The sequence below is a fragment of the Paenibacillus sp. FSL M7-0896 genome (assembly GCF_037975415.1).
Taxonomy (GTDB): Bacteria; Bacillota; Bacilli; order Paenibacillales; family Paenibacillaceae; genus Paenibacillus_AQ; species Paenibacillus_AQ silagei.
Genome location: NZ_CP150250.1, coordinates 5304226 through 5419568, shown reverse-complemented (window position 1 = coordinate 5419568; position 115343 = coordinate 5304226). Strand labels below are relative to the sequence as shown.

General features: G+C 53.5%; 107 protein-coding genes, 2 tRNA genes and 1 other RNA gene (2 of these 110 only partly in view). 100 read left to right on the top strand and 10 right to left on the bottom strand.

Annotated elements, in window-relative coordinates; genetic code table 11:
• The 21 genes from floA to rnpB all read left to right on the top strand — a co-directional run.
• Positions 1-302: the final stretch of a flotillin-like protein FloA gene (floA, locus tag MKY12_RS23370; protein WP_339311099.1), read on the top strand. Its footprint begins 700 nt before the window's first position; only the last 302 of its 1002 coding nucleotides appear in the window; the start codon falls outside the window, past its left edge; it ends in the stop codon at positions 300-302.
• A 16-nt stretch (positions 303-318) separates the two neighbouring features.
• Complete coding sequence (locus tag MKY12_RS23365; RefSeq protein WP_339311098.1) at positions 319-915, top strand: hypothetical protein; 597 nt, start codon at positions 319-321, stop codon at positions 913-915.
• A gap of 181 nt (positions 916-1096) precedes the next feature.
• The gene (gene yqfC, locus MKY12_RS23360) at positions 1097-1390 is read left to right on the top strand and encodes a sporulation protein YqfC (protein ID WP_209872075.1); all 294 of its coding nucleotides are present in this window, start codon (positions 1097-1099) and stop codon (positions 1388-1390) included.
• A complete protein-coding gene (gene yqfD / locus MKY12_RS23355; RefSeq protein ID WP_036724344.1) occupies positions 1387-2568 on the top strand; it encodes a sporulation protein YqfD in 1182 nt (393 codons plus the stop codon). Before yqfC ends, yqfD begins: the two co-directional genes overlap by 4 nt.
• A gap of 15 nt (positions 2569-2583) precedes the next feature.
• Positions 2584-3555, top strand: coding sequence for a PhoH family protein (locus MKY12_RS23350; protein ID WP_339311097.1), 972 nt, complete (start codon positions 2584-2586; stop codon positions 3553-3555).
• A 17-nt stretch (positions 3556-3572) separates the two neighbouring features.
• On the top strand, positions 3573-5852 hold the full coding sequence (locus MKY12_RS23345; protein WP_339250261.1) for an HDIG domain-containing metalloprotein: 2280 nt from the start codon (positions 3573-3575) through the stop codon (positions 5850-5852).
• Positions 5824-6324, top strand: a complete 501-nt coding sequence (ybeY, locus tag MKY12_RS23340) for an rRNA maturation RNase YbeY (RefSeq protein ID WP_339311096.1) — start codon at positions 5824-5826, stop codon at positions 6322-6324. The genes MKY12_RS23345 and ybeY overlap by 29 nt, the downstream gene beginning before the upstream one ends.
• The gene (locus MKY12_RS23335) at positions 6324-6719 is read left to right on the top strand and encodes a diacylglycerol kinase family protein (protein WP_339311095.1); all 396 of its coding nucleotides are present in this window, start codon (positions 6324-6326) and stop codon (positions 6717-6719) included. Before ybeY ends, MKY12_RS23335 begins: the two co-directional genes overlap by 1 nt.
• Before the next feature lie 312 nt (positions 6720-7031).
• Positions 7032-7451: a cytidine deaminase gene (locus MKY12_RS23330; RefSeq protein WP_339311094.1), complete on the top strand. Its 420-nt coding sequence runs from the start codon at positions 7032-7034 to the stop codon at positions 7449-7451.
• 664 nt (positions 7452-8115) lie between these two features.
• The gene (era, locus tag MKY12_RS23325; protein WP_036724337.1) at positions 8116-9006 is read left to right on the top strand and encodes a GTPase Era; all 891 of its coding nucleotides are present in this window, start codon (positions 8116-8118) and stop codon (positions 9004-9006) included.
• A gap of 110 nt (positions 9007-9116) precedes the next feature.
• The gene (locus MKY12_RS23320) at positions 9117-9260 is read left to right on the top strand and encodes a YqzL family protein (RefSeq protein WP_076075837.1); all 144 of its coding nucleotides are present in this window, start codon (positions 9117-9119) and stop codon (positions 9258-9260) included.
• Positions 9261-9296: 36 nt separating this feature from the next.
• Complete coding sequence (recO, locus tag MKY12_RS23315; RefSeq protein WP_339311093.1) at positions 9297-10052, top strand: DNA repair protein RecO; 756 nt, start codon at positions 9297-9299, stop codon at positions 10050-10052.
• A gap of 446 nt (positions 10053-10498) precedes the next feature.
• Positions 10499-11386 carry a glycine--tRNA ligase subunit alpha gene (glyQ, locus tag MKY12_RS23310; RefSeq protein WP_339311091.1) on the top strand — a complete coding sequence of 296 codons (888 nt, stop codon included), beginning with the start codon at positions 10499-10501 and terminating at the stop codon, positions 11384-11386.
• Positions 11379-13460, top strand: coding sequence for a glycine--tRNA ligase subunit beta (gene glyS / locus MKY12_RS23305; protein WP_339311090.1), 2082 nt, complete (start codon positions 11379-11381; stop codon positions 13458-13460). The genes glyQ and glyS overlap by 8 nt, the downstream gene beginning before the upstream one ends.
• Before the next feature lie 175 nt (positions 13461-13635).
• Positions 13636-14115: a YaiI/YqxD family protein gene (locus MKY12_RS23300; protein WP_339311088.1), complete on the top strand. Its 480-nt coding sequence runs from the start codon at positions 13636-13638 to the stop codon at positions 14113-14115.
• Between the two features lie 24 nt (positions 14116-14139).
• Complete coding sequence (gene dnaG / locus MKY12_RS23295) at positions 14140-15975, top strand: DNA primase (protein WP_245368119.1); 1836 nt, start codon at positions 14140-14142, stop codon at positions 15973-15975.
• Between the two features lie 40 nt (positions 15976-16015).
• Entirely contained in the window at positions 16016-17149 is a 1134-nt protein-coding gene (gene rpoD, locus MKY12_RS23290; RefSeq protein ID WP_036690273.1) for an RNA polymerase sigma factor RpoD, read from the top strand.
• Positions 17150-17196: 47 nt separating this feature from the next.
• Complete coding sequence (locus MKY12_RS23285; protein ID WP_339311086.1) at positions 17197-18114, top strand: hypothetical protein; 918 nt, start codon at positions 17197-17199, stop codon at positions 18112-18114.
• Positions 18111-18890, top strand: coding sequence for a class I SAM-dependent methyltransferase (locus MKY12_RS23280; protein ID WP_339311084.1), 780 nt, complete (start codon positions 18111-18113; stop codon positions 18888-18890). Before MKY12_RS23285 ends, MKY12_RS23280 begins: the two co-directional genes overlap by 4 nt.
• Positions 18866-19981 carry a Nif3-like dinuclear metal center hexameric protein gene (locus MKY12_RS23275; RefSeq protein WP_339311083.1) on the top strand — a complete coding sequence of 372 codons (1116 nt, stop codon included), beginning with the start codon at positions 18866-18868 and terminating at the stop codon, positions 19979-19981. Before MKY12_RS23280 ends, MKY12_RS23275 begins: the two co-directional genes overlap by 25 nt.
• A gap of 63 nt (positions 19982-20044) precedes the next feature.
• Positions 20045-20460: RNase P RNA component class A (gene rnpB / locus MKY12_RS23270), an RNA gene on the top strand.
• 154 nt (positions 20461-20614) lie between these two features.
• Here the strand turns inward: rnpB and MKY12_RS23265 are convergent.
• Positions 20615-21829, bottom strand: a complete 1215-nt coding sequence (locus MKY12_RS23265) for a PLP-dependent aminotransferase family protein (protein WP_339311082.1) — start codon at positions 21827-21829, stop codon at positions 20615-20617.
• Between the two features lie 96 nt (positions 21830-21925).
• Between MKY12_RS23265 and MKY12_RS23260 the strand changes: the two genes are divergently transcribed.
• Complete coding sequence (locus MKY12_RS23260; protein WP_339311081.1) at positions 21926-23359, top strand: PLP-dependent aminotransferase family protein; 1434 nt, start codon at positions 21926-21928, stop codon at positions 23357-23359.
• 17 nt (positions 23360-23376) lie between these two features.
• On the opposite strand, the gene MKY12_RS23255 is transcribed toward MKY12_RS23260, so the two are convergent.
• A complete protein-coding gene (locus tag MKY12_RS23255; RefSeq protein WP_339311080.1) occupies positions 23377-25248 on the bottom strand; it encodes a S8 family peptidase in 1872 nt (623 codons plus the stop codon).
• Positions 25249-25535: 287 nt separating this feature from the next.
• On the opposite strand from MKY12_RS23255, the gene MKY12_RS23250 reads away from it, so the two are divergent.
• The 6 genes from MKY12_RS23250 to thiI all read left to right on the top strand — a co-directional run bounded on the left by MKY12_RS23250 (position 25536) and on the right by thiI (position 30259).
• A complete protein-coding gene (locus MKY12_RS23250) occupies positions 25536-26033 on the top strand; it encodes a YpuI family protein (protein WP_036724316.1) in 498 nt (165 codons plus the stop codon).
• Between the two features lie 155 nt (positions 26034-26188).
• The gene (locus MKY12_RS23245; protein WP_076075861.1) at positions 26189-26404 is read left to right on the top strand and encodes a DUF1540 domain-containing protein; all 216 of its coding nucleotides are present in this window, start codon (positions 26189-26191) and stop codon (positions 26402-26404) included.
• 13 nt (positions 26405-26417) lie between these two features.
• Complete coding sequence (locus tag MKY12_RS23240; RefSeq protein ID WP_339311079.1) at positions 26418-26828, top strand: hypothetical protein; 411 nt, start codon at positions 26418-26420, stop codon at positions 26826-26828.
• Between the two features lie 155 nt (positions 26829-26983).
• Positions 26984-27694: a lytic transglycosylase domain-containing protein gene (locus tag MKY12_RS23235; RefSeq protein WP_339311077.1), complete on the top strand. Its 711-nt coding sequence runs from the start codon at positions 26984-26986 to the stop codon at positions 27692-27694.
• A gap of 114 nt (positions 27695-27808) precedes the next feature.
• Positions 27809-28960 carry a cysteine desulfurase family protein gene (locus MKY12_RS23230; protein WP_339311075.1) on the top strand — a complete coding sequence of 384 codons (1152 nt, stop codon included), beginning with the start codon at positions 27809-27811 and terminating at the stop codon, positions 28958-28960.
• Between the two features lie 57 nt (positions 28961-29017).
• A complete protein-coding gene (gene thiI / locus MKY12_RS23225; protein WP_339314962.1) occupies positions 29018-30259 on the top strand; it encodes a tRNA uracil 4-sulfurtransferase ThiI in 1242 nt (413 codons plus the stop codon).
• Here thiI and MKY12_RS23220 read toward each other — a convergent pair.
• Positions 30241-30930, bottom strand: a complete 690-nt coding sequence (locus tag MKY12_RS23220) for a TerC family protein (RefSeq protein ID WP_339311073.1) — start codon at positions 30928-30930, stop codon at positions 30241-30243. The two genes, thiI and MKY12_RS23220, sit on opposite strands and share 19 nt — an antisense overlap.
• Positions 30931-31113: 183 nt before the next feature.
• On the opposite strand from MKY12_RS23220, the gene MKY12_RS23215 reads away from it, so the two are divergent.
• The 6 genes from MKY12_RS23215 to MKY12_RS23190 all read left to right on the top strand — a co-directional run bounded on the left by MKY12_RS23215 (position 31114) and on the right by MKY12_RS23190 (position 36791).
• Positions 31114-31773 carry a TerC family protein gene (locus MKY12_RS23215; RefSeq protein ID WP_209872023.1) on the top strand — a complete coding sequence of 220 codons (660 nt, stop codon included), beginning with the start codon at positions 31114-31116 and terminating at the stop codon, positions 31771-31773.
• Positions 31774-31986: 213 nt separating this feature from the next.
• Positions 31987-32499 carry a hypothetical protein gene (locus tag MKY12_RS23210; RefSeq protein ID WP_076075875.1) on the top strand — a complete coding sequence of 171 codons (513 nt, stop codon included), beginning with the start codon at positions 31987-31989 and terminating at the stop codon, positions 32497-32499.
• A gap of 255 nt (positions 32500-32754) precedes the next feature.
• Positions 32755-34599, top strand: coding sequence for a translational GTPase TypA (typA, locus tag MKY12_RS23205; RefSeq protein ID WP_036724305.1), 1845 nt, complete (start codon positions 32755-32757; stop codon positions 34597-34599).
• A gap of 151 nt (positions 34600-34750) precedes the next feature.
• On the top strand, positions 34751-35047 hold the full coding sequence (locus MKY12_RS23200; protein ID WP_339311072.1) for a YlaH-like family protein: 297 nt from the start codon (positions 34751-34753) through the stop codon (positions 35045-35047).
• Positions 35048-35134: 87 nt separating this feature from the next.
• Positions 35135-36238: an LCP family protein gene (locus tag MKY12_RS23195; RefSeq protein ID WP_339311071.1), complete on the top strand. Its 1104-nt coding sequence runs from the start codon at positions 35135-35137 to the stop codon at positions 36236-36238.
• Between the two features lie 100 nt (positions 36239-36338).
• Positions 36339-36791: a pyridoxamine 5'-phosphate oxidase family protein gene (locus MKY12_RS23190; RefSeq protein ID WP_339311069.1), complete on the top strand. Its 453-nt coding sequence runs from the start codon at positions 36339-36341 to the stop codon at positions 36789-36791.
• Positions 36792-36825: 34 nt separating this feature from the next.
• On the opposite strand, the gene MKY12_RS23185 is transcribed toward MKY12_RS23190, so the two are convergent.
• Entirely contained in the window at positions 36826-37401 is a 576-nt protein-coding gene (locus tag MKY12_RS23185) for a YhcN/YlaJ family sporulation lipoprotein (RefSeq protein WP_339311067.1), read from the bottom strand.
• Positions 37402-37507: 106 nt separating this feature from the next.
• Here MKY12_RS23185 and MKY12_RS23180 point away from each other — a divergent pair, with 106 nt between their 5' ends.
• Complete coding sequence (locus tag MKY12_RS23180) at positions 37508-38839, top strand: PhoH family protein (RefSeq protein WP_036724299.1); 1332 nt, start codon at positions 37508-37510, stop codon at positions 38837-38839.
• A 380-nt stretch (positions 38840-39219) separates the two neighbouring features.
• Complete coding sequence (locus MKY12_RS23175) at positions 39220-40452, top strand: extracellular solute-binding protein (protein WP_339311065.1); 1233 nt, start codon at positions 39220-39222, stop codon at positions 40450-40452.
• On the opposite strand, the gene MKY12_RS23170 is transcribed toward MKY12_RS23175, so the two are convergent.
• Positions 40444-41580 (bottom strand): hypothetical protein, encoded by a 1137-nt coding sequence (locus MKY12_RS23170; protein ID WP_339311063.1) that lies wholly within the window; start codon positions 41578-41580, stop codon positions 40444-40446. The two genes, MKY12_RS23175 and MKY12_RS23170, sit on opposite strands and share 9 nt — an antisense overlap.
• 173 nt (positions 41581-41753) lie before the next feature.
• Complete coding sequence (locus MKY12_RS23165) at positions 41754-41990, bottom strand: DUF2626 family protein (protein WP_036724295.1); 237 nt, start codon at positions 41988-41990, stop codon at positions 41754-41756.
• A gap of 346 nt (positions 41991-42336) precedes the next feature.
• Here MKY12_RS23165 and MKY12_RS23160 point away from each other — a divergent pair, with 346 nt between their 5' ends.
• The 36 genes from MKY12_RS23160 (at position 42337) to MKY12_RS22985 (ending at position 80456) form a co-directional block, all read left to right on the top strand.
• Positions 42337-42984, top strand: coding sequence for an RsfA family transcriptional regulator (locus tag MKY12_RS23160; protein WP_036724294.1), 648 nt, complete (start codon positions 42337-42339; stop codon positions 42982-42984).
• A gap of 137 nt (positions 42985-43121) precedes the next feature.
• Positions 43122-44102, top strand: a complete 981-nt coding sequence (locus MKY12_RS23155; protein ID WP_036724293.1) for a ketopantoate reductase family protein — start codon at positions 43122-43124, stop codon at positions 44100-44102.
• A gap of 6 nt (positions 44103-44108) precedes the next feature.
• Entirely contained in the window at positions 44109-44495 is a 387-nt protein-coding gene (locus tag MKY12_RS23150) for a DUF3397 domain-containing protein (RefSeq protein ID WP_036690228.1), read from the top strand.
• Between the two features lie 150 nt (positions 44496-44645).
• Positions 44646-46364 carry a peptide ABC transporter substrate-binding protein gene (locus MKY12_RS23145; protein WP_036724292.1) on the top strand — a complete coding sequence of 573 codons (1719 nt, stop codon included), beginning with the start codon at positions 44646-44648 and terminating at the stop codon, positions 46362-46364.
• Positions 46365-46590: 226 nt separating this feature from the next.
• Complete coding sequence (locus MKY12_RS23140; RefSeq protein ID WP_036724388.1) at positions 46591-47523, top strand: ABC transporter permease; 933 nt, start codon at positions 46591-46593, stop codon at positions 47521-47523.
• A gap of 3 nt (positions 47524-47526) precedes the next feature.
• Positions 47527-48474 carry an ABC transporter permease gene (locus MKY12_RS23135; protein ID WP_036724290.1) on the top strand — a complete coding sequence of 316 codons (948 nt, stop codon included), beginning with the start codon at positions 47527-47529 and terminating at the stop codon, positions 48472-48474.
• A 324-nt stretch (positions 48475-48798) separates the two neighbouring features.
• A complete protein-coding gene (locus MKY12_RS23130; protein WP_339311057.1) occupies positions 48799-49032 on the top strand; it encodes a hypothetical protein in 234 nt (77 codons plus the stop codon).
• Between the two features lie 8 nt (positions 49033-49040).
• Positions 49041-49961 carry an ATP-binding cassette domain-containing protein gene (locus tag MKY12_RS23125; RefSeq protein WP_036724386.1) on the top strand — a complete coding sequence of 307 codons (921 nt, stop codon included), beginning with the start codon at positions 49041-49043 and terminating at the stop codon, positions 49959-49961.
• A 194-nt stretch (positions 49962-50155) separates the two neighbouring features.
• Complete coding sequence (bshC, locus tag MKY12_RS23120; RefSeq protein ID WP_339311055.1) at positions 50156-51787, top strand: bacillithiol biosynthesis cysteine-adding enzyme BshC; 1632 nt, start codon at positions 50156-50158, stop codon at positions 51785-51787.
• Between the two features lie 25 nt (positions 51788-51812).
• Positions 51813-53084 (top strand): adenosylhomocysteinase, encoded by a 1272-nt coding sequence (locus MKY12_RS23115; RefSeq protein ID WP_209871994.1) that lies wholly within the window; start codon positions 51813-51815, stop codon positions 53082-53084.
• A gap of 209 nt (positions 53085-53293) precedes the next feature.
• Positions 53294-53731 carry a division/cell wall cluster transcriptional repressor MraZ gene (gene mraZ / locus MKY12_RS23110; protein WP_036724286.1) on the top strand — a complete coding sequence of 146 codons (438 nt, stop codon included), beginning with the start codon at positions 53294-53296 and terminating at the stop codon, positions 53729-53731.
• A 39-nt stretch (positions 53732-53770) separates the two neighbouring features.
• Positions 53771-54724: a 16S rRNA (cytosine(1402)-N(4))-methyltransferase RsmH gene (rsmH, locus tag MKY12_RS23105; protein WP_339250216.1), complete on the top strand. Its 954-nt coding sequence runs from the start codon at positions 53771-53773 to the stop codon at positions 54722-54724.
• A 23-nt stretch (positions 54725-54747) separates the two neighbouring features.
• Complete coding sequence (locus tag MKY12_RS23100) at positions 54748-55146, top strand: hypothetical protein (protein ID WP_036724284.1); 399 nt, start codon at positions 54748-54750, stop codon at positions 55144-55146.
• Positions 55147-55188: 42 nt separating this feature from the next.
• Positions 55189-57420 (top strand): penicillin-binding transpeptidase domain-containing protein, encoded by a 2232-nt coding sequence (locus tag MKY12_RS23095; protein ID WP_339250213.1) that lies wholly within the window; start codon positions 55189-55191, stop codon positions 57418-57420.
• Positions 57421-57510: 90 nt separating this feature from the next.
• A complete protein-coding gene (locus tag MKY12_RS23090) occupies positions 57511-59439 on the top strand; it encodes a stage V sporulation protein D (protein ID WP_339311051.1) in 1929 nt (642 codons plus the stop codon).
• 73 nt (positions 59440-59512) lie between these two features.
• Positions 59513-61000, top strand: a complete 1488-nt coding sequence (locus MKY12_RS23085) for a UDP-N-acetylmuramoyl-L-alanyl-D-glutamate--2,6-diaminopimelate ligase (protein ID WP_339311050.1) — start codon at positions 59513-59515, stop codon at positions 60998-61000.
• Positions 61000-62409: a UDP-N-acetylmuramoyl-tripeptide--D-alanyl-D-alanine ligase gene (gene murF / locus MKY12_RS23080; protein ID WP_339314960.1), complete on the top strand. Its 1410-nt coding sequence runs from the start codon at positions 61000-61002 to the stop codon at positions 62407-62409. Before MKY12_RS23085 ends, murF begins: the two co-directional genes overlap by 1 nt.
• Positions 62410-62424: 15 nt before the next feature.
• Complete coding sequence (gene mraY, locus MKY12_RS23075; RefSeq protein WP_339311048.1) at positions 62425-63390, top strand: phospho-N-acetylmuramoyl-pentapeptide-transferase; 966 nt, start codon at positions 62425-62427, stop codon at positions 63388-63390.
• 3 nt (positions 63391-63393) lie between these two features.
• The gene (gene murD, locus MKY12_RS23070) at positions 63394-64815 is read left to right on the top strand and encodes a UDP-N-acetylmuramoyl-L-alanine--D-glutamate ligase (RefSeq protein ID WP_339311047.1); all 1422 of its coding nucleotides are present in this window, start codon (positions 63394-63396) and stop codon (positions 64813-64815) included.
• Positions 64816-64864: 49 nt separating this feature from the next.
• Positions 64865-65962: a stage V sporulation protein E gene (gene spoVE / locus MKY12_RS23065; protein WP_036724276.1), complete on the top strand. Its 1098-nt coding sequence runs from the start codon at positions 64865-64867 to the stop codon at positions 65960-65962.
• Positions 65963-65967: 5 nt separating this feature from the next.
• A complete protein-coding gene (gene murG, locus MKY12_RS23060) occupies positions 65968-67083 on the top strand; it encodes an undecaprenyldiphospho-muramoylpentapeptide beta-N-acetylglucosaminyltransferase (RefSeq protein WP_339311044.1) in 1116 nt (371 codons plus the stop codon).
• 185 nt (positions 67084-67268) lie between these two features.
• Entirely contained in the window at positions 67269-68552 is a 1284-nt protein-coding gene (gene murA / locus MKY12_RS23055) for a UDP-N-acetylglucosamine 1-carboxyvinyltransferase (protein WP_339311042.1), read from the top strand.
• A gap of 65 nt (positions 68553-68617) precedes the next feature.
• Positions 68618-69382, top strand: a complete 765-nt coding sequence (locus tag MKY12_RS23050; RefSeq protein WP_339311040.1) for an FtsQ-type POTRA domain-containing protein — start codon at positions 68618-68620, stop codon at positions 69380-69382.
• 326 nt (positions 69383-69708) lie between these two features.
• Positions 69709-70971, top strand: a complete 1263-nt coding sequence (gene ftsA / locus MKY12_RS23045) for a cell division protein FtsA (RefSeq protein ID WP_339311038.1) — start codon at positions 69709-69711, stop codon at positions 70969-70971.
• 63 nt (positions 70972-71034) lie between these two features.
• The gene (gene ftsZ / locus MKY12_RS23040) at positions 71035-72156 is read left to right on the top strand and encodes a cell division protein FtsZ (protein WP_209871940.1); all 1122 of its coding nucleotides are present in this window, start codon (positions 71035-71037) and stop codon (positions 72154-72156) included.
• A gap of 125 nt (positions 72157-72281) precedes the next feature.
• Positions 72282-73133 carry an Rpn family recombination-promoting nuclease/putative transposase gene (locus tag MKY12_RS23035; RefSeq protein ID WP_339311036.1) on the top strand — a complete coding sequence of 284 codons (852 nt, stop codon included), beginning with the start codon at positions 72282-72284 and terminating at the stop codon, positions 73131-73133.
• 310 nt (positions 73134-73443) lie between these two features.
• Positions 73444-74400, top strand: coding sequence for a sigma-E processing peptidase SpoIIGA (spoIIGA, locus tag MKY12_RS23030; protein ID WP_036724267.1), 957 nt, complete (start codon positions 73444-73446; stop codon positions 74398-74400).
• Positions 74401-74419: 19 nt separating this feature from the next.
• Positions 74420-75142, top strand: coding sequence for an RNA polymerase sporulation sigma factor SigE (gene sigE / locus MKY12_RS23025; RefSeq protein WP_036690190.1), 723 nt, complete (start codon positions 74420-74422; stop codon positions 75140-75142).
• 78 nt (positions 75143-75220) lie between these two features.
• A complete protein-coding gene (gene sigG / locus MKY12_RS23020) occupies positions 75221-76003 on the top strand; it encodes an RNA polymerase sporulation sigma factor SigG (RefSeq protein ID WP_036690188.1) in 783 nt (260 codons plus the stop codon).
• Between the two features lie 166 nt (positions 76004-76169).
• The gene (locus MKY12_RS23015; protein ID WP_209871931.1) at positions 76170-76514 is read left to right on the top strand and encodes a YlmC/YmxH family sporulation protein; all 345 of its coding nucleotides are present in this window, start codon (positions 76170-76172) and stop codon (positions 76512-76514) included.
• Between the two features lie 260 nt (positions 76515-76774).
• On the top strand, positions 76775-77632 hold the full coding sequence (gene pgeF / locus MKY12_RS23010; protein ID WP_209871927.1) for a peptidoglycan editing factor PgeF: 858 nt from the start codon (positions 76775-76777) through the stop codon (positions 77630-77632).
• A 4-nt stretch (positions 77633-77636) separates the two neighbouring features.
• Positions 77637-78332, top strand: coding sequence for a YggS family pyridoxal phosphate-dependent enzyme (locus MKY12_RS23005; RefSeq protein WP_339311032.1), 696 nt, complete (start codon positions 77637-77639; stop codon positions 78330-78332).
• A complete protein-coding gene (gene sepF / locus MKY12_RS23000) occupies positions 78332-78775 on the top strand; it encodes a cell division protein SepF (RefSeq protein WP_036690181.1) in 444 nt (147 codons plus the stop codon). Before MKY12_RS23005 ends, sepF begins: the two co-directional genes overlap by 1 nt.
• A gap of 7 nt (positions 78776-78782) precedes the next feature.
• Positions 78783-79052 carry a YggT family protein gene (locus MKY12_RS22995; RefSeq protein ID WP_036724260.1) on the top strand — a complete coding sequence of 90 codons (270 nt, stop codon included), beginning with the start codon at positions 78783-78785 and terminating at the stop codon, positions 79050-79052.
• 4 nt (positions 79053-79056) lie between these two features.
• Positions 79057-79839, top strand: a complete 783-nt coding sequence (locus MKY12_RS22990) for a YlmH/Sll1252 family protein (RefSeq protein WP_209871921.1) — start codon at positions 79057-79059, stop codon at positions 79837-79839.
• 131 nt (positions 79840-79970) lie between these two features.
• Entirely contained in the window at positions 79971-80456 is a 486-nt protein-coding gene (locus MKY12_RS22985) for a DivIVA domain-containing protein (RefSeq protein ID WP_036690176.1), read from the top strand.
• Between the two features lie 103 nt (positions 80457-80559).
• Here the strand turns inward: MKY12_RS22985 and MKY12_RS22980 are convergent, their stop codons facing one another.
• Positions 80560-81003, bottom strand: a complete 444-nt coding sequence (locus MKY12_RS22980; protein ID WP_036724258.1) for a hypothetical protein — start codon at positions 81001-81003, stop codon at positions 80560-80562.
• A 111-nt stretch (positions 81004-81114) separates the two neighbouring features.
• On the opposite strand from MKY12_RS22980, the gene MKY12_RS22975 reads away from it, so the two are divergent.
• The 14 genes from MKY12_RS22975 to MKY12_RS22910 all read left to right on the top strand — a co-directional run bounded on the left by MKY12_RS22975 (position 81115) and on the right by MKY12_RS22910 (position 98739).
• A complete protein-coding gene (locus MKY12_RS22975; protein WP_339311029.1) occupies positions 81115-82089 on the top strand; it encodes a glycosyltransferase in 975 nt (324 codons plus the stop codon).
• Between the two features lie 178 nt (positions 82090-82267).
• The gene (locus MKY12_RS22970; RefSeq protein ID WP_339311027.1) at positions 82268-83044 is read left to right on the top strand and encodes a glycosyltransferase family 2 protein; all 777 of its coding nucleotides are present in this window, start codon (positions 82268-82270) and stop codon (positions 83042-83044) included.
• Positions 83045-83083: 39 nt separating this feature from the next.
• Entirely contained in the window at positions 83084-84508 is a 1425-nt protein-coding gene (locus tag MKY12_RS22965) for a CDP-glycerol glycerophosphotransferase family protein (protein WP_339311026.1), read from the top strand.
• Positions 84509-84525: 17 nt separating this feature from the next.
• On the top strand, positions 84526-85530 hold the full coding sequence (locus tag MKY12_RS22960; protein WP_339250192.1) for an SDR family NAD(P)-dependent oxidoreductase: 1005 nt from the start codon (positions 84526-84528) through the stop codon (positions 85528-85530).
• A gap of 11 nt (positions 85531-85541) precedes the next feature.
• Entirely contained in the window at positions 85542-86507 is a 966-nt protein-coding gene (locus MKY12_RS22955) for a GDP-mannose 4,6-dehydratase (RefSeq protein WP_339250190.1), read from the top strand.
• Positions 86504-87700, top strand: a complete 1197-nt coding sequence (gene pseC / locus MKY12_RS22950) for a UDP-4-amino-4,6-dideoxy-N-acetyl-beta-L-altrosamine transaminase (protein WP_339250188.1) — start codon at positions 86504-86506, stop codon at positions 87698-87700. The genes MKY12_RS22955 and pseC overlap by 4 nt, the downstream gene beginning before the upstream one ends.
• A complete protein-coding gene (locus MKY12_RS22945) occupies positions 87697-89493 on the top strand; it encodes an N-acetylneuraminate synthase family protein (protein WP_339311025.1) in 1797 nt (598 codons plus the stop codon). Before pseC ends, MKY12_RS22945 begins: the two co-directional genes overlap by 4 nt.
• 20 nt (positions 89494-89513) lie before the next feature.
• Positions 89514-90428: an aldo/keto reductase gene (locus MKY12_RS22940; RefSeq protein WP_339250184.1), complete on the top strand. Its 915-nt coding sequence runs from the start codon at positions 89514-89516 to the stop codon at positions 90426-90428.
• A 4-nt stretch (positions 90429-90432) separates the two neighbouring features.
• On the top strand, positions 90433-91227 hold the full coding sequence (locus MKY12_RS22935) for an SDR family oxidoreductase (RefSeq protein WP_339311023.1): 795 nt from the start codon (positions 90433-90435) through the stop codon (positions 91225-91227).
• A gap of 17 nt (positions 91228-91244) precedes the next feature.
• Positions 91245-92339: a UDP-2,4-diacetamido-2,4,6-trideoxy-beta-L-altropyranose hydrolase gene (gene pseG / locus MKY12_RS22930; protein WP_339311021.1), complete on the top strand. Its 1095-nt coding sequence runs from the start codon at positions 91245-91247 to the stop codon at positions 92337-92339.
• Positions 92311-92883 (top strand): UDP-4-amino-4,6-dideoxy-N-acetyl-beta-L-altrosamine N-acetyltransferase, encoded by a 573-nt coding sequence (gene pseH, locus MKY12_RS22925; RefSeq protein WP_339311020.1) that lies wholly within the window; start codon positions 92311-92313, stop codon positions 92881-92883. The genes pseG and pseH overlap by 29 nt, the downstream gene beginning before the upstream one ends.
• A complete protein-coding gene (gene pseI, locus MKY12_RS22920) occupies positions 92861-93913 on the top strand; it encodes a pseudaminic acid synthase (protein WP_339311018.1) in 1053 nt (350 codons plus the stop codon). Before pseH ends, pseI begins: the two co-directional genes overlap by 23 nt.
• Positions 93914-94907: 994 nt before the next feature.
• Positions 94908-98000: an isoleucine--tRNA ligase gene (gene ileS, locus MKY12_RS22915; RefSeq protein ID WP_339311016.1), complete on the top strand. Its 3093-nt coding sequence runs from the start codon at positions 94908-94910 to the stop codon at positions 97998-98000.
• A gap of 403 nt (positions 98001-98403) precedes the next feature.
• Positions 98404-98739: a DUF5665 domain-containing protein gene (locus tag MKY12_RS22910; RefSeq protein ID WP_339314958.1), complete on the top strand. Its 336-nt coding sequence runs from the start codon at positions 98404-98406 to the stop codon at positions 98737-98739.
• 310 nt (positions 98740-99049) lie between these two features.
• Here MKY12_RS22910 and MKY12_RS22905 read toward each other — a convergent pair whose 3' ends face one another.
• Complete coding sequence (locus tag MKY12_RS22905) at positions 99050-99778, bottom strand: TraR/DksA C4-type zinc finger protein (protein ID WP_339311014.1); 729 nt, start codon at positions 99776-99778, stop codon at positions 99050-99052.
• A gap of 256 nt (positions 99779-100034) precedes the next feature.
• On the opposite strand from MKY12_RS22905, the gene lspA reads away from it, so the two are divergent.
• The 3 genes from lspA (at position 100035) to MKY12_RS22890 (ending at position 102860) form a co-directional block, all read left to right on the top strand.
• On the top strand, positions 100035-100538 hold the full coding sequence (lspA, locus tag MKY12_RS22900) for a signal peptidase II (RefSeq protein WP_076075971.1): 504 nt from the start codon (positions 100035-100037) through the stop codon (positions 100536-100538).
• A complete protein-coding gene (locus tag MKY12_RS22895) occupies positions 100531-101505 on the top strand; it encodes an RluA family pseudouridine synthase (protein WP_339311013.1) in 975 nt (324 codons plus the stop codon). Before lspA ends, MKY12_RS22895 begins: the two co-directional genes overlap by 8 nt.
• Before the next feature lie 101 nt (positions 101506-101606).
• Positions 101607-102860 (top strand): LL-diaminopimelate aminotransferase, encoded by a 1254-nt coding sequence (locus MKY12_RS22890; protein ID WP_339311011.1) that lies wholly within the window; start codon positions 101607-101609, stop codon positions 102858-102860.
• 312 nt (positions 102861-103172) lie between these two features.
• Here MKY12_RS22890 and MKY12_RS22885 read toward each other — a convergent pair whose 3' ends face one another.
• Positions 103173-103733: a GNAT family N-acetyltransferase gene (locus MKY12_RS22885; RefSeq protein ID WP_339311009.1), complete on the bottom strand. Its 561-nt coding sequence runs from the start codon at positions 103731-103733 to the stop codon at positions 103173-103175.
• Between the two features lie 170 nt (positions 103734-103903).
• Here MKY12_RS22885 and MKY12_RS22880 point away from each other — a divergent pair, with 170 nt between their 5' ends.
• From MKY12_RS22880 to MKY12_RS22830, 11 genes are all read left to right on the top strand, one after another.
• Positions 103904-104140, top strand: coding sequence for a hypothetical protein (locus tag MKY12_RS22880; protein WP_339311007.1), 237 nt, complete (start codon positions 103904-103906; stop codon positions 104138-104140).
• Between the two features lie 646 nt (positions 104141-104786).
• On the top strand, positions 104787-105368 hold the full coding sequence (gene pyrR, locus MKY12_RS22875; protein ID WP_339311005.1) for a bifunctional pyr operon transcriptional regulator/uracil phosphoribosyltransferase PyrR: 582 nt from the start codon (positions 104787-104789) through the stop codon (positions 105366-105368).
• A gap of 2 nt (positions 105369-105370) precedes the next feature.
• Positions 105371-106279, top strand: a complete 909-nt coding sequence (locus tag MKY12_RS22870) for an aspartate carbamoyltransferase catalytic subunit (protein WP_339311004.1) — start codon at positions 105371-105373, stop codon at positions 106277-106279.
• A gap of 106 nt (positions 106280-106385) precedes the next feature.
• Positions 106386-107669 (top strand): dihydroorotase, encoded by a 1284-nt coding sequence (locus MKY12_RS22865; RefSeq protein WP_339314957.1) that lies wholly within the window; start codon positions 106386-106388, stop codon positions 107667-107669.
• Between the two features lie 84 nt (positions 107670-107753).
• Positions 107754-108935, top strand: a complete 1182-nt coding sequence (carA, locus tag MKY12_RS22860; protein ID WP_051477942.1) for a glutamine-hydrolyzing carbamoyl-phosphate synthase small subunit — start codon at positions 107754-107756, stop codon at positions 108933-108935.
• Position 108936: 1 nt separating this feature from the next.
• A complete protein-coding gene (gene carB / locus MKY12_RS22855; RefSeq protein WP_036724235.1) occupies positions 108937-112158 on the top strand; it encodes a carbamoyl-phosphate synthase large subunit in 3222 nt (1073 codons plus the stop codon).
• Between the two features lie 189 nt (positions 112159-112347).
• Positions 112348-113064 (top strand): orotidine-5'-phosphate decarboxylase, encoded by a 717-nt coding sequence (pyrF, locus tag MKY12_RS22850; protein ID WP_339314955.1) that lies wholly within the window; start codon positions 112348-112350, stop codon positions 113062-113064.
• A complete protein-coding gene (gene pyrE, locus MKY12_RS22845; RefSeq protein WP_339311002.1) occupies positions 113061-113702 on the top strand; it encodes an orotate phosphoribosyltransferase in 642 nt (213 codons plus the stop codon). The genes pyrF and pyrE overlap by 4 nt, the downstream gene beginning before the upstream one ends.
• A 507-nt stretch (positions 113703-114209) precedes the next feature.
• The gene (locus MKY12_RS22840) at positions 114210-114374 is read left to right on the top strand and encodes a hypothetical protein (RefSeq protein WP_019909365.1); all 165 of its coding nucleotides are present in this window, start codon (positions 114210-114212) and stop codon (positions 114372-114374) included.
• An 85-nt stretch (positions 114375-114459) separates the two neighbouring features.
• A tRNA-Met gene (locus MKY12_RS22835) sits at positions 114460-114533 on the top strand.
• A 49-nt stretch (positions 114534-114582) separates the two neighbouring features.
• Positions 114583-114656: transfer RNA gene (locus MKY12_RS22830), tRNA-Ile, on the top strand.
• Between the two features lie 532 nt (positions 114657-115188).
• Here MKY12_RS22830 and MKY12_RS22825 read toward each other — a convergent pair.
• On the bottom strand, positions 115189-115343 hold the 3' portion of the coding sequence (locus MKY12_RS22825; protein ID WP_036724228.1) for a DUF6199 family natural product biosynthesis protein. 46 nt of this gene lie beyond the right edge of the window; only the last 155 of its 201 coding nucleotides appear in the window; its start codon lies off the right edge, out of view — the gene reads right to left on this strand; its stop codon occupies positions 115189-115191.

Here is a 115343-nt window from a genome sequence, read left to right as displayed (position 1 = left end):
CGTACCTGCAGACCGAGCAGGCGGAAGCGGATAAGCGCATCGCCCAGGCGAAGGCTGAAGAACGCCGGGCCATGGCGGTTGCCCATGAGCAGGAGATGAAGGCACGCGTGGTTGAGATGAAGGCGCTGGTCGTTGAATCTGAATCCCAGGTTCCGCTGGCGATGGCCGAAGCCCTGCGCTCCGGCAAGCTTGGTGTGATGGATTATATGAATCTTAAAAACATCGAGGCAGATACGCAGATGCGCGGTTCCCTCGGCAAACTAAACGATGGGGACGACAGCAGCCGTCCGCCCCACAAATAAAGGGATGTGAGCTCCCATGAGCGGCGTGATCTATTTCCTGGTGCTGGCGGCCATAGCGATCATCACCAATCTGAACAAACAGAGGGGCAAAGACAAACAGGCCCCGCGCGGGGGGATGCCTACCTTTGGGGGCGGCGGGGGAGATATCGCCAATCCGCTGCCCCGCCGCCGGAAGGCCGGACACGTTGAACAGCGAGGCAGCGGATTTCCGGCGCCTGCCGGGACAAGGACGGCCCCAAACCAGCCTGCCCCGCCGCCGGATGCTCAGGAGGCCCCGCCTTCGCCAGCATGGGCTGAGGCTGGGCAGCCGGCTCCCGGTGATGAGACAGGCGAAGGTGTGTCTCTGGAACAGGCCGATGACCTGGACAGCGTGGAGGCCCGCACAGAACGCATGCAGCAAGAGCTGGAGAAGCTGAAGGCTGCCTTCGACGGAATGGCGGCTGCGGTCCCGTCTGCGGGCTCCGACGCAGGCGGGGAGGACGCAGATGCAGCATCATCGGCATATGCTGTCCATCCGCTCACAGGCGACCCTGACGCGCTGCGCAGCGGTCTGGTATGGGCGGAGGTGCTGGGTCCGCCCCGTGCCCGCCAGCCGCATTCCACGCGGCGCTAAGACCTTGCCTCCGCTTTCCGAGCAACATGTAATACTGCACATAAGCCTGAATCCATTCCCTAACCGGAAGGGATTCAGGCTTTTTTGCTGTTTTCCCTGGCAGAAGGGTGTGAGTTCTTCTCATAAACGGCCGCCCCGCCGCATAAGGTGTACAGAAGGCAGGAAGGGGGAGCGTCTACTTATGACCCGTATCGGCCGCAGGCTGCGGGGATGGACAAACGGGATACTGGATCTTCCGCAGGATGTGCTGCAGGAGATGCCCCGGATCACCCTGATCGGCAATAAGGAGCTGTATATTGAGAACCACCGCGGCGTGCTGCACTTCTCTTCGGAGCAGCTCAGGCTGGCATTAACCCAAGGGGTGCTGGAGATTTCCGGTGAAGGACTGGTCATCCGCAATATTCTGGGCCAGGAGCTTGCCGTCATTGGAGTAATCGGTGAAATCAGATATAAGGAAAGTGGGGAGAATCCATGAAAGAACCGCCTCTGTCATCACTGCGGGGGTTCGTTACACTGCATGTGAGCGGACCGCAGGTGGAGAAATTCATTAATGCTGTAACTGGAGCGGGCATCATCATCTGGGATGTGAGGCCTGCCGGGGACGGCGCTTCTTTGAATCTGCTGCTGGATGACTTTTTCCGGCTTCGCCCGCTCCTCAAAAAGACAGGCTGCCGTATGCATGTTACAGCCAGGCACGGACTTCCGTTTCGCCTCGCGCGCTTGTGGAGACGGAAGTTTTTTGCCGCAGGTATGCTGATCTTCGGTGTAGGCCTGCTGCTGCTCTCCTCGATGATCTGGAGCGTCAAGGTTGAAGGGAATACCCGCATTCCGACCGAGGACATCCTGGAAGCCGCACGCAAGGAGGGCGTCTATCCGTTTCAGTGGATTTGGCGCATGCAGGAGTCGGACGAGCTGTCCCGGGAGCTGACCACCCTGGTTCCGGGCTTAACTTGGGCCGGGTTCCACCGGAACGGGACGAGCATTACCATACAGGTCGTCGAAGCTGACCGCCCGGATAACAAACCGCTGCTCAGCCAGCGCCATCTCATCAGCCGGACCGATGCGGTGGTGACCGAAATCTATGCGGAGCAGGGCAGACCGGTGGTCAGCCGGAATTCGCGGGTTAAAAAAGGGGACATCCTCATCTCCGGTGCGCTGGGTGACGAGGAGAATACAGAGTTCGTTGTCGCCAAAGGCATGGTTAAAGGCCTTGTATGGCATGAATATAATCTGGAGGTACCGCTCAAAAGAACGGGCAGTGCATATACAGGAGAACGCAAGGACCGCACCTATCTCGTTCTTGGCAAATGGGCGATTCAGCTGTGGGGCTACGGGGACTCCGGGTTTGCGAAGTCACGTACACTTTCAGAGCCCGACATGCTGTCGTGGCGCTCTTTTCAGCTGCCGCTGGGCCTGATGACCGAGAAGGAACTGGAGATTAAATACACCACTGAAGCGCTTACTTCGGAGGCAGCTCGTGCAGAAGGGCTGACGCGGGCCAAGAGCGATATTTTCGCGCGTTACGGCGCTGATAGCGTCATCAAAAGTCAAAAAATTTTGCATGAGAAGAAAGAGAATGGTAAAGTTTATATGAAAGTGCTGTTTGAGGTGGAAGAGAGAATCGCGGAAGAGCTTCCGATAGTAAACAATTGAGGAGAATGAGGCTACTTGTCAGAACAGACTGCAAGCATTCAAATATCTTTGCACAATGCGGGAGAAGCGCAATCCCTGTTCGGCCCGCAGGATGGATTCCTGAGAATCATCGAGAAAGAAATTCCGGCAGTTATCAACTCACGCGAGGCCGAAATCACGATTCGCGGTACGGAGCGGGAAGTGGACATGCTGGGCCAGCTCTTCAACGTGCTGCTGTCACTCGTACGCGGGGGTTATATATTGAGCGAACGCGATGTGCAGTATGCCGTGGAGCTGGCGAAGGATTTCCGTGCCGACCAGCTGCTGGACCTGTTCAAGGGCGAGATTACGACAACATTCCGCGGCAAGCCGATCCGTGTCAAAACGATTGGCCAGAAGCATTATGTGAGCACCATCAAAAAGCGCGATATCGTCTTCGGCATCGGCCCGGCGGGCACCGGCAAGACCTATCTGGCTGTGGTTCTCGCGGTGACGGCGCTGAAGGAAGGCTCGGTCAAACGGATCGTGCTTACGCGTCCGGCTGTAGAGGCCGGGGAGAACCTGGGCTTCCTCCCGGGAGATTTGCAGGAGAAGGTAGATCCGTATCTGCGGCCGCTCTACGACGCCTTGTACGACGTTATGGGGCCTGATCAGGTGGCGAAGGCGCTGGAGCGCGGGCTGATCGAGATTGCACCGCTTGCCTATATGCGCGGACGTACGCTGGAGGATGCTTTTATCATCCTTGATGAAGCGCAGAATACCACACCCGAACAAATGAAAATGTTCCTCACCCGTCTGGGCTTCGGCTCCAAGATGGTCATCACGGGCGATGTGACCCAGATCGATTTGCCGCGCGGCAAGAAGTCAGGGCTGATCGAAGCCAAAACGATTCTTTCCGGTATTGAGGAGCTTGGCTTTGTCTACTTCGCTGAGCAGGACGTTGTCCGTCATTCCCTTGTGCAGAAAATTATCGTTGCCTATGACCGCTCTGCCGAAAACCTCCAATAAAAAAGGGGATTGTCTTCATGGCCTCAAAGCAACCATCGAAATTAAGCGGATTTGTATACAGCAGCAGCGGATGGAAGTATAGCGCGGTGTCGCGCTATGCTCTTTTCCTGTTACTCGCGGTTGTTTTCTACCTCAGCCTGTCCTCTGATCTGCTGCCCAAAAGGTATGATATCAAAGAGGGAACCCGCAGTGCCAAGGAGATTACAGCTCCCAAGCAAATCCTGGACACCAACGCCAAGCTCAAGGCCCAGGAGACTGCTGCAGAGAATGTGACCAACCGTTATGCCATTATTCCTATCCGGGCGGAGAATCTAGTAACTCTGCTGCTGGACCGGATCGGCGGGCTGAATCAGGATGATACGATTTCACAGAGTGAGAAGACGGAGATTTACCGGGAAGAGATTCCGCGGCGGGCCAATGATTTTATCCTTAATTTTGTGGCTGCCAGCCAAAAGGCGGGGACGTACTCCGAGCATCTGCTGAATGAAATGCAGTCCGTCATTAAGGATCAGGCCTACGTCATTCCGGAAGAGACCTATATCAAGATCCCGCGCCTGACTTCACAGGATATCATCGAAATGAAGCCGGTGGCCCGGGATATTGTCACGAAGCTGATGAATGACCAGATTACCGACGCCCAGAGCGCGCGCGCCAAAGTGGCCGAGCAGGTCAGTGTCAGTTCACTGGGCCAGCGGACCGCCCGCGAGGTGGTGCAGGAGCTGGTGCGGCTGGTGATCACCGCCAACAAATTCTATGACGAGGATGCGACCAAAGAAGCGAAGGTGCAGGCCCGTCAGAATACACCGGATGTATTCATCGAGCAGGGGGATGTGCTGGTCGCCAAGAATCAGGAGATTACCCCTGAGCTGTATAAGCTGCTGGATGAGAACGGGCTGCTCAGCAAAGAGATTAATTACTGGCCGCAGCTCGGCCTCCTGTTGCTCTCTGCACTGCTGTCCTTTGGCCTGATGACCTTCATCCGCTACAATGGCGGAGCCTCAGGCTTCAAATACAATAACTCCCAGCTGCTTATGCTGGTTCTGGTCTTTATCATTACCATCGTTATGATGAAGCTGACGGCCTTCCTGCAAACGGATGTGAGGACATATATAGGCTATCTGGCACCTGTGGCTCTCGGCGCGATGCTGATCTCCATGCTGCTGGACATGACCTTAGCTTATTTCTGTTCCATTCTGTTCAGCATTCTGGCCAGTATCCTGCTGAATGTCCAGCAGAATACGATATTTGATTTCACCTTCGGCTTCTTTGCCCTAATCGTAAGTTATGTTGCCATCTTCTCGACGCACCGCGCCGGACAGCGCTCAACGCTGCTGAAGGGTGGCATTATGGTGTCTCTGCTCGGCTGCCTGACCGTAGCCATACTGACCATGCTAAGCGGCGGCGTATGGAACGAGACGAATACGTTATATGCTCTGGGCTTCTCCTTTGCCGGGGGGCTGCTTACTGCAGTGCTGGTCATCGGTCTGATGCCGTTCTTCGAGGTAACGTTCGGCATTCTGTCGGCCCTGAAGCTCGTAGAGCTGTCTAACCCGAACCATCCGCTGCTGCGCAAGCTGCTTACAGAGACGCCGGGAACCTATCACCACAGCGTGATGGTAGGCAATCTGTCCGAGGCTGCGGCCGAAGCGATTGGTGCGGACGGCCTGCTGTGCCGGGTAGGCTCATATTATCATGACATCGGCAAGACGAAGCGCCCGTTCTATTTCATAGAGAACCAGAACAATATGGAGAATCCGCATGATACGATTGAGCCGAAGCTGAGCAAGTCGATCATTGTGGCCCACGCCCGGGACGGGGTGGAGATGCAGAAGGAATACAAGCTGCCGAAGCCGATCCGCGATATTGCCGAGCAGCATCATGGCACGACGTTCCTGCATTATTTTTATCATAAGGCATTGAAGCTTGCAGAGGACAAGGGTGTAGAGCCGGACTTCACGGAGGAGGATTTCCGTTATCCCGGCCCGAAGGCACAGTCGAAGGAATCCGCAGTTGTCGGGATCGCCGACAGTGTGGAGGCTGCAGTCCGTTCGCTCCGCAAGCCAACCGTGGTGCAGGTGGAGACCATGATTGAGAAAATTATCAAAAGCCGGCTGGATGACCATCAGTTCGATGAATGCGACCTGACGCTCAAGGAGCTGGATATTATTTCGCGGACACTGAAAGAGACGGTAATGGGCATATTCCATTCCCGGATTGAATACCCCGAGGATGTGCGCAAGCCCAAAAAAGAGGAAGGGGCCATCAAAAATGAGCCTGAGCGTCGTTTGGAACAATGAACAGGATGAACATGAAATTAACGGCGATCTGATCGAGCTGCTGGAGCGGCTTCTGCAGACAGCAGGGGAAGCGGAAGGGATTGACTCGGGGGAAGTGGATCTGACCTTCGTCAATAACGAACGCATTCATGAGCTGAACCTCGAGTACCGCGGCATTGACCGTCCGACCGATGTGCTCTCCTTCGCGATGAATGAAGCCGGAGAAGATGAACTGGAGATCCGGTACGGCCTGGCAGATGAGGACGAAGAGCTGGAGGAAATACCGAATGTGCTTGGGGATATTATCATCTCGGTTACCCGGGCGCAGGAGCAGGCTGAGGAATACGGCCATTCGCTGGAGCGGGAGCTGGGCTTCCTGTTCGTCCACGGGTTCCTGCATTTGCTGGGCTATGATCATCAGGAGCCGGAGGCTGAGGCCGAAATGATGTCCAAGCAGGAGCAGGCTCTGGCTCAGGTCGGGTTGACACGCTAATGGTCAAGAATACGGCGGTGGGCCACAAAAAATTCTGGCACTCCTTTCGCTTCGCCGCACACGGCATTGCGGCAGCATTCCGGTCGGAGCTGAACATGAAGGTGCATAGCGGCCTTGCGGTTATCGTTGTGATTGCCGCAGCTGTTTTCAGGCTTCCTTTGTCAAGCTGGATGCTGCTGCTGCTGGCCATTACGCTGGTGCTGACAGCCGAGCTGCTGAACACGGCGATTGAAGCAACGATTGATCTGGTTTCGCCTGAGGTTCACCCCTTGGCCAAGAAGGCCAAAGATACCGCCGCAGGCGCCGTGCTGCTTACGGCGGTGTTTGCCGTGATTGCCGGAATCTATGTTTTTTATCATCCCGTGATGGACTGGATCACAGGTCTTATGTCATAATCAGTTTACAACTTCAGCTGGTGGAAGAGGCGGACCCGCTTTGCGCGCTCCGTCATCTTTAATTAGGATAATATTTTCGGGCCATGCTCCCAAAACTAAGGTTATGCTTGCGAAGCGAGTTTTATTTCGAAGAAGATTCGATGAAGAGAGTGCTCATTAAAACTAGGCTTATGCTTACGAAGTGAGTTTTGTACGAAGACTAATCGAAGAAGCGTATGCTTACAAAACTTAAGCATATGCTTACGAAGCGAGTTTTATTTCGATGGAGATTCAATGTAGTGGATGCTCAATAAAACTTTCAGGAGGACAATTATGGATTATGCGCTACTTCTTCAGGAAGCGATCAAGGCAAGAGCCAATGCATATATACCTTATTCCCGCTTCGGGGTAGGGGCAGCCCTTCTGGATCAGGACGGCAAGGTCCACCATGGCTGCAACATCGAGAATGCCGCTTACGGTCCCACCAACTGCGGCGAGCGGACGGCCATGTTCCGCGCCATTGCGGACGGCCATAAGCCAGGTACCTTCAAAGCTATCGCAGTCGTGGCGGACACAGACGGCCCCGTATCGCCTTGCGGCGTCTGCCGCCAGGTGATGGTCGAGCTATGCGGCCCCGATATGCCAGTCATTCTCGGCAACCTGAAGGGCGATATTATGGAGACTACAGTCCGTGACCTGCTCCCCGGCGCCTTCGGTCCTGCGGATCTGGCGCAGGGACAGGCTCCGGAGTAAACGGCAAGCTTGTAAAGACGGTTGCTGTACCGTAGCAGGATCGTAAATGCATACCGTATGAGCCCGAGCTTTAATTGTATATGGTACAACTATATTTCCGTGAGGATAGGTGAAATAAGGTTTAAGTGTAAAATGTACATCTAAATTCACGGTATATTGCCAAAAGTGACTTTGCTGAGGAAAATAGATGTACAAATTACATCTAAACTGCAAAAACCTCTGATTTTGAGCAGAATAAGTGTACAAAATACAACTAAAAAATGTTATCGGGTGTATAGTTACCAAGGCCGTTCGATTTTTTGGTTCAAAGTAACCAGTTTCTTACTGCGCCGCAGTCAAGCGTGTTCCCGCAGGGAACGAAAAGCGCTCGTGCTCCACAGCTCCCTGTCCCGCGCCGCATGCTGGTCACCGCCAATCAACCGCGCCGCAGTCAAGCGTGTTCCCGCAGGGAACGAACAGCGCTCATACTTCCAAAGTCTCTTACCGCGCCAAGTGCTGCGCCCACGCCAGTTCCGGGTGTCCAGAGGGCCGGGGCCCTTGGGGTCCCCTTTGGCGAAGGGGGATTTAGGGGGATCGAAACGCTTTTAAGGGTGAACGCTTTTAAGGGTGAACGCTTTTGACCGAAACGCTTTTGACCAAGTTGTAAGATAAATAGGAGGATCATATGAAATTCAAATCAGGGTTTGTCGCCATTATCGGCAGACCAAACGTAGGCAAATCAACGCTCATGAACCAGGTAATCGGCCAGAAGATTGCCATTATGTCGGACAAGCCGCAGACCACCCGCAACAAGATTCACGGGGTATATACGGCGAATAATTCGCAGATTGTATTCTTGGACACCCCGGGTATCCATAAAAGACAGTCCAAGCTGGGTGATTACATGAATCAGACGGCGATGAGCACTTTGCATGAAGTGGAAGCGGTATTGTTCCTCGTGGATGCCTCTGAGGGTATGGGCGGCGGCGACCGTTTTATCGCGGAACAGCTTGGCAGCATTAAGACCCCGGTCATTCTGGTCATGAACAAGATTGACAAGATTGAGCCGGAAGCGCTGCTGCCGATGATTACGGAATACAACAAGCTGCATGAGTTCGCCGAAATCGTACCAATTTCTGCCAAGATGGGCAATAACGTCAACACGCTGCTGGAGCAGGTGCAGAAATACCTGCCGGAAGGTCCACAGTATTACCCGGACGACCAGATTACCGATCACCCCGAGCAGTTCGTCTGCGCGGAGCTGATCCGCGAGAAGATTCTGCATCTGACCCGTGAAGAGGTGCCGCATTCCATCGCAGTGGCGATTGAGGATATGAGCGTGGAACCGAATGGGGTTGTGCATATTTCGGCGGTTATCTTTGTTGAGCGCGATTCCCAGAAGGGGATCATTATCGGTAAGCAGGGAGCGCTGCTGAAGGAAGTCGGACGCCGGGCGCGGACGGATATTGAGAACCTGCTGGGCTCGAAGATTTTCCTGGAATTATGGGTGAAGGTGAAAAAAGACTGGCGTAACCAGGACCGCGTCCTGCGGGATTTGGGCTTCCATAAAGAATGATCATCTCTCACGCCGCCTCAACATGGCAGGAATTGCACGGATAGATCCTGGGGCATCGCACATCCTACATCTGAAGAGACATCGTGTTTCTGAAGAAAGGATGAATACGTATGCGGAATTTTTCGTGGAAGTATTTTGCAATGACTGGAGATCTCGATGCGTATTTGCTGTACAGGGAAGCTGGGGATTCGCCCGAGGGCAGCGGACCGCTGCCGGCGGAGGAAGAGATGGCCATCGATGAAGAAGCACAATAAGGACTGGTTGCTTGCCGAGTGGTTGGGGGAAGAGGCATGCTATACAGGGTGGAAGGGATCGTCATCCGCAGCATGGACTACGGTGAAGGGAACGCCATTATTACGCTTTGCACCGAGAACGCCGGTAAAGTAGGGGTTCTGGTGCGGGGCGCCAAGAAGGTCAAAAGCCGTCATGCTGCCCTGATCCAGTTGTTCACAACAGGTGAGTTCGTGTTCTTCCGCAACAATGGCGGACTGGGAACACTTAATGCCGGAGAGATCACGAAGTCCCATCATCCGCTGCGCGAGGATCTGGTCAAGGCGGCGTATGCATCCTATGCCTGCGAGCTGCTGGACCGGGTGCTGCATGATGAAGAGACAGGCAGCTTCTGGTACCGCCAGCTGACCGCCTGCCTGAATGCACTGGAGGAAGACAAAGAGCCTGGCATTATCAATAATGTATTTGAAATGAAGGTGCTGCAGGCTGCGGGTTATGGGCCTCAGCTCGATGCCTGTATCGTCTGCGGCAAGGACAAGCCGGATGAGGAGCTCAGAATCAGTCCGCGTCTGGGGGGAGTCCTCTGCCGGAGCTGCCGGCATAACGATCCTCCGGCCATGGAGATTTCCCCGCGTGCCTTGAAGCTGCTGCGGATCTTTGCGGCGCTGGATCTGACCAGGCTGGGGAATGTGGATGTGAAGCCGGAGACCCGTGTTGAGCTGAAGACCGTCATGCGGGGATTCATGGATATGCAGCTGGGGCTCAGACTGAAGTCCCAGAGCTTCCTGGACCAGCTCGACAAATACAATATTTGACGAATCGCAAATTATCCGTTACTATAAGTTCAGTTTCTTTTATAAGATTGCCGTGTTTGCTCCAGAACTGGAGAGAGTGCGTGGATCGGGAAAGTAGTGGGCGATATTGTCGCAGCAGCGAGCCGGGGGTAGTGGAAGCCTGGCGGGACGACGTTCATGAACAGGGCACCCGGGAGTACGGAAACGGCAGCATCAAAAGTGGATTTCGTGATTTTTGCGTAATCAAGTAGGGTGGAACCGCGGGAGAACATATTTGAGCTCTCGTCCCTATGTCTGTTCATCAGGCATGGGGGCGGGAGCTTTTTGGCTTGTGGCTGTGCGGGAGATCCTTCTTCCATCACACACCGCAGGTACATAGAAGCTGGTGCCGCCTCCATCGCGCAGCAGCAAGAGCCAGTCATAAGCAAGAGGCAGTACACACTTGTAAAGCGAAGGAGCCGGTAGTTATGAACTTTCAGCAGATGATTCTGACCCTGCAGCAATTCTGGGCCGCCCAGAACTGTATTCTCGTCCAGCCGTATGATACGGAAAAAGGGGCGGGCACGATGAACCCTATGACTTTTTTGCGTTCCCTGGGGCCGGAGCCGTGGAAGGTTGCTTATGTGGAGCCTTCACGCCGTCCGTCCGACGGCCGTTACGGGGAGAACCCCAACCGCCTGTATCAGCATCACCAGTTCCAGGTGATCATCAAGCCGTCCCCGGACAATATTCAGGAGCTGTATCTGGATAGCCTGAAGGCACTGGGCGTAGATCCCCTGCTGCATGATGTGCGGTTTGTCGAAGACAACTGGGAGAATCCGTCACTGGGCTGTGCGGGTCTCGGCTGGGAAGTGTGGCTGGACGGTATGGAGATTACCCAGTTCACGTACTTCCAGCAGGTTGGCGGAATTGAAGCAAGTCCGGTAGCGGTGGAGATCACTTACGGGATGGAGCGTCTAGCCTCCTATATTCAGGATAAGGAGAATGTATTTGACCTGGAGTGGGTAGACGGCATGACGTACGGAGATGTATTCCATCAGCCGGAGGTTGAGCATTCCACCTACACCTTTGAAATCTCGGATGTCAAAATGCTGTTCAACCTGTTTAACACCTATGAAGAGGAAGCACGCAGAGCGATGGAGAACCATCTGGTCTTCCCGGCTTATGACTATGTGCTGAAATGCTCGCATACCTTCAATCTGCTGGATGCGCGCGGCGCAATCAGCGTAACGGAACGCACAGGCTTCATTACGAGAGTACGCAATTTGGCCCGCACCGTAGCGGCGACATATCTGGAGGAACGCGAGAAGCTGGGCTTCCCGCTGCTGAAGAAAGAAGGTGCTGACCATGTCTAAGGATATTCTGTTCGAGATCGGTCTGGAGGAAATCCCTGCACGCTTTATCCGGGCGGCGATGGAGCAACTGAAGGACAGAACGGCGAAATGGCTGGAAGCCTCACGGATCAGTCATCAGGGCGTCAGTGCATATGCAACACCGCGCCGCCTTGCCGTACTGGTGAAGGATGCCGCAGAGCGCCAAGAGGATGTAAGCGAAGAGGTCAAAGGCCCGTCACGCAAAATCGCACTGGATGCCAGCGGCGAATGGAGCAAGGCTGCATTAGGCTTTGCCCGCAGTCAGGGTGCTTCACCGGAGCAGTTCACGTTCAAGGAACTGGCTGGCGTGGAATACATCTATGTGACCAAGAGCAGCACCGGCATCGAGACAGCCTCCTTGCTCTCCGAAGGCCTGGCTGGAATTGTCAACAGCATGACCTTCCCGAAAAATATGCGCTGGGGCGCTTATGATTTCAAGTTCGTCCGTCCGATCCGCTGGATGGTAGCTCTCTTCGGCCAAGAGATCATTGACCTTACGATTACCGGAGTTAAAGCGGGCAATGTGAGCCGCGGCCACCGTTTCCTCGGTGCAGAAGCTGTGATCGCAGAGCCTGCTGCATACGTTGAAGCTCTGCGCAGCCAGCATGTGCTGGTAGATGTGAAGGAGCGCGAAGAGCTGATTCTAAGTGGTATTCATAAGCTTGCGGAAGAGAAGAACTGGAAGATTGCGATCAAGGAGGATCTGCTGGAAGAGGTCATGTTCCTGGTAGAGACGCCGACTGTGCTGTTCGGTACGTTTGATCCGGCCTTCCTGAATATTCCGCAGGAGGTGCTGATCACCTCGATGCGTGAGCATCAGCGTTACTTCCCGGTGTTTGGTGAAGACGGCAAGCTGTTGCCATTCTTCGTAACGGTACGTAACGGGAATGCGGTATCGCTGGATGTCATCGCCAAGGGGAACGAGAAGGTGCTGCGCGCCCGCTTGTCGGATGCCAAATTCTTTTATGAAGAAGACCAGAAGCTGCAGATTAACGATGCTCTGGCCAAGCTGGAGAATATCGTCTACCATGAAGAGCTGGGCAGTGTAGGTGACAAAGTGCGCCGCATTCGCGCCATCGCTGACCGCTTGGCGGTGAAGCTTGAGCTGTCTTCAGAGGCTGCTGCGGAAGTGAGCCGTACAGCGGATATTTGCAAATTCGATCTGGTTACCCAAATGGTGGGTGAATTCCCTGAGCTGCAGGGTACGATGGGTGAGGATTATGCCCGCAAGGCCGGGGAAGCAGAGCAGGTGTCCAAAGCGGTCTTCGAGCATTATCAGCCGCGCTTCGCCGGAGATGCCGTTCCTTCTACGCAGGCAGGCCTGGTAGTCAGCCTTGCTGATAAAATCGATACGATTGTCGGCTGCTTCTCGATCGGAATCATTCCAACCGGCTCCCAGGACCCTTATGCCCTGCGCCGTCAGGCGGCAGGAATTGTCCAGATCGTACTGGAGCATCAGCTGAGCCTAAGCCTGCAGGAGATTTTTGCAGCGGCACTGGAAGTTCATGAAAGTTTCCGTACAGAGAAACATTTCACCCCTGAATTGCGTATAACTCTGTACGAGTTCTTCGGTCTGCGCGTCAAACGCCTGTTAGCCGACAACAATGTACGTTATGATGTTGTAGATGCAGCGCTTGCAGCAGGATTCGATGATATCGTTGATGTAGTAAGCAGAAGTCTGGCTTTGATGAATGCAGTAACCGATCTGGCTGATTTCAAAATTACTGTGGATTCACTGACCCGTGTCAGCAATCTGGCCGCCAAAGCTCCGGAAAGTGCAGTTATCGACCCGGCCCTGCTTAAGGAAGAAGCGGAACAGAAGCTGTACTCGACTTGGCAGAGTATTCATGAGCCTTACCGCGCAGCCCTTGCTTCCAGACATGCCGCTGAGGCCCTGCAGATTCTGTCGGGACTTGAAGCAGCCGTTACCGGATTCTTCGATTCGGTTATGGTTATGGCCGAAGACGAAGCCGTCCGCTCGAACCGTCTCGCATTGCTGGCCGGCATTCATACCGACTCCAAGCTGTTTGCTGATTTCGGCAAGCTGGTGTGGTAATTCAGGCAGGTTTTAAGTAATGTTTGCGATTTTATGGTATAGATCGAGGGTTTAGGGTATAAATATACGGAACGGTGCCAATGCGTAAGTTGACATTCGTTCCGTATTTATGCTTTACCAAAGAAGGATTTTTGAACGGTTGAGCGTAATATATATTACACAGGAATTTGGTGAGGTGAGCTTGGGAACTTCCCGGCTAAGAAAGATTGTTGTGGACGGGGATGCTTGTCCGGTTAAGCAGGAGATTATAACCGTGGCGCGCGTTTTCGGGCTTCCGGTGCTGATGGTCTCCTCCTATGATCATGTGCTGCGGGCGGAAGAAGGCGTTACGGTGGTTCAGGTGGACCGCGGGGCAGACAGTGCCGACCTCTATATCGCCAATCATATCTCTGCAGGAGATATCGTAATTACGCAGGATTATGGACTGGCGGCGCTGGCGCTGGGCAAACGCTGCCTTGCACTTTCGAACCGGGGCCAGGAATATGAGAATTCTACCATGGATTTTATGCTGGAGAGCAGGCATGCCAAGGCGGTTGAACGCAGGCGCGGCCACTATTCCAAGGGTCCCAAAGCGATTACCGCAGAGGAAAAAAATCTTTTTCAACATAAACTGACAAAACTTTTAACAATTTTGCAGGAGAATGTCCAGCTATAGCGAATTATATTTAACTGTTAAGAGATGAAGGTGGTTGAAGTGGCTAGCGGACATGGTCCTATTCCCGAAGAAGTTATCGAGAACGTGCTGGCGCGGCATGATATTGTCGATACAGTCAGCAAGGTTGTCCATTTGTCCAAGCAGGGTAAATATTTATGGGGCCTCTGCCCGTTCCATTCGGAGAAGTCCCCTTCCTTCACTGTCACCCCTGACCGGGGAGTCTTTCATTGCTTTGGCTGCGGTATGGGCGGAAATGCCATCAAATTCAGGATGGAAATCGAAGGATTATCCTTCCCCGAAGCAGTCAGAATCATGGCGGAAGAGAGTGATATCCCTGTTCCTGAGGGGAGAGGCGGGGCGCTGGCTGCCCCCGATCCTGAGCGGGACCGGCTGATTCAGGCGTATGAATTATCGGCGAAGTTTTATCATTTTTTGCTGAAAAACACGGAATACGGCACTGCCGCCATGGATTACTTAAGAACCCGGGGTTTCAGCGACAAAATGATTGACCAATTCCAGATCGGCTACGCGCCGGACCGCTGGGATACGCTGCTGCAGTTTCTGGAGAAGCGCAGCTTCGATCTCGCTGAGATGGAGAAGGGCGGACTATTGTCTGCCAGAGGGGAAGGCAAAGGGTATCTGGACCGCTTCCGCGGCCGGGTTATTTTTCCGATTGCGAACCGCATGGGCAAGACGATCGCCTTCGCCGGACGTATTCTCGGGGAGGGGCAGCCGAAGTACCTGAACTCTCCCGAGAGCCGGTTATTTAACAAAAGCCGCATTCTGTACAATCTGCACCAGTCCAAAGCATCCATCCGCAAAACGCGGCAAATCGTCCTGTTCGAGGGATACGGTGATGTCATTTCGGCTTGGGAGGCAGGTGTACAGAACGGGGTAGCCACGATGGGAACCTCGCTCACCGAGGGTCACGTGGGCCTGATGAAGAGCCTTGGAGATGAGATTGTGCTTGCCTATGATGGAGATAAGGCTGGACAAGCTGCCGCCCTTAAGGCCATTCCTATCCTGGAAGCCAGCGGTTTGCGGGTCAAGGTAGCCCTGCTTCCAAGCGGCCTCGACCCGGATGAATTCATCTCCCGGCATGGCGGGGACAGATTCAGGGAACAGGTGATTGACTCTGCCGTGTCATCCATCAAATTTAAGCTTATATATCTGAAAAAAAACCATATACTCCTAGAGGAAGACGGCAAAATTGCCTATGTCAAGGAGGCTCTGGAGATTATCGCCGGGCTCCCTTCTTCAACGGAGCGGGAGGTGTACCTGCGGGAAATCGCCTCCGAGCTTGAGCTGTCCTACGACAGTCTGAAGCAGGATTGTAATTTACTTCGGGCCTCCATGCAAAAAAACAACCCCGAAGGGGATAATAACGATAATAGGTGGAATAATGGTAGGCATAAAAAAGGGCAAGTGCAGACACCTACCTTACTGCCTGCTTACCATGTTGCGGAACGGCGCCTGTTATCATTCATGATTCAAGATCCCGAAGCGGCGGCCTATGTGGGTGAACGGCTCGGAGAAGAGTTCAATATTGATGATCATGCGGCAATCGCCGCTTATCTATATGCTTATTATGCGCAAGGCAAACCACCCGGCATCAGCCGGTTTCTATCATCGCTTCAGGACGACCGTCTGGAGAAGACCGCAACGGCCATCTCCATGATGGATACTCCTCCAGACTGGAATACCCAGGTTCTGGACGATTGTATTCGTGAAGTGCGGAAGTATCCTCTGCAGCGCAAAATTGAACCCAAGCGTGAAGAGATGATTCAGGCGGAGAAATCCGGTGACTTTTTGCGTGCAGCACAAATAGCAAGTGAAATTTTAGCCCTAGAGAGACAATGAGCTGTTGACAGGATGTACCTAGGGAGGAGGGAGTCGAATTATGGCGAACGATCAGCACACTGAACTGGAAGCGGAATTTACTCTGGATCAGGTTAAGGATCAGCTTATTGATCACGGGAAGAAAAGATCATCACTTAATTACAAAGATATCATGGAGAAATTGTCGCCATTCGATCAAGACCCCGAGCAGATGGAGGAATTCTACGAGCAGCTGAGCGATCTAGGGATCGAGGTTGTCAATGAGAACGATGAAGAGGTGAACAGCCTCCGTCCAAGCGAAGACAATGAGGACAAAGAAGGAGACGACTTCAGCTTTGACGATGATCTGTCGCTGCCTCCGGGGATCAAGATCAACGATCCCGTCCGGATGTATCTGAAGGAAATCGGCCGCGTGCCGCTGTTATCGGCTGACGATGAAGTGGAACTGGCGATGCGGATCAAGAATGGTGATGAGGAAGCGAAGCGGAGACTGGCAGAAGCGAATCTGCGGCTCGTGGTCAGTATCGCCAAGCGTTATGTCGGACGCGGCATGCTGTTCCTGGATCTGATTCAGGAAGGCAACATGGGTCTGATCAAGGCCGTTGAGAAGTTTGACCATAACAAAGGCTTCAAATTCAGTACTTATGCAACCTGGTGGATTCGTCAGGCGATTACGCGTGCAATTGCTGACCAGGCGCGTACGATCCGTATTCCGGTGCATATGGTTGAAACCATCAACAAGCTGATCCGGGTCTCCCGCCAATTACTGCAGGAGCTGGGACGCGAGCCGTCGCCTGAAGAGATTGCAGCGGAGATGGAGCTTACCGTTGAGAAGGTTAGAGAGATCATGAAGATTGCCCAGGAGCCGGTATCCTTGGAGACACCGATTGGTGAGGAAGATGATTCGCATCTGGGAGATTTCATTGAGGACCAGGAGGCGCTGGCGCCTGCGGATGCAGCGGCATATGAGCTGCTGAAGGAACAGCTGGAGGATGTGCTGGACACGCTGACTGAGCGTGAAGAGAATGTGCTCCGCCTGCGCTTCGGACTGGATGACGGACGGACGAGAACACTTGAGGAAGTGGGCAAGGTGTTCGGCGTAACCCGCGAGCGGATTCGCCAGATCGAAGCCAAAGCGCTTCGTAAGCTGCGTCACCCCAGCCGCAGTAAGCGGCTGAAGGATTTCCTCGAATAGACCTTACAACCGGGACCTTCTGCTGCACGGTGGCAGGAGGTCCTATTATGTTGTCAAGGGGATTCACCAATGCTGGAGCCCCGCTGTGTGCGGGAGCTTATAATGAAAGTGAAGGCAAGTTCTGGAAAGAGGGATGCCGGTTGAACCTGGAGAAACGTGATACTATATTAAGAGAAATTCAATACTGGAGAAGAAGTAAGCTGTTGCCCGAGCAATATTGTGACTTCCTGACTAACCTGTACGATGATCAGGCAGAGGTGAAGGACAGCAATCCGGTATCGTTACGGAATCTCCAGCAGGGAAGCATCAAAATTTGGCTGTTTGGTTTTGGAATTATTTCCTTGATTTTCTTGATTAGTCTTTATTTTAGCGTTTTTCCCTGGCCTTTGCAACTTGCTACAGCGCTCAGCGTCCTAATTATTTGTTATGGATATTCAGCGATTTACCTGAACCGCAACAAGACAATCAGTCTGATGCTGGCGGGAATCGGCAGCATTTTAACGCTGGGATTCGGACTGTGGCTGATTGAGCTGCATAAGCTGGATGCTGATTTTTGGACACCGCTGCTGATTGCGGCCTGCGGGCTGCTGTGGTGTGTGCTTGGTTTTTTTCTGCGCATCGGACTGCTTCATTTCTGCGGATATGCCTTCTGGGCCCTGCTCTATGCAGGATTCTTCGGACATGTCCGGCCGGACGCCTCTCTTCTGGAGCTGGAGCTGCTCTGGCTTCCGCTGTGTGTGCTTATGATCTGGATGAGCTGGTTGATGTATCACAAGGTTAGCGGGGTCTCTGGGGTGTACCTGGGGGCGGGTGCTGCCCTCTGGCTGATGCCGGAGGTGGATGCGCTATGGCTCAGAGCGGGATTCCCGGAATGGACCTCGCTGATATTAATACTGAAGATTGCAGTGGGCCTTGCGCTGCTGTTCCTCTTCAGAAAAAAATGGATAACGTGGGTGGCCTCATGAACAACGTAAAATTATCTGACCGGCTTCAGCTGCTGCTGGAGCAGGTCCCTGCGGGCAGCAGACTTGCCGATATCGGCTCAGATCATGCCCTGCTGCCTGTTGCCGCTGTGAAGAGCGGCCGGGTGCCTTCAGCTATTGCCGGAGAAGTAAATCCGGGACCCTATGAAGCGGCGCGTCGTGGTGTTGCGGAAGCAGGACTCGGTGCAAAGATCGCTGTGCGGCGCGGAGACGGGCTGGAGGTGCTGGAGCCGGGGGAAACGGACTGCATTACCATTGCCGGGATGGGCGGCTCACTGATCGCGGCGATTCTGGACCGCGGGCAGAAGCTCGGCAAGCTGGCCGGGGTGAAGACGCTCGCGCTGCAGCCCAATGTAGGCGAAGATATTCTGCGCCGCTGGCTGCTGGCTAACAGCTGGGTGCTGGTCTCGGAGCATATTTTGGAGGAAGACGGCAAAATCTATGAGATCCTGACCGCTGTCCCAGAGGGCGCTGAAGCGGCGGGGACGAATGAAGAGCTGTACAGCGGACGTCTGCTTACCAGAGGAAAGGTAGCCCTTGATCAGGCGCTGCTGCTGGAGATGGGACCGCTGCTGCTGCAAGCGCCGAATGAAGTATTCGCTGCCAAATGGCAGGGTGAAATCTCCAAGCTGGAGAGCATTCTGGCCTCGCTCGCACGTTCGGAGCTGGAGGCAGCTGAGGAGAAGCGCAGCAGAATCAAGCTTCAGATTAAACGGATTGCGGAGGTGCTGGAATGTTTGCCAAAGGACAGACCGTAATTGGATACATGGAGCAGCTTGCTCCGAAGCATCTGGCTGAGGAATGGGATAATGTCGGGCTTCAGGTCGGCAGTCTCCAGAAGGAAATCACCGGGGTGCTGGTGGCGCTGGATGTTAATGAGAGCATTGTGGACGAAGCGATTGCCAAGGGCTGTAATCTGATTATTGCCCATCATGCGGTGATTTTCCGGCCGATCAAAGGGATTCTGACGGATACCCCGGCAGGCCGCTTATATGAGAAGCTGATCAAAAACGACATTGCCGTGTATATCAGCCATACGAATCTGGATGTGGCCGAAGGCGGAATGAACGACTGGATGGCCGAGGCGCTGGGCATTGAGAACGGTGCACCGATCAAGGATATTCATACCGAGCAGCTGTCCAAGCTGGTGGTATTCGTGCCGAAGGATCATCACCAGAAGGTGCTGGATGCCATCCTGAACGCCGGAGCGGGCTGGATCGGCAATTACAGCCATTGCAGCTTCAATATCGAAGGCTATGGCACCTTCATTCCGCAGGAGGGCACAGACCCGTATCTCGGCACGCCTGGCAAGCTGGAGCGGGCTGAGGAGGTCCGTATCGAGACGATTGTGCCGCATACGATCCGTAACAAGGTGGTACAGGCCATGCTGAAGGCTCATCCGTATGAAGAGGTGGCTTATGATCTGTATTCCATGGACCTCAAGGGACGCAGCCTTGGACTTGGAAGAGTAGGGAAGCTTAAGGAGCCAACAACGCTTGGTGAGTTCATTGAGACGGTCAAACGCGGGCTGGATGTGGAGAGCGTGCGGGTAGTTGGAGATCTGGACCGCAAGGTCCGCAAGGCGGCAGTCATGGGCGGGTCCGGTGCCAAGTACTACAGCAGCGCTATCTTCAAGGGAGCGGATGTGCTGGTGACCGGCGATATCGATTACCATACCGCACAGGATGCGCACCTCGCGGGAATCGCCCTGATCGATCCGGGCCATAATGCGGAGAAGATCATGAAGGTGAAGGTAGCGGAGTTTCTGGCCGGCAAGCTGACGGAGTATAAGTACGGCACGGCGGTGCATGCCTCGCAGCCGGATACCGAGCCTTTTACATTCCTGTAGGCTGTTATTATTTACACTTGTGCGCTGGGCGGCATATCTGTATAATATACAATGTTGTTTCGGAAAGTTTGACAGACAATCGCCGGTATGCGTGAGAGCGTATGCGGGAGGAAAGTCCGGGCTCCACAAGGCAGGGTGCTGGATAACGTCCAGTCGGCGCGAGCTGAAGGATAGTGCCACAGAAATGGACCGCCGATGGCCGCTTTCGGGCGGCACAGGCAAGGATGGAACCGAGGTGTAAGAGACCCCGAGGAACGCTGGTGACTTCGTTCCTGGTAAACCCCATCTGGAGCAAGACCTAATGAGACGCAGCGTCTTCTTCACGGAAGCCGCAGCCTTCGCCTGAGGCGTGTCTAGGTTGGTCGCTGGAGCTGTGCAGTAATGTATGGCCTAGATAGATGATTGTCGCTTATGGTGGGAGGGTAGTTCCCGGCTGAACCACAACGAGCACAGAACCCGGCTTACGGCAAACTTTCCTAACTGACAACTTTAACAAGACCTTGCACTAATCACACTATATGAACAATAAGACGGCGGCCTCCTGATGGGGGCCGCCTTTTTGTGAGAAAATGTTGGGTTACCCGGAGCATTGAACGAGAGGATGGATACTTCAATTGCTGCGGGCGGATGGAGTTACAGAGGAAGCAGGCGTTCCTCATACCGGGACAGCGCGGTGGACAAGCGCTGCACTGCGAGCGGGAGCAGCTCCGGCCGCGTATGGGTGAAATTCAGGCGCATCGTGTTCTTCATGGGCTGCTCCGAATAGAAGACTTCCCCCGGAACGAAGGCAACCCCTTGCTCCACAGCAAGCGGCAGCAGCTCGGCGGTATGTATCCGGGCAGGCAGGCTTAGCCACAGGAACATGCCGCCGCGCGGCTCCAGGAAGGATGTATCCTGCCAGTTCTGTGAGACCAACTCTGCTGATAGCAGCTGCATTCGTGACTTGTATTCCCGGGAGACCAGCCGGATATGGGCTTCAAGGTCGAAGGACAGCAGCAGCTCATGCAGGGCGCGCTGATCGATGGTGCTGGAGTGCAAATCGGCGGCTTGCTTGGCTCTGGCGATCACTCTGACCAGCCCGGCGGGGCCAATGATCCAGCCTGTCCGCAGTCCCGGAGCTACGATCTTGGAGAAAGTACCTGTATAGACTACGCAGGTATCCCCGCCCAGATTCCTGTCGATGGCTGCGAGGGTTGGCGGATACGCTTCCGGGGATTCATCGAACCTAATCTCTCCGTACGGATTATCCTCTAGCATCAGCACGCCGTATTTCCGGCATAACTCCACCACTTGTTCACGGCGTACCTTGCTCCAGGTTGCGCCTGACGGGTTGTTGAAGGTGGGGACGGCATACAACAGCTTAGGGCGGTGCACTCGAAGCTGCTCTTCGAGATGCTCCGGCAGCAGCCCTTCCTCATCGCTCTTTACAACCTGGATGTCTGCTCGGTAAGAGCCCAGTACCTGCAAGGCGGCAAGATAGGTCGGTGCCTCTACAAGTACGGTGTCTCCCGGATCGAGCAGAATTCTGCAGAGCAGATCTATGGCCTGCTGGGAGCCGGTAGTGAGGATCATTTCCTCGGTGGAGACCGGGATGCCCTGTTGCCCCAGTCTGGCGGCAAGCTGTTCACGCAGCGGAAGATAGCCTTCTGTCAGTCCGTATTGCAGCGCAGAGCTGTCGCCGCTCAGCACGCGGCTGTAAGCATCCCGGATCGCTTCTGCCGGGAACAGTTCCTCGGCAGGCAGCCCGCCGGCAAGTGAGATGATGTCCTTGCCCTGTGTGATCTTAAGGATATCGCGGACTGCGGAGGACCCCAGGTGGTTCGTCATATCCGCGTAGTTGATCTTCATATTCATGCTCCCTGCTATTCTGAATTTTGTAGTATCATAACGGTATAGCGGTATAACAGTAAAGCGATAAATATAACAGTTGGGAGGAGACAGGCCATGCATATTGATTTACTCCGCAGCGTTGACAAATCGCTGCCCCGGCAGATCAGTGAGACGATCGCGCAGCGGATCACCTCGGGACTGCTCCAGCCGGGCACGCGGCTGCCGTCCGTTAGAGGTCTGTCATCCTCCTTAAAGGTGAGCCAGGTAACGGTAAGCAAGGCTTATGCTGACCTGGAGCAGCGCGGACATATTCTGTGCAGCCAGGGTAAGGGCTGCTATGTGGCAGAACGGGAACGGAGCAGGCAAGGAGTAGAAGCAAGGTGGCAGAACGGTTATGATGACTATCTGCCACGGGCCCAGCTCTGGCGTAACTTCGATTATTCTGAGGTGGACTATCCCTTTCATCTGGCCTCCATTCACAGCAGCCTGCTTCCGCTCGGGCCGATTGGCACGACCATGGCTGCACTTGTGAAGGAGCAGCCTGAGCTGATGGCCACCTATGGTAATTTCCAGGGTGACCCGGAGCTGCGCGAGGTGATGCGCAGGCACCTGCAGAGCCGGGGAATCCAGCTGGGCGCCGGTGATTTGATGATCACCAGCGGTGCACAGCAGGGGATCGATCTGGTCGCCCGGACCTTTGTCGGTCCGGGGGATACGGTGTATCTGGAGGCGCCCAGCTATACGGGGGCGATTGATGTTTTTGCCGGGCGGGGGGCTGAGATGATCTTCGTTCCGATGGACGGGGAGGGCATGCGGGTGGACCGGCTTACAGCGATGTGTGACCGGAGGCCGCCTAAGCTCATCTATACCAATCCGACCTTCCAGAATCCGAGCGGGGTCACGATGAGCATGCCAAGAAGACAGCGTCTGCTGGAGCTTGCCCGCAGCTACCGCTGTCTCATTGTGGAGGATGATCCGTTCAGTGACCTGTATTTCCATCAGCCGCCCCCGGCGTCCATTAAATCGCTGGATACCGCCGGGCATGTAGTCTACATGAAGAGCTTCAGCAAAGTCCTCGCCCCCGGCTGCCGGATCGCCTGTGTCGCCGCTGAGGGCAATATTCTCTCCCGGCTGATCGCCGCCAAATCGGCCAGTGATCTGGGCAGTCCGCTGCTGACCCAGCGGGCAGTGCTGCCCTTCATCGAGCGCCAGTATGACGAGTATGCAGCGAAGCTGCGGTCAGCGCTGCGTGTCCGCCAGGAGGCGGCAGCGAGGCTGCTGAAGCAGAATGCTCCGGCCGGGGTAACCTGGCAGCTGCCGGGGGGCGGTCTGAATCTGTGGCTGCAGCTGCCGGAATCCCCCGGCATTGAGCAGCTGCATGCTCTGGCCGAGCAGGAAGGGATCTCCTTCCTGCCGGGCGATGTCTGCTATGCCGGGGATATCCCCTCCAGGCATATCCGGCTGAGCTATTCGCAGCTGACGCAGGAGGGGATGGAGCGCGGACTCCGCCGGTTCCTGCTGCTGCTGGAACGGCATCTGCGCTCTTAACAGCTAACGGCCGCAGCTTATTGTATAGAATCGAGCTGTTTGCCGACCTGCTGCGGGAACAGCTGGAGCGGAACCTGGCCTCCTCCTGCCGCCTGCAGGGTACGGTAGATATCCACCTGGCCCCAGCCGTAATACTTATCATGGCCGGCGGTGCCCAGATCGATGGCATTAGAGGTCAAGAGCGCGGTCACTTCCTTGTTCGTCAGCGCAGGGTTCAAGGAGCGCACCAGTCCGGCCAGCGCCGCTACATGGGGACTGGCCATCGAGGTGCCGGATAACGCCGCATACTGATTATCGGGATAGGTGCTGGCAATGCTCTCCCCGGGTGCAGCCACATCGATGTAATCCCCGTAATTGGAGAAGGAAGCACGCTCTCCCGCCGCATTCGTTGCGGCGACTGCAATCACCTCTTCATAGGCTGCGGGATATCCCGGCCGCTCCGTATTGTCATTGCCGGAAGCGGAGACAATCACTACATCCCGGTCATAGGCATACTTAATCGCATCATGCAGAAACTGCGAGTCGGCATAGTTGCCCAGGCTGAGATTAATCACCTTAGCCCCCTGGTCTGCCGCCCAGATAATGCCCTCGGCTACCGAATAGGTGGTGCCCGCCCCGGAATTATCCAGCGCTTTTACCGGAAGGATCTTGTTGTACCAGCTGATGCCGGCGACCCCTTCTTCATTATTGGTTAACGCTCCAATGATGCCGGCCACATGAGTGCCATGTCCAACATCGTCATCCGGTGTGCTGCCGCTGGTAATCGCATTGTAGCCCTTGAGCAGCTGCCCCTTCAGGTCCGGGTGGTTCGCTTGAACACCGGTATCCACAACGGCGATTACGATCTCCTTGCTGCCCTTGGACAGATTCCAGCCCTGCGGGGTTTCAATCGCCGGCAGATTCCACTGGTAAGTTGAGAAGAGCAGGTCGTTAGGGGTAATCACATTAGCTCCCGTATTTTCACTGACCGTATCATTGGTTAAGTACATATAGTGAGGCTCTGCGTACAGCGGATGCCACTTATTGGCGAAGTAAGTCTTGAGCTGGGAGTAACTCATCTTGTCTGACCGGAAAATATAGGCATACCCCAGCTTGCGCGGCTCCTTGCAGCGGATATCAGCGGCAATGGTCTGAAGCTGTGCGGCCGTGGGATGTCCGTTCGGGAAGCGGACGACGATCTCATTCTCGTAGTAATGGCTGGCATTTTCATTGTCATGTCCAGTCTTGACCGTGATGTCCTTCAAGGTATCGGCATGGACGGATTCTACCCGGTACTTGCCTTCCTTCGGGTACGGAATGAGCCGCAGATTCTTCAGCTGATGCAGCGCAACGCGGTCCAGAATCTTTTGGTTAATCAGAGCGATGACAGCCACTTGTCCCTCCCGGTTTCGCTGGGCTACGAAATAATACTTTTTGTCGCCGATAATGAACGAGGGGGATTCATAGGATTGGTGGCCTTTAATCGCAGCTTTGGCGGTGTTCAGATAATGAAGCAGCTGCTTATTCTCCTGATCGGTTCCTTCCGGCAGTGAAGATTTGAAGGTGGTTGTCTTACGGGTGTTGAAATCAACCATCATCAGCATGGTAATATGCCCGTGCCCCTGCTGAAGGCTCTCGGCATATGCTGAGATAGCTTCAGGGGAAGCATGATGCATATCGGCCAGCAGGGTGCTCAGATGTCTGTGCACATCGACTCGGTTCAATTTGTCAGTGGCCGCTACATCCTGCACAAGGGTGGTTTTCTTGATCACTTTTTCCTGAGAGGGATTAGGCACAGACGCTTGCCGAAGGTTACCGCCACTGCCTTCCGGCCGTAGGGCGAAGGTGAGCAGCAGTATGGTCAGCGCGGCAGTGACTATACCGGCGACGGTTAGATTTTTACGTGACATGATTTCCGCTCCTTCCTTGTCGTTTCATATACCTGTTAGGGTTCGGAGCTGAAGCTGGTTTTATTCATCTTACGAAAAGGCTACCGCCGTCCTTGGTTTTATGTTAATATCAAAAAGAAAGCGCCTTCCGGGGCTTGTACTTTTCTTTTTAGAAGAAGGATTCTTTTCCGGTATCCGTACGGTGGAGGCTTAGGAGATTTTGTGATACTATCAAGAGAGTACAACTGCAATGTCTAAGTGTCATTAACAACTACTAATGCAAGGAACAATAAGGGGGAGCAACCGCCATGTCAGCAGTAAGTGTGCAGAAATTGTGTGAATCGACGAGAGAGAAGCTTAAATCCGTTATCGACAAAATGGAACTGTTCCTGAATGAGCATGCGCTTCCGCAGCTTGTTACCGAAGAGGATGAAGAAACGCTGCATTTCTATCGGGGGTTCTTGTCCGATCTCCGCCATCTGCTGGTGTTCTCGGAAATGTCTTATGAGAAGCTTGGGCTTGCATTGCGCCGCGCTACCTTCGATGAACCTTTCGCGCAAAAAGCGCTATATAATGTATATCATCTAGGAGTTAATAACTTCTTCTATCCTAAGAATGAGAGTTATTCGGAGGATGGACGTTACGCTTATACCGGGCAGGATGCGATCCGTTTCCGTAAGAAGCCTGTGCGTCCGGCACGCGATATCATTATGGAGATCACCAAGGTCTACGAAGAATTGCGTGATGACCTAACTTATTATGAGAATGATTATTTGACAGAGAAGCGGATGCAGAATCAGGTGTAATCCGTTGTCCGGTCTATCATCTTATTTCTGTAAAAGACTGTCCCAACTGCCGATATGGCTGGTTGGGGCGGTCTTTTTTGTCGTCTTAAGGCAGGCAGCCCTTAGCCGCATATCCAGAATTCACAGCGGGCATAATACATGACGAGGTGATCATTATGACAAAACCGCTTGTGAAGTGTAGTGTAAGCAACTGTCATTTTTGGGGAGAACAGAACCTGTGCCGTGCCGAGGAAATTGTCATTGAGATCGATCAGCATGCAGGCAGCCGTTACATGGAGGAATACGCAGAGGAGCTGACGGCGGGTAATCATCATGATCATGCCGGAACCTCGTCCGCAACCTGTTGTCTGACGTTCAAGCCGAACGCCTGAGAAGGAGGCCCATATGGATAATCCGAATGATGAACCCAAAGTGGACCGTTCCGCCCGCCGAAAGGTGATCCTGCGCCCGCGCAGCAGAGTCGATTACCCCCGCCGGGACCGAAGCCACAATGAGGAGTATGCCGCCGAGCTCAGTCCGCTCCCCTCGCAGCTTCAGAACACTATGGAACGGAGCGGCGAAGCTCAGCGGACATCAGGCCGTGTAAGAGAGGGAGAGGACAGGAGTCTTGGCTATATCGGCCTGGGCTTCGGTGTAGTATCCTTATTCATCTGGTCCATTATATTGGGGCCGATCGCCGCTGTTCTGGGGTATTATGCGTATGCCAGAGGACAAAAATCAGCCGGGGCCTGGTCGATGGGGCTGGGGATTGTATCCACTTTAAGCTATTTTGTCTTAATTCCTTTTGCCCGTTAGAGCCGGCTGAATCTGCACATCCGATTTTCAAAACAGGCTATCAGACCTAACTATGCAGGTCTGAGGTCTGTTTTTTCGCTTAGGCATATAGTAATTGCTGTGAATAAATAGTAAAGTTCAAATATAAGACTTCGCGCGAAAGAGGGAATGAATGCATGTCAATCAATGCCGCTGCGCCAAGCGGTCAGTTGAAATGGGTAGACCTGAGAAGCTCAAGCATGAAGCGTGAGGATACCAAATCGAACCCCGGAGTGACCGGTGCCTCGGCAGCGGCGTTCACTGCAATGCTTCAGCAGGCAGCCGGGACGTCTCAAGCCACTGACAGCAGCAATAAAAGCACATACGTTACTCTTGCAGGTAGCTCTTCGTTGGATAATCTGCTGTGGCAGCAGCTTGGGGAAGCAGCAGAGGCGAATAGCGGCATTTCCGGGGAAATAACGCAGACCGTGCCGACGGATTATGAACAGCTGATTCAGACTGCCAGCGCGAAATATGGCGTTCCGGTTGATCTGATCAAGGCGGTTATTGATACGGAATCCTCCTTCAATCCGAATGTTGTATCTTCTGCCGGTGCCAAGGGACTGATGCAGTTAATGGACGGAACGGCTAACGGACTGGGTGTCTCTGATCCCTTCGATCCTGCTCAGAGCATTGACGGCGGCGTACGATACCTCTCGTACCAGCTTAAGCGGTATGACGGACAGGAGAAGATGGCGCTGGCCGCCTATAATGCCGGACCGGGCCGGGTGAACAAGCTTGGAGTCAGCAGCGATGCGGAGCTTATGGCGAATCTCTCCGGGCTTCCGAAGGAGACACAGGCCTACATTGCCAAAATAGAACGCGCCCGCGCGCAATTCGCGGTATAATATAAGGATCAAACGGAATCTGCCCCCTGCTTCTTTTGGGAGGCAGGCCGTTTGATCCTTTTTGCAACATATAAGCAGTTATGAATTCTGATCAACAAAGGAGAACGCAGATATATGCTGTATTGGGATTATGCCGCTGCTGCCCCTCCCTATGAGGAGGTTGTGCAGACGCTGGAGCAGGTGATGAGGAAGCACTTCGCCAACCCCTCTTCCCTGCACCGGGCGGGAGAAGAGGCGGACAAGCTGATCAAGCGGGCGCGCGAGGTGTGCGCAGCTGCGCTTGATGTGTTGCCGCAGGAAATTATATTCACCTCGGGTGCTACCGAGAGCAACAATCTGGCGGTCAAAGGAGCTGCGCTGCAGTATCAGAGCAGAGGGCGGCATATTGTGACCACGGAGCTGGAGCACCCTTCGGTCTACGAGAGCTGTCTTCAGCTGCAGAAGCTGGGCTGGGAGGTTACCTTCGTAGCCCCTGACCCTCAGGGGGTGGTCGAACCCTCGCGGATTGCCGCTGCGGTCCGGCCGGATACGGTGCTGGTCAGTGTGATGCATGTGAATAATGAGATCGGCACGGTACAGCCGCTGCGTGAGATAGGACAACTGGTCAAGGCGGTGAACCGCCGGACGCTCTTCCATGTAGACGGCGTGCAGGGCTACGGGAAGCTTGAGGCTCCACTGAAAGACTGGCAGGCAGATCTGTACAGCCTGTCCGCGCATAAATTACGCGGGCCGCGCGGGACGGGAATTCTCTATGTCAGAGAAGGCGTCACGCTGTTTCCCTTGTTGACTGGCGGTTCCCAGGAACAGGGCAAGCGCGCCGGGACAGAGAATGTGCCGAATATTGTAGCTTCAGCCAAGGCCATGCGGATGAGCGGAGAACAGCGGGAGGCCTTCAGCGACCGGATTCGTCCGCTCAAGGCGCAACTGGAGAATTATATAGCAGGGATACCGGAGCTTGTACTGAACAGCATGGAGGACGGGGCGCCGCATATTGTCCACTTCTCTTACCCCGGCATGAAGGGGGAGGTTCTGGCCCGCAGGCTGGAGGAGCTCGGGATGGCGGTCGCCACACGCTCCGCCTGTTCCTCGCGTCTGGCCGAGCCGAGCCGCATTCTGCTGTCCATGGGCAGGGATACCACTGCTGCGCTTGGCGGCATACGGATCAGCCTGGGGGACAGTCATACGCAGCAGGATGTGAGCCGGCTGGAGCAGGCGCTGCTGGCAGCCGTTCAATCCTTGAAGATTGCAGAAGGAGGCATGAAATAACCAATGACAACAACAGAGACAGGTAGCGGAGCACAGAATGGCGGATACGGAAGCAGCATGGACTATGCCGATATGCTCCTGCTGCGCTTCGGGGAGTTCATTCTGAAAGGAAAGAACCGCAGCCGGTTCGAGAAGACCGTACTGCGGCATGTGAAGGAGATGGTGAAGCCTTATCCGAACGTGAAGCTGACCCGGGAATTCGGGCGGATCTACGTCGAATTGAACGGTGAACCGGCAGGAGAATTAACAGAAGCGCTCGTAAAAGTATTCGGGATCGCCTCGATTAGCCCGGTAAAGGTCTCCCGGCCGGAATTCGGCGATATTCTTGCGGCCAGCCGGACCTTCCTCCACCTTATTGCTCCGGCGGCGGGAACCAGCTTCAAGGTTAGCGCGCGCCGGGTGTGGAAGGGCTTCCCTTACGGTTCTATAGAGATGAATAAGCTTATAGCTACACCGCTGCTCCAGGGTTATCCGGGGCTGCTGGTAGATGTGAAGTCTCCCGATCTGGAGCTGAAGATTGAGATTCGAGAAGGTCATACTCTTATTTTCTGTGAGAATATTGCCGGAGTCGGCGGCTTCCCGCTGGGAACGAACGGCAAAGCGATGCTGCTGCTCTCCGGCGGGATCGACAGTCCGGTTGCGGGCTGGTCATCCATGCGCAGGGGGCTGGAGGTAGAGTGCGTCCACTTTTACAGCTATCCTTATACGAGCGAGCTTGCCCGCCAGAAGGTTGTAGATTTGACCCGTATCTTGTCACGTTATGCTGGTGTGATCAAGCTGCATCTGGTTCCGTTTACGGAGGTGCAGACCTCTTTTACCGGGATCGGGCAGGATAATCTGATTATTACACTCATGCGCCGGGCTATGCTGCGGATTGCTACCGCCCTTGCGGAGAAGGAGGGGGCGCTTGCGCTGATTACCGGCGATAGTCTGGGCCAGGTGGCCAGCCAGACCCTGCCAAGTATGAATGTGATCGGGCGTGCAACGGCTCTGCCGCTGCTGCGTCCGCTGGTGATGATGGACAAGAGTGAGATTGTGGAGCTCTCCAAGACCATCGGTACGTATGACTTGTCCATCCTGCCTTACGAGGATTGCTGTACACTGTTCGTGCCCAAATCACCGACGACGAATCCGAATCTGCGGATTGTAGACAAGATTGAAGCGACGCTGCCGGGCTATCAGGCCTTACTCGATACGGCGGTTGCCGGAACCGAGACCGTACTCATTACACCTTATGGCAACGAGAAGCCGGAGGAGTTGGTACCGGCGCAGGCAGGCCTTCAGGAAGAATGGTTCTGAACAGCGAGTTGTGTCCGGCGGCGCTTCCAGTGTCCCGCAGCCAGAATACCGGCAATGACTGCGGCGATGAACAGAACATGCAGCAGCGGATGTGACTTGAAGTACGGGGCAATGACCTTCTCGCCGGAAATCATGCTGGAGGCTGTGAAGCCGAGTACGCCTGACCCGAGATAGATAATCCATGGATATCTGTTGATCAACCGGATAAACAGGGTACTTCCCCAGACCACAATAGGCACACTGATCAGTAGTCCCAGTACGACCAGCGTAATATTATGATTCGCTGCACCGGCAACAGCAATGACGTTGTCCAGTCCCATGGCTGCGTCGGCTATAATAATTGTCCTAACAGCCGCCCACAGCGTTCCGCCGGCCTGAATATCCGTCTCTGCACTGCCGCCGGCCAGCAGCTTATAAGCAATAAGGATCAGCAGCAGCCCGCCGATTGCCAGCAGCCATGGAATCTTTAGCAGCCACACCACAAGAATCGTGGCGATGATCCGCAGGATTACCGCTCCGCCTGTGCCAAGAAGAATTGCCTGCTTCTGCCGTTGTCCTTGCAGGTTCCGCGCGGCCAGGCCGATGACGATGGCATTGTCGCCCGCCAGAATAAGATCAAGGAACACGATATTCAGCAGAGATAATATGAAATCCGCAGCGGATGTATTCATCCCGGGTCACTCCTATAGGTTTGGTGGCTTGCATTCCCCTTGCGGCCATTCTGGCCGGAGACTATAGATATACGCTGCAATCCGGCCGTACATGCGCAGTTTCTAAAATAGCGGGACAAGAAGCATAGCTTGTCGCCCCCCGGCATACATGTAGATACATGGAGTTCAGGGAGGCTGAGGTGGATGGATTCATTATTGCTGCTTGGTGAAATTCTAATGATTAATCTGGTGCTCAGCGGAGACAATGCCATGGTCATTGCGATGGCCAGCAAGAATCTGCCGGAGAAGCACAGGAAGCTGGCAGTCTGGTGGGGGGCCGCTGGAGCAGTCGCGCTGCGCTGTATCCTGACCTTCGCCGCAGTGCTGCTGCTCAAGATTCCGTATATTGAAGCCGGAGGGGCCATGCTGCTGCTCTGGATTTCCTTCAAGCTGCTGCTCGAGGACGAGGAAGAGCTGAGAATTGAGGGAAGCCCTAGCGTATGGAAATCGGTACGCACCATCCTGCTGGCGGACTTCATCATGAGCCTGGATAATGTACTGGCGATTGCCGGGCTGGCCAAAGGGGATCTGGCACTGATTGTAATCGGGATTGCGATCAGCATTCCGATTGTCGTCTGGGGGAGCGGCATCATCGTGGGCTGGCTGCACCGCTTCCCGGTGCTGATCTTCATCGGCGCCTATATTCTGGCGTATACCGCCGGGAACATGCTGCTGCAGGATGCCAAATTCGGCCCGGTGATTTCGTTCCTGCTGCCGACGCTTCATACCATACTGCCAATGCTGCTGGGCATTATTGTGGTTGTCACGGGCATGCTGAAGCACAGGAAAGTATCCGCAGGCTGATAACCGGCAATAATAAGGCTGTACCAAAAGCTGGAAGGCTTTGGTGCAGCCTTATTTCTTTTTTTTTCGAGAATGCCCCGCCGGGATGTGTGAAGAATGATGGTGTTTTATGCGTTTATCAGATAAAATAAAGGAAAACCTGTCGCCGGATTTGCCTGCTGAAGGGGCACCGACCGGTGAAAAGACACGAAATTTTGAAGGGATAGGTGAAAGATGTCTTCCAAAAATGACATGAAACTGGGTGTGTTCATCGCCGCCGCCGGCCTCGTGATTCTGCTGGGCAAGCTGGGGGTGTTCGGTTTTCTGGGACGGGCCTTATGGCCGCTCATCATTCTGGTTCCGGGCCTGTTCCTGCATGTGCTCTTTTTCACCCGCCGCGCTTCTGCATCTGTACTCATTCCTGCGGGCATACTATCGGTGTACGGCTTGCTCTTCGGCTTATGCAATACCTGGGGCTGGGACCTCATGAGATACTTATGGCCTGTTCTTCTGCTGGGGATCGCAGTGGGACTGTATGAATATTCGCTGTATGCTTCAGGCAGAACCGGAGGGTTAACTACAGCCGCTGTGATCCTTGGATTGCTTAGTGTAGTGCTGGTTATCTTCACCCTGCTGGGTACTGGTGCGCTCTATCTGCTCGGCGCTGTGCTGGTTGCTGCGGGACTGTGGCTGATGCTGGGAAGAGGCAGACCGGGAAGCCGCAAGAAGTGGAACGGTGGCTGGTAGAACAGATCGTCTACACGCCCTGATAGGACAATTCAAGACCGCTGAGCCGGACATGAGGCAAAATTAGAAAATTTAAGCGGACTTGGCAACGTTTTTTTTCAGAAAAAGACTTGCTTTTCATAGTACTTTCACTATAAAATTAAGGAATGTTGGAGCGTCGGCTTTCTGCCTGGCGCTTCTTTTGTGAGACTGCCGTGACATGCTAAGAATTTAAACAGTTTTAATTTGATAAATGAGAGGATTTGGATACAAATCATGCATTCAAGAAAAGATATCCGTAACATTGCGATCATTGCCCACGTTGACCATGGTAAAACAACACTCGTCGATCAGCTTCTCCAGCAGTCCGGGATTTTCAGCGCGCACGAGCACGTTCAAGAACGCGCCATGGACTCTAACGATATCGAACGGGAACGTGGAATTACAATCCTAGCTAAAAATACAGCAATCACTTATAAAGAGTTCCTGATTAACATCGTAGATACACCTGGACACGCTGACTTCGGCGGCGAAGTAGAACGGATCATGAAGATGGTTGACGGCGTACTGCTCGTTGTTGACGCTTATGAAGGCTGCATGCCGCAGACCAAATTCGTACTCCGCAAGGCGCTGGAACAGCACCTGACCCCAATCGTAGTCGTGAACAAGATTGACCGTCCGGCTGCACGTCCGAAGGAAGTTATTGATGAAGTGCTGGACTTGTTCATTGAGCTTGAAGCCAGTGACGATCAGCTTGAATTCCCTGTAGTCTATGCTTCTGCGCTTAATGGCACATCGAGCATGAATGCTGAGAAGCAGGATGAGACTATGCTTTCACTTTATGAAACCATCGTTGAGCATATCCCGGCTCCAACTGAGAAGGTTGAAGAACCGCTGCAGTTCCTGGTAACACTGATGGACTACAACGAATACCTGGGCCGTATCGCCATTGGCCGCGTGAACCGCGGTGTAATCAAGCAAGGCCAGTCCGTTACAGTCATTATGCGTGACGGCAAGAGCAAGACTGCCCGTATCGAGAAGCTGTTCGGCTTCCAGGGTCTGAAGCGTGTGGAGACAGAAGAAGCCGGAGCAGGCGACATCGTGGCTATTGCCGGTATCAAGGATATCAACATCGGTGAGACGATTGCTGATCCGCAGCACCCTGAAGCATTGCCTGTTCTTAAGATTGACGAGCCAACGATGCAAATGACTTTCCTTGTGAATAACAGTCCGTTTGCCGGTAAAGAAGGTAAATGGGTAACTTCCCGTAAGCTTCGTGAGCGTCTGTTCAAAGAACTGGAAACGGATGTGAGCTTGCGTGTAGATGAGACAGACAGTCCTGATGCGTTTATCGTTTCTGGACGCGGTGAGCTTCACCTTGGTATTCTGATCGAGAATATGCGTCGTGAAGGTTATGAGATGCAAGTGTCTAAACCACAAGTAATCATTAAAGACATCGATGGTGTCAGATCCGAGCCACTTGAGCGCCTCATGATTGACATTCCGGAAGAAAGCATGGGCTCCGTTATGGAAAGTCTGGGCAGCCGTAAAGCCGAGATGGTCAACATGATCAACCACGGTACCGGCCAAGTCCGTCTGGAATTCCTGATTCCGGCACGCGGCCTGATCGGCTATAACACACATTTCCTGACGCTGACACGCGGCTACGGTGTAATGAACCATGCCTTCGACAGCTATGCTCCACTGGTTGGCGGCCAAGTTGGCGGACGTCATCAGGGTGTGCTTGTAGCAAGTGAAAGTGGCACAACAACCCAATACGGAATCGTGGGTGTTGAGGATCGTGGTATTCTCTTCCTGGATGCAGGTACAGAAATTTATGAAGGTATGATTGTTGGCGAGCATACCCGTGATAACGATATTATCGTTAACATTTGTAAAGAAAAAGCACTTACCAACATGCGTACCTCAGGCAAAGATGATACTGTGAAAATGAAGACTCCACGTACCTTCTCTTTGGAAGGCGCGCTTGAATACTTGAATGATGATGAATATTGTGAGATCACTCCTAAATCTGTACGTCTGCGCAAAAAGATCCTGAATAAGGGCGAGCGCGAGCGTGTAGAGAAGCAGCGTAAGGCGGCGCAAGCCAGCCAAGCGTAAGCTGATAACAATGAAGCCGCCGGATTATTCCGGCGGCTTTTCTCATTTTACAGGCGTGGATCTTTCAAATTGCAGGGATTAATAGCAGTATAAAACGGCTGCGGGTGATATAATGTAAGCGTAACTTATGATCCGGAAGGAGTGACGGGCTATGCAAAGCTGGTTCGCTGAGCATCCAGTTATCGCTTACATTGTCATTTTTATCTTACTCACTTATGTTTATAACCGAGTATTCCGCGTCAATCAGAAGCTGCCGATCGGCAAAGAGATCGTACTGTATGTGATAATGGCGGCAGGCTCAGGCATGCTTCTTATCTTCCAGCATGACAAGCTGCCGATCATCCAGTGCCTGCTGGTAGCGGTCGGGCTGATGCTGCTTGTGCGGGTCCGCTACCTGGTGGAGGCCAGGCAGAAGCGGAAGGCTGCAGCGGCTGCAAAACGGCAGTAGGCGCAACTTTTGATGACAGGGCTCGTCTAAGTTATTACGAAGTTATCTACTTCAACTCCAGTTGAATGAAAAGGAACTAAAAGGATTATGAATACAAGCAAGGGCAATTTGCCACCCAGAAGGAACAGCCAGCAAGGAAGCACCACTACTAACCGGCAGCAGCCGAGGTCTGCTGCTTCAGCTACAACTGCAAAGAAAAAAGCGCGGAAACCGAAAAAACGCGGATTCTTCGCCCGGCTGATGAGGGTGCTGCTCATCATTCTCCTGATTGCTGTTATAGCAGCATTAGGTTACGCAGGATATTTGTACTGGAAGGTGGACCACGGAGGATTCGGCGTGGACCAGCCGGTTGCGGCAGGACAATCCGCCTCGGAGAAGCCGCTGACGATGCTGCTGCTTGGAACGGACAACCGTCCGAAGCACCCGTCCAACCTGACGGATGTGATCATGGTCGCGGCCTTGAACCCTGAGACCAAATCGGCTACGGTGGTCTCATTACCCCGTGATACATATGTCGAGCTTGGCGGATACAAGAAGACGAAGATCAATGCCTTTTACTCCCGCTTCAAGAGCAAGGAGAAGACCTCCGGGACTCTGGCCGAGGATGAGATGAAGAAGATGATGGGCAAATATCTGGACATTAAGGTCGATTACGCAACCGTACTGGATTTCCAGGGCTTCCGGGATATTGTGGATGAGTTCGGCGGCGTAGACGTTAATATTAGTGCCAATATGTGTTACACGGACAGTGTGGACGGCACCAATATTAATCTTAAAAAAGGCGAAGCCAAGCTAAACGGAGATAAAGCGCTGGATTATGTGCGTTACCGCAAGTCCAACTGCAAGCCGGCGACGAAGCCTTCGGATGATTTTGAACGCAATAAGCGCCAGAACGAGGTACTGACTTCATTAATCTCTCAGATGCAGTCGCTGGGCGGTGTTCTCAAAATCGGCCGGGTGCTGGATGCGGTGGACGATAATCTGGAGAGCGATATTGAGAATGCGCAGATTAAGAGCCTGATCGCTACGTATTGGGATATTTCCAAGGAGAATGTCGAATATGTACCGGTAACAGGAACCTGGCGCAGCCCCTATGTATATATTAACGATAAGGAGCTGGACGCAGCCAAGAAAAGCCTTCAGGACCGGATATCCGGAGAGTCCGCTGCAGTGGTCTCAGGTCAGCCCTGAACAGCAGGCAGGGTACAATCTGTAAATTGAATGCAAGTTTCGTCCTGTGCTATAATATAATAAATTGAATGTATTCTTGCCGCATAGGGGGCCTGTAACTATGTCTGAAGCCGTTGCTCAGCTCAATGAAACTCTGCTAGCTATGCTGCAATCGGAGACGTTTGTTCTTCTTAACACTGTGGATGCGGAATTCGGCGGACCTACGTCGACTGCGATCTCCTGGATCTATGCTGTGAGCCCTTCCATTGTCCGGCTGGCTGTGGACCACCGCTCCAGACTGGTGAACAACATGAAGGTTAACCCGAGGGTAACGATTACTGTGTTTGGCGAAGGGACGGTGCATGCCGTTAACGGTCATGCTGCGGTTCGGCTGGACCCGCTGCCGGATGTTCCGTTTAAGATGTGCTGTTTTGATATTGAGATTGAAGCGGTCCGCAATGCACTGTTCTATGGTGCGCACCTGGAATCTGCTCCGAAATATGCGAAGGTATACGATGCACGTGCGGCCGAGAAGCTGGACGGACAAGTGTTTGCCGCCATGCAAAAAGCCTAGTGTGCTATCACTAGGCTTTTTTTGAAATTAGCTCCTACCGGGTATTGCCTTGCGGCTCAATATCCTCCGGCAGCTGCGGAATGATCCGGCCGATAATATCGGCCATCTCGGAGGCGAAGCCCGAGACCGGGTTGCCCTTGGAGATATGCTTGCCCATCTCGGCCAGCCTGCTGCTGAGGTCCATGTCGGCAGTCACCAGGACTCTTACGCCCCTCGGGTCCTTGCGGATCGCTTCAGCTACCGAATATTTCACGCTTCCGACCCGCGAACGGGTAAGGGCGCCGTCCACATCAATGCCGACCACGGCAAGGTTGTTCATGACGACACAGTGGACGCCTTCTACACCTGGGACTCTTCGCGCTAATTGTTCAAAATGATCCTTGAGTGCCACATCGCTGTCGCGCTTGCCTGCTGAAGGTTGTCCCGAATTCGGGGTGGGCTCCTGTACGGCTGTACCATCTTCCGACAAAGTCCGCACTCCGCGGTTCCCCTGGCTGTGCACCGCTTCAGCCGACTGTTTATCCTGAGGAGAGGGTGATGTCTCTTTATTAGCGATACCGCAGCTTGTCAGCAGCAGCAGTACCAGCAACAGACACATTGATTTTCTCATATGTGCGTACTCCTTTCAGCCTGAGAATTAGTGATTTACCTTATCTTGCCCTTGCTGAAAAGAGTTATGTATGATCAATCAAACCAGGCGCTGTGGAGGGGATAACATGAAAAAGATATTCGTACTGGACACTAACGTGCTGTTGCACGACCCCAATTCGATTTTTGCTTTCAAGGCGAATGAGGTGGTCATTCCTGCTGTAGTCCTGGAAGAAATCGACTCCAAGAAGCGTAATGCCGATGAAATCGGCCGTAACGCCCGCACCGTATCGCGTCTGTTAGACGGGCTCCGGGAGCTGGGCCACCTGCACAGCGGGGTGGTACTGGACCACGGAGGCACGCTGAAGGTGGAGCTTAACCACCGCAGCTTCGTCAAGGTACAGGAGATGTTCGGCGAAGTCTCCAATGACAACCGGATACTCGCTGTAGCGCTCAATTATCTCCATGAGGAGAATGAGAAGGCTGACCCGAGTCCTGTGGTACTTGTAAGTAAAGATGTTCTTGTCCGCATCAAAGCGGATGTGCTTGGTATAACGCCGGAGGATTATTTGTCTGACCGCACCGGCGATCTGAATGAGCTCTATTCCGGCTGCCAGTCGCTGATGGCCCATCCTTCACTGATTGATGAATATTACAGTCACCGCTTCCTGCCCACGAAGCAGCTGGCGCTTTCCTATCCGCTGTATCCGCATGAATTCGTCATTCTGAAGGATGAGATCGGCAGCGGCAAATCAGCGCTGCTAAAGGTCAACAGCGATGCTTCCCGTCTGGAGCCGCTCTATCTGGGCAATGATGCGGTATGGGGCATTAGCGCCCGGAATGCGCAGCAGCGGATGGCGCTTGAGCTTCTGCTGAATGATGATATTCCGCTGGTGACCATTACCGGCAAAGCGGGAACAGGTAAGACGCTGCTGGCGTTAGCGGCGGGATTGTTCAAGGTAGAGGATGAACACAAATACAAGAAGCTGCTGATTGCCCGCCCGGTGGTTCCGATGGGTAAGGATATCGGCTATCTGCCGGGAGAGAAAGATGAGAAGCTCCGTCCATGGATGCAGCCGATTTATGATAACCTCGAATTCCTGTTCGACACGAAGAAGGCAGGGGATATCGATAAAATATTGATGGGGCTGGGAAGTATCCAGGTTGAGGCGCTGACCTATATCCGCGGCCGCTCCATCCCGTCGCAGTTCATTATCATTGATGAGGCGCAGAACCTGTCCCGCCACGAAGTGAAGACGATTGTCTCCCGGGCCGGCGAGGGCAGTAAGGTGATCCTGATGGGTGACCCCGAGCAGATTGACCACCCTTATCTGGATGCGGCGAGCAACGGCCTCAGCTATATCGTTGAGAAGTTCAAGCAGCAGGGCATTAGCGGACATATTACCCTTGAGAAGGGTGAGCGTTCGCATCTGGCCCAGCTGGCTGCCGATCTGCTGTAACCTGCAACAACAAACAAATATTATTCCAGCCGGGAGATCACCACTCCCGGCTTTTTCCTGCCCGTCCTCGGAAGGGGCGGGAGAGTTTTTGTGCAGTTAAAAGGTGCGTTCAGCGGAGGGAGCGGAATTGTTCTGGAGAAGCGTAGCGTTCGCCTTTAAAGACGGATTTCTACCTCTAATGGTTATCTGATAAGAAATCTGGCTTTAACAGCGATCGGAAGAATAATCCGCACACGCAGCGTCTTGCGCACCTGGGTTTAGACCTGCACTGAACAATCCCGCCTTTTCCTTCTATATAAGAGAACGTTTTCACAACCCAAGACAAGTGCCTGCATCTCTGCTAAAATGAGGAATAAGAAACGCTGAAGGAGAGGGCGCATGTGCTGAAACGCAAAAATTACTGGCTGCTGTTTGCAGTTCTGCTGCTGGCGCTGACAAGCCTGTCACCCAGCATGGAGCTGAATACGGATCATGGAAGCTATCAGCCCAGACAGCCGTTGGACCAATCAGAGCGTCCTCCTTCAGGGGAAGCAGGAGAAATCGAGAGCCTCCAGATCCGCGTCTCACTCAGTGCGGAGGAGTTCAGCGTATTGGAGCAGATTAGCAAAGAGTACGCTTTATCCAGCGGAGTCAGCGTGATCCTTAAGAATGTAGAGGCGGAAGACGGAGGAGCACAGGTGCGTGATGAACTAACCATTGGGACAAGCCCGGATATCGTGATGCTGGACGGCCACAGCATTTATGATCTGGCGACCCGGGGCTATTTGCTGCCTGTAGATATCTACCAAAGTGTTCCCGGGAGCACGCCGCTTACGATGCTGATTCCGCAGATGCAGTGGAACGGATATAACTGGGGAGTGCCGCTGGATATCGATCCCTATGTCCTTGTCTATTCGCCGGAGCGGCTCGCCGGAATGGGTTTTGCGGAGGTGCCCGCAAGCCTGGAGCAGTGGAATATGCTGCTAGGCCGGCTGAAGGAGGACCCGGAGAAGAAACGTTATCTGCTGGCTATGGATACGCAGAATCCGTACGGATATGCCGCCGTGCTGCATAGCATGGGCAGCAGTTTGCGCTCCGCCAGCCTTGAGCAGGCTCAGTGGACAGAAGCGGCGCGCAGCTATTTGTATCTGACCAGCCGGTTCAATAAGGAGATCTGGGAGCTGCTGCAGGATGGGAAGCTTGCGGTGGCGGCTGTGCCGCTCTCGGAGTGGGAGAAGCACGGGAATTCGACGCTGGCGGTGCAGATGCCGAAGAAGCAGGAGGGGATACCGAGCTACGAGGTTATTCACAGCCGCTTTTTTGCCCTTCCTGCACAATCCGGCAGTCCGGAAGCAGCGGTCAAATGGCTCGCCTACGTGACTTCAAGCAAGGCCCAGCTGGAATGGCTGGAGAACACGGATCGTCTGCCGGCACTGGATGAGCTGTACCGCTCCGCTCAGCCCAAGATTGGGAAGCTGCCAATGGAAGCCGGATGGTTCCTTGCAGAGGATAACACCCCCGGTCCCGGCTCTGAGGCAGAGTGGAGCCGGAAGGCGGAGGCGGCGCTTGGTTTGTTAACAGGCAAGCTGAATGCCGCCGCTTATGAAGCGGTGGTACAGCCTCCTTTAGAATGAGAGGGACAGCTTCACATGCAGGATGCCGTCCGAGCTTGAGACCTCGGTGGCCTGCAGGAAGGAGACAATCTTCGCCGGATAGAAGCCGAGATCGAATTCTTCCTCCAGAGCCTGGCGGGTGGTATCCGGCAGCTCCAGGCCATTGAATACCACATGATCAACATGGAACATCAAGCCGTTGACAGGCTCCTGCTGTATGGTATAGCGGCCGGTCAGCGACAGCGACAAGCCCCCGCTTTTACCCGTTGCCGAGACTGAATTGTCCTTGAACGCAAACCGGAAATCCTGAAACAGCGGGTTCTGGGTTACCAGGAACTCATTCAGATCCTTTTCGGACAGGGCCAGATTATAGGTCATCCCCTTGCGCACCAGCACGCCATCCCGGCTCTGAACGAACTCCGGCAGCTGCTTCATCGCAGAAGCCAGCGCTTTGAAATACTTCCTCACCTCATGCAGTCCGATATTCTCCCAATATTTACTGAACTCCTCCAGCAGCCGCTCCATACTCTGAGGATCTGTACTGGCCTGAATCCCGCCTGCAATCTCCTTATCTAAGGCAAGCACACGCTTCTGCTGCTCTTCGAGCGCCGTTTTGAGCTCTGCCAGCTCCTGACTGCTGCGCCGGGCGGCCGTGAGTGTGCTTTTCAAATCCTTGTACTGCGTCTCATATTCTGTGAGCGTCTTCCGGTCTTGCCCCATAATAATCTCATAATAATCGAATAGAGCGATTAGCCTTCTGATGCTTTTGGCGGAGAGGAATGCGGTAAGAAGTCCATCCCGTTCCCCCATATAATAGGCCCGCACAACAGCACCTGCCCGTTCCTGCTGGTCCGCGATATTACTCTGTTTGGCAGCAGCTTGCTCCTCCAGCTCAGCGGCTTTGTGCTCCAGCGTCTGTTGCTCTGCAGTAATCCGGGCAATCTCACGTTCAAGCTCTGCAGAGGACAGCGTCTGCTCCAGCAGCTTGCGGGTCTCTTCGTCATCCGGCATAGAGGGCGGCGGAGCGCTGACTCCTGAAGCGGAGCCGGAACCGGCGGACAGATAGACCGGAGAAGCCGGCGACATAGCGATGCAGGTGAGGATCAATATTGCTGCGAATAACCGGCGAACCGTATTACGGGATAACACTTGCACCACCACCTTGAACAGAGTTAGACAGGTATGTACTATTAATATGTTTCAGCCTGTTAAAATATCATACCCTGTTTTGCGTCTCCCCGAACTACAATTTTGCAAACAAAAAGAACGGAAATGCTCCCTTAAAGCAAGAAGCCATATCCGTTCATTTCTATATATATGCGTTAGAGCGGCAATTCCATCTCAAATATCGTCCAATAGCTGAAGCCCGTAAACGTCAGGATCATATACCCCCAAAAGAGCAGGATGTAGGTCTTTTCCGTAAACTTCATGTACCCCAAAATCACAAAAAAAGCGGTTTGCAAAAAGAATAACAGGGCCATTTCCGTGAGATTGCCGGCAAAAGCCATAAGTCCGATGGTAAGTGTAAAAAATCCCAATACGCGAAACATGCGGTCCAAGAGAGGGTCCCCCTTCCAATATGAATCCGGCTAACAGCTGCTTTAACTTTATTATAACGGCTCTCCAAAACACTGTAAACGAATTCATTGAAAAAAATACAAAATTTCATAAAAAATATGATTTTTATTATTGACACAAGCCTTTTGTTTCGAAAAAGAGAATTTATAGCAAAGGTAGTATGAGGTGCAGACAAATTGGCAATACAAATTAGTATCAAATAGATTCTATGAACTCTAATAGAGGCATAGAAATGGAGTAAGCAGCTTTTATCCCTATTCACTACCCGGCGGAGCTGCCGGTTCTGAAGATGGTTATTTCATGATGTTGTTAGGAGGGTTAGGCTTTATGACAGCCGTTAGACAGGATGCTTGGAGTGCAGAAGATGATCTGATATTGGCAGAAATAACGCTGCGTCATATCCGCGAGGGCAGCACACAGCTTGCTGCTTTTGAAGAGGTGGGTGAAAAAATCGGCAGAACGTCGGCTGCCTGCGGTTTCCGCTGGAACAGCTGCGTGCGCAAAAGCTACGAGGATGCCATCGGTATTGCTAAAGGCCAGCGCCAGAAACGGAGCTATCTGAAAAAACAGCCTGCTTCGCGCGGGGCGCAGGTAGCCGGACTGATTCTTGGTGACATTGAGGAAGACTACAGCCGCAGCGAAGGATTAAGCGAGAACAGCTTGTCCATCGATGCCGTCATCCGCTTTTTGCGGCAATGGAAAGGAACGTTTCAGGAGGCTGGAAGACAGCTTAAGATGCTGGAGCGCGATCTGCGGGAGAAGGAAGAAGAGCTTTCAGAGCTGAGAGTGGAGAATGAACGCTTATCCAGAGAGGTTAATCTTGCCCAGAGCGATTACCGTGTGGTCAATGATGATTACAAGGCACTGATCCAGATTATGGACCGTGCCCGCAGGCTGGCTTTTCTTAATGAAGAGGATGAAGAGAAGCCCCGATTCAAAATGGATGCGAACGGAAACCTGGAACGGATTGAATAGAAGATTTATGTAGCAAGCCCTGCGTCCGAGTGCGTAACAGCAACGGATTAGCAGGGCTTTTTGTTTTGCTTTTGCAGAGACAAGCAGGATATAATTAGGAAAATTATTGGTGCTTAGCATGGCAGGGGGCAGGGTTAGTGAGAATAGATGTGATAGGTGCGGGGTCACTGGGGCTGCTGCTTGCAGGGCGGCTGATCGCCGGTGGGGCTGAAGTACGGATATGGTGCAGGGGGGAAGAGCAGAGCAGGGCACTATCCGAACGGGGGCTGACTGTCAGCTATGAAGATGGCAGGGAGGCAACACAGCTTCCAGGCGGGAGTTTCTCCGCTGCACCGGTAGAAGAATATACACAGCGTCAGCTCGCCGAGCCCGGGGAGGTTACGCTGTTAACGGTCAAGCAGAAGGTGCTTCATGAGGCTCTGCCTGAGATTCTCCTGCCGCTCAGAGACAGAGAGCTTGTAATCATAGGCTTTCAGAACGGCTGCGGACATCTGGAATTGCTCAGGGGGCTGCTGCCGCAATCATCCATCTGGGCGGCTGTAACGACAGAGGCGGCAAAGAGGAAAACATTAACAGAGGTTATTCATGCCGGCAAAGGGGAAATATGTATAGGGAAGAGCAGCTCTCCTATAAATATTCATGAAACTGACCGGCAGGCATCTGAGCCTGCGGCGATAATTAGTTTCATAGAAGCTCTTGCCTCAGCAGGATTTCACGCTTCTCTGTCGAAAGAAGTGGATACCATCATTTACCGGAAGCTTCTGATCAATGCTGTCATTAATCCTCTAACCGCCATTTGGCGGGTCCGGAACGGCGAATTACTGGCCTCCGCTGCACGTGTACAGCTTATGAAGGAACTGTATACAGAGGCAGCCGGGATATTAGAGGCCTGCGGGATTTCCCTGGAGCACGGTGCCTGGGAGGCCATTCTTGAAGTGTGCCGCGCGACCTCGGGCAATACATCATCGATGCTTGCTGATGTACTTGCTGCAAGGGAGACGGAAATCCGCTGGATTAACGGAAGCATTGTAGATATGGGGCTGCGGCAGGGCGTTCAGGCTCCGCTGCACCGCTGGATCTGCGGACTGGTAGAAGGCATGACTGTGAGGGAGGGGTGAGGCTGTTTGGAATTTCTCCGGAATTCGTTCGGCGTGTTAAGCGTTATTCCGATTGTTCCTTTTTTGATTGTGTATTTCGCAGGAATCGGGCTGAGGCATGATAAGAGGAAAACGATGATGCTGGCGATGGACGTAACTACTTTATTTTTATTGCTGTCAGTTTCGGGACTGTTTAATATTATTTTTGACTCAACCTTTGGATTCTTTCTTATACTACTTATTGTATTAATATCCGCCGGACTGATTGGCGGCGCGCAAAACCGCCTCAAAGGAGGGGTGGACGGAAAACGGTTACTTCGTGCTGTGTGGCGGCTTTCTTTCTTTTTCCTGGGCGTAGGTTACGTATTATTTATGGTGGTAGGCCTCATTCAATACATATCACAAGCGATGTAACGTTCCATTGCTCCGGTGAAGCGTCAACGTCACAAAATTTTAAAGAATTAAAAAAAACTCGTTTTCAGAAAATATTGCTCTAGATTTTTTTGACCACTGGTTGTATAATCATAAACCATATACCACATTCTATTTAGGGGGAACTGCTAGATGAAGAAGAGTAAAAGTCTATTGCTCATGATTGCAATAGTTCTGGTGATCGGCACAGTGCTTGCTGGCTGCGGCGGAAACAAGAACAATGCGAACAGCGGCACCAATGCAGCGGCGACGACTGCACCAGAGGGCAGCACGAACACAGGAACAACAGGTGACGAGAAGCTGGCTGCTGACCAGACACTTAGAGTCAACCTGACTGCAGAACCACCTACGTTTAACCCTGCACAAGCTCAGGACAGCCAAGCCAACACCGTCCTGAAGACAATGTATGAAGGCTTGACCCGCATGAATGATGAAACTGGCCAAGCTGAGCCAGGTATTGCCGAGAAGTGGGATATTTCCGCTGACGGACTGGTATATACGTTCCACCTGCGTGATGCGCAGTGGAGCAACGGTGACCCTGTAGAGGCTGCTGACTTCGTTCGCGCATGGAAAATCGTGCTCGACCCTAACACAGATCCTACTGCACCTTACGCTTATCAATTGTACTACCTGAAGAACGCTGAAGAATATTATGGAAAGAAAATTACAGATTTCAGTCAAGTGGGCGTAAAAGCTGTAGATGCGAAAACTCTTGAAGTTACGCTGAAAGCTCCAACTCCTTACTTCCTTGGACTTCTGTCCTTCTATACTTATTACCCTGTACACAAATCCGTTGAGGGTAATGCTAAATGGGCTACAAGCAAAGACACTATGATCACTAACGGCGCGTTCACACTGACTGAGTGGACTACCGGCCAATCCCTGCAAGTAAGCAAGAACGATAAATACTGGGATGCTGCCAACATCAAGCTGGCTAAAATCGACTTCTCCCTGGTTAACAGTGGAGCAACTGAACTCTTGAGCTACAAGAACGGCGAGCTTGACCGCGCTGGTGCACCTCACGGTGAAATCCCGCAAGAACAGGTGCCAATCGTACAGAAAGAGCTTCCTAACGAATTCCAGAGAAAAGGTATCGCAAGTACCTACTACTATGAATTCAACATCACCGAAAAACCGTTCAATAACGTTAAAATCCGTAAAGCATTGGCTATGACTGTTAACCGTCAATCGCTGATTGACAACGTAGCACAGGGCGGACAACTTCCGGCATTCGGGTATGTACCTCCAGGTATCGCGGGCGCTGACGGTGAATACCGTACTGCAGTTAAAGACGATTACTTCAAAGAAGATACAGAAGAAGCTAAAAAATTGCTGGCAGAAGGTCTTGCTGAAGAAGGCCTGACTGCACTGCCACCGGTTGAATTGTCTTACAACACAAGTGAAGGCCACAAGAAAATTGCTTTGGCTGTAGCTGATATGTGGAAAAAAGCTCTGGATATCACTGTTAACACGGTGAACCAGGAGTGGGCAGTATTCATCGACAACCGTCAGAACCTGAACTACCAGATCGCACGTGCCGGCTGGACTGCGGATTACAATGATCCAATGACCTTCCTGGATATGTGGGTAACAGGCGGCGGTAACAATGATACTGGTTATGCTAACCCTGAGTACGATAAGCTGATCCAAGAAGCCAAAACAAGCTCTGATCTGGCAAAACGCCAAGAATTGTTTGCTAAGGCTGAGAAAATGATCATTCAGGATGACATGATCCTGATTCCGTTCTACTACTACACCAACAACTCCCTGACTAAAGAGTACCTCAAAGGTGTAACTCTTGACTTCAGCGGTGCAATTGACTTCACTCGCGCTTACCTGCTCGAGCACTAAGAATGACAGAACCTTCAGCTTATATAACTGAATAGTGATAGTCTGAAGGGAGCTTTACACTTCGGGATATATATGTGGAATTCCATATATATCCCTTTTTTTTGCATTTCGGGCATTTTGTTAAACATTTCACGAACTTACAAAATAAGAAATTAGACAAATGGCCATTTTTTTCATAAAATCTAATTATGTGTCTTAAAAAAAGTCAAAGGAGGTGTTGATGGGGATGGTTCGTTATATTGCCAATAAGTTTTTCTATATGCTTGTCTCGCTGTTTGTGCTGATTTCAGCGACCTTTTTTCTGATGAAAGCTATTCCGGGGGACCCGTTTACTTCTGAAAAGAAGATTCCACCAGAAATAAAAGCGCGTTTATACGAGCAATATGGATTGGACAAGCCGCTCTATCATCAATATTTTAAGTATTTGGGTGAAATCGCCCAGGGCGATCTGGGTGTATCCATGAAGCGTCTGAATCAGGATGTAACACATCTGATCGGTCAGACATTCTCGGCGTCTCTGAAGCTGGGGCTTATCGCAATTCTTGTGTCTGTTATTGTCGGAGTCTTCCTCGGCATGATGGCGGCACTCTATCACCGCAAGTTTATTGACAGTGCAGCAATGGTGCTGGCGGTGCTGGGGATTGCGGTTCCGAGCTTTGTAGTCGCCTCGCTGCTGCAGTATGTGTTCGCCTACAAATTTCATATGTTCCCGGTCTCCGGGTTCAAAGGGCCGATGTATTATGTCTTGCCTGTAACCGCGTTATCGGCGCAGCCTATAGCCTTCATAGCGAGGCTGACGCGCTCCAGTATGCTGGAGGTCCTGCATGCAGATTACATCAAGACAGCTAAGGCGAAAGGCCTAAGCTGGGCAGCCATCTTGAGCCGCCACGTGCTGCGTAACGGAATTCTGCCGGTGGTAACCTATATGGGACCTATGACGGCTAACATCGTAACCGGTTCGGTCGTTATTGAGCAGATCTTCGGTGTCGGCGGGATCGGCAAGCAATTTGTCGAAGCGATTGGCGTCCGTGATTATACCGTTATTATGGGGATTACCATCTTCTATGGTGTACTGCTTATGGTAGCGCGGTTTATCACTGACATTGCTTATGTGTTTATAGATCCGCGTATCAAACTATCTGGCGGAAAGGAGGGCTAACGAGTGGCTTCTGATAAAAACTTGGTATCGCAGGATGCGAACCTGAAACCGGAAGATTTCCGTAAGGTCGGAGTTGATGAACGGCAGGCTGAAGTCATTCAGCGCGAAAGTCTGTCCGCCTGGCGGGATTCCTGGGAACGTCTGCGCCAGAATAAAATGGCAATGACAGCTCTGGGGGTTCTTGGACTGATTGTACTGGCTGCAATAATTGCGCCGTTCTTCTCAAAGTTCAATTACTACTCTAACGATTTGCTCAACACGAATAAGCCCCCATCATCCGACCACTGGTTCGGTACAGATGATCTGGGACGCGATATCTTTGTCCGTACCTGGTACGGCGCACGAATCTCACTGATTGTCGGCCTTGCCGCTGCTGCCATTGACCTTTTCATTGGGGTCATCTACGGCGGAATCATGGGTTACTTCGGTGGCCGTGTAGACAATATCATGAATAAGATCTCTGAAATTCTGTACTCCATTCCATACCTGCTGGTAGTTATCCTGCTGCTGGTCGTACTTGAACCAAGCCTTGGTACCATTATCCTGGCGCTGACGATAACGGGCTGGATTACGATGTCCTGGATTGTGCGCGGGGAGATTATGCAGCTGAAGAACCGTGAGTTCGTATTGGCTTCGCGTTCGATGGGTGCAGGGTCCAAGCGTCTGCTGTTCAAGCATCTTTTGCCGAATGCTGTAGGACCGATTATTGTAACGATTACGCTGTCCGTGCCGAATGCCATCTTTGCCGAAGCGTTCCTGAGCTTCCTCGGTCTTGGTGTACAGGCCCCGGTAGCTTCACTCGGTTCGATGATCAATGACTCGCTGACCGGCTGGCTTTACTATCCGTGGCGTTTCCTGTTCCCTGCGATTCTTATCAGTTTAACGATGCTTTCCTTTAATATTTTTGGTGACGGCCTGCGTGATGCGCTTGATCCTAAGCTGAAGAAATAGATATTAACAATGGTGGAACCCATGCGGCAAAGATATTGGCATGATATTTCAAGACCCGATGACTTCTTTGAACCCAATGATCCAAGTGGGCAATCAGATAACCGAAGTTTTGATTAACATCAGAATATGCTAGCGGCCGAAGCGAATCATTAAGCTGTTGAAATGCTGAAGCTAGTAGGCATTATGAAAGCGTAGGCTCGCTTTAACCAATATCCCCACGAATTCTCCGGCGAAGTGCAGCAATTCGCTTGGGATCTCCATCATCCTGAATACACTGAACCCCGGCGTAGTTGCCGGGACGGTTATCGTAATACACCAAGGGTCTTGTGCGGCACTGCAGCACAAGACCCGAAGAAGGGCGAGCCGGTGATTCCGATCATCGGAACTTCCCCGGATCTGATTAAGCCGCCGGTCAGTTATCCGTTCACAGTGTACTGCAGCGAAGCAGTGCCTCCTGTGAAGGAGTTGATTGATCCCGGCATCACAGAGTTCAGTGATACGCTTATAGCGCACTGCTGGAATCTGCATTCGATGGCCAAGGAGGTGCAGTTCGTTTGAGTAAGAATCTGAGCAAGAATCTGATTGAAGTAGAAGGTCTTAAGAAATATTTCAATGTGGGCAAAGGAAGAGTTCTTAAGGCAGTTGATAATATTAGCTTCTCGATCCGCGAAGGCGAAACCCTGGGGATGGTAGGGGAGTCCGGCTGCGGCAAGACTACTGCTGGCCGTACCGTTCTCCGCTTGTATGAGCCGACTGCAGGAAGCGTGAAATACAATGGTACGGATATCTACAAATTGTCCGGCGGCAAGATGAAGGCTATGCGCCGTGATATGCAAATGATTTTCCAGGACCCGTATGCCTCGCTTAACCCGCGGTTCACGGTGTCTGATATCATCGGTGAAGCACTGGATATTCACAATCTGGCCGGAAGCCGGCAGGAACGCAAGAAGCGGATTGAAGAGTTGCTCGATATGGTTGGACTTAACCATGACCATGCCACCCGTTATCCGCATGAATTCTCCGGCGGACAACGCCAACGTATCGGGATTGCCCGTTCGCTCGCCGTGAACCCTAAGTTCATCGTCTGTGACGAGCCGATCTCGGCACTCGACGTATCCATCCAGGCGCAGGTCGTTAACCTGCTCAAGGAGCTGCAGGATCGTCTTGGACTTACTTATCTCTTCATCGCGCATGACTTGTCCATGGTTAAGCATATCAGTGACCGTGTGGCCGTTATGTACCTGGGCAAAATGGTAGAGCTGGCGGAAAGCGAAGAATTGTATGCTAATCCGATCCATCCATATACCAAATCTCTGCTCTCGGCGATTCCGGTTCCAGACCCAGAGGTTGAAGCGAACAAAAAACGCATTCATCTGCATGATGAGCTGGGCAGTCCGATTTATGCTGCCGGCGAGAAAACAAATGACAGCGATTATGAACTGGTTGAAGTGTCCAAGGGACATTTCGTAGCCAAGCAATTTGCCTAAACTTAAAATGGCAGGCGGAACGTAGGCGGGAGCATTCAGCTCTCGCCTATTCTTTCAATTTACGGATATCCTTCAAAAGGATGGCGTATATTACTTTGACGCCACACTCAACTTTGGATACAATCATAAAGGGTTTACCGATTTATGAATTACATATAGCAGCAGGTTATTGCAGAACAAGGAGGCCATTATCGATGAACGTTGTACCGGAACCACTGCCGGGCGGATCTGCGCTCGCCAGTGACTATATACATCAATACGAAGCAGTAGGACATTTGTATGGCGGGGACTTCCGCAGCCCGGAGAGCCGGGCTGAACGAGCAGCGTGGCTTGATCGTACAGGAAGCTTGCGGGCAGACCGCGCAGAGGTTGTATCGTACCTGCGCAGCTACAACGGGAAACACAATACCCATGAAGCCGTCCTCCGCTCGATAGAATTGCTGGAACAGCCGGATACCCTGGTGGTGACAGGCGGCCAGCAGAGCGGCTTGTTCACAGGTCCTCTATTCGTGGTCTATAAGGCCATTACTACCATTCAGGCGGCCCGGGAGGCAGCGGCCCAGCTTGGCCGGCCGGTCGTTCCGCTGTTCTGGATTGCGGGTGAGGATCATGACTGGGATGAGGTCAATCATACGTTTGTGCTGAACCGGACAGGCGAAATTACCCGCATTAAGCTGGATAAAGGCGAAGGTCCCCGGTCCTCGGTCAGCGAGATCCAGGTAGATACCGAGAGCTGGCTTCAGGCGGTTACGCAGCTGGACGGCTTATTGCAGGACAGTGAATTCAAACCGCAGCTGATGGACCTGGTTACGGCTGCATCCACGGGCGCCGGGAATATGACGGAGGCGTTTGCGAAGCTAATGGGGTCTTTGTTCGGCAAATTCGGACTGATTCTGCTGGATTCTGCTGATCCTGCCCTGCGCAGGCTGGAAGCGCCCATGTTCGCTTCCATGATTGAGCGGAATGACGAGCTGGAGGCAGCTTATCTTGCCGCAGCTGAACGGATTACGGCCAGCGGATATGAGCTGCAGGCTGATGTGACGCCTGGCAATGCGAATCTTTTCTATATCCATGAGGGTGCACGGCTTCTGCTTCATAAGGTGGAGGGACGGTTCACAGACCGGAAGGCTACTGTCTCGTTCTCCCGTTCCGAGCTGCTGGAGCTGCTGGAGAGCCATCCCGAACGGTTCAGCAACAATGTGTTAACCCGTCCGCTGATGCAGGACTATGTACTTCCTGTACTCGCTACGGTGCTTGGACAAGGGGAGATGGCTTACTGGGCCATTCCGCATCAAGCCTTCAGGGTGCTGGACGGACAGATGCCGCTGATTATTCCGCGCATGTCTTTTACAGTGATTGAGGGAACGCTTCGCAAGCATATGGATAAATACGGTTTGTCCTTCACGGATGTACAGACGGGTCTGGATGATAAACGCAAAGCGTGGCTGAACGCTCAGGATGAGCTGAAGCTCGAAGACAAATTCGAAGAGATCAAGACGGCCTTCTCCGGGATGTATGAGCCGCTGATCGAGCAGCTTGGCAGCATTCAGGCAGGTCTGCTGAAGCTGGGTGGCAATAACAAGGATAAGATTATCGACCAGATCTCCTTCCTGCAGGGCAAAGCTCTGGATGCGATGGAGAAACAGAATGAGGCTGCACTTCGCCAGTGGGAACGGATCGAGCTATCGCTAATGCCGCTGGGTAAGCTTCAGGAGCGTGTCTATAATATGATGTATTATCTGAACCGGTACGGGCTGGAATGGCTGGAGGAATTGATGGCTGTGCCTGCTGACTACAGCGGAACACACCGTATTATTTATATGTAAGCAAATTATTCTAGGGGGTCCTACCATGAGTTCATTATCTAAGCAAAACAGTATTGTTGCCGATATGTCGCTTGCACCCGAGGGGCATCTCAAAATCGACTGGGTTCGCCAGCATATGCCGGTACTGAACCGTATCCGTGAGCAGTTCGAAGCCGAGCAGCCGTTCAAGGGGCTCAAGGTATCGATCACCCTTCACCTGGAAGCTAAGACCGCTTATCTGGCCAAGGTAGTGCAGGCTGGTGGCGCTGAGGTAACAATTACAGGGTCCAACCCGTTATCTACCCAGGATGATGTGTGTGCTGCGCTCGTTGAGGATGGCATTACCGTATTTGCCAAGTACAATCCTTCTCCGGAAGAGTTCAAGGCACTGAACATCCGGGCACTGGAGAGCAAGCCGGATCTCATTATCGATGACGGCGGCGATTTCGCCACTCTGCTGCACTCCGAGCGCCCCGACCTGATGGAGAATATCCGCGGGGGAGCTGAGGAGACAACGACCGGTATTATCCGACTGAAGGCGCTGCAGAAGCAGGGCATGCTGAAATTCCCGATGGTGGCGGTAAATGACGCTTATTGCAAATATTTGTTCGATAACCGTTACGGTACAGGACAGTCGGCATGGGACGGTATCGTCCGCACCACCAACCTGATTGTGGCCGGCAAGACCGTAGTTGTGGTGGGCTACGGCTGGTGCGGTAAAGGTGTAGCAATGCGGGCCAAGGGTCTTGGAGCGAATGTGATTGTAACGGAAGTTGATGCGATCAAGGCGGTAGAAGCCCACATGGACGGATTCCATGTCATGCCGATGCTAGAAGCTGCGAAGCAGGGTGATTTCTTCGTTACAGTCACAGGTAACCGGTATGTGATCCGCGGTGAGCATTATGATGTGATGAAGGATGGCGCGATTCTCTGCAATGCCGGACATTTCGATGTGGAAGTCAACAAGCCGGAACTGGCCGAGCGCTCGGTGTCCCAGCGGACGGTGCGCAAGAACATCGAAGAGTATCAGCTGAAGGATGGACGCAAGCTGTACCTCCTGGCCGAAGGACGTCTGGTGAATCTTGGCGCAGCTGATGGTCATCCGGCAGAGATTATGGATACCACCTTCGCACTTCAGGCATTGTCCCTTAAATATGTGAATGACAATTATAAGAGCATTGGTGTCAAAGTGGAGAATGTTCCCTATGAGCTGGATGAGCAGGTAGCGCGTTACAAGCTGGAAAGTCTGGGGATATCCATCGACAGCCTGACACAGGCGCAAGTCGAGTATCTGGACAGCTGGAATCTGAACGACTAAGGATATGGATCTGCACGAGCCCGGAGCCAATCACATTGGCCCGGGCTTTTGCGTGTCCGCAGGGGATGCAGGAATAGCCTCTTGACAAACAAGAAAAAATTACCTTGCTCCGGAAAAAGGTTTTTGATTTTTAATGGCGAATCTATTATGCTTAGGTGGTGAAAAGTGGGGCAAAGTGGGGAATCGGGATGTAGAGGTGGGAATAGATCATGTTTATGGGGGAATACCAGCATACCATTGACGATAAAGGACGGATCATTATCCCGGCCAAATTCCGTGACATGCTCGGAACCTCCTTCGTGGCGACCCGCGGCCTGGACTCCTGCCTGTTTGTTTATCCCATGGAAGAATGGGGAATCATGGAGCAAAAGCTTAAAAGCCTTTCACTGATGAAATCGGATGCCCGTGCCTTCAGCCGCTTTTTTTTCTCGGGAGCGACTGAGTGTGTATGGGACAAGCAAGGCAGAGTGAATCTGCCGGGAAACTTGCGGCAATATGCCAAGCTGGACAAGGACTGTGTTATTCTGGGCGTTTCGAACCGGGTGGAGATCTGGAACAAAGAGCTATGGGAGCAGTACTTCGAACAGTCAGAGGAATCGTTCAACGAAATCGCCGAGAAATTGGTGGATTTCAATTTTGATCTATAAAACATAACATTTCGAATTACTGCCTTGGAGGGATGCAGCTTGTTTCACCACATCACGGTACTAAAAGAAGAAGCGACAGAAGGGCTGCACATCAAGAAGGATGGCCTATATGTAGATTGTACGCTCGGGGGAGCCGGGCACAGCGCCCTTATCGCATCCAAGCTTAGCGGCGGGGGACGGCTGATCTGTCTGGATCAGGACGACTGGGCGCTGAACAATGCGAAGGAGAAATTATCCGGATACGGCGACAAGGTGGTGACCGTCAAGACCAACTTCCGCGATCTGGAGCAGGTGCTGAAGGGACTGCCGTTTGTTCCGCAAAAGGACGGAGTTCCCCAAGTAGACGGGATTCTCTTTGATCTGGGTGTATCCTCTCCGCAGTTTGATGAAGGGGAACGAGGCTTCAGCTACAATCATGATGCCCCGCTGGATATGCGGATGGACCAGTCGGCGCAGCTGAGCGCGGCGGATATCATTAACACCTGGAGTGAGCAGGACATTGCCAGGGTGCTTTTCCAATATGGAGAAGAGAAATTCTCACGGCGGATTGCCCGGAAGATTGTAGAGCGCAGGGAAGAACGCCCGGTGGAGACCACCGGAGAGCTGGCCGAACTGATTAAAGAAGGCATTCCTGCGGCGGCAAGAAGGACCGGGGGACATCCGGCGAAGCGGAGCTTTCAGGGGCTGCGGATTGCCGTCAATGATGAGCTGGGAGCTTTTGAGGAAGGCCTGCATGCTGCTGTACGTTGCCTGGCGCCTGAGGGCAGGGTATCCGTTATTACCTTTCACTCGCTGGAGGACCGGATCTGCAAGCAGATCTTCAGCAGCTATCTAAGCCGTTGCACTTGTCCGCCTGACCTGCCGTACTGTGTATGCGGTGCCGAAGGCACCCTGAAGCTAATTAACCGCAAGCCAATTGTGCCGGGGGAAGAAGAGCTGGAGCTTAACTCGCGTGCCCGTTCAGCCAAGCTGCGTGTCGCAGAGAAATTGTAGATGACGATAAAGGAGAATCAGAGATGGCTTATACCCGCGGAAATTTAGCAGTTCAACCAAAGAGAAAAGAAGAGGCAAACCCGCTGTACCGTGAGAAAACGAAAGTTGTCACCAGGCGCAGAGTGCTGCCGCTGCAAGAGAAGCTGTTGTACATGCTGACGCTGGGAGCCTTTATTCTGGTAGCAGCCTCCCTGATCTGGCGTTACGTCCATATTTACGATTTGAATATGCAGGCCCAGAAGCTGGACAGCGAAATCGCTAAGAACAAAAAGCAAATTGCCACCTATCAGATGGAGAAGCAGACGCTGGAGCAGACAATCGTCCCGCGGGCGAAGGAAATGGGCTTTGTGGTCCCTTCTGAGGAGTCTACTATCTATGTTCCGCTTAGCAGCCAGGCTACTGACAAAGCCGGTAAAAAATAGCGATGAACGGCAATCGCAATAATAGAGGTTGTGAGGTACCTTATGGTTAAGAGAATCAAACTTCGCACGCTGTTTATAGGAGGGTGTATTACCCTCTTTTTTCTTGTTTTAGTCGCCAGAGTATTCTGGATCCAGGTTCTGCAAGGCAAGGAGTGGCAGGAGACCGCAGCTAAGCAGTGGGCTCATACTTCAACCATCAAGGCTGTCCGCGGGGTGATCGAAGACCGTAACGGCAATGTTCTGGCCAGCGATGTGCCGGCCTACACGGTGGTGGTTAACCCAGAGGTCATTGCCGAGAAAAAGATCGGTGAAGAGGTGATTCAAGGCCTGCATGAGCTGCTTGGTAAGCCGGTGGATGAGCTGAAGAAGCTGGTGGAGGCCAAGAATGAAAAAGGGAAATATCTGACGAACCGGGAAATCCGTAATGAGGGCTGGAAAATCGATGAGGAAATGAAAGATAAAGTGACGGCTTTCGTTGAGAAGCTCAAGAAGGAGCATAATACGCTGGAGACCGGAGTCGGACTCGTCCGGGAGCAGAAGCGCTATTATCCGAAGGGTTCGCTCGCTGCACATATTCTGGGATATACCGACAGGGACGGCAAAGCGATGATGGGACTGGAAAAGCTCCTGAACAAACAGCTCTCCGGTACGGACGGCCAGCTGAATTACCAGAGTGACGGCAGGGGCATCAAGCTGCCCGATTCGAAGGATACGTTCAAGCCTGTGGTGAATGGAAGCAACTACAAGCTGACGATTGACAGCACGATTCAGTTCTACATTGAAGAGGCTATGAAAAAGGCGTATGCGGAGTATAAGCCGAAGTCGATCAGTGTTATTGCGGCCGACCCGAAGACGATGGAAATTCTGGGTCTGGCGAATATGCCGACCTTTAACCCGAATGAGTATTATGATCTGAATCAGGATGCGGCCGGCTTCTTTAACCATGCTATTATGACGAGATTCGAGCCGGGTTCAACGTTCAAGATTGTACCGCTGGCGGGTGCCGTGCAGGAGAAGCTGTTCAATCCGAATGCCAGTTTCAAGTCTGGTTCCGTCCGAATTAAGGGATACAGCAAGCCTATCTATGATATGAACAGAGCCGGTTACGGAACCATTAGTTTCCTCGAAGGAGTTAAGCGGTCGAGTAACGTTGCGTTCGTCAAGCTCGGTTATGAGATGCTGGGCAAGGAGAAGCTGCTGCAGTATATCACGGATTTCGGGTTCACGGAAAAGACAGGCATTGACCTCCCGGGAGAGGTTAAGGGTATTGTCAACCCTGATCCGAACAGGGCGGTAGAGAATGCGACGCTTGCCTATGGACACGGTAAGCTGCTGGTGACTCCGATTCAACAGCTCACAGCCGTCGCTGCGATTGCGAACGGCGGCAAGCTGCTGGTGCCGCATGTGGTGAAGGAGGTTACCGATCCGAACACCGGCAAGACCACGGTCACCCAACCGGAGGTTGTGCGGCAGGTGCTCTCCGAAGCAAGTGCAAGGGAGACGGGCAGCTATCTGGAGCAGGTAGTGGCAGATCAGCAGCACGGAACCGGCCGGCATGCCTACATTGAGGGATACCGGGTAGCAGGTAAGACAGGTACGGCGATTAAGCCGGATGGTAAGGGCGGGTATGACCGCGATAAGGTTCGCTCCTCCTTCCTCGGTTATGCACCAGCCAATGACCCTAAGATCGCAGTCTTCGTCATTATTGACGAACCTGCCGATGCGGCCGGCGGCGGTGCTGCGGCGGGTCCGGTCTTCAAAGATATCGTCTCCCAGGCGCTTCCTTATATGGGCGTGCCCAAAGCGGGGGATGTCACAGGTCCTGCCGACAAGAAGACGGTGAAGGCCGAGGCTGCCACCCAGCGCAAAGCGCCGGATCTGACCGGCAAGACGGTGAAGGCGGCGAGACAGCTGCTCATTAATCAGGGCTTTGATTTCGAAGCTGTAGGCCAAGGGGCAAATGTGGTCAGTCAGTACCCTGAGAAAGGCACCGCCCTGACCGCCGGGCAGCGGATCTATCTGTTAAGCGAGCAGGGAGAGAATGTGACGCTTCCTGATCTGCGCGGCCAGTCTCTGCGCGATGCCCTGGAGATTCTGAACCTGCTGAAGGTGGGAATCTCTGTTGAGGGAGAAGGCTATGTCACAGAACAGAGCCAGGCCAAGAATAAGGGAAAAACGCAGGTAGCGCTGAAGCTTAGCCCTCTCAATGAATATGGCGAGAATATTCCTGTTGCCTTAGCGGGCGATGCCGAGAAAGAAGAAGCTGCAGAGTAACACCCATATAGGCTTGTTCTAACCCCTGTTTGTCCCGAATAGTCATGAAGGTAAGAGATCATGTCTATGAGTGAAAGCGGGGAGAACACAATGAAGGTATCGAAAGTCGTTAGCCGGCGGAGAATGCTGTGGACGCTGCTGGGACTGGCCGTGTTGTTCGGCGCGCTGGCTGTGCGTCTTGCCTATGTACAATTAACCCAGGGTGAGAAGCTGAGCGAGAGGGCCGAGGATTTATGGCGGCGGAACATCCCCTTCACCGCCAAACGCGGCGAGATCCTGGACAGAGAGGGTGTGGCGCTGGCTTACAACATCAGCTCACCGACGATTTATGCCATTCCTGTACAGGTGAAGGAGAAGGAACAGACCGCGAAGCAGCTGGCTCCGCTGCTCGGCATGACCGAGGAAAAGCTGGTTCAGCTGCTGACCCAAAAGAAGGCCTCAGTGAAACTGCAGCCCGGCGGCCGCAAAATTACGATGGAGCTTGCCGCGAGCATCCGTAATTTGCAGCTGCCGGGCATCGTTGTCGCTGAGGATAACAAACGGTATTATCCCTTCGGGGATCTGGCCGCACATATTCTGGGCTTCACCGGAATTGACAATCAGGGGATTACCGGAATTGAGAGCATCTATGATAAGCTGCTTCAGGGGAGCGCGGGCAATATCTCCTATCTCTCCGATGCGGGAGGCCGGCTGATGCCCGGGTCCTCCGAGAAGTACACCGAGCCGCAGGATGGACTTAGCCTGCAGCTGACTATCGACAAGCAGATTCAATCTATTATGGAACGCGAGCTGGATCAGGCCATGGTGAAATATCAGGCGCAGGGGGCCTGGTCTATTGCCATGGACCCCCGCAATGGCGAGATTCTGGCGATGGCCAGCCGGCCGGGGTATGAGCCGGGGGCTTACCAGGAATACGATGCCGAAGTATATAACCGGAATCTTCCGATCTGGATGACGTATGAGCCGGGTTCCACCTTCAAGATCATCACGCTGGCTGCGGCCTTGCAGGAGGGGAAGGTGGATCTGCAGCATGAGCATTTTTTTGATCCGGGCTACATTGAGGTCGGCGGAGCTAAGCTGCGCTGCTGGAAGAAGGGCGGACACGGAAGCCAGACCTTCCTTGAAGTGGTCGAGAACTCCTGCAACCCGGGATTTGTAGCCTTGGGACAGCGTCTGGGTAAGGATACGCTGTTCAAGTACATCCGGGATTTCGGCTTCGGGAGCAAGACGGGCATTGATTTGAACGGTGAGGCGAACGGAATTCTGTTCAAGCCGGCCCAGGTGGGCCCGGTGGAGCTGGCGACTACTGCATTCGGCCAGGGGGTATCCGTCACGCCAATCCAGCAGATTGCTGCGGTATCGGCAGCCATCAATGGCGGCAAGCTGTATACTCCGCATGTGGCCAAGGCCTGGATTAACCCGGACACCGGGAATGTTGTCTCCGAGACTGAGCCGGAGGAAGTGCGGCAGGTGATCTCGGAGGAGACCTCGAAGAAAGTGCGGGCTGCCCTTGAGAGCGTGGTTGCCAAAGGCACAGGCCGACCGGCATTTATTGACGGCTACCGTGTGGGCGGCAAAACAGGGACAGCACAGAAAGTAATCAACGGCCGGTATTCTCCAACGGAGCATATCGTTTCCTTCATCGGCTTCGCCCCGGCGGATGATCCGCAGATCGTGGTCTATACGGCAGTCGATAACCCGAAGGGAATTCAGTTCGGGGGTGTAGTAGCCGCTCCGATTGTCCAGAATATTCTTGAGGATTCTCTTCTGTATCTGAAGGTTCCAGAGCGTAAGGATCAGCTGCCAAGAACCTATAAATACGGCGAGACCCCGATTGTGACGGTCCCTGATCTTACGGGAGCCACTGTTCAGGATATCTATGAGGATCTGAATATGAATTTCATGCTGGTCCGTTCCGGCACCGGCAATACCGTGATCAATCAGGCCCCGAAGGCCGGGGCAAGAGTGCAGCAGGGCTCTACGATCCGGATTTACATGGGTACGTCAAGTGAACAATAAGACGTATCTTATAATGATTAAGATGGATAATTCACCCAAAATATAAGGATTTTATGCAGAGTGAGGGATAGGTATGTTAATTAAAGAACTCTCTTCTTGTCTGGCTGCTTCCCGTCTATACGGGGACGGAGACATAGAAATATCAGATTTGCAGGCCGATTCACGCAAGGTGGGTCCGGGCGATCTGTTCATCTGTCTGCCCGGACATACAGTGGACGGACATGATTACGCACCTCAGGCTGCTGCCAAGGGCGCGGCTGCCCTGGTCTGCGAACGGAAGCTGGACATTGACCTGCCGCAGATCGTGGTGGATGACTGCCGGTATGCCATGTCTGTGCTGTCCAATGCTTTCTTCGGTTCACCGAGCAGCCGGATGAAGCTGATCGGCATCACCGGTACCAACGGCAAGACCACGACTACGTATCTGATTGAACGGATCATGCAGGATCATGGGGTGAAGACCGGCCTGATCGGTACAATCCAGATGCGGTATGACGGTCAGAGCTATCCGATGTCCGGTACGACACAGGAATCGCTGGAGCTTCAGCGCAGTCTGAATCATATGGCGCTTAAGGGCGTCCAGTGCTGTGTAATGGAGGTATCCTCCCATGCACTTCAGCAGGGCCGGGTAAAGGGGACCGACTACCGCACCGCGATCTTTACGAATCTGACCCAGGATCACCTGGATTACCACCATACGATGGAGGAGTATCGTGCAGTGAAGGGCTTGTTCTTCTCGCGGCTCGGCAACGTGATCTCCCCGTGGAAGGAAGAACGTAAGTATGCCGTGCTGAATGCTGACGATGAAGCCAGCGCCTATTTTGCCGCCCAGACCGCAGCGGAGGTCATTACATATGGTATCGACAAGGCTGCCAATGTCCGGGCATCGCAAATATCGATCACCGCCAAAGGAACTTTTTTCCACGTGGAGACGTTTAAGGGTGAGACGGATATTTCGCTTCGCATGGTCGGCAAGTTCAACGTCTATAATGCGCTTGCGGCTATTACGGCTGCGCTGCTTGAGGATGTGCCGCTTGCGGACATCAAGACCAGTCTGGAGTCGGTTGCCGGCGTGGACGGCCGTGTCGAATCGGTGGATGCCGGGCAGGATTTCGCGGTGATCGTTGATTATGCGCATACGCCGGACGGTCTGGAGAATGTACTGAAGGCGGTATGTGAATTCGCTGCGGGCAAGGTGCTTACTGTCTTCGGCTGCGGCGGGGACCGCGATACGACCAAACGGCCGCTCATGGGCAAAATAGCTGCGAAATACAGCGACCATGTGCTGGTCACCTCCGACAACCCGCGGACGGAGGACCCGCTGCAGATTCTGGCTGATATTGAGGCGGGCCTGCGTGAGGATGGCGTGGCGCGTGAGCGCTATGAGATGATTCCGGACCGGAGGGAAGCCATCACAAAAGCTATTGAAATGGCAAGCCCCGGCGATGTAGTATTGATTGCGGGGAAAGGTCATGAGACCTATCAGCTGATCAAGGGAGTCGTTCATGACTTCGATGACCGCATCGTTGCCAAAGAAGTGATAAGGGGCCGAAGCTATTGATTATTAGAACATTGCATAACGTCGCGGAAATGTGCGGAGGAGAGCTGTCCTCGTCCGAAGCTAAGGATATAGAGATTAAGGGAGTCGTAACCGACTCGCGCAAAATATCGCAGGACTGCCTGTTCGTCCCGCTCGTTGGAGAGAACTTCGACGGCCATCACTATGCGGCCGCTTCGCTGGCTGCAGGAGCTGCCGCTACCCTCTGGCAGAGGGATAAGGGGCCTGCACCCGCAGGCGGCGGGGTTATTCTGGTAGAGGACACTTTAACGGCACTGCAGAAGCTGTCCTCCGCCTATTTGGCCGAGGTGGCCCCCCAGGTGGTTGCCGTAACGGGAAGCAACGGCAAGACGACGACCAAGGATATGATTACGGCATTGCTGGAAGTGCAGTACAAGGTACACAAGACCCAAGGGAACTTCAACAATCATATCGGCCTGCCGCTTACGATTCTCTCCATGGACAGCGATGTTGAGATCGCTGTGCTGGAGATGGGCATGAGCTCACGGGGAGAGATCGCCCTGCTGTCTCTGCTCGCTTCTCCTGACGTAGCGGTAATTACCAATGTCGGCGAATCCCATCTGCTTCAGCTTGGCTCCCGCAAGGAGATTGCCAGAGCTAAGCTGGAGATTGTGGACGGACTTCAGCCGGGCGGGCTGCTGATCTATAACGGGGATGAGCCGCTGCTTGCCGAGGTTCTGGCAGAGCCAGGCTTCCGCACGCCTGAAGGGCTGCTAACCTTCCGCTTCGGACAGTCGGATGACAATGATGATTATCCGACCGGCCTGATGACGCACAGCGGGGGAATGACCTTCACCTCCCTGCAGCATGGGGAGCGGGCCTTCACCCTTCCGCTGCCGGGGCAGCATAATGTAATTAATGCGCTTGCTGCGCTTGCAGTGGCGCGTCATTATAAGGTGACCGATGAGAATATGGCAGAAGGACTAAGCGGCCTCAAGCTGACCGGTATGCGGATTGAGGTTGTTCAGGCGGCAAGCGGGCTGGTGCTCTTGAATGATGCCTATAATGCCAGCCCTACGTCCATGAGAGCGGCGATTGATGTGTTGCAGTCCATGAAATGCAGCGGCCGCAGAATCGCGGTGCTGGGGGACATGCTGGAACTCGGGCCGGAGGAGCTTCAGTTCCACCGGCAGATCGGCAGCTATCTCGACCCGGAGCTGACGGATGATATATTCACCTTCGGGCCGCTGTCGGCGCAGCTTGCGGCGGCGGCCTCGGAGCGGTTCGAGGCCGGGCATATCTATGCTTTTACAGATAAAGAAGCCTTGATCAATGCCTTGACTGCGATGTGCGGCAATGATGATGTTGTGTTGTTCAAAGCATCCAGAGGGATGCGGCTGGAAGAAGTGCTTCACCGCTTGAAAGAACATTCTGAAGCGAATGCTAACTAAAGGAGGGGTGTACCCATGGATTATCAATTACTTCTGCTGACTATTGCTGTGTCCTTTATCCTTGCGGTCATTGCCGCTCCGCTGATCATACCGCTGCTGCGCCGGCTTAAGCTGGGACAGCAGGTTCGTGACGACGGGCCCCAGACCCATTTGAAAAAGGCGGGAACCCCTACCATGGGCGGTGTAATTATCATGGTCGCGTTCACGCTGTCTTTTCTGAAATTCTCGGTCATTAATTCGGATTTCTATGTACTGCTGGCCGCTACACTGGGTTATGGACTCATTGGATTCCTGGATGATTATATCAAAATTGTGTTCAAGCGCTCCCTCGGCCTTACGGCGCGCCAGAAGCTGCTGGGTCAGCTGCTGGTCGGCGTCGTGCTCAGCGTCCTGCTGATCTCAGCCGGGCATCATACGAATATCAGCGTTCCGGGAACCTCCTTCAGCTTCGACTGGGGCCCCTGGTTCTATTATCCGTTCATTGTGCTGATGATGATGGCGGTCACGAATGCAGTTAACTTCACGGACGGTGTGGATGGTCTGCTATCAGGCGTAAGCGCAATTGCGCTCGCTGCCTTCGCGGTGGTAGCCATGCAGGCAACCTCGATTGCCGCTGGTGTCTGTGCCGCTGCGATGATTGGCGCAGTGCTTGGCTTTCTCGTATTCAATGCCCATCCTGCCAAGGTGTTCATGGGTGATTTCGGCTCCTTCGGGATCGGCGGGGCGATTGGCGCGATTGCTATTGTCACCAAGACCGAGCTGCTCTTTGTGGTGATTGGCGGAGTCTTCGTGGTTGAAATGCTGTCCGTAATTATTCAGGTCGCTTCGTTTAAGACGCGCGGCAAACGGGTATTCAGAATGAGCCCGATCCATCATCACTTTGAGCTGGGCGGCTGGTCGGAGTGGCGTGTAGTCGTCTCCTTCTGGGCGGTGGGCCTCGTGCTGGCGGCAGCTGGACTATATCTCATCAAGGGGTTGTAACGAATGAAACATCCGGATCTGTACCGTGGTCAAGAGGTGGTCGTCCTGGGGCTCGCCAAAAGCGGCGTCCAGGTGGCCAAGGTGCTGCATGAACACGGCGCTGTGGTGACGGTCAATGATAAAAAGGAAAGAGATCAGAGTCCCGAAGCTTCCGAACTGGAATCTTTGGGAATTTCTGTTCTATGCGGCGGGCATCCGGAGAGCCTGATCCATGAGGGTGTGCAGCTGGTTGTGAAGAATCCGGGGATTCCTTATTCGGTCGCTCCGGTGCAGCAGGCGCTGGAGCTGGGAATTGAGGTGGTGACCGAGGTAGAGGTAGCTTATCATCTCTGCGCTGCCCCGATGATCGGCATCACCGGCTCCAACGGCAAGACCACTACAACGACCTGGGTGGGCCATATGCTGGAGGCAGCAGGGATGCGCCCCATTGTGGCCGGGAACATAGGAACGCCGCTCTCTCAGGCTGCACAGGAGGCTGACGCGGACAACTGGATGGTGGTCGAGCTAAGCAGCTTCCAGCTGAAGGGCACGGAAGCGTTCCGGCCCAAGATTGCTGCCTTGCTGAATGTCGCTGAGACCCACCTGGACTACCATGGAGGCATGGAGGATTATGTAGCCTCCAAGTCCAAGCTGTTCGTCAATCAGGGACCGGAGGATACCGCTGTGCTGAACTGGGATGATCCAGTCTGCCGCAAGCTGGTACCCTATCTGAAGGCGGGCATTCTGCCCTTCTCCATGAACGAGGAGCTGGTGCAGGGCATCTTCGTCCGCCCGTCCTACATGGCGGATACGGCAGACGAGCTGAAGCGTGTCATTATCTACCGTGATTACACTGAGAGCGAGACCGAAATAGCCGATGTCGATTCTATCGGACTTCCCGGCCGTTTCAATGTGGGGAATGCGCTGGCTGCCTGCGGCATTGCCATTGCCGCAGGAGCGGACCCGGCGGTGCTGGGTCCGGTGCTGGCCTCCTTCCGCGGGGTGGAGCATAGGCTGGAGTATGTAACAGACAAGGCAGGGGCCGCCTATTATAACAATTCCAAGGCTACCAATTCCAAAGCTACCTCCATGGCGCTGACCTCCTTCCGGAAGCCGGTCATTCTGATTGCCGGGGGCCTGGACCGCGGCTCGGATTATATGGAGCTGCTGCCTGTCCTCGGAGAGAATGTAAAAGCCCTGGTGACGCTTGGACAGACCCGGGACAAGCTGGCGGCTGTAGCCCGGCTGGCAGGAGTAAAGACAGTCATCTCCGTCGATAATGGGGAGAGTGCCGCTGCCGTGCTGGAGCAGGCTGTGCGGGAGGCTTCCGCCTTGGCGGAAGCTGGGGATGTAGTTCTCCTGTCCCCTGCCTGTGCCAGCTGGGATATGTTTACCTCCTATGAGGAGCGCGGGCGTATTTTTAAAGAGGCGGTGCATAACCTTTAAGTAGGGGGGTGGATAAGCCCCTACTACGGATGCAAGAGGTGTGCTCCTGATGAACAAATCCCGTCATGCGCCCGATATCTGGCTGCTGCTTCCGATACTGGCTTTACTGGCTATCGGTATGGTAATGGTATACAGTGCCGGGTCCGTTCTGGGCTTCCGCAATTATGGCGATTCGTTTTATTTTGTCAAAAGACAGATGCTGTTCGCAGGCCTGGGCCTCATCGCGATGTTCATTACGGCGAACACCGATTACCTGGTGCTGAAGAGATTCGCCCGGCCGCTCCTGCTCGTGTGCTTCGCCCTGCTGGTGCTGGTGCTGATTCCCGGCATCGGCGTGGTTCGCGGAGGTGCGCGCAGCTGGCTCGGCATCAGCTCCTTCGGCATTCAGCCCTCGGAATTCATGAAGATGGGGATGATCCTCTTCCTGGCCAAGTGGCTCGGAACCGAGGAGTATGACATCTCCAGCTTCATGCGCGGGCTGCTTCCGCCGCTTGCGCTGATCGGCTCCGCGTTCGCACTGATTATGCTGCAGCCTGATCTCGGCACAGGCACTGTCATGTTCGGCGCGGCCATGATGATGGTCTTCACAGCGGGGGCGCGGATGAAGCATCTGCTCTCCCTCGGTGCGCTGGGGCTGGCCGGGTTCGCCGGACTCATTGCCGCTGCGCCTTACCGGCTGCAGCGGATCACCGCTTTCCTGGACCCATGGTCCGATCCGCTGGGCGCGGGTTATCAGATCATTCAGTCGCTCTACGCGGTGGGTCCTGGCGGGCTTGGCGGACTGGGCTTCGGGATGAGCCGGCAAAAATACAGCTATGTCCCGGAGCCGCAGACTGATTTTATTTTCTCCATATTGGCCGAGGAGCTGGGGTTCATCGGCGGGCTGGCCGTACTGCTGCTATTCCTGCTGCTGATCTGGCGCGGAATGAAGGTTGCCATGAGCCTGCCGGACCGCTTCGGCAGCTATCTTGCCGTAGGCATCGTCTGTATGGTCGCGGTTCAGGTGGTCATCAACATCGGTGTGGTGATCGGCCTGATTCCAGTAACCGGCATCACGCTTCCGCTGATCAGCTACGGCGGCTCATCGCTCACCCTGATGCTCACAGCTCTTGGCATTCTGCTTAATTTATCCCGTTATGCGAGGTGAAAGACATGCGTATTGTACTTAGCGGCGGCGGCACGGGAGGACATATCTATCCTGCCGTAGCCGTAGCCAGACAACTGGAATCTGAAGATGCGGATTCTGTCTTCCTGTATATAGGAGGCAAGCGAGGTCTGGAGAGCAAGCTGGTTCCCCAGGAGAATCTGCCTTTCCGGTCCATTGATATTACAGGCTTCCGCCGCAAGCTGTCGATGGATAATGTGAAGACGGTTATGCGGTTCCTGAAGGGAGTCAAAGCCTCCAAGGCCATGCTGCGCGAGTTCAAGCCTGATGTGGTTGTCGGCACCGGGGGGTATGTCTGCGGGCCTGTAGTGTATGCAGCCTCCCGGCTCGGCATCCCGACGCTGATCCATGAACAGAATGCGATTCCGGGACTGACCAACCGCTTTCTCAGCCGGTATGCCAGCACGGTCGCGGTAAGCTTTGAAGGCACAGAGCCGGCTTTTCCCGGGGCCAAGAATGTAATCTATACGGGCAATCCCCGGGCCACTACGGTCATGACGGCTAACCCGCAACGCGGCTTTGCTTCACTAGGCATTCCCGAAGGAAGCACGGTGGTGCTGGTTGTCGGAGGAAGCGGGGGAGCCAAGGCGATTAACCGCGCCATGATTGAAATGGCACCCTTTGTGGGTAAGGGTAATGGTGTTCACTATGTGTATGTCACCGGAGAGTCTTACTTCGAGGATACCCGCAAAGCGGTACGCGAGCAGCTGGGCGGTATTCCGAACTGGCTGCATGTCCTCCCTTACGTTCACAATATGCCTGAGGTGCTGGCCTGCACTTCCCTGATCGTGAACCGGGCAGGCGCCTCTTTTCTCGCAGAGATTACCGCGCTTGGCATACCCTCTGTCCTCATTCCGTCTCCCAATGTAACGAACAACCATCAGGAAGCCAACGCCAGAGCGCTGGAAGGTGAAGGTGCGGCAGTGGTACTGCTGGAGAAGGACTTAAGCGGCGAGGCACTGTTCACAGCGGTTCAGAAGATCATCGGAGCGGATACGCTGCGTCACAGCATGTCGGAGGCCTCTAGACGCCTCGGTAAAAGAGATTCGGCCTCCCTGGTTGTCAGCGAGCTCCGCAGGCTGGCTGCAGGACGGGGACGCTAGAATCCGGGCTGACATTGTCACACACGCGGAGCTCCGAACATAGGATGATCCTATAATCGTGACAATCACCCAGAGCGCTTCTTGATGTCTGAGATTCGGAAACGGAGCTCGTTCCGGCCGATTCTGCAGGACCGGGGTGCAGGAAGTGCTTACGGTGGGTGAGCGGTAATCTCGGAGGTGATACATTGGACAAATTGGTGATTGAGGGCGGAAACCCCCTGTCAGGCACCATACGTATCCATGGAGCAAAAAATGCGGCACTGCCGATTCTGGCAGCCAGCCTGCTGGCCGAAGGAGTTCACTCACTGCATAATGTGCCGAAGCTGCTGGACATCGAAACGATGCTGCATATTCTGCAGCGGCTGGGCTGCAGGACAGTACATGAAGAGGAGACGGTCACCGTCGATACATCCTTTCTCCTGACCTCTCATGTTCCGGAGGACCTGATGCGGCAGATGAGATCCTCCATATTCCTGATGGGCCCGCTTTTGGCCAAGTTCGGGGAAGTGACGATCTATCAGCCGGGGGGCTGTGCCATCGGGGAGCGCAAGATCGACCTCCACCTGCAGGGCCTGAAGCTGCTCGGGGCAGAGATTGAGGAGACGGGCGGCCGGATCTGCTGCCGGGCTGCTAGCTTGAGAGGCTGTGATATCCATCTGGATTATCCCAGCGTGGGCGCCACGGAGAATATCATGATGGCCGCCGCCATGGCTGAGGGCACGACCACCATCTCCGGGGCAGCGAGAGAGCCGGAAATCCAGGACCTGCAGAACTTCCTCAATGCGATGGGGGCGCAGATTATCGGCGCAGGGACGGATACGATCACCATTCAGGGTGTCCGCAAGCTCCATGCCTGCAGCTATGAGGTGATCCCCGACCGGATTGTTGCCGGGACCGTGATGATTGCCGCCGCCGCCACGCGGGGCAATGTGACGCTGACACACACCAATGCAGGACATTTGACCTCCCTGATCCACATCCTGAGGCGCGCCGGTGTTCAAATTACAGTGTGCAATGATATAATTAATATCAGCTGTATGGGACGTCCCCGTGCGGTTGAGCGAATTGTTACCTCTCCGTATCCGTCCTTTCCTACGGACCTGCAGTCTCAGGTTATGGTTCTATTGTCCCTGGCGGAAGGATTCAGCGTGATTAAGGAAACGGTCTTCGAAGGGCGCTTCAAGCATGTGGAGGAGATGGCCCGGATGGGAGCCGATATCTCCATTGACTTGAATAGGGCATTCATACGCGGCGTTAAGAGGTTGTATGGGGCAACGGTTGAGGCTACTGACCTGCGGGCAGGAGCAGCCCTTGTAATCGCCGGGCTGGCTGCTCAGGGAACGACTATTGTAGAGCAGGCGCATCATATTGACCGGGGATATGACGGCATCGAATTATTGTTTCAAAAGCTGGGGGCGCGCATTAGCCGCAAGGTGCCGGTGCCTGACCCGCTGGATTTGGCCAATTAAAGCTCCCTGTCTCCTTCGGCGTAGCCGTGAGGAAGGAGACAGGGCCTTATTACGGAGATATGAGAATGCCAAAAACGCGAATACCTCTTTTGAAAGAGGACAAGCCTAGCAAGAGAAAAAACCGAAAAATTATTATCATCCTGGCACTGCTGTTTACTGCGCTGCTGGCTGTAATCTTCTTCCGTTCGTCGATCAGCAAGATTACAGCCATTGAAATGCAGGGGGATAAATATACGTCCCGTGAGCAGCTGCTGGCTGCAAGCGGCCTGAAGATCGGAGGACAGTTCTTCGCAGTCTCCGGAGATTCCGTGGGGGAGGCACTGGAGAAGGTGAATACGGTTCAGGAGGCGCAGGTCAGCAAGAAGTTCCCCGGTGTGGTTACGATCACTGTGAAGGAGTACCCGGCGGTTGCTTATGAACTGGACCAGGCAGGCGTGCTGGAGGCTATTCTGTCAAGCGGAGCCGCCGTCTCTGTGACGGATACCGGAATTGCTGTAGAGAAGCCGATATTGACTAACTGGAAGGCTGACGATCCTTATAAGACCAAGCTGTGCCAGGCGCTGGCCGGCATTCCGAATGAGCTGACCAGTGATATATCGGAGATTGTACCTTCTCCGACGTTATCTTTTCCTGACCGGATCAAGCTCTACACACGTTCACGCTTTGAGGTCATAACGGCCATTTCACTGCTGAAGGATAAAGTAGGCTATTTGAATCAGGTGATTCAGACGGAGGAGCCGGGACTGATCAAAATGCTGGAGGCTGATTCCTATGTTCCCTTCCATTCTGAAGCTGGGGACACCGGAGAAGACGCAGATGCACAAGAGTAAATAGTCCCTACTAATAGAGCGGAATAAATGCTACAATCTGTTTTACGGGTAATAAGCAATATCCCTCTTTTTTCTGCGGATTTTTTGAGATGCAATCCAGGATATAGCCGCTGTTCTCTTGTTTTTCTTGTTTGAATGTCAGGTGCTGATCCCGCTAAGCGGAGAGCGTCTGCCTGCACGTGAATACCTTGTCATATTATTCCTCTCAAAAAATTTGTTGAAAAAAGAGGGAAAGGATTAGGGATGTTGAATATGTACAGAGATGTTTCCCGCGACCGGGATCAAAGACATGTTTATTATGATTATAACAGGAGGTGCCATAGGGCTTGAGCAACAATGACATCATTGTTAGTTTGGACATCGGTACATCCAAAGTTCGGGCAATAATCGGGGAAGTTACTAGTGGAACCTTCAATATTATTGGCGTTGGATCTGCTGATTCGGAAGGGATACGCAAGGGTGCGATTGTAGACATCGATCAGACTGTGCAATCGATCAGGAGTGCCGTAGAGCATGCGGAGCAAATGGTCGGTATTCAAATATCCGAGGTGTATGTCGGCATATCCGGCAATCATATCGGCCTGCAATCCAGCCACGGCGTAGTTGCCGTTCAGAATGAGGACCGTGAGATCGGCGAAGATGACATCGACCGTGTAATCAAGGCAGCGGAGGTTATTGCACTCCCGCCGGAACGCGAGGTCATTGATGTTGTCGCCAAGCAGTATATCGTCGACGGCCTAGAAGGCATTCAGGACCCGCGCGGAATGATTGGCGTCCGCCTGGAAGTGGAGGCCACGATCATTACCGGTGCCAAGACCCCCATACATAATCTGCTCCGCTGCGTGGAGAAATCAGGTCTGAAGGTTAAAGATCTTGTCCTTATGTCTCTCGGGGCTGGCGGATTAGCGCTCTCCAAAGATGAGAAATCGATGGGGGCTGTACTGGTGGATATAGGTGCCGGACAAGCCACGATAGCCGTATATGAAGAAGGTTCCCTTAGTGCAACCTCCACGATTCCGATCGGAGGAGAATTCATAACCAATGATATTGCGTACGGACTTCGGACACTTACCGACCAGGCCGAGAAGGTCAAGCTGAAATACGGCTGTGCCTGGATCGACGATGCCGCTTCGGAGGTCGTCTTCAAGGTCCTGCGTATCGGCAGCAATGTAGAGAAGGAATTCAACCAGGAAGATCTGGCTGCGATTATCGAGCCGAGAGTCCAGGAAATCTTCCACCTGATCCGCCAGGAAGTGAAGCGGCTTGGTTATACGGAGCTCCCGGGAGGTTATATACTTACGGGTGGCACAGTATCGATGCCTGGGGTGCTTAAGGTAGCCCAGAACGAGCTGGCAGCCTCCGTACGGATCGCTGTTCCGGATTATATTGGAGTACGCGACCCCGGCTTCACCGGCGGCGTAGGCATCCTTCATAATGTGGTGCGTAACTACCGCGGACGGAGCAGCGGCGGAAGTGCCAACAAGAAGACCATTAACCGCAGCAAGCAGAGTGCAGCGCCGGTTCAGGATTCTTCCAAGAAGCCGGGTCTGGTGGAACGACTAAAGAATATGTTTAGCGAGTTCATATAAGTGTAATCCAGATATACTTGGACTGGCCATCCAAGCACTACTCGAGGGGGAGATGGAAACAATATGTTGGAATTTGATTTTGAAATGGAGAGTTTGGCGCAAATAAAAGTCATCGGCGTCGGCGGCGGCGGAAGCAACGCTGTGAACCGGATGATTGAAAATGGCGTTCAGGGTGTTGAGTTCATCACGGTTAATACAGACGCCCAAGCGCTGCATATGGCCAAATCGGAGCATAAATTACAAATCGGGGATAAATTGACCCGCGGACTTGGCGCAGGAGCGAATCCTGAGGTCGGCAAGAAGGCGGCAGAGGAATCCCGCGATCTGATCTCGAATACGCTGAAGGGCGCGGATATGGTCTTCGTTACCGCAGGCATGGGCGGCGGTACCGGAACAGGCGCAGCGCCTGTCATTGCCGAAATCGCCAGAGAATGCGGAGCATTGACGGTAGGCGTCGTGACCCGCCCGTTCACTTTTGAAGGCAGAAAACGTGCCAACCAGGCAGAGCTCGGAATCGAGGCGCTCAAGGAAAAGGTTGATACGCTGATTGTGATTCCAAATGACCGCCTCCTGGAAATTGTGGATAAGAAGACTCCAATGCTCGAAGCCTTCCGTGAAGCGGACAATGTACTCCGTCAGGCGGTACAAGGCATCTCCGACCTTATTCAGGTTCCCGGCCTGATCAACCTTGACTTTGCCGATGTGAAGACGATTATGACCGAGCGCGGTTCAGCGCTCATGGGCATCGGGATTGCCACCGGCGAGAACCGGGCGTCTGAGGCGGCCCGCAAGGCGATTATGAGTCCGCTGCTTGAAACCTCCATCGAAGGCGCGCGCGGCGTCATTATGAACATTACAGGCGGCTCTAACCTCTCCCTGTACGAAGTGAATGAAGCTGCCGAGATTGTTACCTCTGCTTCGGACCCTGAAGTGAATATGATCTTCGGTGCCATTATCGAAGAGAGCATGAAGGACGAGATCAAGGTTACGGTTATTGCGACCGGTTTTGAACACAAGCCTTCTCCCATAGCTCCTGTACGCCGTCCTGCGGCAAACAGCGAACCATCTGCTGATAATAATAAGAGCAAGAGTGAGAATCTTCGTCCATTCGGGAATCAGACAAGCTCTGATCAGCTGGATATTCCGACCTTCCTGCGCAACCGGACACGCGGCAATAATGATTAAGAGCCATTAATAGCGATTATAGCTTAGACTGTTACGGAAGCACCGTATCACGCAGCTTTGAACTGCGGGGTATGGTGTTTTTTTGCTTTCCAGGCTGTATAATAACGTTAACGGGAGACGATACCATGGAAATGCTGGACCCCCGGGTGGATTTTGTATTTAAGCGGATTTTTGCAAGCGAGGGCAACAAGGATGTACTGCTCGCTTTTCTGAACCGGATATTCTTGGATGCGGGCGATCTTCCGCTGGAGGAAGTGGTGCTGCTTAATCCTTATACGGATAAGGATGATCCGCTGGATAAGCAGGCGATATTTGATATATGGGCGAAGACGGTTGACGGCAAGCTGATCAACATTGAAATGCAGCTTTTCAACAAATATGATATTGAGAAACGCACGTTGTATTATTGGAGCAAACGGTATGCTGGCCAGCTTCAGGTCAACGGCAAATATATTGATCTCAAGAAGTGCGTGACGATCAACATTCTGAATTATAAAGTGCTGCCTAATGAGCATACACACAGTGTATTTCATTTGCGGGAGGACAGCAGCGGAGCGCCGCTGACAGACGATATCGAGATTCATTTCCTGGAGCTGCCCAAGCTGAACCAGCCGGTTACGCCCGGCGAGGGCGGCCTTGTGAACTGGCTGTTATTTCTGAAAGGGATTGACTACTCTGAATGGGAGGTGCTGCAAATGAATGAGCCAGCCTTGAAGAAAGCGATGGAGACGCTGGAATTTCTAAGCCAGGACTCGGAGGCCCGCCGTAAATATGAGGACCGCCAGAAGTTTCTGATGGACGAAGCCTCGCAGCGGGATGGTGCGCTTAGGGAAGGCTTCGCCAAGGGTACGGCGGCAGGTGAGCTAGAAGCCAAACGGGTAATAGCAAAGAATCTCCTGTCTATGGGAATGGATCGTGCTTCAGTGCAGAAGGCAACCGGACTCTCCGAAGAAGAGTTGAAATCTATCAACAATTAAATACGATACGCATGAAGCCAGCCGCTTAAGGCTGGCTTTTGTTGAAATATAAGAATTTATATGTTCCACGCTATACAATATCCTTCTATTTCTCGCTGAAACGGTACCGTCCTTTTAAAGGACAGTACCGTTTCCACATGTGCGCTGAAGTTCCTCTCAAGGCCCATAACTCGACAAAAAAACTGCAAGAACGCCCCCCATGTTTAGACAGACTTTGGATGCGGGAGTTTCTATACTAATCTTATCGTCTAAAAAGAGAGCCTGCACCCCGGCCTCCGGATAGATATCCGCTTGCAGGCAGGTGAGAGCGATGGTTGTGTATATTGACTTGATTTTTGCCGCCAATCTGCTGATCGACGGAGTCCTGCTGTGGCTGACAAGCTGGCTGGTGAAGCACAAGGTATCCTGGTGGCGCCTGACTCTCTCAGCGCTGGCGGGTGCACTCTATGTCGTCATGATGTTCGTACCGGAGCTGTCCTTTCTGTATACCTTTCTCGTCAAATTCGGTTTATCGGTTTTGATGATCTGGATAGCCTTTGGATTTAGAAGTCTGCAAAGCTATCTTCGGGCATTTGGGGCGTTTTATATCATTAATTTTGCGGCGGCGGGAGGGATCATAGGCGTTCATTATCTGCTGCAAAGCTCTGGTGACCTCTGGAAGGGCATGATCTTCACCTCATCGGGAGGCCAAGCTTACCGGCTGAAGATCGGGTTCTGGTTCGTGCTTGCCCTGCTTCCGCTGGTACTGCTGCTCTTCAAGCTGATCCAGTCCTCCCGCCGGCACAGAGAGCAGCTGGATTCCTATATCGGGGAAGTGACAGTGGAGATCGACGGAGTGTCGGTTACCTGCCCCGGACTGCTGGATACCGGGAATCGGCTCAGCGATCCGCTGACGAGGATTCCGGTGATGGTGATGGAAGCCTCGCTGTGGGAGGGCCATTTGCCGGCTTCCTGGAAGGGGAGGCTGACCCAGACGGGTGCAGATACACTTGTACTGGAAACGGACGGGCAGTCGTTCGCCTGGCAGGACAGAGTGCGGCTGGTGCCGTACAGAGGCGTCAACCGCGGGGCATCCTTCATGCTCGCGCTGAAGCCGGATAAGGTGAGGATAGAGCTTGGCGGTGATACCTTTTGCAGCACAAGGGTACTCATCGGGCTGGATGGCGGGACACTGTCGGGAGACGGCGCGTACCGGGCGGTCATACATCCTGACCTGACCCATAAAGAGAGTGCTCCAGAAGCACCGGCTGACAAGGTGATGGGCTAAGTAACCTATAGGAGGAACAATAATGGTCAAATTCAAGCTTGTGCTGCAACTGCAGTATTACCGCATGCTGTTTCTGCTCGGTCTGAAGAGCCAGGAGATTTATTATATCGGGGGAAGTGAAGCGCTGCCGCCGCCGCTGACACGCGAGGAGGAGGAATTTCTGCTCCAGCGGCTCTCCAGCGGGGATGCGGCGGTCCGGGCTATGCTGATTGAGCGTAACCTGCGGCTGGTGGTCTACATCGCCCGGAAATTCGAGAACACCGGCATTAACATCGAGGATCTGGTATCTATTGGCGCGATTGGACTCATTAAGGCGGTCAACACCTTTGATCCGGAGAAAAAAATCAAGCTGGCCACCTACGCCTCGCGCTGCATCGAGAATGAGATTCTGATGTATCTGCGGCGCAACAGTAAGACCAGAAGCGAGGTTTCTTTTGATGAACCGCTGAATATTGACTGGGACGGCAACGAGCTGCTGCTCTCGGATGTGCTGGGTACGGAGAACGATACCATCTACCGGAACATCGAAGAGCAGGTGGACCGTAAGCTGCTGCAGAAGGCGCTGGAGAAGCTTAGCGAGCGGGAACGGCTGATTATGGAGCTGCGGTTCGGACTGCGGGGCGGCGAGGAAAAAACGCAAAAGGATGTGGCCGATCTGCTGGGCATCTCCCAATCCTATATTTCGCGCCTGGAGAAACGAATTATCAAGCGGCTGCGCAAGGAGTTCAACAAGATGGTGTAAGTGATGAAAGCTGAGGAATAAAATGCCGGACCGGGGAGATAATGTACAGTAATGTTTCTCCTTGGGAGGTTAATCATCATGACCCGAAATAAAGTCGAGATTTGCGGTGTGGACACCGCCAAGCTGCCTGTTCTCACGAACGTGGAAATGCGGGCATTGTTCACTTCGCTGCAGCAGCAGGGCGAGCGATCCGCCAGAGAGAAATTGGTAAATGGCAACCTCAGGCTTGTGCTAAGCGTGATTCAAAGGTTCAATAATCGTGGAGAGTTCGTGGATGATTTGTTTCAGGTAGGCTGCATCGGACTCATGAAAGCCATCGATAATTTCGATTTATCGCAGAATGTCAAGTTCTCCACCTATGCGGTGCCGATGATCATCGGAGAGATCCGCCGCTACTTGCGGGATAACAACCCGATCCGGGTATCCCGCTCCCTGCGCGACATTGCCTATAAGGCGCTGCAGGTGCGTGACAGCCTGACGAACCAGAATTCGCGGGAGCCGACGATCTTCGAAATATCTGAAGCGCTCGGCGTTCCGAAGGAGGATGTTGTCTTCGCCCTTGATGCGATTCAGGACCCGGTATCCCTGTTCGAGCCGATCTATCATGACGGCGGGGACCCGATCTATGTGATGGATCAGATCAGTGACGACAAGAATAAGGATGTCTCGTGGATTGAGGAGATTGCACTCCGGGAGGCCATGCAGCGGCTGGGGCAGCGGGAGAAACGCATTCTGTCGATGCGCTTCTTCGAAGGCAAGACCCAGATGGAGGTCGCCGACGAGATTGGCATCTCACAGGCCCAGGTCTCACGGCTTGAGAAATCAGCGATCCAGCAAATGCAAAAGCATGTAAAGTCCTGACCACAATCTATAAATGAGCGGAGGATATTCCGGATGGCGGCAACTAGCGGCTAGCCGGAATATCCTTTTATATGTCCGGGGCGCTAAGGCTCTGGAATACAGTCATGCGGCCAAGCCCTAAGGACATATACTGAAGCTATAGGTCTGAATGTACAGGGGTGGCAGGATGATTGAGGAAACGTCAGCTTCGGGGAAGAAGATGAAAATCTCCGATTTTCAAACCAAAGATGTAATCAATATTGTTGACGGTAAACGGCTGGGCCAGATCAGCGATCTGGAGCTGGATTTGCGTAGAGGCGTCATTGACGCTGTGATTGTCCCGGGGTACACCAGATTCATGGGGCTGTTCGGCGGCGGCGCCGATCTGGTGATTCCGTGGCGGAATATCGTGAAGATCGGTGCGGATGTCGTGCTCGTGAAGCTGGAGGAGCCCCGCATACCGCAGGGACAGGAAGACCGCGAGATGATGTACCTGGATCGGCCGGACCGCAGTGAACGGCGCACTTATTAATGAGGTGCGTCTTTTTTCTGCGGATATGGGTAAAGTCATAGGAGTGGGTTGAGAAATGTACGGCGTGGGCTGAGTTTGTGAAGTATGTTTTCGGGGCCCCCGCAAAGTACTTGAATATGCTTCGGAGCGCTACGTCACTTTGTGGGGATTAATTTGTGAAGTATGTTTTCGGGGCCCCCGCAAAGTACTTGAATATGCTTCGGAGCGCTACGCCACTTTGTGGGGACGAGTTTGTGGTACACTTAAGCGGAGGTGAAGAGATGGAACCGTTTATGCAAAATGGCGCAGCGCCTATGCTGCTGCATCTGGAGCCGTGGCGTGAGCCGTATAGGGGCATTACTGCAGGCTTTACCGGCAGAGCAGGCGGGAGCGGCACGAAGCCTTATGACAGCTTCAATTGTGCTTTTCATGTAGGCGATGATCCGGCGGATGTGCTGGCTAACCGCAGCCTGCTGGCTGCGAGTCTGGGCTTCCGGCTGGCCGACTGGACCTGCGGGGAACAAACCCACGGCAAAGAGATCGCAGTCATTACAGAACAGGAACGCGGCCGGGGCAGCTTGGACCGGGCCTCTGCCTTTCAGGCCACTGATGGGCTGCTGACGAATGTGCCCGGGGTGCTGCTGACTTCTTTTTACGCTGATTGTGTGCCGCTGTTCTTCCATGATCCGCTGAACCACGTGGTAGGGCTGGCGCATGCTGGCTGGAAGGGGACCGTGGCGGAAATCGCGGCGGCGATGGTGGAACGCATGGGACAGACGTATGGGACCCGTCCAGAGGACATACAGGCCGCTATAGGGCCTTCCATCGGAGACTGCTGCTATGAGGTGGATGATTACGTGATGGACCCTGTCCGCCGGCTGGAGGCCAGGCTGAACCTGCCGGATGCGGCGGAAGGCGCAAGGGCTATATATAGACCATCGGAGACAGACAGCAGCAAAATGATGCTGAACTTGAAAGAATTGAATCAACGCATTATGATAAAAGCAGGAATATTGCCGACTCATATCGAATGTACAACTTGGTGTACAAGCTGTAACAGTGATCTGTTCTTTTCGTACCGGAAGGAAAACGGGGTCACTGGGAGAATGACGAGCTGGATCGGAATAAAGGAGAGTTGACATTTTGGCCTCGCTACAAGAAAGAATAGCCACTACCCGGGAACGTGTCGCACGGGCCTGCGCGGCCAGCGGCCGGGATTCCAGTGAAGTGAAGCTGATTGCGGTAACGAAATACGTATCGCTGAATACGGTTGCCGCTGTGCTGGAGGCAGGTCTTGAGGAGATCGCCGAGAGCCGCTGGCAGGATGCGGAGCCGAAATGGAATGCGCTTGGACATAAGGGAATCTGGCACTTTATCGGGCATTTGCAGACGAATAAGGTGAAGGACGTTATCGGTAAATTTCAATATATTCACTCTCTGGACCGGCTGTCGCTGGCCAGGGAGCTGCATAACAAGGCGGAAGCTGCAGGACTTGATGTGAAAGTGTTCCTGCAGGTGAATATTTCAGGCGAGGATACCAAGTTCGGCCTGGCGCCGGAAGCGGTGGAGGACTTCCTGAGGGAGATCGCCCCGCTTGACCGGGTGAAGGTCATCGGCCTGATGACGATGGCTCCTCACGAGGAAGACCCCGAGGCAACCCGGCCGGTATTCCGCGGACTCCGCGAGCTGCGTGACCGGCTGAATCTCCTGGGCTTGACACCTGAGCCAATACAAGAGCTGTCGATGGGCATGTCGAATGACTTTGAAGTGGCGATACAGGAAGGAGCCACCCGGGTACGCCTGGGAACGGTATTAGTAGGTCATGAGGAGGGAGAATGATGGGCGTGATGAACCGATTTATGAGTTTCTTGGGCTTGCAGGAGGAAGAGGAGATTGTGGAACGGGAGCAAATCTCCCGCGATGAGGATGAATACGAACCCGCCCCTGTAGAAACACGCAAGAATCAGAGGGCCAACGTCGTCAGCATTCATTCCCAAAAAAATGTGAAGGTTGTTCTCTACGAGCCGCGTTCGTATGACGAGGCGCAGGAGATTGCCGACCATCTGCGTTCACACCGCACGGTAGTAATTAACCTGCAGCGGGTGCGCAATGACCAGGCGATGCGGATTATCGATTTTCTCAGCGGAACTGTTTATGCTCTGGGTGGAGGAATATCCAAAATTGGGGGCAATATATTTATGTGCACACCGGACACCGTGGAGATTCAAGGCTCCATTACCGAGATCCTGGGTGACGAGCAAGACTACAATCGAATGAGGTGAGCAGGGTTTGAATGAAATATCTTCAATTATAGACATCCTATTTCAGATTTACTATTACATGATCCTCGTATACATTCTGATGTCCTGGCTGCCGAATCTGCGTGAGAACTTTATCGGCGAGCTGCTGGGCAAGCTGGTGGAGCCGTATCTGGCACCGTTCCGGAGGATTATCCCCCCGCTGTTTGGAACGCTGGATATTTCCCCGATTGTCGCGATTATCATGCTGCGCTTTGCCGCAGTCGGGCTTCACTCTATCGTAGCCTCGGTCTTCGGCTAATCCGATGAAGAATGAAATCTACGGGCATTTCCACCCGGATGAGCGGCCGTTTGTGGACAAGGCCTGGGAGTGGGTTACGAATGCCGGAGAGTATCATGAGACGAAGCTGACCGAATTCCTGGACCCCCGTCAGGCCTATATTCTGCAGAGTCTGGTGAACCGCCACCCTGATGTGATTGTGCGCTGGGAGGGCGGTTCTTCGGATGCCGAACGGAAGCGGGGGCTGGTGGCTCCGGATTATCGTGACCTCACAGATGAGGATATGGAATTAAGCGTGCTGAATATCACCTCCGGCGAACAGAAATTTCTCTCGCTGGAGCATGGGGATTATATGGGAGCAATCCTGGGACTTGGCATCAAAAGAGGCAAGATCGGTGATATTCATGTGCTGGAAGACGGCTGTCATGTAGTGGTGGCTGCTGACATCGCGGATTACCTGTCCATCCATTTGACCGGTGTACACCGGATTAATGTCAGTACCGAGATCCTGCCGTTATCGGGTCTGCGCAGCAGTGAAGTCAAGCTGGAGACGATGGAGTTCACAGTGGCTTCCCTCCGGCTTGACGGGATTGCAGCGGATGTCACGCGGCTCAGCCGGAGCAAGATTCTGGCCCCGATCAAGGCCGGGCGCGTCCGGGTGAATTGGAAGGTCGAGGAAGATCCGTCCTGTTCGCTGAAGGACGGGGACATGGTCTCGATCCAGGGCTTCGGACGGTTCAAGGTGCTGGAGATCGGCAGCTTGACGAAGAAGGGCCGTTACCGGATTTTGGTAGGCAAATTTGTCTGAAGTCTTTGCAGGATTACAGCTGTGCTTGTCGAAATTGATAACTTCAGGGAAATATGGACATTTAGCAGGCCGTGCGCCGGTAATTGTCTTTCATCTATAATCTTCACCGAAATTTCTAGGAGGTGCACAGCATGCCATTAACACCGCTCGATATACATAACAAGGAATTCTCCCGGAGAATCCGCGGTTATGACGAAGATGAGGTCAATGAATTTCTGGATCAGGTGATTAAGGATTACGAGAGTGTGATCCGGGAGAACAAGGAACTGCACAACCAGTTATTAACCCTTCAGGAACGCCTGGATCATTTCGTGAATATTGAAGAAAGTCTGTCCAAGACCATTCTTGTAGCCCAGGAGGCTGCGGATGATGTGAAAAACAACTCCAAGAAGGAATCCCAGCTGATCCTCAAGGAAGCGGAGAAGAACGCCGACCGGATTATCAACGAAGCGTTGTCCAAATCCCGCAAGGTGGCGATCGAGACCGAGGAGCTGCGCAAGCAGGCTTCGATCTACCGTACCCGGTTCCGGACGCTGCTGGAAGCCCAGCTGGAGCTGCTGTCCCAGGATGACTGGAATGCGCTGGAGAGTCGTGAGGTTAGTGAGAACGCGCTCTGAGCAGGTAACCGCTCAGATGCATACAAAAACTCCTTAGTAGAAGTTAATCTTGTTTGCTTTAGTGCAAATAAGACTTCTACCAAGGAGTTTTTTTGTATAGCCTTTATACAGTGGCGATTACCTTTCCGGTGATGAGGATAGGGCCTCTTAAGGTGATATCTCCTTGAAGATCCTCCAGGTTAGTAGCAAATACCTGAATCGCATAATATCCTTCGGGCAGATCGGTAAGAATGGTCTGGAACATGGTGGTCATCCGCAGTGGTTCGTCTTCATCGTTCGAGATGGAGGATTGCTGGGCACTGCCGACCAGGATGCCATCCACAAGGACTTCAAGCAGGAGCTTGGGCTGATCGGGCGGAGTAGCAAATACGTTCGTTACCTCCCAGCCAACGGTAGTAGTGAGTTCTACATAATTGCTTGGAGCAGGAGGAATTGCCATACCGAATTCTAATATCAGAGTTGGTGTGGCAGGGACTGGAATCATAATAACTCCGGTGCTTAGATTGGTATGGAAACTTCTTGCATATTCAACTAATGTTTGCGCCATATTTTCACCTCCAATTTGATCATAATCACATCATATGGTTTTCATGGATATTATGCTTGGGGCGACATCCTATTCTTTGGAAAATTGGGAGTTTATAAGGGAGGAATATATTTGAATATTCTATTTATTACCTCAGGTTTCCGGGCCGTCTATTACTTTTTTGAGCAGAGTATAATAGAAGCCTTTTCGAAGGCCGGCCATCGTTGTGAATCTTTCACGCTAAAGAGTGGCTTGGATGCGCTAAAGCTTAAGCAGCAGTCCCTGCAGCCGGATCTGATTCTGGTCCTGGCCGGCCTCAAAATCACGACACCTGTGCTGGAATTCATACAACAAACCAAAGGGAAGTCAGCTATATGGCTGACCGAGGACCCTTATTATATGGATTGGACGGTTTCGCTCATCCCTTATTTTGATTACATCTTCACCATCGATCAAGCCGCATTGGAACAGTACAGACAGCTTGGTCATCCCCATGTCAATCATCTGCCACTGGGCACAGATCCCTGCCTGTTTCATCCCTCAGAGGTCTCTGAAGAGTATGAAAGTGATATTTGTTTAGTAGGTGTACCCTACAGTAACCGCATAGAGCTTATCGAATTCTTACTCCAGAGAGCCGATTACCGGATTCAAATTGTGGGGAGAGGGTGGGGCAGGTATTACAATGAATGGGTGAAGCAGCCCGGCCAGACTATAGAGCTGGTGAACGCCTGGGTGAAGCCCGAAACAGCCGTGAATTATTATAATGGCGCTAAGATTGTGCTGAATATCCACCGCCCTTCCGCAGAGAAGTACAATCGGAACCGGGCGGGGATTATCGCCACAAGCATCAACAACCGCACCTTCGACGCAGCCAGCTGTGAAGCGTTCCAACTGACGGATTACAAAAGCGGGCTCCGCCAGCAGTTTGAGGAAGGCAAACAGGTGGTTTCGTATCAGGATAAGCATGATTTACTGCAGAAGATCCATTACTATATGGCACATGATGATGAGCGCAAGCGGATAGCTGAAGCAGCGAGGAAGCAGGTGCTGGCCGCTCATACTTTTGAACACCGGGTGCATGATTTGTTAATGAACGTGCAAGCTTGATAGACGGATTTACCGGACCTGATTGACGCCTTACAGTTATTCTGTTAGGCGTTTATTCAGGTTGCCCATAGATTCAGAGAAGCATTCTGTCCTCCATTTGAAAATTTAGTCTTCTAACCTATACCGTTTCGAAGAAGGATACATATGATAGCAAGTAAACAGCGAGGGAGGTATTCGATTGCCAAAAGTTACGATCATTATGACCAGCTACAATAAGGCCGCATATGTCGCAAAGTCCATTGAATCCATTCTGAATCAGACGCTTACAGATTTTGAATTCTACCTGATGGACGATAACTCGAATGAAGAAACTCTCAAAGTGATTGAGCCCTATCTGAAGGATAAGCGCATCCACTTCATTCAGAGCAACATTCAGACACTGGCACAGAGAGTGGAGAAGGTCAGATATTCCGCGCTGATTAATCAAGCCCTGTATCAAGCAAAGGGAGAGTATATTTCCTATGCTACGGATGACAACTGTTACAGAAATACTAGACTTGAGCAGATGGTGGACTATCTGGAGGAGAACCCCGAGGTCATGATTGCCTACTCTGCATCGCTGGTCAACTACTTGAATGAACACAATGAAGTGACCCGCAGCCAGTTAAGACCGGCCAAAAAAATCGTTTCGGTGGCCCCTTGCGTCATCGATCATTGCTCCATCCTGCACAGAAGCTCCATTCTTCCTGTCATACATGACAAGTTCGGGTCCTACTGGGATGAGAATCCGGAGTTCTATAGAATTGGTGACGGCCGGTTCTTCTGGCGGCTCAACCAGTTCTGGGACTTCTACCCGGTGGATGAGGTTCTGGATGATAACTATATCACCGAGCTGTCCATTCACTATCAATTGCAGCACCAGGAGAAGAGCCAGTTCATCCAGATGCTTCCCCTGCAGCGAACCTGCAAGGAGCTGAGAGAAGAGCTGAAATCCATTCAGCAGCAAAAGAAATAAAGGCTCTGCATAGAAAGGTACCACAAGGAGGGAAACAGATTGTCTATCTATCTGTCCAATTACTGGTCGCTCTACAGTGAATTTATCCATGCTGCACAGGAGCTGAAGTACAGGAATATCCCTCTGGCCCTGATGACGAACTTCTATCAGCAAATCAATGATGAGCTTAGAAGCGAGATGGGAAGCAGTGATTTTAAGCTGAAGCTGGAGCATTCCGGTATTCATGAACAGGATCAGATTCAGCCTTTTTTTGAAACGATGGTTGCGCCGCTCTATCAGTCTGTGAAGTCCAATCTGAAGGGCAAAATACTGGTTAATTTGGACTATATCAGAATGTCGGAGCAAACGATCAGCGAGCATTTCAGCGGAGATTCGGCCATGATTCTATCCCGCTCCAGAGCGGATGAGCTATTTGGCATCCCCAATGTATACAGCCTGGGCTACAAGCAGGACACCAAAGCTGCTGCGGAAGAGCTGGTCCAGCGGGCGGCAGACCTCTTCGCTAAGGCCGAAGGACATCCTGCGTTCAGCAATGGATTTTTCACCCAGACCTTCCTAAGCCGGATTCCTACCATTGTAGATACTATTGAAATGGTGTTTAATCTCTACAATGACCTGCCGGTAGCCGCTGTAATGGTAGGTACGACAGAAGATGTTGCCAGCCGGACACTTGCCGTCGTTGCAGGGATTAAGGGGATTCCCAGCGTATGTCTGCAGCACGGAATTCTGATGGGAGAGGAAGCATTCATTCCTGTATTCTCCAGCCATGTCGGAATCTATGGGCAATACGAACACGACTGGTATACGAGAAGAGGGCTTGAATCGGAGCGAATTGTGATCACCGGCCACCCGCGTTATGATGATATCTTTACGGCACCGCATACCCCCAAAGATTCGTTCCGGGAGACCTACCAGCTTGACCCTCATAAAGTCACCTTACTAATCGCTACCGGACCAACGCTCGATGAATACAAGATCCGCACCCTGCTTACCCAGTTGGCCTCACATCCGCAATTCCAGTTGATTATTAAGCCCCATCCCTGGGAGCTGTCCAAGAAGCTGATCTCGCTGTATACCGAGTATGAAGAAGAATATAGCAATGTTCATGTGGTTACCGACAGAAAGGCTGATACCCGTGAGCTGATTATGAAATCGGACGCTGTGGTCGCCACCCTCTCCACGGTTGCCCTCGAAGGCCTTTTGTTCGATAAGCCCGTATTTGTCTACAAATTCATTCAGGCCAACCGTGAATATGATTACTATGATGCCCTTGATCCCTATATTCAAAAAGAGCCGGCTGATCTGACCCGAATGGTGGCCCATTATTTCTCCAGCAATAAAGAGAAAGTAAACTACAAGGCTGTGAAGGATAAGTTCTTGCAGCAATCCTATCAGATTGAGCAATCCGGCCGGAGACTTGCCGAATTAATGGACCGCCTGATCCAGGGAAGACCCAAGCTATGAACAGGGGGGAGGAGGAGATGTTCTTTAGGAACAAGAAAATTCTGGTCATTGGCGGAACCGGCACCATCGGGAAAAGCATTGTGAGGCTTATCGCAGAGCAGGAGCCTGAAGTCATCCGGATTCTCAGCAGAGATGAATATAAACAATTTGAGCTGCAGAATGAACTGAACGGAAATCCAAGGCTGCGCTACCTGATTGGCGATGTTCGTAATTATGACCGTGTGCTGGCTGCGATGGAGGGGATAGATTATGTTTTCCATACCGCAGCTATGAAGCATGTATCCTTCTGTGAATATAACCCGTTCGAGGCTGTACTTACGAATATTATCGGCACTCATAACGTGATTCAGGCAGCGAAGCAGCAGAAGGTACGCAAGGTCGTTTTTACAAGTACAGATAAGGCCATTTCGCCGACCAACAACTACGGGGCCACCAAACTGTCTGCTGAGAAGCTGATTTCCTCTGCCGTCACCTCGGGAGCCCCTGGCCAAACGGTGTTCTGCACTGTGCGGTTCGGGAATGTGATGGGCTCCAGAGGGTCTGTCATTCCCTTGTTTGTGAAGCAGGCGAGAGAAGGCAGAGCGATCACCGTAACAGATCTGTCCATGACAAGGTTCATGATGACCCTGGAGCAGGCGACCCGGCTCACCGTTCAGTCCCTGCAGCTGGCGAAGGGTGGTGAGACTTTTATTCTGAAGATGCCGGTGATCAGGCTGAAGGATCTGGCTGAAGTTGTAGCCGAAGAGGCGCCGAAGAAATACGGGACCCGCCCGTCTGCGGTGAAGATTCTGGAGATTGGCCTGAAGCCGGGTGAGAAGAGGTACGAAGAGCTGATGACCCACGAGGAATCCTTAACCGCTTATGAATTAAAGGATGTATACATTGTCCCTTCCCCCTATGCTGCACCGCAGTCCTACCGGGAAGCAAGCAGGCCGAAGCCGGGTACCTACAGCTCCGAAGGAGAGATCCCGCTGACCAAGGAGCAGGTAAGGAAGCTGGCATTGGAACAAAATCTAATCTAGTGGAGGCTACTATGAATATACTCGTAACCGGAGGTACAGGGTTCATCGGCAGATGGGTGGTTGGACGTTTGTTAAAGGATGGACAAAGTGTCTGGGTGATCGATAATCTGGCGAACTCATCCCTGGATAATCTGAAAGAGTATGAGGATAACGAGCATTTGCAGAAGGTGCAGATCATGGACCTCAAGGACAGAGCAGCCTTGAAGGAGCTTTTCCGCGAGACCTCCTTCGAGTTGTGCTACCACCTGGCGGCAAGCATAAACGTGCAAGACAGCATTGATGATCCTGAAACCACGTTCAATAATGATACGCTGGCCACCTTCTATCTGCTCGAGGAATGCCGCAAGCAGCAGGTGAAGATGGTCTTCATGAGTACCTGCATGGTCTATGCCAGAGCTACGGATGAGCAGGGAATTGACGAGCAATCCCCCATCAAGCCAGCCTCGCCTTACGCCGGTGCCAAGATTGCAGCGGAGAATATGGTCCTGTCCTATTTCTACGCTTATGATCTGCCGGTGGTCGTTGTAAGACCGTTCAACACCTATGGTCCCTATCAGAAAACCGGGGGCGAAGGCGGCGTCGTGGCGATCTTCATTCACAGCAAATTAAAAGGCGAGCCGCTGAATATCTACGGAGACGGCACCCAATCACGGGATCTATTATACGTGGGGGACTGTGCAGATTTCGTGGTGGAGGCGGGCTACAGCGATAAGTTGCATGGAGAAATTGTCAATGCAGGCACGGGTGAGGATATCACCGTCAATCAATTGGCCGAGCTTATTGCAGACGGGCAGGCCCCCATCCATCACGTTCCGCATATTCACCCGCAGAGTGAGATCCAGAAGCTGTTATGCAATTACAATAAGGCGGAGAAGCAATTGTCCTGGACGCCTAAGGTTACCATTCAAGAGGGCATCCGGCGGACAGAGCAATGGATTCTTGAGACCTTTCACCGAAAGGAGCCGAACCAGTCATGAGAAAAAGCAAACTGGCCATTGACGGCGGGAAGCCTGTACGTGCCCACTACTTGCCGTATGGGAGACAGATGATCGATGACGAGGATATTGAGTCCGTGGTCAAGGTGCTGCAAAGTGATTACTTGACCAGCGGGCCGGCCATTGAGCAATTTGAAGCGGAGATCGCAGCGTTTACTGGGGCAAAATATGCAGTGGCCTTCTCCAGCGGAACTGCGGCACTGCACGGGGCCTGTTATGCCGCCGGGATCGGCGAAGGGGACGAGGTGATTACGACTCCCATGACGTTTGCCGCCACGGCGAACTGTGTGCTGTATCAGGGGGGCGTACCGGTATTCGCCGATATCGATCCGCGGACGTATAACCTTGATCCGCAGCGGATCAGGGAGAGAATTACCGCAAGAACGAAAGCGATTATCCCGGTTCACTTCACTGGCCAGCCGGCGCAGCTTGATGAGATTCTGCAGATTGCCCGGGAGCATAATCTGATCGTGATCGAAGATGCCGCCCATGCGCTTGGTGCAAGATATAAGAATACAAGCATTGGGGCTATCGGGGACATGACCATGTTCAGCTTCCATCCTGTAAAGCATATAACAACGGGAGAAGGCGGAATGATTACGACCAATAACCCGGTGTATTATGAGAAGCTGCTGCAGTTCCGCACCCACGGCATCACCAGGGATGAGCGCAAGTTAAGGGAGAACCACGGACCCTGGTATTATGAGATGCAATTCCTCGGGTACAATTACCGGATTACAGATATACAGACCTCACTCGGCATCTCCCAGCTGCGCAGAATCGGGGGCTTCATCGAGAAGCGCAAGCAGCTTGCAGCCTTGTATCTGCAAGAGCTGAGCGGGACTGAAGAGCTTATTCTGCCGCATCAGCTTCCGGAGGCGGAGTCGAGCTGGCACCTGTTCATTGTCAGACTTCAGCTATCGAAGCTGAAGGCCACCCGCAAGACGGTCTTTCAGGCGCTGCAAAAGGAAAACATCGGAGTAAACGTCCATTACATTCCCGCCTATCTCCATCCGTACTACGAAAGCTTGGGGTTCCGGAAGGGAATCTGTCCGGTTGCTGAAAGCTGCTACGAGGAATTCATTACACTCCCGTTATATGCGGGCATGGACCCCGAAGATGTGATGGATGTGGTCGCCGCGGTCAAGAAGGTGATCCGCCACTACTCCAAGTGAAAATAGAGAAGGGAGTGATTAATGTGGCCAAGGCAAAAGTGATTGCCGAGATTGCCAATGCCCATATGGGCGACCCCGGCCGGCTGCGGGAGCTGATCCTCGCAGCCGCACGCAGCGGCGCTGATGGGGTGAAATTTCAATGGTTCCATTACGACAGCCTAGCGGTGCCGGATTTCATCCATTATCAGACGTATATCGATTTGTTCATCGGCAAGCAGCAATGGGCGGAGGCGGTACAGCTTGCCAAGGCTGCGGGGCTGGAGGTCTGGGTAGATCTCTATGATGAATGGGGTGTCGGGCTTCTCGCGGAGCTTGAATCGCAGGTAGACGGCTTGAAATTACCCACAACCGTCTTACAGTCGCTCCCCTTGATAGAAGCCCTGCACAGGTTCGATAAGCCGTTACTCATCGGTGTAAGCGGCTGGCTGGAGGAAGAGATGGATTCCCAATTAGCCTACATCCGGGGTCATTTCAAAGGTCCCATCGTGCTGATGCACGGCTTCCAGGGCTATCCGACCCGGACGGAGGATTCCAATCTGAGCCGGATCGCCCATATTAAGCAAACCTATCAGCTGGAGGTGGGCTTCGCGGACCATGAGGATGCTGATCATGAAATGGCGGTCGATCTTCCGGTCTATGCCTATCTGCTGGGGGCCAGTGTCATTGAGAAGCATATCACCCTGAACCGTGCGGAGAAGGGCATTGACTATTATTCCGCGCTGGAGCCGGAGGAATTTGGGCGGATGGTGGATAAGCTGCGCCGGGCAGAGTGTGTACTGGGCAGCCTCGAAATTAAGGAATCGGAAAGAAGGTATCTGGAGGATTCCTCTCTGAAGATCGTCTCCCGTACGGAGCTGCGCCCGGGTGAAATGATCACGCCTGCAAATATATGCTATAAGCGTTCCTCTATGCCGGATGCCCTCATGGCGCGCAATGCTTCGGTGCAATTCCCTGTGATTGCAACGGCAGCAATACCAGCGAACACACCCATCACGCCCGGGAAGGTAAAAGCACCCAAAATCTGCATCGCCGTCATCTGTAGATTGAAATCTACCCGGCTCCGCCGCAAGGCGCTGCGCGAGATTCACGGCATTCCAGCCATCGAGAGATGCCTGATGAATTGTCTGGCTGTGCCGGGCGGCTATGAGGTGGTGCTGGCCACCTCGGATCTGCCGGACGACCAGCCCCTTACAACGTTCACCCTGAACCATCAGGTGAAGGTGGTAACCGGCGACCCGGACAATGTGGCTGCCAGAATGCTGAGCGTGGCTGAAGCGGCCCAGGCAGATATTGTAGTCCGGGTCACCGGCGACAATCCGGCGATCTCCCCGGAGATGCTTCAGTTGCTGATAGACCGGCATCTGGCAAGCGGTGCGGACTTTACCTACGCCAAGGAGTCGACCATGGGGACGGTGGGGGATGTGTTTACCGTTGAAGCGCTGAGCAGGCTGCTGCACTATTCCAATCCGCTTACGCATGCAGAGTATCTTTCCTTTTACTTTTTCAACAACCCGACGCTCTTCAAGATCAATGCTGTGGATCTTCCTGCGGAGTGGGTGCATCCCGAGTGGCGGTTAACCATGGATGAGCTTCAGGATCTGGAGCTGTTCGAGGCGATCTACCAGGCACTGGATGTGGGGGCAAGACCGCTGTACTTCGAAGAATTGAAGGCATTCCTGCAGGGCCACCCTGAGATGGCTGAGCGCAACAGGGGCATTCAGGTGAAATGGCGGGATGATACGGAGCTGGTCAAGGAGCTGAATGAAGCAACCACCCTGAAGAAGAGACCCTAACGTTAGCGAGGCTTCGGAAGATGATGAATAAAGCCAGGTTTGTGCTGGGTACAGCCCAGTTAGGCGGAAATTACGGGATTGCGAATGCAGCTGTCAATTTCTCTGTGCATCAGAGGAATGAGCTGCTCCAATATGCCCTCTCTTCGGGGATCGGTTATTTGGATACCGCACCGGGATACGGGGACAGCGAGTCTATCATCGGAGATTGCCTGGAAGGTGCAGATCCGCAGAGCCGGCCGCAGATTGTGACGAAGCTCCCTTCCGTCCAGCGGTTAGGAGTGCACACGGAGGAAGCGCGGAGGAGGTTCGTCACCTCTTCCGTCCGTTCTTCCCTGAACCAGCTGAAGTGCTCTGCGCTGGATGTCTGTCTCTTGCATGATCCGCTGGACCTGACTTACCAGGGCGGCGAAATTCTGCGAATGCTGCAGGAGCTGAAGCAGCAGCAGCTGATCCGCAGAATCGGCGTATCGGTGTATGATGCGGAGGATATTGCGAATTTTATGCGCGTGGAGGGGCTGGACAGCATTCAAATTCCGCTGAATATACTGGACCAGAGGTGGCTGGCGAATGGAATGCTGGAGCGGCTCGCCCGGAGGGGAACAGAAATCTTCGTCCGCAGTGTCTATCTGCAAGGCCTGCTGCTGATGGCACCGGAGCAGCTTCCGGCGGGGCTGAAGCAAGCGGAGCAGCCGTTGTTACGATTAATCAGATACAGCGAGGAAACCGGGATACCGGTTAAAGAGCTGTGCTTCCTCTATGTGAGGGATCTTCCGGGGATATCCGGGATCGTGATTGGTTGCGAGACGGTGGAACAGGTGCAGGAGAACCTGCGGATGATGGCATTGCCCCCTCTAAGCCGGGCAGTGAGGCAGAAGCTTGGTGAATCCTTTACGGATATTCCTGTAGAGATCATTGACCCCAGGAGGTGGAAGTAACCGGATGCGTACTCTTCAAGAATTATTCAATCTTCAAGGCCGGACAGCGGTTGTGACCGGAGGGGCTGGTTATCTGGGCACAGCTATAGCAGAGGGGCTGGCTGAGGCTGGCGCGTCAGTCTATCTGGTAAGCTCAAGTGGTCAGCGCTGCAAGGAGACCGCTGAGGCGATCGCCCGCACCACCGGAGCAGCCTGCTTCGGCAAGGCAATGGATATCCGGGATGAAGCATCAGTCAGAGCATGTATTCAGAGCATCGCCGAAGCGGCCGGAAGCATCGATATCCTGGTGAATAATGCCGCGTTCAGCTCAGCGGCCAAGCTGGCCGTCATGAGTGAAGAACAGTGGCTGGCCGGGCTGGACGGGACGATCAACGGAACCTTCAGATGTGTCAAGTCCGTCCTGCCCTATATGGTCGAACAAAAAGGAGGCTCCATCATTAACGTCTCCTCGATGTATGGGCTGGTCTCGCCGAACCCGGAGGTCTACGGAGAGAGCGGGATGGATAATCCCGCCAATTACGGGGCCGGTAAAGCGGCAATAGGCCAGTTTACCCGTTACATTGCCTGCCACTTCGGGCAACACGGAATCAGAGCGAATACGGTATCGCCTGGGCCTTTTCCAAATGCAGCGGTTCAAGCCGATTCGCAGTTCATCCGGCAGCTGGAGAGGAAGAATCCGCTAGGCAGGATCGGCACCCCTGAAGATCTAAAGGGAGTGATGGTATTCCTGGCTTCTGCCGCTTCAAGCTATGTTACAGGTGAGAATATCTCTGTTGACGGAGGCTGGACCGCATGGTAAGCACAGCAGCTAATCCAATGAATATATGGATCCGGGCCGATTCCTCGTATTCCATGGGCACGGGCCATATCATGCGCTGCCTGACACTTGCAGGCGGGCTCGCTGCCAGAGGCGGGCGGATCACGTTCATTTGCCGTGAGCTGCCGGGGAATCTGGCTGACTATATCAGGGGCCAGGGCTATGCGGTGGAGCTGCTGCCGCCGCCGGATGATCCGTCGTACGCCGCATTCTGGCTTCAGGTGGATTGGCGGACCGATGCCTTGCAGACAGTTCAGCGGCTGGAGGGGGCTGCTCCTATAGATTGCCTCATTGTTGACCATTACGGGATTGATAAGCGGTGGGAAGCATGGGTACAGGGAAAAGCGAAGAAGATCGTGGCCATCGACGATTTGGCGGACCGCCCGCATGAGTGTGATCTGCTGCTGGACCCCAATCCATCTGCTGCCCTGGACCGCTACCAGGGGCTGCTTCCCGCCTACTGCACGAAGTTGACAGGCACCTGCTATACGCTGCTGCGGCCGGAATTCCGCGCGGCTAAGCTGGGGCTGGCTGAACGGGACGGAGGCATAAACCGGGTTCTGGTGTTTTTTGGCGGCACAGATCCTACGGGTGAGACCCTCAAAGCCTTACAGGCCCTGCAAAGTCCCGCCTTCGCTAACCTGCAGCTGGATGTCGTAGCAGGCGGAATGAACTGCCGCAAGAATGACATCGCAGCGTTATGTGACTCGATGCCACAGGCCAGCTTCCATTGCCAGATTGATTACATGGCGGACTTGATGCAGAAGGCAGACCTCTCCATCGGAGCAGGCGGAAGTACGACCTGGGAGCGCTGTTACCTAGGCCTGCCTTCACTATGTATTATTACGGCGGATAATCAGCGGGAGATCACGGCCTTGGTTCATGCGCAGGGGGCTGCACTTTGCCTGGGGAAGAGTAATGAGGTGACCGCTCAAGCCATTGAGCAGGGGCTTAAGGCTATGCTGGCCGACCCGTCCAAGGTACAGGCCATGTCTAAGCAAGCGCTCCGCCTGATGGGCGAGGATAAATGGAATGAGGTCATAGACAGGATTATGGGAGGGGACTATGGCAGACCTAAGGGACTACAGGCTTGAGAAGCTGGGCCAAGAGCATAGCCGGCTCATATGGGAATGGCGCAATGCCGATCACATCCGCCCCTATATGAATCATGACGGGATCATTGCGCTGGAAGAGCATCTTAACTGGATGCATGCTATAGAGGAGGATACCAGCCGGGTGGTCCGAATCTGTTACTATCTGGACACACCGGCAGGCTTCGTGCAGTTCTCACAGATTGACAGGGTCCACAAGACCTGTGAATGGGGCTTTTATATAGGGGACAAGAGCTGTCCCCCCGGCTCCGGCACCATGATGGGAATCTTGGCGCTGGAGCATATTTTCCAGGTGGAGCAGCTAAATAAGGTGTGCGCGCAAATCCTGGATTTCAATCAGCGGAGCTTGTCCTATCACCGCAAGCTAGGCTTCATAGAGGAAGGCAGGCTAGGCAGGCAACGGATCAGAAATCATCAGCCTGTGGATGTGGTCTTGATGGCCCTGTTCCGGGAGCAATGGGAGAAGCACAGTCTACGGCTGACAGAGGAGGCAACGACAGGCCATGAAGGAAATCAGGATCGGTAACCGCACCATCGGCAGCGGGCATCCGCCTTTTGTCATCGCGGAGATGTCCGGTAATCATAATAAGTCCCTGGACCGCGCGCTCGACATCGTTAAGGCCGCCGCCCGGGCTGGCGCACATGCGTTCAAAATCCAGACCTATACGCCGGACACCATGACGCTTAATCTGCAGAATAAGGATTTCATGATTGGGGATTCGAATGGACTGTGGAAGGGAAAATCGCTGTATGAGTTGTATGCTGAGGCGTATACGCCATGGGAGTGGCATGAGCCTATCTTTGCTTCGTGCAGGGCGTTCGGGATGATTCCATTCAGCACCCCGTTCGATGAGTCCTCGCTCGAATTCCTGGAGACCCTCGGTGTCGACTGCTACAAGATTGCTTCCTTCGAAAATAATGATATTCCCTTATTGCGGAAGGTGGCCTCCAAAGGAAAGCCGATGATTATTTCCACCGGGATGGCCTCGCTTGGCGATATTGAACAGGCTGTCCACACCATTACCGGGGCAGGCTGCCAGGAATATATACTGCTCAAATGCACCAGCAGCTATCCGGCTTCACCCGGGAATACCAACCTCAATACCATTCCGTATCTGCGCGACATCTTCCGTGCTCAGGTGGGCCTGTCCGACCATACCCTGGGCGTAGGGGCCGCTGTGGCAAGCGTGGCGCTGGGCAGTACGGTGATCGAAAAGCATTTCACCCTGAACCGTGCGGAAGGCGGCGTGGATGCTGCATTCTCCCTGGAGCCGGCAGAATTCGCTTCCCTGGTCCGGGAGACGGAGACGGCCTGGAGGGCACTCGGGGGTATCTCCATCGGTCCCACCCCTGAAGAAGAGAAATCCCTGCAATTCAGACGATCTGTCTATACCTCCAAGGACATCAAGGCCGGAGACCTGCTCACTGCGGATAACATCAAAGTCATCCGCCCCGGCTACGGCCTCGCTCCCAAATATTATGATCTGCTTCTCGGCAAACGCCTCAGAACCGATCTGCCCGTCGGCACCCCGCTGAGCTGGGACCTGCTGTTGTAATCCGCCTTGACAATTGGGGAGAAAACGTCTATAACTAGAACATATCTGTATCCATTGAATCTAAATTCGATGACGGGACAAGTACGATAAGGTAACGTTCTCCAGAGAGTCGGTGCTTGCTGCGAGCCGATCGTTCACGCCTTACCCGAAGATCCTCCCCTAGAAGCTAAGCTGAAGCGTATATACGTGCGTAGGCTCCGCCGTCTGCCGGACGTTATCCCGGACCCGCCAGGTTGTCTATTGCCTGCGGACTGAGATTGTACTGAATCCACACCCTTAGGATGTGCGTGCAGTGCAGATTAGGGTGGTATCGCGAGCGCTGTCTCGCCCCTTTGGGGGCGGGGCGGCGTTTATTTGTGTGTTGGGCATCCCCCTAAATCGTCAGAGATCCCCCTAAATCCCCCTTCCAAGGGGGACCCCAAGGGCTGGCCGCCCTCTGGACACCCGCAACAAGTGCTCCGTGGAAAGAGTGGCGTGGGCGGAAGGGAATGGACTCTGTTGGCGGAAGGACCGGCCCTTCTTAGGCTCCCCTATCGGGTACGCCTGCGGGGCCTCAACAGCGTTAACGGCAAGCCCCCCGTCCAGTGCTGCCCTCCGGGTTCGCGGGCCGGGGGCCCAAGAGCCAACGGCAAGCCCCCCGGCCAAGTAGCTGCCCTCCGGGATCGCGGGCCGGGTGGCCCAAGAACCAACGGCAAGGACCCCGGGCGGGAGCCCGGTGGTGCCCTAGTTCAGTTAAGGCCCCGCAGGCGTACCCGTAGGGCAGCCTAAGAAGGGCCGAGGACTCCGCCGAAGTAATCCTTCCCGTCCACGACACTGCTCCTCGCACGATGCACTTATTTCGGGTGTCCAGAGGGCAGAGCCCTTGGGGCCCTCCCTTGGCGAAGGGAGGGTTTGGGAGGGATCGAAAATTTTTAAAGTTTTAAATCTTTTTTAAAAGAAGAAGGCTCGGATGTAATCCGATACAGTTTAAGACTAAACGAAGGGATTGACCATCATGCATAAGGTAGACGTCAAAGAAAAAGCCCGGGCCAGAGATGTCCGGATCTTGAAAAAGTGGAGTGAGGAGGACACATTCCGCCGCTCGATGGAGAACCGAGAGGGACGCCCGAACTATGTGTTCTATGAAGGGCCGCCGACCGCGAACGGGGTGCCGCATATCGGGCACGTGCTGGGCCGGGTCATCAAGGATTTTATCGGCCGCTACCAGACCATGAAGGGCTTCCGCGTCATCCGCAAAGCGGGCTGGGATACGCACGGCCTGCCGGTAGAGCTCGGGGTGCAGAAGAAGCTCGGCATCTCCGGCAAGCAGGATATCGAAGAATACGGTGTGGAGAAGTTCATCAAGGAATGTAAGGAAAGTGTCTTCGGCTATGAGAAGCAGTGGCGTGAATTCACAGAAGCGATCGGCTACTGGACAGATCTGGATCATCCGTATGTAACGCTGGACAATACGTATATCGAGAGCGTGTGGAACATCCTGGCTACGGTTCATGAGAAAGGCCTGATGTACCGGGGTCACCGCGTTAGCCCGTACTGCCCGAGCTGCCAGACGACCCTCAGCTCCCATGAAGTAGCCCAGGGGTATAAGACCGTTAAGGATCTGAGTGCCACCGCCAAGTTCAAGCTGGACGGCAGCGGCGACTATGTGCTGGCCTGGACGACTACGCCTTGGACGCTTCCGGCGCACATGGCGCTGGCGATGAATCCGGCTATGGAATATGTGCGTGCGCAGCAGGAAGACGGCGTGCATGTACTGGCTAAGAATCTGGTGGACGAAGTATTGAAGGGCGAGTACACCATCCTGTCTACACACACAGGCGCTGACTTTATCGGCCAGAGCTACACACCGCCGTTCGGTTATATCAAGGCAGAGAAGCATAATGTGATTGTCGGAGCCTCTTTTGTAACGGACTCCAGCGGTACCGGGATCGTACATATGGCTCCGGCTCACGGGGAAGACGACTATAAGAGCTGCCGCGAGAATGGGATCAGCTTCGTGAATGTAGTGGATGCTTCCGGGAAATACACGGATGTAGTGAGTGATTTTGCCGGACGGTTCGTGAAGGACTGTGACCTTGATATCGTGAAGGTGCTGTCTGAACGCGGACTGCTCTACCACAAAGAGAAATACGAGCACAGCTATCCGTTCTGCTGGCGCTGCGACACCCCGCTGCTCTATTACGCAACAGACAGCTGGTTCATCCAGACGACAGCAATCAAGGATCAGCTGATTGCCAACAATAACAGTGTGGACTGGTACCCGGACCATGTGCGCGAAGGCCGCTTCGGCAAGTTCCTGGAGGAGCTGGTGGACTGGAATATCAGCCGTAACCGCTACTGGGGTACACCGCTTAACGTATGGGTCTGCCAGGATACCGGCAAGGAATTCGCACCGCACAGCATCGCCGAGCTGAGAGCGATGGCCATCGGCGAGGTCGCTGAGGATATCGAGCTGCATAAGCCGTATGTGGATAATATCCAGCTGCGCAGCCCGTTCAGCGAAGGCGGCGTCATGGTCCGCACCCCGGAAGTGATCGACGTCTGGTTCGACAGCGGCTCGATGCCGTTCGCCCAGAGTCATTACCCGTTTGAGAATCAAGACCGGTTCGAGGACCAGTATCCGGCGGATATGATCTGCGAAGGGATCGACCAGACCCGCGGCTGGTTCTACAGCCTGCTGGCAGTATCGACACTATTCACAGGCAAAGCGCCCTACAAAGCGGTAATTGCCCACGGCCATATTTTCGATGAGAACGGCCAGAAGATGTCCAAATCCAAAGGCAATGTCATCGACCCTTGGGAGATCATGAACGAATACGGCACGGATGCCTTCCGCTGGGCCATTCTGTCTGACAGTGCGCCGTGGAACAACAAGCGGTTCTCGCGCGGTCTGGTCGGGGAGACGAAGTCCAAGGTAGTGGACACTCTGGTGAACACGCATGCCTTCCTAACGCTGTACGCCGGAATCGACGGCTATGATCCTGCGGATCACCCGTTCAAGGTGTCTGAGCATAAGCTCGACCGCTGGATTCTATCCCGCCTGAACAGCCTGATCGTGCTGGTGGATAAGGGGCTGGCTGTGAATGATTTCGTGAACACCTCCAAGGCCATTGAGAACTTCGTGGATGAGCTGAGCAACTGGTACATCCGCCGTTCCCGTGACCGGTTCTGGGGCAGCGGGCTGGGCGAAGAGAAGCTGGATGCTTACCGCACCTTAACGCATGTCCTGCTGACAACGGCCAAGCTGATGGCTCCATTCACCCCGATGCTGTCCGAGGATATCTTCACGAACCTGGGCGGCGGGGAGAGCGTGCATCTGGCAGACTATCCGGCAGCGGATGAGAACCTGATCGACCTTGCTCTGGAAAAAGATATGGAGTACGCCCGCGGCATCGTCGAGCTGGCCCGTAACGTCCGCAACGAGAGCGGCATCAAGACCCGCCAGCCGTTGTCCGAGCTGATTGCCTCCACTCCGGACGACTTCAACGTGGCGGATTATGAAGAGCTGATCAAAGAAGAGATCAACGTCAAGCATATTGTCATCGAGCACAGCGACAGCGGCTTCGTAGACTTCACCCTGAAGCTGAACCTGAAGGTGGCGGGCAAGAAATACGGCAAGAGCGTCGGCTTCCTGCAAGGCTTCCTCAAAGCGATGGACAGTGACGCTACCCGCAAAGCAGTGCAAGAAGGCGTTATCGCCATTGTGTCACCGGACGGAGAAGAGCTGCAGATTACGTCTGAGGAGCTGCTGGTTGAGAAGCAGGCCAAACCAGGCTTTGCCTCCGCTTCCGGCTATGGACTGACAGTGGCCTTGAACACGGAAATCACGCCGGAGCTGGTACAGGAAGGCTGGGTACGCGAAGTCGTACGTGCGGTGCAGGATTACCGCAAACGTCTGGATCTGCCGATCGACAAGCGGGTTGCGCTGACCCTGCATGTCGATGACGAGCTGAAGGCGGCGGTGACTGCATTCGAGCATGTGCTGCGTGAGAATGTACTGGTGACTACGGTTGATTTTGACGGAGAGTATACCTATGAGACCGTGGATGCCGGCGGCAAGAGTATCGGTATTCATATCGGCGCTTAACTCCGGAGCGGCCGCGCATTTCCTGCATTACTTGTCCATGTATGGCATATACTAGCCGCAAAGGAAAAGATTCCACGGGTTAGATGCAAATGACGAGCCCTGTGCTTGAAGAGAGAATTCTCTTTGACCGGGCTCGTTTGTTTTGCGGCTTACAGACAACAGGAGGTGCAGGGGCATGGGCGGATGGAACAACGGGAAGATTCCTGCGGAGCAGCCGAAGCAGCCGAACGGGCCGGGAAGAATTTCGATCAGAACCACGGACAGAGGGAATAACAGGGAGGAAGCACAGCATGAGCAGCAGCCCATGCATTCTGGAGCAGGCCAACCATCGGGCAAGACAGATCCGGGCGCAGAATATCCTGAGAAAAGTCAGCCAGCCGCTTCTTCCGATCCTAAGCCTACAGTGACTGTCACAGCAGCCGTCGATCCGGCCGATCTTCCCCCGGAAGAGAAGCTGAACGCCCTGTACCGGATGACCACGAGTCTGGCTCAACAGATGGAGAAGTCACGAATCTCGGAATATACCGAGCTGCTGCATTCCCCGTTCCGGCTGATCTGGCTGAACATTCTCTCCGGAACGGCCAGGGGGCTGGGGATTGCGCTCGGGTTCACTTTTTTTGCAGCGACGATTATTTATGTGCTTCAGGTGCTGGGTGCGCTGAATCTGCCGATCATCGGCGACTATATCGCGGACATTGTACGGATTGTCCAGCATCAGCTGGAGCTGAAGACGTTCTGAGCGGCGCTGAACCTGAAATAACCCCACAATGGTGGGGCCTTGCGATTGGTAGGAATTGGAACAGGGTTCCAAGACAAGCACAGGGATAGTTGTAGAATGTACACCTAAATGCAGCAAAATAGCCTGTTTTAAACGGATAACTGTAATCTGTACAACTAAATTTGCTTAAAGAGGCCCGAACTTAGAGTACAAGGCTTTTTAAATGTACGGAATGCAACTAAACGGGATATCGCGTATGAATCAGATGTTTTAGTTGTACAAAGTGCAATTAAGCCTCTCCAGCTCTCTCTTCGGATCGTTCCCAGCTTTGCTACTTCCGTTCTTTTCGAGTCGGGTCCAGCAGGTAGTCGCCTTCCTCGTCGTCCATGTAATGACGGTAGCTGTTGCCCTTGATAATCATCAGATGATTGCCCGAAATGTCGGTGGCGACGAAATTCTCCCAGGGCTCCACGAAGCCCTCGGTTTCGTCCGCTTCGATCTCCATATCATTGTAGGAGCCGATGTTGTTCCCTTCTGCCATGGCTGGCGAATCCGAGTTGCCCCAGCTCTCCACGATCTGCCAGGCATCCTCGCCATCGAAGCCGTTCTGGCCGTCCCGCTCATCCAGACTGGTGCGGCCAAACGGCGGAGACAGCAGCTCTTCCTCGGCCGGACGGGTGAATGGAGCACTCTGGCGGGGAGCATGCTCTTTCGTGTAGCGGGTGGAGGGAAGGGCGGCCAGGCGCTCGTAGGGAATCGGTTCGCCGCTGGCGATGCAGATGCCGTAGGTTCCTTCGTCCATCGCCCGCAGGGCGGATTCAATATCGTCCAGCTCATGCTCATCGCGCTCCAGCAGGGAGATATCCATGGAACGGTTATACAGCTCTGTGGCAGCATCGCCGGGATGGTTATCGATTTCGGACAGCTCGCCGGTGTTGTCCCGCATAGCCTCCTGCAGTCCATATTGTTCGCTGTTGCTCAACCTGTGCTTAATATCCTCCTGCTGCTGCAGGAGAGCAGTACGCAGCCCGGAGAGCTGCTGTGGTGTCAGATGGCTCATTGCTGTGAGCTCCTTTCGGTAGCTAATCGCTGAAACGGTACCGTCCTTTAAAAGGATGGCAAAGCCGGTTCCGCTTGTACGGATAGCTTGGCCTCCGGGGCCCTTTTTTAGCGATGGCAAATAGTGCCCTGCCTTAACCGACTTACCTGGTCATGCAATAGACGGGTTCTTGAGGCCTGTGCTACAATATACAAGTCTTTATACAGTATTCGTACCGCGAAGCCGCGGGAAAAATAAGAACGGAGTGACAACTTCTGTGGTGTACTTTCTGATTGCGCTAATTGTATTTCTGATTGACCAGGGTACCAAATATCTGATTGCCACCCGGCTGGAGCTCGCAGAGCAAATTCCGGTAATCAAGGATTTCTTCATTATTACGTCGCACCGCAATCGTGGAGCCGCCTTCGGAATTCTGGAGGGGCAGCAGTGGTTCTTCATTGTGATTACAGTAATCGTTGTATGCGGAATCGTCTGGTACCTGAACAAGGCCCGCAAGACCCGCAAGCTGCTGCCTACCGCGCTGGCACTTGTCCTTGGCGGAGCGATCGGCAACTTCCTGGACCGGATTCTTAACGGTGAGGTTGTGGATTTCCTCATGTTCAATTTCGGAAGCTATACGTTCCCGATCTTCAACGTGGCCGATTCCTGTATCGTGGTCGGGGTGGGTCTGATTATTCTGGACACGCTGCTGGAAGTGAAGGGCGAACAGGAAGTCACCGAGGTGAAGGAATCACAGGAAGTCAAAGAAGGGAATGAATGATTTGAACAAAGACGTCACAGAGCTGGCGGATTCAGGCGCCCTCGAGGAAGAAAGAGACGTCACCGAATGGATCGTTGCCGAGGGCAATGCGCGGGAGCGGATTGATAAATACGTTACAGAGGCCTTGGAAGACGAGATCTCGCGCTCCCAGGTTCAGCTATGGATCGGCAGCGGCCATGTTGTGGTGAACGGCTCGCCGGTCAAAGCGAACTACAAGCTGAATGAAGGCGATAAGGTAAACGTTACGGTGCCGGAACCCGAGGTTACAGACCTGATCGCACAGGATATCCCAATTGAAGTGGCTTATGAAGACAGTGATGTGATTGTGGTGAACAAGGCGCGCGGCATGGTCGTGCATCCGGCAGTAGGGCATCCCTCCGGCACTCTGGTCAATGCGCTGATGTATCACTGCAAGGATCTGTCGGGTATTAACGGCGAGATTCGTCCAGGCATTGTCCACCGGATCGACAAGGATACCTCTGGTCTGATTATGGCGGCCAAGAATGACGCCAGTCATGCTTCGCTGTCCGCCCAGCTTAAGGAGCACAGCGTGACCCGCCGCTATATCGCAGTGGTGCACGGCAATCTGTCTCATGACAAGGGAACCGTAGATGCTCCAATCGGCCGTGATCCGCATGACCGCAAGCTGTATACCGTAACCGAGAAGAACAGCAAGCGCTCCGTGACGCATTTTACCGTGTTGGAGCGGTTCGGTGACTGCACACTGCTGGAGCTTCAGCTTGAGACAGGACGCACGCACCAGATCCGTGTTCACATGAAATTCATCGGCCATCCGCTGGTGGGTGATCCGGTCTACGGGCGCAGCAAGGGAACTACTATGAACGGACAAGCCCTTCATGCAGCGGTACTCGGTTTTGTACATCCTTCTACAGGCGAGTACAAGGAGTTCAGCGCACCGATTCCGGCGGATATGGAAGAGCTTCTATTTACGCTGCGCAGCAGATAAGTACAAATCAATAGATTATAAATCCATGGTACACAGGCCGGATTTGCGTCATATTAAGAGCATAGCTTCACAATATAGGCCCAGGAGATGAATAGAAGATTATGAGCATTGAACAATATCAGGCGACATTCATTCAGACGAATTTTGCAGACCGCATCGGCGGCGAAGGATACGGCAAGGACACCTCCATCTACAAATTTGAGAAAATCAAACGCGCCAAAGCCTCGGCGAAGCAGGATTTTCCGAACATTGAACTGATCGACATGGGCGTCGGTGAGCCGGACGAAATGGCAGATGAAGGCATCGTGTCCAGACTTGCGCTGGAAGCGGCCAAGGAAGAGAACCGCGGCTACTCCGATAACGGTATTCCTGAATTCAAGGCAGCTGCGGCTGTCTATCTTAAGGAAGTTTTTCAGGTGGACGGAATTGACCCTGTAACAGAAATCGTGCATTCCATCGGCTCGAAGCCTGCACTGGCTATGCTGCCATCCGTATTCATTAATCCGGGCGACATCACGATCATGACCATTCCGGGTTATCCGGTGCTGGGCACCCATACCAAGTATTTGGGAGGACAAGTCTACTCTGTGGAGCTGAAGAAGGAGAACAACTTCCTGCCTGACCTGAACTCCATTCCTGAAGAGGTAGCCCGTAAGGCGAAGCTGCTCTACCTCAACTATCCTAACAACCCTACCGGTGCAAGTGCCACACCTGAATTCTTCAGCGAAGTAGTGGCCTGGGCCAAAAAATATGATGTAGTCGTCATCCATGACGCTCCTTATGCTGCACTAACGTATGACGGCGTGAAGCCGCTGAGCTTCCTGTCCGTGCCTGGTGCCAAGGATGTCGGCGTGGAGCTGCACTCCCTGTCCAAGTCCTACAACATGACCGGCTGGAGAATCGGCTTCGTGGCCGGCAACCCGCTGATCGTGAAGGCGTTCAGTGATGTGAAGGACAACAATGATTCCGGCCAGTTCATCGCGATTCAAAAAGCTGCCGCGTTCGGTCTCTCTCATCCTGAGATTACCGAAGCGATTGCTGCCAAATACTCCCGCCGCCACAACATGCTGGTGGATGCGCTGAACAGCCTGGGCTTCAAGGCCGAGAAGCCGAAGGGCTCCTTCTTCCTTTATGTAGCCGCACCTAAGGGCGTCAAGGGCGGACGCCGCTTCGAATCCGGCGAGGATTTCTCGCAGTTCCTGATCCGCGAGAAGCTCATCTCCACCGTGCCTTGGGATGATGCCGGCGCGTTCGTGCGTTTCTCCGTGACCTTCGTGGCCAAGGGTGAGGAAGAGGAGAAGCGTGTCATCTCCGAAATCCAAAGACGTCTGAGCGACGTTGAATTTGAATTTTAAGTTTTGGTTGGAATGGGAGCCGCTGCAGAGCAATCTGCGGCGGTTTTTATTTGTCGCCGTCTATTTACTATGGTGATCGCCCCGCCTGCCTGGCCACCCGCCCCAATTTGTTGCACAAATTGCAACCTCGCACAGCTCAGACCAAGCCCGGACACGCAAATCCTGCACTTTTTACAACATTCCATTCGGTGATGATGAATCTTTGGCATGAATCCTGCAAAAACTGCAACAATTGGCCCAGCAGCATCACAGGAGCGGGAGAATTCCTGCATAATGTGCAACATTAGAGCATCAGTAAAGCATCAGTGCAGCCTACCCTTTCCGGTAAGCAACCCGATGGAAAGCATTAATGTACCGAAACAGCGCTTCGCCGTCATCCGGCACATTCCCCGGTTCACCCAGCGGCAGCATCATGGCCTGATAAGGCTCCGGTACCATTCGATATTGATGCACATAAGAGGTCAGGACGAACCCGTTCCGCTCCCAGAAATGAATACGTTCCTTATGCGACGCCGTAGCCCCCGATTCTGCTTCGATGATGATTCCCCGGATGCCATGTTCCTGCACAGCCCAAGCTTTGATCTGCTCCAGCATCCAGGTCCCCGTTCCCTCTCCGCGCAATGCCTTATCCACCGCCAGGTAATCGATAATCAGGATCTTGTCCGCAGCTTGTCCCACAATACCCGTAACAGACATCGCGACAACCACCCCCTGATGCACCCCCGCATGTAAGTAACCAATCCCCCGGTTCAGCATACTGCGCAGTATCCCCTTAGTCTTAGCCCCGCTCGGAAAAGCCTCATGGTAGATCTGCTCTATCCGTCCCCACCACGCTTCATCCCATTCTTTTATAGTAACAAACTCCATGTTCATGATCTTATTCGCCTCCAGCTTGATTCCAGTTTTATCATAACAGAGCAGGGGCTGGAACGAAATCAGGGTAGATCGCCCGTGTAAAAAAATGGTATAATAGCAGAACTAATAATCAGACTCTTGGGCTATTGGATTTTGTATGACATTATATTTCCATTAGGAGAGAGAAGATGAATACAACACCCGCACAAGCTGAAACCCGTAAGAAAGCTGATATTGCTGAAGGCAGTACCGGCTATATTGATGAACAATTGCTGCCTCAGCAGGTGATCGAAGGCGGGGGGCCTTTTCGGCGAGTTGATCTATCCAGCCTTCCCGGAGCCGTGAAATATATAGGATACATGATTGTCTACGGTATCCCCGTGTTGTTACTAAGTTTGATTGTGGCGGTCACTTTTTTTAAATGAGCCGGCATATTCCCGCTGATGCGGTGGCTTGTGCCATTAGTGCAATTCCTGCATTCCGCAGTTGTGTAATCCGCACTATCAGCGCAGCACCATAGTGCCCCCACTGCCTGCCCCTCCCCCAAGGGGGATGGCAAGTCCTTGTCCCTTGCACCGTTTAGGTGGAAGCGGCGGAGGGGATTTTGGAACTGCAGGAGCGGAGCGTCCGCCTTTATGTTTGGATTTCTACCGCTGCTGCGGTAATAATCAGGAAATCCAAACATAACAGCGGCCGAAAGTCCAAAATCACCGCAGCCGCGCCCTTCACCTAAATGTCTGTGGTCCTCACTCAAATTTCTTTTCCCAATCTGTTACCGTCTTCCCCCCACACTCCGCGAATATAATTTGACATCCCCCCATCCATCTGTCATAATTCCCTATAGTTGAATAGCGCCTTTAATTCAGTCCCGTGAGGCTGGCAAGGTAACGTGAATCGAGGTTCGCGTCATGAAAGAAGGAATCCGTATGAGTACGGAGCGTCTTTTTATGCGCGCGGACACGCCATCTTTTTGAATCTGCGGATTTCACTCCTTGCCTGCTTTAGGCAAGGAGTTTTTTAGTTTATCCGGGGAACTTGAACAGGCGATCAAGCAGGGGGATGGCAAAGAGGATGGTTACTGAAAAAAATGTCATTATGGACGAAACGGCGATTCGCCGGGCACTGTCACGCATTGCACATGAGATTTTGGAGAAAAACAAGGGTATCGAGAATTGCCTGCTGGTCGGCATCCGGACCCGGGGGATCTACCTGGCTCAGCGGATCGCGGAGCGCATTAAGGAAATTGAGGGCGTGGACATCCCATACGGGGAGCTGGACATTACCCATTACCGCGATGACCGCGAAGGCGACGGAGACAACCGGGAAACGATGGACAAGACGGTTGTGAACAGCAACCTGATCCTGCCTCCGGGCACCAGCGGCACCCGGGACAAGAAAGTGATCCTGTTCGACGATGTATTGTACACCGGAAGAACGATCCGCGCGGCCATGGATGCGCTGATGGATTGCGGACGGCCCCGGATGATCCAGCTGGCTGTACTGGCTGACCGCGGTCACCGGGAACTGCCGATCCGCCCCGACTATATCGGCAAGAACGTACCTACCTCCAGGCATGAGCAGATTGAAGTGTCCCTGAGCGAATACGACGGCAAGGACGAGGTGTACATTATTTCAAACCGGGAGGAACGATAACAATGATGACGGCAACTAAGGTGAAGGAACGCAGTCTGCTGGGGATGAAGGAGCTGGCGGAGTCGGAGATTACCCAGCTGTTAGACAGAACAGCCTACTGGGATAATCAGAGCGAGAAGCTCACGCCGGTGCTGAGAGCCCATTTTGTTGCCAATATGTTCTTCGAGAATAGTACCAGAACCCGCTTTTCCTTCGAGATGGCCGAGAAACGCCTGGGTGTACAAGTACTGAACTTCACGGCTGCGGCCTCCAGTGTCGAGAAGGGCGAGTCCATCTATGATACAGTGCGCACACTGGAGTCAATGGGCATCGATGCCGGAGTGGTCCGGCTGAAGCCAGCCGGGGTACTGCAGCAGCTTGCCGAGAAGGTAGGCGTTCCGCTCATCAATGCCGGGGACGGCAACAACGAGCATCCGACGCAGGCGCTGCTGGACCTGTACACGATGCGCAAGCATTTTGGCGGATTGAAGGGCCTGAAGGTCTCAATAATCGGGGATATTATGCACAGCCGGGTAGCGCGGTCCAATCTCTGGGCACTCACCAAAATGGGGGCAAGCGTGCAGTTCTGCGCACCGGCAAATATGCAGGCTTCTGAGCTTGCGGCCTACGCTCCATATGTGTCTATGGAAGAAGCGTTGAAAGCGGATGTGGTCATGATGCTGAGGGTGCAGCTGGAGCGGCATGCTTCGGGCATTATTTTATCAGCCGAGCAGTACCGGGAGCACTTCGGGCTGACCGAGGAACGGGCATCGAGGCTAGACCCGGCAACGATCATCATGCACCCGGCGCCGGTCAACCGCAATGTGGAGATCGACGATGCGGTGGTGGAGAGCAGCCAGTCCCGGATTTTCCCGCAGATGGCGAACGGAGTCCCGGTACGGATGGCTGTCATGGAGCGGGCGCTGCAATAGCAGAAAAAAACCTCACATAAGAGCATTAATAAATATACACAAAGATGAATTTTTATTATATAATAACTACAGAGCTTACGGCTGCGGCCGGAAGGCACAAAGGAGAATCCTAACCGTGATCATCAAAAATGCCAGTGTACTGAACGAAGAAGGCGTGCTGGAGCGCAAGCATATTGTTGTGCAGGACGGAGTTATCTCGAAGATTCAGGATGCCGCCGAGGCGGTAGAGGAAGCCGGCGAGACCGTTGAAGCGGATGGTAAGCTGCTGATTCCGGGACTGATCGATATGCATGTGCACTTACGTGAACCGGGGTTCGAGCATAAGGAAACGATTGAGACCGGTGCACGTTCGGCAGCCAAAGGCGGATTCACAACGATTGCCTGCATGCCGAACACACGCCCGGTAACTGACAGTGCAGAGATCGTACAGCTCGTGAAGGACAAGGCACGTGAAGCGGGGCTTGTGAAGGTGCTGCCTTACGCGGCCATTACCAAGAATGAGCTGGGACGCGAGCTGACGGATTTTGCGACACTGAAGGAAGCGGGAGCGATCGGCTTCACCGATGACGGCGTAGGCGTGCAGAGCGCTCAGATGATGAAGGATGCGATGAAGCTGGCGAAGGGACTGGATATGCCGGTGATTGCCCACTGTGAGGATAACTCGCTGGTGGAAGGAGCGCCGGTAGCCGAAGGCACTTTTGCCGACAAGCATGGCCTGAAGGGAATTCCGAACGAGTCGGAAGCCATTCATGTAGGCCGTGACATTCTGCTGTCTGAAGCAACGGGTGTTCACTATCATGTGTGCCATGTTAGCACCGAGCAATCGGTCCGGCTGATCCGCCAGGCGAAGCAAATTGGCATTAAGGTGACCGCCGAGGTGTGCCCGCATCATCTGCTGCTCTCGGAGGAGGATATTCCGGGCATGGACGCCAATTGGAAAATGAACCCGCCGCTGCGCTCGCGCCGTGACGTCGAGGCCTGCATTGAAGGGCTGCTGGACGGCACGCTGGATATCATCGTGACCGACCATGCCCCGCACAGCGAGGAAGAGAAAGCCAAAGGCATGCAGCTTGCACCGTTTGGCATCGTCGGCTTTGAGACGGCCTTCCCGCTGCTGTATACCGCTTTTGTGGCCACAGGCAAATGGGATCTGTCCCTGCTGGTGCAGCGGATGACCGCTGATCCGGCCCGGGTGTTCAGACTGAATACAGGCAGCCTTAACGTTGGGGCGCCTGCCGATCTGACCCTGATTGACTTGAATGAAGAGAAGGAAGTAGACCCGGCCACGTTTGCGAGCAAGGGTCGCAATACACCTTTTACCGGATGGAAGCTTAAGGGCTGGCCGGTGAAGACTTGGGTAGACGGCAGAGCCGTATGGAGTGAGGCTTAACAGAAGTAAGCAGTAGCCCATGCAGCCCGGCTGCATGGCTGTGACATAAGAATCAGACTACAGAAACAAGAAGGAGTGGAAGGCATGCAGGCGAGATTGCTGCTTCAGGACGGAACACTGTTTACAGGCACCGCATTTGGCGCGGAAGGCGAGAAGACGGGCGAGGTTGTTTTTAACACAGGAATTACAGGCTATCAGGAGGTACTATCGGACCCTTCATACTGTGGGCAGATCGTCACCATGACGTATCCGCTGATCGGAAATTACGGTATTACCCGTGATGACTTCGAGTCCGTTCGCCCTTTTGTACACGGCTTTGTGGTGCGGCGTCACGAATCCGTACCCAGCAACTGGCGTGCTGAATACAGTGTAGACGATCTGCTGAAGGAATATGACATTCCCGGCATCAGCGAGATTGATACCCGTATGCTTACCCGCATTATCCGCCACTATGGCACCATGAAGGCAATCCTCACCACTTCGAACAAACGTGTGGAAGAATTGATGGAGATGATGGGTGACACGACCATTGAAGAGCTGCGCAATCAGGTTGCACGTACCTCAACTACAGCAGCCTACAGCAGCCCGGGCACCAAAGAACGCATCGTGCTGGTCGATTACGGCGCGAAGACCGGTATTCTGCGCGAGCTGAACAACCGCGGCTGTGATGTGGTTGTTGTCCCTCATGATGTCACCGCAGACGAGATCCGCCGCCTGAACCCTGACGGCATTCAGCTCTCGAATGGCCCTGGAGACCCGAAGGATGTGCCTTATGCGGTACAGACGATCTCCGAGCTGCTCGGCGAATACCCGATCTTCGGGATCTGCCTGGGACACCAGCTGTTCGCCCTGGCCTGCGGCGCCGATACCGAGAAGCTCAAGTTCGGCCATCGCGGCGGGAACCATCCGGTGAAAGAGCTGGAGAGCGGACGCTGCTTCATCACCTCACAGAACCATGGATACACTGTGAATGAGGAATCCATTGCCAGTACAGACCTGGAAGTTACCCATATCAATAACAATGACAAGACCGTTGAAGGACTGAAGCATACCCGCTACCCCGCTTTTTCGGTGCAGTACCATCCGGAAGCGGCGCCGGGACCGCTTGACAGCAGTTATCTGTTCGACCGCTTCCTGCAGCTGATCGCAGACCACAAGGCACAGCGGCCGGCCGGATCGCGTCAGGCGCAGCTTGCAGCGAATGCCAGAATCACGGCACCGAAATCATCCGCACCCCAGCTTGAAGCCGTGAAAGGAGCTCTATAACATGCCTAAGAACAACAAACTCAAAAAAATTCTGGTTATCGGCTCCGGCCCGATCGTTATTGGTCAAGCTGCCGAATTCGACTATGCAGGCACTCAGGCCTGCCAGGCTCTTAAAGAAGAGGGCGTCGAGGTCGTGCTGATCAACAGCAACCCGGCGACGATTATGACCGATACCAATATGGCTGACAAAGTATACATCGAGCCGATTACGCTGGAATTCGTTACTGGCATTATCCGTCAGGAACGCCCGGACGGACTGCTGCCGACACTCGGCGGACAGACCGGCCTGAACATGGCTGTAGAGCTGGCCCGTGCCGGAGTCCTAGAGCAAGAGAAAGTGAAGCTGCTGGGTACACAGCTTGAATCCATCGAGAAAGCGGAGGACCGCGATTTGTTCCGCGAGTTGATGCGCGAGCTGGATCAGCCGGTGCCGGAAAGTGCGATTATTACCAGTGTGGAAGAAGCTCTGGGCTTCGCCGCAGGAATCGGCTATCCGCTGATCGTTCGTCCTGCCTACACGCTGGGCGGAACAGGGGGCGGAATCTGCGACAACGAAGAAGAGCTGCGTGAGACCGTCAAGGCCGGTATCCGTTACAGCCCGATCGGCCAGTGTCTGGTCGAGAAGAGCATCGCCGGCATGAAGGAAGTCGAATATGAGGTTATGCGTGATGCGAACGACAACTGTATCGTGGTCTGCAACATGGAGAACTTTGATCCGGTGGGCGTACATACGGGTGACAGTATCGTAGTGGCCCCGAGCCAGACGCTGTCTGACCGTGAATATCAGATGCTTCGCAGCGCTTCCTTGAAGATTATCCGCGCGCTGAATATTGAAGGCGGCTGTAACGTCCAGTTCGCCCTGGACCCGCAGAGCTACCAGTATTATGTGATCGAAGTGAATCCGCGTGTCAGCCGCTCCTCGGCGCTGGCGTCGAAGGCGACCGGCTATCCGATTGCCAAGATGGCCGCGAAGATCGCCCTCGGCTACACGCTGGATGAAATCGTCAATCCGGTGACCGGACAGACCTACGCCTGCTTCGAGCCTACACTGGACTATATCGTCAGCAAAATCCCGCGCTGGCCGTTCGACAAGTTCATCTCGGCGAACCGCAAGCTGGGTACACAGATGAAGGCGACCGGTGAAGTGATGGCGATCGGCCGTACCTTTGAAGAGTCGATTCACAAGGCCATCCGCTCGCTGGAGATCGGTGTCCACCGTTTCCGCTTGCCGGGAGCGGAGCTGCTTGAAGAGAGTGTGCTGCGCTATAGACTTGCCAAGCCGGATGATGAGCGCCTGTTCCTGATCGCGGAAGCCTTCCGCCGCGGCTATGAGCTGCAGGAGATTCAGGATATTACGAATGTGGACTGGTGGTTCCTCTCCAAGATCGAAGGGCTCGTGAGCTTCGAGGACGAGATCCGTGCCGAAGAGACACTGTCTGCTGACATACTGTATCAGGCCAAACGTAAGGGCTTCACAGACCGCGCGATTGCCGAGATCCGTGCCGAAGGCCGTCCAGGCGGGGCATTCACCAAGGAGGCGGAAGTGCGTGTACTGCGTCTGCAGCAAGGGCTGGTTCCGGTCTTCAAAATGGTCGATACCTGCGCTGCAGAATTTGAGGCTTCAACGCCATACTATTACTCCACCTATGAGACCGAGAATGAGGTCATTCATTCCGATAAGCAGAAGGTCATTGTACTCGGCTCCGGTCCGATCCGTATCGGCCAAGGAATTGAGTTCGACTACTCTACGGTACATGCGGTATGGGCCATACAGAAGGCTGGCTACGAAGCTGTAATTATCAATAACAATCCAGAGACCGTATCGACGGATTTCAATACCTCGGACCGTCTGTACTTTGAGCCGCTGTTCTTCGAGGATGTCATGAACGTGATTGCCCAGGAGAATCCGATCGGAGTCATCGTACAGTTCGGTGGACAGACCGCGATTAACCTGGCTGCACCGCTTGCTGCTGCGGGCGTGAACATTCTGGGTACCAGCCTTGAGAGCATCGACGAAGCTGAGAACCGCAAGAAGTTTGAAGCGCTGCTGGCCCGTCTGGATATCGCACAACCTAAAGGCAAGACCGTAATCAATATTGATGAGGCTGTCGAAACGGCGCAGGCGCTGGGCTATCCGGTGCTGGTTCGACCATCGTATGTCCTGGGCGGACGCGCCATGGAGATTGTCTACAACGACACAGAGCTGCTGAGCTACATGGTTGAAGCGGTAAAAGTGAATCCGGAGCATCCGGTGCTGATCGACCGTTACATGCTTGGCAAGGAAGTGGAAGTGGACGCTATCTGCGACGGAGAGACGGTTGTCATTCCGGGCATCATGGAGCATGTGGAACGCGCAGGGGTTCACTCCGGCGACTCCATCGCTGTCTACCCGCCGCAATATCTGGATGAAGGTCTGAAGCAGAAGATTGCCGAGATCACCATCAAGATTGCCAAAGAGCTCAAGACCATCGGGCTGGTGAACATCCAGTTCGTCATTTATCAGAACGAGGTCTATGTCATTGAAGTGAATCCGCGCTCCTCGCGTACGGTTCCGTTCCTGAGCAAGGTGACCGGTATTCCGATGGCGAACCTGGCGACCAAGATCATTCTCGGCGGCAAGCTGAAGGAAGACGGGTACACTGAAGGCCTGTGGCCGGAGAGCGATTATGTGTCGGTCAAAGTGCCGGTGTTCTCTTTTGCCAAGCTGCGCAGAGTCGAGCCTACGCTCGGACCGGAGATGAAATCCACCGGTGAGGTCATGGGCCGCGATAAGCTGTATGCCAAGGCGCTCTACAAGGGGCTAATCGGCGCAGGCATGAAGATCCCGGCTACCGGGGCAATCATTGTAACTGTAGCCGACAAAGACAAGGCTGAAGCAGTTGAGCTGATGAAGGGCTTCCATGCCATGGGCTACAAAATCATCGCCACCGGCGGTACGGCAGCTGCGCTGGAGCAGGCCGGGCTGAACGTGATGAACGTTAACAAGCTGGATGAAGGCGAGCCGACCATCCTGGATCTGATCCGCGGCGGTCAAGCGAACTTCGTCTTCAATACACTGACCAAGGGCAAAACGCCTGAGCGTGACGGATTCCGCATCCGCCGTGAAGCGGTAGAGAATGGCGTCGTATGTATGACCTCGCTCGATACGGTAACGGCGCTGCTGAGAATGCTGCAGACGATTAACTTCTCGTCCCAGTCGATGCCTGCTTTTGTCGGACAATAAGATAGAGGGTGAGGCAGCTGTAAGAGGCTGCTACAGGAACGGTTTGCGTTAGCGCAGACCGTTCACCTATGCCCGGGACCTGGAAATGTTGCCAGATAACAATGAGAGAGGGTTGACTTTGTGGAGCAGACTTCAGCAGCACAGCAGCATGAACATGAGAACATCGGACAGGTAGAGAAGCGTAATGAAATGGCCGGACGCCTGATGGTCGCCTTGGATTATCCGAATGCAGACCAGGCGCGGGCGCTGATCGAACAGCTCGAAGGCATTCCCTGTTATATAAAGGTGGGAATGCAGCTGTTCTATGCAGCCGGACCTGATTTCATCCGGGAACTGAAGGAGCGCGGATATTCGGTATTCCTCGATGTTAAAATGCACGATATCCCCAACACCGTAAAGGGCGGGGCAGAGAGCTTGACTCTGCTTGGCGTTGATATGTTCAACGTACATGCCGCCGGAGGAGCTGCCATGATGGCTGCTGCCGTGGAAGGAGCGGCTCAGGCGGTCAGCCTGAAGCCCTCGTTGCACATGCCGCTGATCATTGCAGTAACCCAGCTTACCAGCACCAGCCAGGAAGTGATGAACCGCGAAATCGGCATAGCTGGAACAGTGACCGATGCAGTGGTGCGTTACGCCAAGCTTGCCGCGGAAGCAGGCCTGCATGGAGTCGTAGCATCCCCGCAGGAATCCGTGGTGATTGCTGAAGCGTGCGGACCAGAGTTCCGCACCGTGACCCCGGGTATCCGGCCTGCCGGTGCCTCGCTGGACGACCAGTCCCGGGTTATGACACCCGGACAGGCTATCCGCCAAGGCAGCCACTACCTGGTAGTAGGCCGGCCAATTACAGCAGCGGCAAATCCGCGTACGGCAGCACTGACTATTATCGAGGAGATGAGCCAAGCATGAGCATATTAGAGAATCGAAGTGAACAGGTCGCAAGTCATTTGCTGGAGATCGGAGCGGTAGCCCTGCGCCCGCAGGAGCCGTTCACCTGGACCTCCGGCATCAAATCGCCGATCTACTGCGACAACCGTCTGACCATGGCCTTCCCGGCTGTCCGCAACTACATTGCGGAGGCCTTCGCAGAGCTGATCAGAACCAGCTACCCGGACGCTGAGGTGATTGCCGGGACAGCAACCGCCGGTATCCCGCACGCGGCCTGGGTGGCCGATAAACTCGGTCTGCCGATGGCTTACATCCGGGACAAGGCCAAAGGCCACGGCAAGCAGAACCAGGTCGAAGGACTGATCACACCCGGCCAGAAGGTGGTCGTGATCGAGGACCTGATCTCCACCGGCGGCAGCTCCATCAAGGCCGCGCAAGCCGTACAAGAAGCAGGCGGCCTCCCGCTGGCCGTGCTGGCCATCTTCAGCTACGAGCTGGACCGCGCCGTAGAAGCCTTCGCCGCTGCGGAGCTTCCGCTCCAGAGCTTGTCTAACTACAGCACGCTCATTGACGTAGCACTGGCTCAAGGCAAGATTGCTGAGAGCGATGTAGCGCTGCTGCAATCCTGGCGCAAGGACCCTGCCGCCTTCGGCGTGTAGGGGCTAGGAGAAGACGCAGGAAATAAGTAGAGGGTACGTAAAGAGTACGTAGAGCGTAAACATAAAGCGTAAACGTAGAGCGTATAGAATGCATAGAAGAAGCTTTGTCCCCTTTGCCGGGGGATGGGGCTTCTTTTTTAATGCTTTAATTAGTTTTTGGGCTCTTAGGGAAAAGAAGTGGAAAAACAGCATCTATTCACTGGCCCAGCACACTTATAGAGGCTTTAGTTGGAAAAAATACACTTGTTGAAACCTGAAATGGACAATAACGCAGATACTGCCAGAACTAAATGTCCTTAATCCACTTATTTCCTTTGAAGAGGCGATTTCCGCCCAAGCAAATGTATAAAATCCAACTATTTCCCCTCAACGGCTCATTACAATTAGCTGCATACGGGCAGAAATTGCCATCCGCTCCGCTGAGCAATCCTCTAATTTTCTTGCAAAACTGGGCATGATAAATAGCACCGGGACATATATTATTGCGATGAAGGAGAAGAGGGTATCATGAATTGGATCTATTTTGCCAAGTTGTTCAGGACCAGATTTCAAGCGGGCTGCCTTGCCAAAAGACTGGAGCAGGACGGCTGGATCTATGGGTATCATGATCCGCGTTTTGTCGAAATATACCGTTCGCGCAAGGGCCGTTATGGAGTTCGTTTTCTGCCTTAGCCAGAAAAACCAAAATCATCCTTGACTTTATCCATGGCTATATTGTATATTATCTATTGTCGCTGTTTAAATAATTATTAACTGACGCGGGGTGGAGCAGCCCGGTAGCTCGTCGGGCTCATAACCCGAAGGCCGCAGGTTCAAATCCTGCCCCCGCAATTACCTTATTACACCGGACAGCACTTGTATAATACGGATATCCTAGTCCGGGCCCTTAGCTCAGTTGGTTAGAGCGGTCGGCTCATAACCGATTGGTCACAGGTTCGAGTCCTGTAGGGCCCACTTCACTTAACCCCCTTGCCTAGCAAGGGGGTTTTTAATATGCACCGGCTGCTGTATTCCATGTTGAGCCTGTACAAATAATAAATCCGTCTGGCATTAAGCCCGGCGAGTTTTATTTTATAGCTTTTTCAAATACTTAATAAATATGTTCTGATTTCTTAGGGTTTAATTTTATAACTTGTTACTTCCATTCTTTTGTTCTTTAGCTTTCTCACTGAAATGTAAGCTAATAATAGCAATTACCAATAAAGCAACACCTACTATATTAGAGAATACAGGCTCATTGTTTGAAAATGATCTTATTAACAACCGAATATTTATAGCAAGCGCCCCGAACCAACATATGTAAACAAACGATTTAGTAGTATTTTTCATTATTTTACCTTTCCCATACATTATTTTATAGTTATCCACGGAACCGTTGAAAATATTGCTATTCCTTAACAGGGCGAAAAGCTTTAAATGAAAATAAAAACAGGAGTGGTTGGCAGGGAAGCGCCAGAAGCTCCTGTTTTATTGTTAACTTACACCCCTAACCAAACATCGAAGGTAAGAAGAACAAGAAAAAGATTATAAGTACAATAACGCTGCTTATTCTGCTCATCATGAGATAAGCCTCACTTGGTTCGGAATCGCCCTTTACCATCCAACCATAACGCATATACCAGCCCATGGCCGGGAAGAAGA

What these genes read in the sequence shown, in the direction of transcription:
- MKY12_RS23245 (WP_076075861.1), top strand. Translation starts at nt 26,189, where the DNA reads ATGACAAAACCGCTTGTGAAGTGTAGTGTAAGCAACTGTCATTTTTGG.
- sigG (WP_036690188.1), top strand. Translation starts at nt 75,221, where the DNA reads ATGACCCGAAATAAAGTCGAGATTTGCGGTGTGGACACCGCCAAGCTG.
- pseH (WP_339311020.1), top strand. Translation starts at nt 92,311, where the DNA reads ATGGCAGACCTAAGGGACTACAGGCTTGAGAAGCTGGGCCAAGAGCAT.
- MKY12_RS23100 (WP_036724284.1), top strand. Translation starts at nt 54,748, where the DNA reads ATGGCTTATACCCGCGGAAATTTAGCAGTTCAACCAAAGAGAAAAGAA.
- MKY12_RS23345 (WP_339250261.1), top strand. Translation starts at nt 3,573, where the DNA reads ATGGCCTCAAAGCAACCATCGAAATTAAGCGGATTTGTATACAGCAGC.
- MKY12_RS22960 (WP_339250192.1), top strand. Translation starts at nt 84,526, where the DNA reads ATGTTCTTTAGGAACAAGAAAATTCTGGTCATTGGCGGAACCGGCACC.
- MKY12_RS23090 (WP_339311051.1), top strand. Translation starts at nt 57,511, where the DNA reads ATGAAGGTATCGAAAGTCGTTAGCCGGCGGAGAATGCTGTGGACGCTG.
- MKY12_RS23140 (WP_036724388.1), top strand. Translation starts at nt 46,591, where the DNA reads ATGGTTCGTTATATTGCCAATAAGTTTTTCTATATGCTTGTCTCGCTG.
- ftsZ (WP_209871940.1), top strand. Translation starts at nt 71,035, where the DNA reads ATGTTGGAATTTGATTTTGAAATGGAGAGTTTGGCGCAAATAAAAGTC.
- murD (WP_339311047.1), top strand. Translation starts at nt 63,394, where the DNA reads ATGAAACATCCGGATCTGTACCGTGGTCAAGAGGTGGTCGTCCTGGGG.
- pyrF (WP_339314955.1), top strand. Translation starts at nt 112,348, where the DNA reads ATGGCCGGACGCCTGATGGTCGCCTTGGATTATCCGAATGCAGACCAG.
- MKY12_RS22880 (WP_339311007.1), top strand. Translation starts at nt 103,904, where the DNA reads ATGAATACAACACCCGCACAAGCTGAAACCCGTAAGAAAGCTGATATT.
- MKY12_RS23035 (WP_339311036.1), top strand. Translation starts at nt 72,282, where the DNA reads ATGGAAATGCTGGACCCCCGGGTGGATTTTGTATTTAAGCGGATTTTT.
- MKY12_RS23015 (WP_209871931.1), top strand. Translation starts at nt 76,170, where the DNA reads ATGATTGAGGAAACGTCAGCTTCGGGGAAGAAGATGAAAATCTCCGAT.
- MKY12_RS23050 (WP_339311040.1), top strand. Translation starts at nt 68,618, where the DNA reads ATGCCAAAAACGCGAATACCTCTTTTGAAAGAGGACAAGCCTAGCAAG.
- spoVE (WP_036724276.1), top strand. Translation starts at nt 64,865, where the DNA reads ATGAACAAATCCCGTCATGCGCCCGATATCTGGCTGCTGCTTCCGATA.
- MKY12_RS22985 (WP_036690176.1), top strand. Translation starts at nt 79,971, where the DNA reads ATGCCATTAACACCGCTCGATATACATAACAAGGAATTCTCCCGGAGA.
- MKY12_RS23230 (WP_339311075.1), top strand. Translation starts at nt 27,809, where the DNA reads ATGCTGTATTGGGATTATGCCGCTGCTGCCCCTCCCTATGAGGAGGTT.
- MKY12_RS23220 (WP_339311073.1), bottom strand. Translation starts at nt 30,930, where the DNA reads ATGAATACATCCGCTGCGGATTTCATATTATCTCTGCTGAATATCGTG.
- MKY12_RS22895 (WP_339311013.1), top strand. Translation starts at nt 100,531, where the DNA reads ATGAATGATTTGAACAAAGACGTCACAGAGCTGGCGGATTCAGGCGCC.
- mraZ (WP_036724286.1), top strand. Translation starts at nt 53,294, where the DNA reads ATGTTTATGGGGGAATACCAGCATACCATTGACGATAAAGGACGGATC.
- MKY12_RS23190 (WP_339311069.1), top strand. Translation starts at nt 36,339, where the DNA reads ATGTCTGAAGCCGTTGCTCAGCTCAATGAAACTCTGCTAGCTATGCTG.
- pseI (WP_339311018.1), top strand. Translation starts at nt 92,861, where the DNA reads ATGAAGGAAATCAGGATCGGTAACCGCACCATCGGCAGCGGGCATCCG.
- pgeF (WP_209871927.1), top strand. Translation starts at nt 76,775, where the DNA reads ATGGAACCGTTTATGCAAAATGGCGCAGCGCCTATGCTGCTGCATCTG.
- bshC (WP_339311055.1), top strand. Translation starts at nt 50,156, where the DNA reads ATGAACGTTGTACCGGAACCACTGCCGGGCGGATCTGCGCTCGCCAGT.
- yqfC (WP_209872075.1), top strand. Translation starts at nt 1,097, where the DNA reads ATGACCCGTATCGGCCGCAGGCTGCGGGGATGGACAAACGGGATACTG.
- rpoD (WP_036690273.1), top strand. Translation starts at nt 16,016, where the DNA reads ATGGCGAACGATCAGCACACTGAACTGGAAGCGGAATTTACTCTGGAT.
- MKY12_RS22990 (WP_209871921.1), top strand. Translation starts at nt 79,057, where the DNA reads ATGAAGAATGAAATCTACGGGCATTTCCACCCGGATGAGCGGCCGTTT.
- MKY12_RS22870 (WP_339311004.1), top strand. Translation starts at nt 105,371, where the DNA reads ATGATGACGGCAACTAAGGTGAAGGAACGCAGTCTGCTGGGGATGAAG.
- glyQ (WP_339311091.1), top strand. Translation starts at nt 10,499, where the DNA reads ATGAACTTTCAGCAGATGATTCTGACCCTGCAGCAATTCTGGGCCGCC.
- ybeY (WP_339311096.1), top strand. Translation starts at nt 5,824, where the DNA reads ATGAGCCTGAGCGTCGTTTGGAACAATGAACAGGATGAACATGAAATT.
- ileS (WP_339311016.1), top strand. Translation starts at nt 94,908, where the DNA reads ATGCATAAGGTAGACGTCAAAGAAAAAGCCCGGGCCAGAGATGTCCGG.
- sepF (WP_036690181.1), top strand. Translation starts at nt 78,332, where the DNA reads ATGGGCGTGATGAACCGATTTATGAGTTTCTTGGGCTTGCAGGAGGAA.
- MKY12_RS23320 (WP_076075837.1), top strand. Translation starts at nt 9,117, where the DNA reads ATGCGGAATTTTTCGTGGAAGTATTTTGCAATGACTGGAGATCTCGAT.
- MKY12_RS23180 (WP_036724299.1), top strand. Translation starts at nt 37,508, where the DNA reads ATGAAAAAGATATTCGTACTGGACACTAACGTGCTGTTGCACGACCCC.
- era (WP_036724337.1), top strand. Translation starts at nt 8,116, where the DNA reads ATGAAATTCAAATCAGGGTTTGTCGCCATTATCGGCAGACCAAACGTA.
- MKY12_RS23235 (WP_339311077.1), top strand. Translation starts at nt 26,984, where the DNA reads ATGTCAATCAATGCCGCTGCGCCAAGCGGTCAGTTGAAATGGGTAGAC.
- MKY12_RS23330 (WP_339311094.1), top strand. Translation starts at nt 7,032, where the DNA reads ATGGATTATGCGCTACTTCTTCAGGAAGCGATCAAGGCAAGAGCCAAT.
- MKY12_RS23285 (WP_339311086.1), top strand. Translation starts at nt 17,197, where the DNA reads ATGTTGTCAAGGGGATTCACCAATGCTGGAGCCCCGCTGTGTGCGGGA.
- recO (WP_339311093.1), top strand. Translation starts at nt 9,297, where the DNA reads ATGCTATACAGGGTGGAAGGGATCGTCATCCGCAGCATGGACTACGGT.
- MKY12_RS22885 (WP_339311009.1), bottom strand. Translation starts at nt 103,733, where the DNA reads ATGAACATGGAGTTTGTTACTATAAAAGAATGGGATGAAGCGTGGTGG.
- yqfD (WP_036724344.1), top strand. Translation starts at nt 1,387, where the DNA reads ATGAAAGAACCGCCTCTGTCATCACTGCGGGGGTTCGTTACACTGCAT.
- MKY12_RS23255 (WP_339311080.1), bottom strand. Translation starts at nt 25,248, where the DNA reads ATGTCACGTAAAAATCTAACCGTCGCCGGTATAGTCACTGCCGCGCTG.
- MKY12_RS23215 (WP_209872023.1), top strand. Translation starts at nt 31,114, where the DNA reads ATGGATTCATTATTGCTGCTTGGTGAAATTCTAATGATTAATCTGGTG.
- MKY12_RS23265 (WP_339311082.1), bottom strand. Translation starts at nt 21,829, where the DNA reads ATGAAGATCAACTACGCGGATATGACGAACCACCTGGGGTCCTCCGCA.
- pyrR (WP_339311005.1), top strand. Translation starts at nt 104,787, where the DNA reads ATGGTTACTGAAAAAAATGTCATTATGGACGAAACGGCGATTCGCCGG.
- MKY12_RS23240 (WP_339311079.1), top strand. Translation starts at nt 26,418, where the DNA reads ATGGATAATCCGAATGATGAACCCAAAGTGGACCGTTCCGCCCGCCGA.
- MKY12_RS23200 (WP_339311072.1), top strand. Translation starts at nt 34,751, where the DNA reads ATGCAAAGCTGGTTCGCTGAGCATCCAGTTATCGCTTACATTGTCATT.
- mraY (WP_339311048.1), top strand. Translation starts at nt 62,425, where the DNA reads ATGGATTATCAATTACTTCTGCTGACTATTGCTGTGTCCTTTATCCTT.
- MKY12_RS22840 (WP_019909365.1), top strand. Translation starts at nt 114,210, where the DNA reads ATGAATTGGATCTATTTTGCCAAGTTGTTCAGGACCAGATTTCAAGCG.
- MKY12_RS23095 (WP_339250213.1), top strand. Translation starts at nt 55,189, where the DNA reads ATGGTTAAGAGAATCAAACTTCGCACGCTGTTTATAGGAGGGTGTATT.
- pseC (WP_339250188.1), top strand. Translation starts at nt 86,504, where the DNA reads ATGAGAAAAAGCAAACTGGCCATTGACGGCGGGAAGCCTGTACGTGCC.
- typA (WP_036724305.1), top strand. Translation starts at nt 32,755, where the DNA reads ATGCATTCAAGAAAAGATATCCGTAACATTGCGATCATTGCCCACGTT.
- thiI (WP_339314962.1), top strand. Translation starts at nt 29,018, where the DNA reads ATGGACTATGCCGATATGCTCCTGCTGCGCTTCGGGGAGTTCATTCTG.
- carA (WP_051477942.1), top strand. Translation starts at nt 107,754, where the DNA reads ATGCAGGCGAGATTGCTGCTTCAGGACGGAACACTGTTTACAGGCACC.
- MKY12_RS22955 (WP_339250190.1), top strand. Translation starts at nt 85,542, where the DNA reads ATGAATATACTCGTAACCGGAGGTACAGGGTTCATCGGCAGATGGGTG.
- pyrE (WP_339311002.1), top strand. Translation starts at nt 113,061, where the DNA reads ATGAGCATATTAGAGAATCGAAGTGAACAGGTCGCAAGTCATTTGCTG.
- MKY12_RS23365 (WP_339311098.1), top strand. Translation starts at nt 319, where the DNA reads ATGAGCGGCGTGATCTATTTCCTGGTGCTGGCGGCCATAGCGATCATC.
- MKY12_RS23250 (WP_036724316.1), top strand. Translation starts at nt 25,536, where the DNA reads ATGTCAGCAGTAAGTGTGCAGAAATTGTGTGAATCGACGAGAGAGAAG.
- MKY12_RS23210 (WP_076075875.1), top strand. Translation starts at nt 31,987, where the DNA reads ATGTCTTCCAAAAATGACATGAAACTGGGTGTGTTCATCGCCGCCGCC.
- MKY12_RS22935 (WP_339311023.1), top strand. Translation starts at nt 90,433, where the DNA reads ATGCGTACTCTTCAAGAATTATTCAATCTTCAAGGCCGGACAGCGGTT.
- MKY12_RS23280 (WP_339311084.1), top strand. Translation starts at nt 18,111, where the DNA reads ATGAACAACGTAAAATTATCTGACCGGCTTCAGCTGCTGCTGGAGCAG.
- pseG (WP_339311021.1), top strand. Translation starts at nt 91,245, where the DNA reads ATGAATATATGGATCCGGGCCGATTCCTCGTATTCCATGGGCACGGGC.
- MKY12_RS22980 (WP_036724258.1), bottom strand. Translation starts at nt 81,003, where the DNA reads ATGGCGCAAACATTAGTTGAATATGCAAGAAGTTTCCATACCAATCTA.
- MKY12_RS23160 (WP_036724294.1), top strand. Translation starts at nt 42,337, where the DNA reads ATGACAGCCGTTAGACAGGATGCTTGGAGTGCAGAAGATGATCTGATA.
- MKY12_RS22905 (WP_339311014.1), bottom strand. Translation starts at nt 99,778, where the DNA reads ATGAGCCATCTGACACCACAGCAGCTCTCCGGGCTGCGTACTGCTCTC.
- spoIIGA (WP_036724267.1), top strand. Translation starts at nt 73,444, where the DNA reads ATGGTTGTGTATATTGACTTGATTTTTGCCGCCAATCTGCTGATCGAC.
- MKY12_RS23260 (WP_339311081.1), top strand. Translation starts at nt 21,926, where the DNA reads ATGCATATTGATTTACTCCGCAGCGTTGACAAATCGCTGCCCCGGCAG.
- MKY12_RS23145 (WP_036724292.1), top strand. Translation starts at nt 44,646, where the DNA reads ATGAAGAAGAGTAAAAGTCTATTGCTCATGATTGCAATAGTTCTGGTG.
- carB (WP_036724235.1), top strand. Translation starts at nt 108,937, where the DNA reads ATGCCTAAGAACAACAAACTCAAAAAAATTCTGGTTATCGGCTCCGGC.
- glyS (WP_339311090.1), top strand. Translation starts at nt 11,379, where the DNA reads ATGTCTAAGGATATTCTGTTCGAGATCGGTCTGGAGGAAATCCCTGCA.
- MKY12_RS23335 (WP_339311095.1), top strand. Translation starts at nt 6,324, where the DNA reads ATGGTCAAGAATACGGCGGTGGGCCACAAAAAATTCTGGCACTCCTTT.
- MKY12_RS23275 (WP_339311083.1), top strand. Translation starts at nt 18,866, where the DNA reads ATGTTTGCCAAAGGACAGACCGTAATTGGATACATGGAGCAGCTTGCT.
- MKY12_RS22890 (WP_339311011.1), top strand. Translation starts at nt 101,607, where the DNA reads ATGAGCATTGAACAATATCAGGCGACATTCATTCAGACGAATTTTGCA.
- MKY12_RS23195 (WP_339311071.1), top strand. Translation starts at nt 35,135, where the DNA reads ATGAATACAAGCAAGGGCAATTTGCCACCCAGAAGGAACAGCCAGCAA.
- MKY12_RS23115 (WP_209871994.1), top strand. Translation starts at nt 51,813, where the DNA reads ATGAGTTCATTATCTAAGCAAAACAGTATTGTTGCCGATATGTCGCTT.
- MKY12_RS23085 (WP_339311050.1), top strand. Translation starts at nt 59,513, where the DNA reads ATGTTAATTAAAGAACTCTCTTCTTGTCTGGCTGCTTCCCGTCTATAC.
- dnaG (WP_245368119.1), top strand. Translation starts at nt 14,140, where the DNA reads ATGAAGGTGGTTGAAGTGGCTAGCGGACATGGTCCTATTCCCGAAGAA.
- MKY12_RS22940 (WP_339250184.1), top strand. Translation starts at nt 89,514, where the DNA reads ATGATGAATAAAGCCAGGTTTGTGCTGGGTACAGCCCAGTTAGGCGGA.
- MKY12_RS23185 (WP_339311067.1), bottom strand. Translation starts at nt 37,401, where the DNA reads ATGAGAAAATCAATGTGTCTGTTGCTGGTACTGCTGCTGCTGACAAGC.
- murG (WP_339311044.1), top strand. Translation starts at nt 65,968, where the DNA reads ATGCGTATTGTACTTAGCGGCGGCGGCACGGGAGGACATATCTATCCT.